Raw genomic sequence first — 115343 nt, forward strand, 5'->3', positions numbered from 1 at the left:
TCCCCGTCTCGCCCCGGGTGTACGAGCCCAGTCCGATGACGTACGTCCGGCCTGCCTCCAGCTCGACCGCCAGCGCGGCGTCGTAGTCGCTGGTGTCGTCGTTGCGAGCCACCTGGGTGCCGCCGACCCACACCTCGAGGGTGTTGTCCCACCCCGACGGCGCGATCGACAGGGCGCGGATGTGCACCTGCACGTCCTCGGCGGGCGTCCAGGAGTACCACGCGACGTTGGCCCACTCCCCGCTCTCGGCGGAGTCGGGGACGTTCTCGTTGGTCGCGGTGAAGGACGCGTCGAGCGAGGTGACCGGGAGCGGCACCGCCGTGGCCCACGAGGCACCCCCCTCGACCGGTGCCCCGTGGGCGACACCGGGGACCAGCGTCACGCCGAGGGCGAGGACGAGGACGAGGACAGCGCGCGCAGGACGGCGCCGCCGTCCGGTGGGGCGGATCGGCATGTCAGCTCCGGGGGTGGTGGCGTAGGTCTCCGGAGCATGTCGCGGCCGCGCACCCCGTGGGGAGGGATGAATCTGCCGGCGCCCGCTTCCTCCCGGTACGTCGCAGCGCAGTGCACACCGCGGGGCGTCAGGCCTCGCTGACGGCCTGCGCGATGTCCGTCCGGTGCTGCGACCCCGCGAGGTTGACCTGGTCGACCGCGACGTACGCGGCACGCCGCGCCGCGGCCAGCGTCTCGCCGACGCCGACGACCGACAGCACCCTGCCGCCGTCCGACACGAGCAGCGGGTCGTTCAGGGGGTTCTCCGGGTCGTCGCCCGTCGTCCGCACGGCCGTGCCGGCGTGCAGCACGTGGACGCCGGGCACCGTCTCGGCGGCGTCCAGGCCCGTGATCGGGTCGCCGGTCCGGACCTCGCCCGGGTAGCCGGCGGACGCGATGACGACGGTCACCGCGGCGTCGGCACGCCAGTGCAGCGGCTCGACCTGCGCGAGGCGTCCCTGCGCCGCGGCGAGCAGCACCTCGGCGAGCGGCGACGCCAGCCGCGCGAGCACGACCTGGGTCTCCGGGTCGCCGAACCGCGCGTTGAACTCCACGACGCGCAGGCCACGGCTCGTCAGCGCCAGGCCGCAGTACAGGACGCCGACGAAGGGGGTGCCGCGGCGCGCCATCTCGGCGACCGTCGGACGCGCGACGGTCTCGACGACCTCGTCGACGAGCCCCTCGGGCGCCCACGGCAGCGGCGAGTAGGCACCCATGCCGCCGGTGTTCGGGCCCTGGTCGCCGTCGAGGGCGCGCTTGAAGTCCTGCGCGGGTACGAGCGGGAGCACGTCGGTGCCGTCGCTCAGCACGAACAGGGAGATCTCCGGGCCGTCGAGGTACTCCTCGACGACCACGCTGCCGCCCGCCTTGGCCAGGCACGCGGCCGCGTGCGCGAGCGCCGCCTCCCGGTCGTCCGTGACGACGACGCCCTTGCCGGCGGCCAGGCCGTCCTCCTTGACGACGTACGGCGCCCCGAACGCGTCGAGCGCGGCGGCGACCTCCTCGAGCGTCGTCGCGACGCGGGCCGCGGCCGTCGGCACGCCGGCGGCGGCCATCACGTCCTTGGCGAACGACTTCGACCCCTCGAGCCGCGCGGCCTGCGCCGACGGCCCGAACGCCGGGATCCCGACCGCGCGCACCGCGTCGGCGACACCCGCGACGAGCGGCGCCTCGGGCCCCACGACGACCAGGTCGACGCCGAGCGACTGCGCGAGTGCCGCGACGGCGGCACCGTCGAGGGGGTCGACCGCGTGCAGCGTCGCTCGCTGCGCGATCCCGGGGTTGCCCGGGGCCACGTGCACCCCGGTCACACCGGGGTCGAGCGAGAGCGTGCGGGCCAGGGCGTGCTCACGGGCACCGGTGCCGACGACGAGGATCTCCACGGCGCACGACCCTACCGGCCGCGCACGCGGCTGCCCGCGCACGTCCGCTGCTCAGACCAGCAGCTCGTGCCGGATGATCGTCGCCTCGCGGCCCGGGCCGACGCCGACCGAGGAGATCCGGGTGCCGGACACCTCCTCCAGGAACTGCAGGTACCGCTGCGCCGCCTTCGGCAGGTCGTCGAAGTCCCGCGCCCCCGAGATGTCCTCGCTCCAGCCGTCGAGGTACTCGTACACCGGCCGGGCGTGGTGGAAGTCGCTCTGGTCGATCGGCATGTCCTCGACCCGCCGGCCGTCCACGTCGTACGCGACGCAGACCGGCACGCGCTCACGCCCCGTGAGCACGTCGAGCTTGGTCACGACGAGGTCCGTCAGACCGTTGACGAGCGACGCGTACCGCACGACGACCGCGTCGTACCAGCCGGTGCGGCGCGGACGGCCCGTCGTGGTGCCGAACTCCCCGCCCGTCTGGCGCAGCCACTCGCCGTCGTCGTCGAGCAGCTCGGTGGGGAACGGCCCCTCGCCCACGCGCGTGGTGTACGCCTTGGCGACAGCCACGACGCGGTCGATGCGTGTGGGCCCGACGCCCGAGCCGGTGCACGCGCCGCCGGCCGTGCACGCGGAGGACGTCACGAACGGGTACGTGCCGTGGTCGACGTCGAGCATGGTCGCCTGCCCGGCCTCGAAGACCAGCGTCTTGTCCTCGTCGAGCGCGCGGTTGAGGTACTGGGGCGTGTCCGCGACGAACGGGCGCAGGCGCTCGGCGTGCCGCAGCAGGTCGTCGAGCGTCTCCTCGACCGTGATGGCGCGCCGGTTGTAGACCTTGACCAGCAGGTGGTTCTTGTGGTCCAGCGCGCCCTCGACCTTCTGGCGCAGGATGCCCTCGTCGAACAGGTCCTGCACGCGGATGCCGATGCGGTTGATCTTGTCGGCGTAGGTCGGGCCGATGCCGCGGCCTGTCGTGCCGATGCGGCGCTTGCCGAGGAACCGCTCCGCGACCTTGTCCATCGTGCGGTTGTACGGCGCGATGACGTGCGCAGCCGACGACACCAGCAGGCGGGACGTGTCGACGCCCCGCGCCTCGAGCGCGTCGATCTCCTCGAACAGCACCTCGATGTCGATGACGACGCCGTTGGCGATCACCGGGACGACGCCGGGCGTGAGGATGCCGGACGGCAGGAGGTGCAGCGCGTACTTCTCGCCCTCGATGACGACCGTGTGACCCGCGTTGTTGCCGCCGTTGAACTTCACGACGACGTCGGTACGGCCGCCGAGCTGGTCGGTGGCCTTCCCCTTGCCCTCGTCGCCCCACTGCGCCCCGAGCACCACGACGGCCGGCATGACGATCACCACTTCCCGCTGCCTGCAGTAGGGCTCCGCCCGCAGACGGGCGCGAGCGGGCTCGCGGCGCGGGTGACCCGAGGACGCGCGGCAGTGACGCGTACCTCGCCGAAGGGTACCGGAGGCGCGCGCCGGACCGCGGACCCGCCCACGGGCGGGTCCGGCGCGTCCGCCCGTCAGCGCAGCGCGGCGACCTCGTCGGCCGACGTCCCGCAGTCCCGCAGGAACTGCCGGCAGCGCTCGGCCTCCGCCGTCTCACCCAGGGCGTCCGCGGCCGTCGCGAGCGCGAGCAGCGCGCGCAGGAACCCCTGGTTCGGCTCGTGGGAGGCGGGCACCGGACCGCGTCCGCGCCACCCGGCACCGCGCAGCGCGTCCAGGCCCCGGTGGTAGCCGGTGCGCGCGTAGGCGTACGCAGCGACCGGGTCGTCGGCCCGCTCGGCGAGCAGCGCCCACACCAGCGAGGACGCGGGCGCCGCGGGCACCACCTCGCGGGGGTCGGCGCCGGACGCGAGCGCGGCGCGCGCCGCCGCGTCCGGCCCGTCGGCGGGCAGCAGCGTCGGGGCGGGGCCGTCGAGGAGGTTCTCGTGGGTCATCGCGCCAGTCTCGCACCGGCCCGCTGCGCCCGACGACGGGCGCACCCGGGCGAACCCCCGCGACCCGGACCTGCGGTCGCCACCGTGGAGCACCGCGGATAGAGTCGAACGGTCGACCAGCACGCGTCCCCCGCCGCACCTCCCCCGGCCGGCTCGAGCACAGGACAGCCATGATCGAGATCTCGACGTCCTCCACCACCACGACGCTGCTCGTCGCGGGCGACCTCGACCTCGCCGAGCGGGAGCAGTTCCCCGAGGTGACGGCCCGGGTCGTGGGGCTGCGCCGGCAGCTGCTCGTCATCGACATGTGCCGCGTGACCTTCATGGACTCCACGGGCGCCGCGTTCCTCATCTCGCTCGCCGACGCCGGACGCCGCCGCGGCGGCGCGACGGTCCTGCGGGGTGCGGCGGACCGCGACCTGTTCGTCCTGGAGATCTGCGGCGCGCTCGAGCTGTTCCGCATCGACGCGGACCACCACTGCGAGCTGGGCGCCGAGATCCCGAGCAGCCCCGAGGGCGCTCCCGCTCCTGCCTGACCTGCCGGCGCGTCCCTCGAGGGTCGGACGTCACGTCCGCCGGGACGGGGACGGCAGCGAGCCCGGGCGCACCTTCGCCCACACGACCTTGCCGCCCCGCGAGTGCCGCCAGCCCCAGTCGGCGAGCCGCTCGACGATCTGCATCCCGAACCCGCCGACCCGCCCGGGGTGCCCGTCGGTCGTGACGGGTGGCGTCGGGTTGCCGTCCTCCACCTCGATGCGCAGGCCGTCACCGGTGTCGTACAGCTGCAGGGCGACGTGCCCCCAGCCGTGCAGCACCGCGTTCGCGACCAGCTCGGACACGATGAGCTCGGCGTTGGCCGCGTCCGGCATCTCCCACGCCTCGCACGTGCGCACCACCGCGTGCCGCGCCCGCCCGATCGACGCCGGCTCGCTCGGCAGCGCCCAGCGCCGACGCCGTGGGCTGACGGCACCCGCGAGGTGGTCGTCCACGCCCGGCACACGCAGCACGACGACCGCGACGTCGTCCTCCGGGTGGTCGGCGAGCCGGGACAGCAGGTCTTCGCCGATGCCGGCCGCGTCCTGGGCGGTGATCCCCGCCGCGACCGCCTCGAGCACCGACAGGCCGTCGCGCAGGCTGCGGTCGCGGCGCTCGACGAGCCCGTCGGTGTAGAAGACGACGACGTCCCCGGGGACCAGCACGACCTCGTCCGTCGCCCGTCCGCCCGCCCCGAAGCCCACGAGCCGGCCGCCCGTCCCGCGCAGCTGCTCGGCGTGCCCGTCGCGCACCAGGAGCAGCGGCAGGTGGCCCGCTCGCGCGTACTGCAGCACCCACCCGCCCGCGCCGTCGCGCCGCAGCGCGGAGTAGACCATGCTCGCGGCGCGCGGGATCCGCATGCCGCCGAAGAGCTGGTCGACGCGGTCCAGCACGGGCCCGGGCGTCGTGATGTCGAAGGCGTAGGACCGCACGACCGACCGCAGCTGGCCCATCGTGGCGGCCGCCTCGACGTCATGCCCCACGACGTCGCCGATGACGATGCTGACCGTCTCCGGGTCGATCTGCAGGACGTCGTACCAGTCGCCGCCGACCTGCGCGTCGTCGGCGTTGGGCGAGTAGTACGTCCACACGTCGAGACCGTCGACCTCGGCCTGCTCCGGCAGCATCGCGCGCTGCAGCGTCTCCGCCAGGCGGTGCTCGCGGTCGTACAGGCGGACGTTGTCGATGGACAGTCCCACGCGCCGCGCGACGAGCTCGACGACCGTGCGCTCCGACGGTCCCAGCGCGGCACGCCCGCCGCCGCCGTGGGGGCGCACCACGAGGAGGCCGACGGTGCGGCGCCGCCCGGGGACGGGCTGCACGAGGACGCGGTCGCCCGCGTCCGGCCCGTCGGCGGCGAGCCTGCCGGACAGCCACTGCGAGTAGGTGCCCTCGGGGTGGCCGGCGGTCAGGTCGAGCTCGACCAGACCGTCGCGCGCGCCGGACAGCAGCTGGCCCACCGGGTCCAGGGGGCAGCGCGACAGCAGGCGCCCCGACGGGCCGTGGTGCCGCACCGCACCGCCGTGGCCGGCCTCGAGGCCGTCGGCGGACCACAGCCCGTGGTCGTACAGGAAGAAGTGCGCCCGGTCGACGACCTGCGACTCCAGCAGGTTCGCGATCTCCCGCAGGCCGTGCGGCTCGTCGACGTCCATCAGCAGGTCGGAGACCCGGGCGATGAGCGACAGGCTCTGCCGCTCGCGGTGCTGCTCGGCCACGAGCGCCGCGTGCTCGGCCGACGCGGTCAGCTCCGCCGTGAGGTCCTGCACTGCCACGACGTACGTGCCGCCGGGCACGCCGAGCCCCGGCGGCACGGGTGAGACGTGCGCGACGCAGCGCACGTCGGCACCGTCCCGGCGCCGCAGGACCACGGGGTGCGTCGACGGGCCGCGCGACACCGCCCGCGCGGCGTCCGGGTCGGACGGCCGCACCCGCGGGTCGCCGAGCACGTCGACACCGACGAGGTCCTGCGGGGCGTGGCCGAGGGCCTGTGCGAGCGCGTCGTTGACCCACACGACGTACGCACCGGTCCGCGAGGCGTGCAGCAGCGCCATGGGCACCTGGGTGGCGCCGAGAGCCGCACCGAGCACCTGCCGCGACACCGCAAGGGGCGACGCAGGAGCACCTGCGGCCGGCGCGGGCGTAGGCTCGGGCATCGGTTCGATGGCGTGGGAGTTGACCTCCACCACCTCCGATCGTCTAGCGTGCCGAACGACGGACGGCTCGACCACCCCGGTGAGCCCCGCCAGCGCCCGGAAGGAGCATCGTGCGAGACGTTAACAGTCCTTCCAGCGACCAGGACGCCGCCACGTCGGACTCGACCGAAGCGACGACCGTCGGGGAACCCGGCGCCGTGCAGGTCATCGTCGGTACGGACCGCACCCGCATCGTCCTGTCGGGCGAGGTCGACGCCGACCTCGGACCGGAGCTGCAGGAGGCGACCGCCGAGGCGGAGCAGCGCGGTCTGCCCATCGAGGTCGACGCGCACCACGTGACGTTCATGGACTCCTCGGGCGTGGCCTTCCTGGCCCGGCTGTCCATCCGCAGCGAGCACCGGGTGCGCCTGCTGCGCGTACCGCCGACCGTGCGGTTCCTGCTCGAGGTCACCCGCATCGGCGAGCTGCTCGACGTCGTCGACGACGACGGCGCGGCGCCCTTCGAGCCGGTGGACTCCCCCGGCTGAGCCGGCGCACCGCCTGACGCCGACGGCCCCGGAACCCCCTTGCGGGGACCGGGGCCGTCGGCGTCGGTCGTGCGGCGGTCAGGAGATGCGGGTGCCCGCCGACCGCAGCTGCTGGCAGGCCTCGACGACGCGCGCGGCCATGCCCGCCTCGGCGAGCTTGCCCCACGCGCGGGGGTCGTACGCCTTCTTGTTGCCGACCTCGCCGTCGATCTTCAGGACGCCGTCGTAGTTCGTGAACATGTGGCCGACGACCGGACGCGTGAACGCGTACTGCGTGTCGGTGTCGATGTTCATCTTGATGACGCCGTTGTCGACCGCCTCGGCGATCTCCGCGGCCGTCGAGCCGGACCCGCCGTGGAAGACGAGGTCGAACGGCGACTCCTTGCCGATCTTGGCGCCGACCTCACGCTGGATGTCCGCGAGGATCGACGGGCGCAGCTTGACCGCACCCGGCTTGTAGACGCCGTGCACGTTGCCGAACGTCAGGGCCGTCAGGTAGCGGCCCTTCTCGCCGGCGCCGAGGGCCTCGACCGTCTTGAGGCCGTCCTCGGCCGTCGTGTAGAGCTTCTCGTTGATCTCGGCCTCGTGGCCGTCCTCCTCGCCACCGACGACGCCGACCTCGATCTCGAGGATCGTGCGGGCCGCGCGCGAGCGCTCGAGCAGCTCGGCGGCGATGACGAGGTTCTCCTCGAGCGGGATGTCAGAGCCGTCGAACATGTGCGACTGGAACGTGGGGTTCTCGCCGCGCTTGACCTGCTCCGCCTCGAGCTCGAGCAGCGGGCGGACCCACGAGTCGAGGTTCTTCTTGACGCAGTGGTCCGTGTGCAGCGCGATCGTGACGCCGTAGTGCTTGGCGACCTCGGTCGCGTACGCCGCGAGCGCGAGCGTGCCGCTGACGCGGTTCTTGATCGTCGAGCCGGACGCGTACTCCGCCCCGCCGACGGAGACCTGGATGATGCCGTCCGACTCGGCCTCCGCGAAGCCCTGGATGGCGGCGGTGACGGTCTGGGACGACGTGATGTTCACGGCGGGGTAGGCGAACTTGCCGGCCTTGGCGCGGTCGATCATCTCGGCGTAGACCTCGGGGGTGGCGATGGGCATCGCTGGTTCTCCTGGGTGCTCGGGGCGGGGTATCCCCTCGAGTCTGCCACCACCGGCCCCCGGACGTTCCGGGACGTCCACCGGGACCCGTCAGCCGTGCCGCACGAGCCACGTGTGCATGGCGATCGCGGCGGCCGCCCCCGCGTTGAGCGAGCGCGTGCTGCCGTGCTGGGTGATGTGCAGGACCACGTCGCACACCGCCTGGGCGCCCGCGGTCAGGCCCGTGGACTCCTGCCCGAGCAGCAGCACGCACCGCGGCGGCAGGACGTGGGTCTCGAGCGCCACCGAGCCCGGCACGTTGTCGATGCCGACGATCGGCAGGCGCGTGCCGTCCGGCCCGGCCCCGGCCGCCCACGTGGCGAGCGCGGCCGCGTCGGGATGGTGGTGGACGTGCAGGTACCGGTCGGTGACCATGGCGCCGCGGCGGTTCCAGCGGCGCCTGCCGACGACGTGCACGCCCGCGGCGTTGAAGGCGTTCGCCGTCCGCACGACCGACCCGATGTTCAGGTCGTGGGACCAGTTCTCGATGGCCACGTGGAACGGGTGCCGGCGCGTGTCGAGGTCCGCCACGATCGCCTCGACCGTCCAGTACCGGTAGGCGTCGACGACGTTGCGCCGGTCGCCGTGCGCCAGCAGCTCGGGGTCGTACCGCGGGTCGTCGGGCCACGCGTCGGGCCCGCCGGGCCAGGGCCCGACCCCGACGTCGTCCACCTGGTGCGCGCCCTGCGGGCCGCCGTTCTCGTCCGTCACCCCCCGATCCTCCCCGACCGGGCGGCCCGCATCCTCCCGCCGGGTGCGCCTACCCTGGACCTCATGCTGACGACGACGGTGCTCACCGCCGCCCTGACCGACGCGAGCCTGCCGCTGCTGGCGGGAGGCCCGCTACCTGCGCTGGGGCCGGACTTCCTCGACCCGGACCACCTGATCAGCTCGTTCGGGACCGCCGTGGTCGTCGGCGTCGTCGCCGTCGTCTTCATCGAGACGGGCCTGCTGTTCCCGTTCCTGCCGGGCGACTCCCTGCTGTTCACCGCCGGCGCCCTCGTCGCGCAGGACAAGTTCCCGGTCCACATCAACATCTACGTGCTCTGCCTCATGCTGTTCGCCGCGGCGTTCCTCGGTGACCAGCTGGCGTACGTGATCGGCCGCCGGCTGGGCCCGAAGGTGTTCAGCCGCCCGGACTCGCGCTTCTTCAAGCAGAAGTACATCGACCAGACGTACGCGTACTTCGACAAGTACGGCGGCCGCACCATCATCGTGGCGCGCTTCGTGCCGTTCGTGCGGACGTACGCGCCCGTCGCGGCCGGCGTCGGCAAGATGAACTACCGGCACTTCGTGTCCTACAACGTCGTCGGTGCGCTCCTGTGGGGTGTCGGCGTGACGCTCCTGGGCTACTGGCTGGGGAATTTCACCTTCATCAAGAACAACATCGAGGCCCTGCTGATCCTCATCGTCGGCGTCTCGGTGCTGCCCGTCGCGCTCGAGCTCTGGCGCGCGCGCCGCAAGGAGAGCACCGGGGAGACGGTCGAGGGCCGCGACACCGACTACGACGAGCCCGCCGAGCGTGCCGCCGTCGAGCGCGAGGTCTTCGGTGCGGCGTCGACCGCGCCCGTCCCCGGCCAGGCGGGCACGCAGGTCGTCGAGGACGGTGGCGAACCGGAGCCGGAGCCGCAGCGATGACGCGGGAGATCCGGTCGTGGCTGTGCGACATGGACGGCGTCCTCGTGCACGAGGGGACGGCACTGCCCGGTGCGGCCGAGTTCATCGAGGCCCTCAAGGCCGCCGAGCGGCCCTTCCTCATCCTCACCAACAACTCGATCTTCACGCCGCGTGACCTGTGCGCACGCCTCGCCGCGACGGGGATCGACGTGCCCGAGCGGTCCATCTGGACGTCCGCGCTGGCCACGGCGCAGTTCCTCACGGACCAGATGCCCGGCGGGTCGGCGTACGTCATCGGCGAGGCCGGCCTGACGACCGCCCTGCACGAGGGCGGGTACACCCTGACGGCCGCCCGCCCGGACTTCGTGGTCCTCGGCGAGACGCGCACGTACTCGTTCGAGGCGATCACCCAGGCAGTGCGCCTCATCCAGGGCGGCGCCCGCTTCATCGCCACGAACCCCGACGTCACCGGGCCCAGCGCCGAGGGCGACGTCCCGGCCACGGGCGCCGTCGCCGCCATGATCTCCGCCGCGACGGGCCGCAAGCCGTACTTCGTGGGCAAGCCCAACCCCATGATGATCCGCTCCGCGCTCAACCGGATCGACGCGCACTCCGAGACCACCGTCATGGTCGGCGACCGCATGGACACCGACGTCGTCGCGGGCATCGAGGCGGGCCTGCGCACCTACCTCGTGCTGACGGGCTCGACGCGCGCCGCCGACGTCGAGCGCTTCCCGTTCCGCCCCACGGCGGTGCGTGACTCCGTGCAGGACCTCATCGAGCTCGTCTGACCGACGCCCGGGGGCGGGTCGCCGCCGACCAACGGCGCGACGGGGCCGTACGTCCCGGTGATGCTCCGGCGGCACGGGAGACCCTGGGAGCATGCGCAACAGCGAGCTCGCCCGGGTGCTCCGCGCGGCCAACCCCTGGTGGTCGCGCCGCCGGCGCGCGACCTGGGTGCTCGACGACGACGACCTCGCCGCGCGCGCACGGCACGAGTGGGCGCCCGCGACGGCATGTGCACGGGCCGCGCTCGCCCCTCTCGCCGACGGGCCGCGCCCCGCGACCGTGACGCTCGTGGTCGGACCGCGCGGCGTCGGCAAGACGACGGCGGTCAAGGACGTCGTGGCCCACCTCGTGGCGGATCCCGCGACCGACCCGCGGCGCGTCGTGCTGATCCCCGCGCAGCTGACCGACGCCACCGGGACGCTCGACGACCTCGAACCGGCCGATCTCGCGACGGCCGTGCGCACCCCCACGCGGACGGGTGCACCGGCGTGCGACGGGCCGCGCGTGCTGGTCGTCGACGAGGTGGGGGCGGTCGCCGGGTGGCCGCGCGTGCTCGCCGACGCGGCGCGACGCGGCGACCAGGTGGTCGCGACCACGTCGGTCCTCGACCCCGCCGACCTGGCCGAGCTGGAGGCCGCGTGCCCCGCCGGCAGCCTGACGGTGCGCCGCCTGCAGCCCGCGAGCCTGTCCGAGCTGCTCGGTGCGTGCCCGACGGCCGCCGTGGGTGACGTGCGGGCCGCGTACCTGCGCCACGGCGGCCTGCCGCGCGCGGTCGCGGAGCACCGCGACCTGGGCGACGTGAGCCCCGAGCTCGTGGCCTCGCTCGCCGCCGGCCTGCACCGGGACGTCTGCCGCGGCGTGGACGGCTGCCCCCTCGACCTGCTGCTGTCGGGCGTCTGCGCGACGACGGACCGCTTCGTCGAGCCCGAGCCGCTCGCGCGCCTGCTCGGGCTGTCGACCGCCGAGGTCGGCCGGCTGCTCGCACGCCTCGAGCACGCGCACGTGCTCGACCCCCGCCGCGGCCTCGTCGACCCGCTGCTGCACCGCCTGCCGTCGCTGATCGCCCCCGAGCGCCACGTCCCTCCGACGGCCCAGCACATCGCGACGTTCTCGCACTGACCGGCGCGACGAGGCCCGCCTGCCCGCACGCAGCGGGGAGGCGGGCCTCGTCGGTGCCGTCAGAAGCCGACGGCGGGCGCCTGCCGGATCTGCGGGTCGTCCACCTCGAAGTACTCGGCGCGCGTGAACCCGAACATCCGCGCGATCACGTTGGCCGGGAACGACTCCACCTTGGTGTTGAGCTCGCGGACGTTCGCGTTGTAGAACCGGCGGCCCGCGGCGATGCGGTCCTCGGTGTTGGCGAGCTCGGCCTGCAGCTGCTGGAAGTTCTCGCTCGCGCGCAGCACCGGGTAGTTCTCGGCCACCGCGAGCAGCCTGCCCAGCGCCGAGTTCAGCGCGTTCTCCTGCGCCGCCTGCTCGGCGGGCCCGGCCGTCGGCCCGGCGGCGGCCGCGCGGGCCCGCGTGACCTCGTCGAACACGCCGCGCTCGTGCGCCGCGTACCCCTTGACGGTCTCGACGAGGTTGGGGATCAGGTCGTGCCGGCGGTGCAGCTCGACGTCGATCTGCCGCCACGACTCCTGCACGAGGTTGCGCAGCCGGACGAACCCGTTGTACAGCGCGACGGCCCACAGCAGGAGGATGACGACGACGGCGATGACGACGACGGCGACGATGGTGCCGTTCACGGGGACTCCTAGGGGGTGCGAGGTGCCCCGAGCGTACCGGCCGGGTCGTGGCCGTGGTCCTGCCACACGTGGCGGGGCACGGCGTCGGCGACCGCGTTGAGCAGCATCAGGCCTGCGGCGACGCGGTCGACGTCGGTGCGCCCGTCGTCCCACGTCACCAGCCACGTGCCCTCGATGCGCCACGGTCGGCCCAGCGCGTCGGGCCGCAGCAGCCGCTCCAGCAGCCGGGGGTGCAGGACGGCGTGCGCGGTCCGCACGTCGGACGCCACGACGCGGTACTCCCGGTTGAAGGCCTCGAGCTCGAGCTGCAGGTCCTTGCCGCCGGCGAGCTTGGCGAGCCGGGCTCCGACGCCCTCGGCGGTCACCTCGAGCCTCGGGAGGTACGCCGGCAGGCGCAGGGCGACGACGTGCGCGTACGACGTGCTCCGGTTCTTGCCCGCGCCGGTGACCCACCGGTACGTGAACGAGACGGCCGGGCGGCCCTGCCAGTCGCGCCGCATCACCTCGATCGCCGCATGGGAGTCGCCGGAGCTGAACGGCACCCCGGTCTGGATGCGCTCGAGCTCCCCGTCGGACCGCGCGTACTCCCAGCCGTTGAGGCCCGCCCACGCCGCGAGCCGGTCGTGACGACGGCGCTGCCACCGGTGGGCGAGCCACGCGACGACCGGCCCGACGAGCGCCGCCACCACGAACAGGACGACCTCGGAGGCACCGAGGCTCATCCGCGTCAGGACGACGTAGCCGATGCCGAGGGTCCACAGGGCGACGATGCCGGAGAGCACCGCCCGGCGCCCTCGCCGCGGCGTCGTCCCGCCCGCCGCGGGGCCCGGTGGTCCGGGCACCCGCGGCGGGGTCGGGATCATGCCAGGCCCAGGTCGGTCAGGTCGAGCAGGTGGTGGTACGACACCCCCAGCGCCTCGATGGCCTCGCGCGCGCCCGTGGCGCGGTCGACGATCGTCGCGACGGCGAGGACCTCGCCACCGGCCTCGCGCACGGCCTCCACGGCGGTGATGGCGGACCCGCCCGTGGTCGACGTGTCCTCGACGACGACGACGCGACGACCGGCGACGTCGGGTCCCTCGATGCGGCGCTGCAGGCCGTGGGCCTTGCCCGCCTTGCGCACCACGAACGCGTCGAGGTCCTGCCCGCGCGACGCGGCGGCGTGCAGCAGCGCCGTGGCGACGGGGTCGGCCCCGAGGGTGAGCCCACCGACCGCGTCGATCTCCGCGGTGCCGAGGCCGGCCTCCTCGAGCAGGTCGAGCAGGAGGTGCCCGATGAGCGGCGCGGCGCGGTGGTGGAGCGTCGCCCGGCGCAGGTCGACGTAGTAGTCGGCCTCCTTGCCGGACGAGAGCGTCACCCGGCCGTGCACCACGGCGAGGTCACGGACGAGGGCGATGAGCTGGTCGCGGGGCGTTGCGGCGGGGGCGTCGGTCACGGCCCGAGATTACCGGCCCGCCCGGCCGCCGACGCCCGCCGTCCGGGTCCCCCGACGCACCCGTCCCTCACCCCGTGACGCGCACCTCGACCCGGCGGTTGAGAGCGCGGCCGGTCGGGTCGTCGCGCCCGTCGGCCTGCTCCTCGGCGACCGGCTGCGCGCTGCCGTGCCCGGTGACGACGAGCACGAGGTCGGGGCGAGCGGCCGCGAGCGCACCGGCGACGGCCTGGGCGCGCGCCTGCGAGAGCGGCACGTTGACGTCGTCGCCACCGAGCCCGTCGGTGTGGCCGTCGACCGCGACCGCGGCGCCCTGGGGCAGCGCGGACGCGAGCTCGCCGAGCGCGGCGTCCGCGCCCGGGGCGAGCGCGGCGCTGTCGAAGCCGAACAGCAGGTCCGACGTCAGGGTCGTGACGCCCTGCGCCTCGCGCGCGAGCTCACGCACCGACTTCTCGCGCACGAGCGCGAGCGGCCCGCCGACCAGGGCCAGCGGCCCGCCCGTCGGACGCAGCGTCGCGCGCTGGACCATGTCGGGCGTCACCGGCGTGCGTGCGAGCTCCGCCCACGGCGGCTCCCCCGCGGAGGACGTGGCCGCCGACGTGGTCCCGCCCGTGCCGCCGAGGACCAGGGGCACGGCCGCGGCGAGCGCGAGCGCGAGGCGCCCACGGCGCGGGCCCCGCCCCGCGGCGCGGGCCGTCACGCGCCCTGCCGTGCCGTCACGCCCGTGAACACCGGCAGCCCCTCGGCGACGAGCACGTCGAGCGAGCCGCCCGCGTTCTCCGGCGCGGGCAGCGCCGCCCAGCCCTCCAGCGTCGAGTGGTTCCGCAGCTTGGTACCGACGCGGTCCACCGGCGAGGCGAGCATCGTGTCCTGGCACTCCATGCGCTCCGGCGCGCCGCCGTTCCAGTCACCCTTGACGCACAGCGGCCGGAACGCCTGCAGGTGCGTGGTGTCGGTGACGAGCGGCGCGGGTGCGAGCCCGAGGTCGTAGAGGCTCATGCTGTCGTCGTCGTCCCGGTCGGGCGCGTCCCAGCGCAGCGCCCAGCGCACGGTCAGGACGCCCGCGTCGACGCGGACGTCACGCAGCGTGAGCGTCAGCTCGCCGCCCGCGGAGTCGGCGCCGACCGGTGTGTCGACGGTCTGCTCGGCGATCACCTGGGTCGCGACGTCGTCGACCGGCGGGACCTGCCCGCCCTCGCCACTCCCCGCGGGCTGCCCGCTCGTCGTCGTCGGCTCGTCGGCGTCGCCGGTGCAGGCCGACGTGAGCGCGACCGCGCCGACGGCGACGAGCGCGACCAGTGCCCGACGCAGGGCGGGACGGGTGGGCAGGCGCATACGGGATCCTCCGGAGGACGACGGTGAGGTCCGCACGCTACCCCCGCAGGACCCCCGAAGGGGATGAACCGGACGCAGCCGCCGGCTCGGACCGGCTCAGGCGTCGGGGGCCGGCGCCTCGAGCGCCTCGTCGAGCAGCGCCCGGCGGTAGCCGCCGAACGTGCGCACGGCGGACCGCGGCGCGAGCCGCAGGAGCGCCGAGGCCGCCTTGTACCGCAGGCTCGGCGTCGAGAGCACGACACCGCGGCGGACGTCCGCGAGCGCCGCGGCGACCACGTCCTCGGCGTCGAGCCAGCCGATGGCCGGGTAGTGCGCGGTGTCGATGCGGCCGCGCTCGTGGAACTCGGTGCGCGTGAACCCCGGTGCGACGACCGTCGCGGTGACGCCCGTGCCCTTGAGCTCGACCGCGAGCGCCTCCGTGAAGACCCGCACCCACGCCTTGTGCGCCGAGTACGTGCCCGACGCGATGAGCCCGGCGACGGAGCCGACGTTGAGGATCGCGCCGCGCTCGCGCCGCACCATCGCCCCGGCCGCTGCGTGCGAGAGCGCCATCACCGTGCGGACCATGAGCTCGAGCGCGCGGTCCTCGGCGGCGAGGTCGCCCGACACGAAGTGCTGGTTGAGCCCGAGACCGGCGTTGTTGACGAGCAGGCCGACGGGACGCTCGTCGGAGCGCAGGCGCTCAGCCACGCGCTCGACGTCCGCCCGGTCGGTGAGGTCGGCGGCCAGCACCTCGGCGTGGATGCCCGCGGCCGCCTCCAGCTGCCCCGCGAGACGGGTCAGCCGTCCCTCGTCGCGCGCCACCAGGACGACGTCGTGCCGCGCCGTGGCGAGCTGCCAGGCGAACTCCAGACCCAGGCCGGCGCTCGCGCCGGTGACCAGTGCGATTCCCATGGCGCCACCCTACGGATGCGACCGCCGCCGCGTCGCGCGGTGGGTGCGGCGCGGTCCGCCGTGCCCGTGCGGCCACCCGCGGCCGCCCGTAGCGTGGAGGGCCACGTCGACACGGAGGTGAGCATGGAGACGGCTCTGGTTCCCGCACCGCTCGCACTGGTCACGGGCGCGTCGAGCGGCATCGGCCTCGAGATCGCCGTCCGGCTGGCCGAGCTGGGCCACGACCTGGTCGTCACGGCCGACGACGACCAGCTGGCGCTCGCAGCCGACGGACTGACGCAGCACGGCCGGGCCGTCCGCGCGGTCCGCGCGGACCTGACGCAGCCGGCGGGCGTCGACGCGCTGGTCGCGGACGTGACGGGGACCGGCCGACCGCTGGACCTCCTCGTCCTCAACGCGGGGGTGGGCGCGGGCGGCGCCTTCCTCGACGTCGCGCTCGAGGACCACCTGCGCACGATCGCGCTCGACGTCGTCGCACCCGTCCGGCTCGCGCACGCGCTGCTGCCCGCGATGGTGGCGCGCGGCTCGGGCCGGGTGCTCGTGACGTCGTCGGTGGCCGCGCTGATGCCCGGCCCGTACTACGCGACGTACGCCGCGGCGAAGGCGTTCGACCTGTCGTTCGCCCAGGCGCTGCGGTACGAGCTGCGCGACACCGGGGTGAGCGTGACCGCGCTGCTGCCGGGGCCGACGGACACCGACTTCTTCGAGCGTGCGGACATGCAGGACACGCGCGTGGCGCAGGGTGGCAAGGACGACCCCGCCGACGTCGCACGGCAGGCGGTCGACGGGCTGCTCGCCGGTGACGAGAAGGTGGTGGTGCACTCGGTGCGGGCCCGGGGCCAGGCCGCGGCCGGTGCGCTGCTGAGCGACGGTGCCGGTGCGGCGCTGCAGGCCCGGTTCACCGAGCCGCTGCGGACCGAGGAGCCCGCCGAGGGCTGAGGAGCACGCTGAGGGCTGAGCGGGCCCCCGGCGTCCACAGGGCGGGCCGGCGCGGCCCCCGGTGTCCCCGGGGGCTCGTAGGGTGGGCGGGTGCAGTCGGACCCCGCCCTCCCGCAGGCCCGTCGACGACGGTCGACGGCCTCCGCCGACGAGGCGCCGGTCGCCGACGTCCCGACGTGGGACGACGAGCCGGCCGAGCCCTGGTGGGACGAGGCACCGCCGCCCGACGACGCACCCCCGCCCGAGGCCTGGGCCGACGAGCCGTGGTCCGGCGCCCCGTCGCCGGGCCGGACGACGGCGCGGCACCCCGACGCCCCCCGCAGCACGGCCGCGGGGACACCTGCGCCGTCGCACGGCACCCCGGCCGACGTGCTGCACCGCGTGTGGGGCTACGACGCGTTCCGGGGCGACCAGGCCGCGATCGTCGACACGGTCGTCGCGGGCGGCGACGCGGTCGTGCTCATGCCCACCGGCGGCGGCAAGTCCCTGTGCTACCAGGTGCCCGCGCTGGTCCGCGAGGGCACGGGCGTCGTCGTCTCGCCGCTCATCGCGCTCATGCAGGACCAGGTCGACGCCCTGTCCGCGCTGGGCGTGCGGGCGGGGTTCCTCAACTCCACGCAGGAGCGCCAGCAGCGTCGCGCGGTCGAGGACGCCTTCCTCGCGGGCGAGCTGGACCTGCTGTACCTCGCGCCCGAGCGGCTGCGCGTCCCCGAGACGCTCGACCTGCTGGACCGCGGGCACGTCGCGCTCTTCGCGATCGACGAGGCCCACTGCGTGTCGCAGTGGGGGCACGACTTCCGGCCCGACTACCTCGCGCTGTCGCTGCTGCACGAGCGCTGGCCGGACGTGCCCCGCGTCGCGCTGACCGCGACCGCGACGCACGCGACCCACCGCGAGATCTGCGAACGTCTGCAGCTCACCGACGCCGCGCAGTTCGTCGCGAGCTTCGACCGGCCGAACATCCGCTACCGCATCGTCCCCAAGGACAACCCGCGCGCCCAGCTGCTGCACCTGCTGCGCACCGAGCACGACGGTGACGCGGGCATCGTGTACTGCCTGTCGCGGGCGTCGGTCGAGCAGACCGCCGCGGCGCTGCGCAAGGAGGGCATCGACGCGCTGCCCTACCACGCGGGCCTCGACCGCCGGGTCCGGGCGGCGAACCAGTCGCGGTTCCTGCGCGACGACGGTGTCGTGATGGTCGCGACCATCGCGTTCGGCATGGGCATCGACAAGCCCGACGTGCGGTTCGTCGCGCACCTCGACCTGCCGAAGTCCGTGGAGGGGTACTACCAGGAGACGGGCCGCGCGGGGCGGGACGGCCTGCCGTCGACGGCGTGGCTCGCGTACGGGCTGGCCGACGTCGTGCAGCAGCGCCGCATGATCGACACGTCCGAGGGCGACGCCGCGCACAAGCGGCGCCTGACGCAGCACCTCGACGCGATGCTCGCGCTGTGCGAGACGGTTGACTGCCGCCGCACCCAGCTGCTCGCGTACTTCGGCCAGGAGTCCGGTGGGCCGTGCGGCAACTGCGACACCTGCCTCGAGCCGCCGGAGTCGTGGGACGGCACCGTCCCCGCGCAGAAGCTGCTGTCGACCGTGGTCCGGCTCGACCAGCGCGGGCAGCGCTACGGCGTCGGGCACCTCGTCGACATCCTGCGCGGCAAGGTGACGCCGCGCGTGCAGCAGCTCGGGCACGAGGCGCTCTCGACGTTCGGGATCGGGCAGGACCTGTCGGACGGCGAGTGGCGCGGCGTGGTGCGCCAGCTGCTCGCGGCCGAGCTGCTGGCCGTCGACACCGAGGGGTACGGCACCATCCGGTTGCTGCCCGCGTCGGCCGACGTGCTGCGCGGCGAGCGCGAGGTCCGGCTGCGCCGCGAGGCCGCGCGCACCGCCCGCGCGCCGCGCGAGCGCCGCGGGTCGGGCAAGGCCGCGGCGGCCGCGGACCTGACCGGCGCCGACGCCGGGGCGTTCGAGGCGCTGCGTGCCTGGCGTGCGGCTGCGGCCAAGGAGCAGGGCGTGCCGGCGTACGTCGTGTTCCACGACGCGACGCTGCGCGAGATCGTCACGCGACGGCCGACGTCACGCGCCGAGCTGGGGACGATCAGCGGGATCGGTGCGGCCAAGCTCGACCGCTACGCCGAGGGCGTCCTCGCGACGCTGGGCACGCTCCCGGAGGGCTGAGGCGACGACTGTCAGCCCGCCGCGCCCGTCGACGACCGGACGATCAGGCGGGTGGGCAGCATCACCGGGAAGGCCGCGTCGCGCGCGGAGACGGCCGGTTCGTCGAACCCGTCGCCGTCCTCGTCGCCCGACCTGCCTCCCTCGAGCCGCGCGAGCAGCAGGTCCGCGGCCATGCGGCCCGCCTGCTCCACGGGCGACGCCACGGTCGTCAGGGCGGGGCGGACGAGGTCGGCACCGAAGATGTCGTCGCAGCCGATCACGCTCATGCGCTCGGGCACGGCGATGCCGCGGGCGTCGAGCCGCTCCAGGACGCCGAACGCCAGGAGGTCGTTGAACGCGATCACGGCGGTGACGCCGGCGTCGGTCGCCGCGTCGGCGGCCTGCGCGCCGGACGCGCGGAGCGGCGCGTAGGGACCGAGCACCACGAGCTCGACGCCGAGGCGCACGGCGGCCGGCTCGAGCGCCTCACGGCGTCGACGGTCCGACCAGGACGTCGCGGGTCCCGACGCGTAGGCGACCCGCGTGTGCCCCGACGACGCGAGGTGCTCGAGCGCCTGCACCATGCCGCCGGCCGTGTCGAGCAGCACTCCCGGGGTCCCGGGGATGGTGCGGTTGACGACGACGAGCGCGAGGTCGGCCGCGGCCGCCCCGATCTGCTCGTCGGACAGGCGCGAGGCGGCGAGCACGGCGCCGTCGACCTGCCCGCGCAGCTTGCGCAGCGTGTCGAGCTCGACCTCGGCGGACTCCTCGGTGTCCGCCAGGACCTGCACGTACCCCGACTCGCGCAGCCGGGCGCCGGTGCCGCGGACCAGCCCGAAGAAGAACGGGTTGGTGACGTCGGGGAGCACGAGCGCGACGGTCGCGGTGCGTCCGGAGAGCAGCGCGCGGGCGGAGGCGCTGGGGATGTACCCGAGCTCCTTGGCGACCGCGACGACGCGGTCGGCTGTGTTGGCGTTGACCCGACCCGGCCTGGTGAGCGCGCGCGAGGCGGTCGACACCGCGACTCCTGCCGCCGCAGCGACGTCACGCAACGTGGGCTGCCGCCTGACGGCCATGCACCCTCCCGGTCGGCTCGTCACACCCCGCGCGACGGTGCGCAGAGCAGTTCTTGCTGGCAAACGATTGCCAGCCTAGCGTGTTCCTGCCTAGTCTCACCAGTGCCCTCTCGCGACGACGCGACCGGGCGGAAGGAGCATGTCACGATGTCCGGCACCGCCATCCGCACTGCCGAGGTACTGGTCTCCAGCCCTGGTCGCAACTTCGTCACGTTACGCATCGTCACGCAGGACGGTGTGGAGGGTCTGGGCGACGCCACCCTCAACGGACGCGAGCTGTCCGTCGCCAGCTACCTCACCGACCACGTCGTCCCTCTGCTCATCGGCAGGGACGCGCACACCATTGAGGACACGTGGCAGTTCCTCTACCGCAGCGCCTACTGGCGGCGCGGGCCCGTGACGATGGCCGCGATCGCGGCGGTCGACGTCGCGCTGTGGGACATCAAGGCCAAGCTCGCCGGCATGCCGCTGTACCAGCTGCTCGGCGGCGCCTCGCGCCGCGGGATCATGGCGTACGGGCACGCGTCGGGCCGTGACGTCCCCGAGCTGCTGGACTCGATCCGTCAGCACCTCGACGAGGGCTTCCGCTCCATCCGCGTGCAGACCGCGGTGCCCGGGATCACGGCCGTGTACGGCGTCGCCGCCCAGCCGTCGTCGTCCGGGCGCTACGACTACGAGCCCGCCCAGCGCGCGCCCCTGCCGGCCGAGGAGGACTGGGACACGCGCGCCTACCTGCGGCACATCCCCCGCGTCTTCGAGGCCGTGCGCAACGAGTTCGGCCCCGAGCTGCCGCTGCTGCACGACGGCCACCACCGCATGACACCCATCCAGGCCGCGCGCCTGGGCAAGGACCTCGAGCCGTACGACCTGTTCTGGCTCGAGGACTGCACGCCGGCCGAGAACCAGGACGCGCTGCGCCTCGTGCGCCAGCACACGACCACGCCGCTGGCGATCGGCGAGGTCTTCAACACCGTGTGGGACTACCAGACGCTCATCCGCGAGCAGCTCATCGACTACGTCCGCTCGGCCGTCACCCACACGGGCGGCATCACCGCGCTGCGACGGATCCTGGACTACGCCGCGCAGTACCAGATCAAGTCCGGGATCCACGGGCCGACCGACATCTCGCCCGTCGGCATGGCCGCCGCGCTGCACCTGGACCTCGCGATCCACAACTTCGGGATCCAGGAGTACATGAAGCACTCCGCGACGACGGACGAGGTGTTCCGCACGTCGTTCACGTTCGCCGACGGCCACCTGCACCCGGGCCACGAGCCCGGCCTCGGCGTCACCTACGACGACGACGCGGCCTCGCGGCACCCGTACCAGGCGGCGTACCTGCCGTTCAACCGGCTCAAGGACGGCACGGTGCACGACTGGTGAGCGCCTCGACCTCCACCCACGTCCATCCTGCGTGGCTGCCCGACGCCGCGTTCGCACCGCTCGGTTCCCGACGCGTGCTCGTGGCCGTCGGCCCCGACGCGGGCCCGGTCGGCGCGACCGTCGTCGACGAGGTGCGGCGGGCGACCGCCACGCACGGCGGGTCGCTCACGGTCCTCGCGCCCGGTGAGGCGCTGCCCGACGCCGCGTCCGTCCGGTCGCACGACCTCGTGCTGGTCGTGGCGTCACGCGCCCACACCCGCGGCAGCGGGGCGGCCCGGCAGGTGCCGCCGCCGGCGCTCGCCGAGCAGCCGCCGCACCCGAACGACCCGCTGGTCGCCGCGGCCACCGACGGCGCGCTCGTCGCCACCGGTGGGGTGGCGGACTTCAGCCCGGACATGTTCGTGCGGGTGCGGGCCGCAGGCACCACCGTGGTCGTCGCCGGCGCCGCGGCGGGCCTGCTCTACGGCCTGCATGACGTGATGAGGCTCGGCGAGACGGCGTTCGGGGACTGCGACATCGACGTCACCGACCTCCCGGTCGCACCGGTCCGCATGCTCGACCACTGGGACAACATCGACGTCCACCCCGTGATGGGCCAGGTCGAGCGCGGGTATGCCGGCGGCTCGATCTTCTACGCCGACGGCCGCGTGCGCGAGGACCTCTCGCGGGTCGCCGCGTACGCCCGGCTGCTCGGGTCGATCGGCGTCAACGCGGTGGCGATCAACAACGTCAACGTCCACCGCACCGAGGCGCGCCTGCTCACCGACGGTCTGGACGACGTCGCGCGGGTCGCCGACGTGTTCCGGCCGCACGGTGTGCGGACGTACCTGTCGGTGTCGTTCGCGTCGCCCGTCGTCCTCGGCGGGCTGTCCACGTCGGACCCGGCGGACCCCGACGTGCAGGCGTGGTGGGCGGCCGCCGCGGACCGCGTCTACGCGACGATCCCCGACTTCGGCGGCTTCGTCGTCAAGGCGGACTCCGAGGGCCAGCCCGGCCCGTTCGCGTACGGCCGGGACCACGCCGACGGCGCGAACCTGCTGGCCCGGGCGCTGCGCCCGCACGGCGGCACGGTGTTCTGGCGTGCGTTCGTCTACAACCACGAGCAGGACTGGCGCGACCGCCGCACCGACCGCGCGCGAGCCGCGTACGACCACTTCGCGCCGCTCGACGGCCGGTTCGACGACAACGTCGTGCTGCAGGTCAAGTACGGGCCCATCGACTTCCAGACCCGCGAGCCGATCTCGCCCGTGCTGGCCGCGATGCCCCGGACCCGACTGGCCGTCGAGCTCCAGGTCACGCAGGAGTACACGGGCCACCAGAAGCACGTGTGCTACCTGGGGCCGCTGTGGTCGCAGGTGCTGACGTTCCCGCTCGCCGACGACGCGACGCGGCCCGTGTCGTGGATCGTCTCGGGGCTGCCGGGCCCGGCGTCCGACGACGACACCGGGTTCCTGCCGGCCGGCGGCGTCACCGCCGTGTCCAACGTCGGGGACGACGAGTTCTGGACCGGCCACCCGCTCGCGCAGGCCAACCTGTACGCGTACGGGCGGCTCGCCTGGAACCCGGAGGCGGACCCGGTCGCGCTGCTCGACGAGTGGATCGGCCTGACGTTCCCGGGCGCCGACCCGCGCGTGCGCGAGACGCTGCACACGCTCATGGACGACTCGTGGCTGACCTACGAGGCGTACACCGCGCCGCTGGGCGTCGGTTTCATGGTCGACCCGGGGCGTCAGCACTACGGCCCGAACGTCGACGGGTACGAGTACTCGAAGTGGGGCACGTACCACTTCGCGGACCGCGACGGCATCGGCGTCGACCGCACCGTCGCGACGGGCACCGGCTACGCCGGGCAGTACCCGTCACCGTGGCGCGAGACGTACGAGGACCTGGCCACGTGCCCCGACGAGCTGCTGCTGTTCTTCCACCACGTGCCGTACGGCCACGTCCTGCACAGCGGGAAGAGCGTCGTCCAGCACATCTACGACTCGCGCGCCGACGCCGTCGACGTGGTGACGTCCTGGGTCGACGCGTGGCAGACGCTGCACGGACTGGTGGACGACCGGCTGCACGCCCGCGTCGCCGAGCGACTGACGGAGCAGGTCCGCTCCGCCACCGAGTGGCGCGACCAGCTCCGCTCGTACTTCTTCCGCAAGTCCGGCGTCCCCGACGCGAGCGGCCGCCCGATCTACTGAGCGCACCCTCCGCCGGGGCGCCGTCGGAGCGCGCACGAGAAGGTGTGAAGCGTTGCTGCCGGATTCCGGCAGCAACGCTTCACACTCTCGGCGGGTCGGGCGTCGCCGGGTCGGGCGTCAGCGGCCGGTGCCGTCGATCGCGTGCTCGTCGATCGCCGCCAGCTCGTCGTCCGTCAGCGGCGGTGCCGACAGCGCCGCGACGTTGTCCTCCAGCTGCGCCACCGAGCTGGCACCGACCAGCGCGGACGTGACGCGCTCGTCGCGCAGCACCCACGACAGCGCGAGCTGCGCGAGCGTCTGGCCGCGGCCCGCGGCGATCTCGTTCAGCGCGCGGGCCCGGGCCAGGTACGACTCCGAGATCGCACCCTGCGACAGGAACGGGCTCGCCCCGGCCGCCCGCGATCCCGCCGGCGCCTGGCCGCCCAGGTACTTGTCCGTCAGCAGCCCCTGGGCCAGCGGCGAGAACACGATGGTCCCGAGGCCCAGCTCGCCGACCACGTCGAGCAGCGACTCGTGCTGCCCGGCGCCGACGTTCTCGACGTGCCGGTTGAACATCGAGTAGCTGGGCTGGTGGATGAGCAGCCGCACGCCCATCTCGACGAGCACCGCGTGCGCCTCACGGGTCTGCGACGGCGAGTAGTTGGAGATCCCGACGTACAGCGCCTTGCCGCTGCGCACGGCCTGCGCCAGCGCGCCCATGGTCTCCTCGATCGGCGTCGAGGGGTCCGGACGGTGGTGGTAGAACACGTCGACGTAGTCCAGGCCCATGCGCCGCAGGGACGCGTCGAGCGACGCCAGCAGGTACTTGCGGGACCCGCCGTCCTGGTACGGCCCGGACCACATGTCGTAGCCCGCCTTGGTGGAGATGACGAGCTCGTCGCGGTACGGGCGCAGGTCCGCCGCGAGGTGCCGGCCGAAGTTCTCCTCCGCGGCGCCGGGCTGCGGTCCGTAGTTGTTCGCCAGGTCGAGGTGCGTGATGCCGAGGTCGACTGCGCGGCGCAGGACGTCGCGCTGCGTGGCGAACGGCGTGGTGTCCCCGAAGTTGTGCCACAGCCCGAGCGACAGCGCCGGCAGGTCGAGCCCCGAGCGTCCCGTGCGGCGGTAGGTCATGGTCGCGTACCGGTCGTCGGCGGCACGGTACGGGTCGAGCGCGGACATGCGGTGCTCCTCGTCGTCGGGGGGTCGCCCCAGGCTACGACCGAGCACGTCGTCGCCGCGGGCCTGCCCGCTTCGGCTGCGTGTCAGCGGTTGTCGGGCACCACGCCCGTGACGCCACCTCTCCTACTCCGGCTCCAGGTCGAAGGCCAGGGCGATGGCCAGCGCGAGCCGGGCCTCCTGGTCGGGCAGCAGGTAGCCGATCTGCCGTCCGAGCGCCGACGCGGGCACGGTCTGGACGTTGTCGCAGCTCACGACGCAGTCCTGGTCGAGCCCGTTCGCGCGGCCGAGGGGCACCTCGGTGGACAGCCCCCGCACGGTGGTGGTGATCGGCGCCACCGTGACGCTCGACAGGTGGGGACGCACGAGCTCTCGCGTGAGGACGAGCACCGGTCGCGCCTTGTCGAGCTCGGCGACGTGGATGGGCCGCATCAGTCGAGCCCGCGTGGTGCGGGCAGCTGGTGACTCCATGCGGCGAGCGCGTCGAGGTCCGTGCCGGACGGGTCTCCGCGCAGGATCTCGACGTCCCGCGTCGCGAGCTCACGTCGGAGGTGACGCTCGAGGGCGACCTCGACGACCGCCGCACGGCTGCGCGCGCGTCCCTCGGCCACGAGCGCGTCGACAGCCTGGACGAGGTCGTCGTCCAGGCGCACGGTGATCTGGATCGTCATCCCGTGATGGTATCGCAGACGGGATTCACGGGACATCCCACGGCGACGCCGCCCCGCGTCCGGACGCGGGAGTCGCGCCGGACTCCGCGCCGACGCGCCCGCTCCGACCGTCAGGTCCGCAGGACCAGGACCTCGGCCGACCCCAGGGTGAGCGGCGCGCCCACCTCCACCACGCGCCCCGTGAGCAGGTCCTCCCCCGCAACCTGCGACGTCACCGTCACGGGCGCCGACCCGTGGTGCAGCACGAACGCGTACGTCGTCCCGTCGGGTGCGACGCGGCGGGTCACCTCCACGCCCTCGTCGTCGGCATGGGGACCGACGAGGCCGTGCCCGGCCAGCACGTGCCGCAGCACCCGCGCGACGCCCGCGTCGTCGAGCCCCGTCGCCACGTGCCACGCGGCACCGTCCCCACGGCGGGCGCGCGTGACCGCTGCCCGTCCCGCGTAGAACTCCGCACCGTACGTGCCGACGACCTGCGTGCGCTCGTCCGGCACGAGCAGCTCGAACACGAGCGTCGCGTCGTGCGTGGTCGTCTCGCCGTCGAGCACCAGGGTCACGGGGTTGACGGCCCCCGGCACCCCCGAGTCCGTCTCCTCGACGCGCGTGCCGAGCAGCGGGTCCAGCGGCGGGACCCCGCAGTACGCGTTGTCGTCCTCGTCGACGCGCCCGCCGTAGAACGTGGTCACCAGGGTGCCGCCGCGCTCGACGTGCGCGGTCAGCCGCGCGACCACGTCACCCTTCAGCAGGTGCAGCACGGGTGCCACCACGACCTCGTACCCGGACAGGTCCGCGGTCACCGGGACCACGTCCACCTCGGCGTTCGCCGACCACAGCGCCCGGTGGTACGCCAGCAGCGTCTGCAGGTACGAGACGTGCCGGTTGTAGCCGTCGGTCATCTCGACCGCCCACCACGAGTCCCAGTCGAGCAGCAGCGCGACGCGCGCGGGCGTCCGCGCGCCGAGCAGCGCGGCTCCGGTGCGCGCCAGCCCCGCCCCGAGCTCCGCCGCCTCACGGAACACCCGGGTGTCCGTGCGCCCCGAGTGGTCGATGAGCGCGCCGTGGTACTTCTCGCACGCGCCCTTCGACTGCCGCATCTGGAAGTACAGGGTCGCGTCGGCGCCGTGCGCGACCGACTGCCACGTCCACAGGCCCAGCACCCCGGGCCGCTTGACCGGGTTGACGTCGCGCGACGCGGTGGTCGACGGCGTCTGCTCCATCACCCAGAACGGCCGGCCGTCCTTGAGCCCGCGCATCGCGGCGTGCGTGGCCGCCATGCGGGCGGCCGTGCGCAGCGGGTCGTCGGGCAGCGGCGGGTAGTTGTCCCACGACACGAAGTCGAGGTCGGCCGCCCACCGGTGGTAGTCGACGGGCTGGTAGAAGCCCATGAGGTTCGTCGTCACGGGCGTGTCCGGCACGTGCGCGCGGATCGCCGCCTTCTCGGCGACGAAGCCCTCGCGCAGGCGGTCGCTCATGTACCGGCGGTAGTCGAGCGTGATGCCCTGGAACGCCGTGTGGTTCGGCCCACGCCAGTGCTCGGAGAGCATGGACGGCGGCACCACCTCGTCCCAGTCGCCGAAGACGTGGGACCAGAACAGCGTGTTCCACGCCGCGTTGAGCCGCTCGAGCGTCCCGTACCGTGCCCGCAGCCAGTCGCGGAACCCTGCCGCGCACAGGTCGCAGTAGCACGCGCCGCCGTACTCGTTGCCGACGTGCCACGCGACGACGGCCGGGTGGTCGCCGTACCGCTCGGCGAGCCGCCCCGCCATCGCCACGGACAGCCGGCGGAAGTCCGGCGACGACGGGCAGTGGTTGTGCCGCTGCCCGTACACGTGCCGCCGGCCCTCGAGGTCTACGCGGCACGTGTCGGGGTACGCCCGCGCGAGCCACGGCGGCATGGCACCGCTCGGCGTCGCCAGGACGACGTCGCGGCCCTCGGCGTGCGCCCGCCCCACGATCGCGTCGAGCCGCGTGAAGTCGTACGCGCCCTCGCGCGGCTCGGTGTGCGCCCACGCGAACACGCCGACGGTGAGCGTGGTGACGTGCGCGAGCGTGAACGCCGCGTGGTCCTCGTCCCACACCTCGACGGGCCACTGCTCGGGGTTGTAGTCGCCGCCGTAGCGGAGATGGTCGCTCGCCGGCAGGGACATGGCACACCTCACGGGGTCGAGCAGGTCGGACGGGTCAGGCGGCGTCGGACGGCTCCGCCGCGTCGGCCGGGTCCGCGGTGAAGCGTGCGGTCGCGTCCTTGACCACCGGCTCGGTGGTCGTCATGACGGCGAACGCCAGCAGCCCGGACACCATGACGAGGACCCAGTCCGACGTGAACAGCACGATGCCGAAGCTGAGCACCAGCAGGGACAGGACTCCCAGGGTCACCAGCGGCTTCGCTGCCAGGTAGTAGGCCGACAGCCGTGCGACGTCACGCGTGCGCAGGCTGAGGTGGGAGGACAGCGCGAGCGCCACCACCGCCCACAGCAGCACCGCCACGGCGATGACGACGAGCGCGATGCCGTAGCCCGCCGGCACGCCTGCGGCGTCGAGGTGCGCGAGCGAGAACCCGATGACGGCCAGCGCCACGACCGTCGGGACCCACAGCCGCAGCACGTCGAGCGCGTTGAGCCGGTACCCCCGCCAGAAGTGCCGCGCCGGGCTCAGGTCCCGCTCGACGACGAAGCGCCGCCACGCGAACATCCCGGCCGCCAGGGCCGGACCCATCGGCAGTGCCAGCAGCGCCGCGATCCACACGTTCGCGGCGTCGTCGCGCAGGAACGGGACGAGCAGCAGCGGCACGCCCCCGGTGAGCACGACCAGACCGCAGACGACGAGCACCCACAGCACGACCGCGGCACCCCGCGACAGGGGGCCGTCGCCCACCTCGTCCAGGTCGCCGGGGCGGGCCATCACGCCCGCCCGCGCTCGTGGCGCGCGACGAGCCGGTCGTCGTCGGCACCGAGCAGACGACGGTCGTCGAGGCCCTCGTGGTGCGCGGGCGTGACGGGCGTCAGCTCGACGAACGTCACCTCGTGGCGCGCGAGCGTCAGGTCGAGCTCGACGCGGCCGCCGGCCGTCCGTGCGACGTCGTGCTCCACGGACGGTCGCGCGCACGCGTGCAGCAGGTCCAGCTCGCGGGCCGTCGGGGACATCGGCCGGCCCATCTCGCGCCACGCGGCGAACGCGTTGCCGTCGTGCTCGTTGACGCGCTCGCGGAGCACGAACGCCGCGTCGCCGCGCACGGGCAGCGACAGCTCGACGCGGTGCTCGGCGGCGTCGGCGCCGTCGGTGCCGCCCACCGGCTGCCAGGCCAGCACCGTGACGCGCCCGTCGGGGTCGGAGCACACGAGGTGGTCCTCACCGCGCGCGAGCACGTCACGGCCCATGCGGGCCATGAAGGCGTAGAGGTGGTACGTCGGCTTGGCGACCTGCCGGTGCGTGAGCATGCCGAACCCGCCGTGGAAGAAGGACGTCGGGACGTTGGCCTCCTCGAAGACGTCGCAGAACGTCCAGTAGGAGAACGACGCCGCCATGTCGCCACCGCCCGCGAGCACCGGGGCCAGGAACGCCGCGTTGTACGCGGTGTCGTGGATCGGGTTGTCGGGGCGGTAGGAGGTGTTGAACTCGGTGATGTGCACGGGCAGCCCCGCCAGGGGCGTGCCCTGCAGGTAGCGGCGCGGCGCGTCGAACTGCTCGAGCAGGTCCTGCGGCGGCATCTGGGTCTGGTAGACGCCGAACGGGATCCGCTGCACGGGTCCGGACGCGTACGCGTGCCGGCTGACGAAGTCGATCGGCACGTCGCGGCTCGTCACGAAGTCGGTGAACGGCGCCCACCACTCGTCGTCGGAGCCGCCGCAGATCGCCGGGCCGCCGACCTGCAGGCTCGCGTCGACGTCCTTGATCGCGCGCGCCGTCTCCTCGTAGAGACGGAAGTAGGCGGGCTGGTCGGCGTCCTTCCAGAACACCGTGAGGTTCGGCTCGTTCCACACCTCGATCGGCCACTGGCGGACCTCGTCGATCCCGTACCGCTCGATCTGGTGGCGCAGGAACGCCTGCACGAGCGCGACCCACTCGCCGTGGTCGCGCGGCGGGGTCACGTTGCCCTTCCACCAGAACACCGTCTGGTCGCCCGACGCGAGCTGCGAGGGCATGAACCCGAGCTCGAGGAAGGGCTTGATGCCGACCGACAGGAAGAAGTCGTGGACCTGGTCGACGTAGCTGAACGCGTACCGGCTGTGCGTGCGGCCGTCGATCTCGTCGGTGCGCAGCACGCCCATGTCGTCCGACAGCACGCCGTGCCCGCGGATGTGCCGGAACCCGATCTCCTGCTGCACGCGCGTCAGGGAGTCGCGGTAGTCGGAACGCAGGGCGAGGTTCATGCGGCCCGTGCCGACGCACGCGCGCCAGGCGTCGGGCAGCGGACCGGTGGGCTGGGCGGGAACGACGGTGCGCACGGGTGCGACCTCCAGGCGACGGTGACAGGGGGCGACGACGACGTCCGCCGCGGCGGACGGGAACACCCTCGCACGTGCGCGCCAGGGCGGTGGCACGACGGTGCACGGACTGCACCACCGCAGGGAGAAGCCCGGCCCCCTCGCCCGCCGGGGCGGGACGAGGGGGCCGGGCCGGGTGGATCAGCCGTTCTTCTCGGCGAACCGCTTCTGCGCGGCGTTCACGACGTCGAGGTACTGCTGGAGGCTCTTGCCCTCGAGCTCGGCCACGTACGCGTCCCACTCGTCGAACGAGCGCTGGCCGAGGATGAAGGCGGCCGTGTTCTGGTTGACGTGGTCCTTCAGGGCCGTCGTCCACAGCGACACCTGCTCGCGCTCGAGCTCGTCCAGCGGGGCCGGCGGCGCCACCTCCGCGAGCTCCTTGTCGGACATCGACTGGACGAACTCCACGACCTCGGGCCGCAGCATCGACTGGTCGAGCTCGTCGGAGGAGCCGTGCTCGAGCATCCACACGCCGTTGTGGTAGCCGTAGTCGACGTTGAGGAGCTTCGGCGCACCCGGGTTCAGACCGTTCTGGTCGATCTCCGGCATGAGGGTGCGCGTGCCGTCGGCGTCCTTGGTGTAGGTCTCGCCCTCGACGCCCCACTTGGAGAACTCGAGGCCCTCGTCGGAGTAGAACAGCCAGTCGAGGAACTGGAGCATCGCGAGGAAGTCGTCCTGCTCGGCCACCTTCGACGAGAGCATCACGCCGCTGATGAGGCGCCCACCGGCGACGATGTCACCGGCCGGACCACCCGGGACCCGGATCATGACGACCTCGCCGGTCTGCCCGGTCTCGGTCATCGCGGTGCGGACCTTGAGGATCTCCTGGTCGTTCGTCAGCTGCGCGAACGCCTGGCCGTTCGCCATCTTCTGGATGGCCTGGTCGTCCTCCTGCGTGAGGCTCTCGGGGTCCATGAGCCCGTCCGCGACGAGCCCGTTGAAGTACTCGAGCAGCTCGCGGTACTCGTCCATGGCGCCGGTGTAGACGAACTCCTCGGCGTCCTCGTCCCACCAGGTGCCCTCGCCGTAGCCCCAGCCTGCAGCGGTGCCGAAGTTCGGGGCGGCGACGTTGAGGGAGGCCTCGAGCGGGCCGTTGGCCGACCAGCGGTCGGACAGCGGGTACGTGTCGGGGTAGGCGGCCTTGACCTTGGCCAGGTCGGCGGCGAAGTCCTCGTAGGTCTCCGGCGCGAGGCTCAGGCCGAGCTGCTCCCACACGTCCTTGCGGACCGCGTACGTGTAGGTCGGGCGGACCGACTCACGCAGGCCGGGCAGCACGTAGTACTTGCCGTCCTCCTGCCGCGTGCGGTCGATCTCGGCCTGCAGGTCCCACTTCTCGACCTTGTCCAGGAAGTGCGGCATGTTCTCGACGTAGTCGCTGACCGGCAGGATCGCCCCGCCGGCGACGAACGCCGAGTCCTGGCCGGGGTACGTCACCGAGATGATGTCGGGCGCGTTGCCGGCGCCGATCGCGATCGACTGGGCCTGCTGCCAGTCCGACAGCGGGGCGGTCTGGATCTCGAACTCGACGTTCTGGTTCTCCTTGAACTTGGTGAGGATGTCCCAGTCGTCCTTGAGCGGGTAGTTCGGGTGGTCGCGGTACATCAGCCCGAAGCTCACCGGCTCGGTGGCCTTGAACGTCGTGCCGACCTCGTAGTCCGCCATCGCGCCGACCTGGCCGAGCTCGCTGGCCTCCGGGGTCTCCGCGGCCTCGTCCTCCGCGCCTCCCGAGCAGGCCGCCAGGGCCAGCGCGAGGGTCGCTGCGGTCGCGGCGTACGCCACGGACCGCTTCTTCGTGGTCCTCATCATTCTCCTTCGGGTTCGAACGTCGTCGTCCTGCATCCGGGGAAGTGCACCGCCGTCCGGAGGACCGCGGGGGCTGGGGTGGGGCTCACTGCTTGACCGAGCCGAGCATCACGCCCGACACGAAGTACCTCTGGAGGAAGGGGTAGAGGCAGACGATCGGCAGGACGGTGAGCAGCATCGTCACCGCCTTCACGTTGGCCGCGATCTGCGTGGCCTCGGCGGAGCCCGCGGCACCGTCGACGCTCGTGGCGCCCGCGATGAGGTTCCGCAGGTAGACGGTGACCGGGTACAGATCGCGGTGGTCCATGTAGAGGAACGCCGCGAACCAGGAGTTCCAGAAGGAGACGGCGTAGAACAGGATCATCGTGGCGATGACGGCCTTGCTCAGCGGCAGCACGATCCGCAAGAGCTTGCCGTAGGTGCTCAGCCCGTCGATCTCCGCGGCTTCCTCGATCTCGGTCGAGAAGTTCTCGAAGAACGACTTCATGACGAGCAGGTTGAACACGCTGATGGCGTTGGGCAGCGCGATGGCCCACACCGAGTTGCGCAGCCCGAGCTCGTTCACGAGCACGTAGTTCGGGATCAGGCCGCCGTTGAAGAACATGGTGAAGACGGCGATGCCGATGAAGACCTTGCGACCCTTGAGGTGGTACTTGGAGATCGCGTAGGCGAACGTCGTGGTGAGGACCATCGCGACGAGCGTCGCGACGCCCGTGTAGTAGACGGTGTTCTGGTAGTTGCGCCAGAACATCGAGTCGCTCATCACCAGGCTGAACGTCGTGACGTTGAAGCCCTTGGGCCACAGGTTCACCTGGCCGGCGTTGATGTACGACTCGGAGCTGAACGCCTGGGCCAGCAGGTTGACGAACGGGTACAGCGTGACGCCCGCGATGATCACCAGCAGCGTCGCGTTGACGACGTAGAAGACCCGGTAGCCCCGGGTGTCCTTGACGGTGCGGGTGGCGTAGACGGTCGGCTTCGACAGCTGCTCGTCGAGGTGCGTGACGTTCTCGGTGGTCACCACAGGGAGGCTCCGACCACTCGGCGCGAGATCGCGTTGGCGGACAGGACGAGGGTCAGGCCGATGATCGCCTCGAACAGGCCGATGGCCGTCGCGTAGGAGAACTGGCTGGACCCGATGCCGACGCGGTACAGGTACGTCGCGATGACGTCCGCCGTCGGGTACAGCAGGGGGTTGTACAGGAGCAGGATCTTCTCGAACCCGACCGCCATGAACGACCCGATGTTGAGGATCAGCAGCACGACCATCGTCGGGCGGATGCCCGGCAGCGTGACGTGCCACGTCTGGCGCCAGCGGTTGGCGCCGTCGATGCGCGCGGCCTCGTAGAGCTGCGGGTCGATGGTGGACAGCGCGGCGAGGTAGAGGATGGTGCCCCAGCCGACGGTCTGCCAGATCTCCGAGGAGATGTAGATCGTCCGGAACCAGTCCGGCTGCTGCATGAACCCGATCGCGTCACCGCCGAGCGCGGTCATGATCTGGTTCACGGTGCCGCGGATCGCGGTGAGCTGGAACACCAGCCCCGCGACGATGACGATCGACATGAAGTGCGGCAGGTAGGAGATCGTCTGGATGATCCGCTTGAAGCGCTGCGAGCGCAGCTCGTTGAGCATGAGCGCGAGCACGATCGGCAGCGGGAAGATGATGACCAGGCTGAGGACGCCGAGGACCAGCGTGTTCTGGAAGACGTTCCAGAACGTGGGGTCCTGGATGAACATCCGCACGTAGTGCAGGCCCACCCACTCCTCGCCGAAGATCGACCCGCCCGGGCGGAACCGGCGGAACGCGATGACGTTCCCGAACATCGGGACGTAGCGGAAGATCGCGAAGAACAGCAGCGGCAGGATCAGCAGCGAGTACAGCTGCCAGTCGCGCCGCAGCGCGCGACGCCAGGTCCGGTGCCCGCTGAGCCGCTTGCGCGCCGCGCGGTCCTGGGGCGTGCGCGGCCCGTCCGCACCGCGTGCGGCGACGGCCGGGGCCGGGTCGTGCGCGAGGGCTGCCTGCGCGGCGCCCCCGCCGACGGTCACACCGTCCGTGGACATGCGTTCACCACCCTTCCGTTGTGAGGAGCACCGGAACGGGTGCTCAGGTGGTGGCGGCCGTGGCCGCGCGGCGACGGACCGGGCTTCGCCGGGTGCACGTGCTGCTGCTGCGCCTGCATCGATCTCCACGCCCTCGTGGCCGAAACGTCTCGACGGGCCGTCCCGTCAAGGTGATGGCCGACACGTTAGGCAAACGTTTGCGATGGCGTCAACCCGCGTGACCGAAACGAGACCGGTGGCAGACGGGGGGACCATCCGGACGTATGCCTGACGGGGGCGCGACGTCACCCGGACCGGTGCTACGGTCAGTCCCGAAACTTGCGAGCCCGTCCCGGGCGCGTCCTCGGCCCCGGCCGGGTGCGTCGCGGGCCCCTGGTCAGAGGAGACCTTCGTGGCCACGTCCAGCGGCACCACCCGAACGGTCACGATCGCCGAGATCGCCGCGCTCGCCGGCGTCTCCGTCCCGACCGTGTCGAAGGTCCTCAACGGCCGCGCCGACGTGGCCGCGGGCACCCGCGCGCGCGTCGAGGCGATCCTCGAGGAGCACAGCTACCGCCGCCGCCGCGGGCGCGGCTCGGGCGACCCGAACCTCATCGACCTGGTGTTCCACCACATCGACAACGCGTGGGCGCAGGAGGTCATCAAGGGCGTCGAGGACGCCGCGGCCGCGCACCGCGTCGGCGTGGTGCTCTCCGAGCTGGGCGGTTCCCACCGGCCGCAGCAGGAGCTCATCGACGACATCCTCGCGCGGCGCCCCCTGGGCGTGCTGCTGGTGCTCTCGAGCCTCGACGCGACGCAGCGCCACCAGCTCGAGTCCCGCTCCATCCCGTTCGTCGTCGTCGACACCTGGGGCGAGCCGCCCGCCGGCGTCCCGACCGTGGGCTCGAACAACTGGAACGGCGGCCTGATCGCCACGCGGCACCTGCTGTCGCTCGGTCACCGGCGCATCGCCGTCATCGCCGGGCCGTCCGACGTGCTGTGCTCCCGCGCGCGCGTCGACGGCTACCGCAGCGCGCTCGACGAGGCGGGCATCCGTGCCGACCCGTCGTTCGTGCGCTGGGGCGACTTCCACGTCGACGGCGGGTACAACCACGGTCTCGAGCTGTTGTCCCGCCCCGACCGCCCGACCGCGATCTTCGCCGGCTCGGACTACCAGAGCCTCGGCGTCATGCGCGCCGTGCGCGAGCTCGGACTGTCGATCCCCGAGGACGTCTCCGTCGTCGGGTACGACGACATCCCGCTCGCCCAGTGGCTCGGCCCGTCGCTCACGACCGTGCGCCAGCCGCTGCGCGAGATGGCCGGCACCGCGACCGAGATGGTGCTCAGCCTGGCGGCGGGGCAGCAGCCCGCGAACCTGCGGATCGACCTCGCGACCGAGCTCGTGGTGCGCGAGTCGACGGCGCCGGCACCGGCGGGGACCGTCTAGATCTCCCCACGCCGGGCGTCGTCACGAGCCCGGTCGCCGCGGGCGTCGGCACGTGGCGGCGCGGCGGTCAGGCCGGTGCCACCACGACGGCGGGACGTCCCGGCTGCAGCACGACCTGGCGGCGCTCGGCGGAGCCGTGCGCGCGCACGTCGACGACGGCGGGTCGGTCCGCCTCGAGGACCGCGCGCTCGACGCGCCCGTCGCGCCATGTCAGCTCCGTCAGGCGCAGGGCGCCGCGCAGCCGCAGACCCCGGACCCGCCCGGCGGGCCACGCGGCGGGCAGCGCCGGCAGCAGGTGGACCTCGCGCACCCCGTCGGGGCCGCGCCGGTGGGCCTGCACGAGCGCCTCGGCGACACCCGCCGTGAACCCCAGGTTGCCGTCGATCTGGAACGGCGGGTGCGCGCACAGCAGCGAGCGGTAGACGCCCCCGCGGGCGGACCCGTCACCGCCGGACGGGTCCGCGTCGACGGGGTGCAGGAAGGCCGTGACCAGCGCCGCGACCCCGTCGGGGTCCCGCAGGCGCGCACGCAGCGCGAGCCGCCACGCGAGCGACCAGCCCGTCGAGTCCGGTCCGCGCGCGTCCAGGGTCCGCAGGGCGGCGGCGGCGAGCGCCGGCGCGGAGTCCGGGTCGATCGACGTCCCGGGGAACACCCGGTACAGGTGCGACTGGTGACGGTGCTCGGGCTCGGCGTCGGGCACGTCGGTGCGCCACTCCGCGAGGCGGCCGTCGGGGGCGACGCGCTCGGTCGGCAGCCGCTCGAGCGCGCCGTCGACGGCCGCGCGCAGGCTCTCGTCGTGGTCGCCGGCCACGTGGGCGAGCCGGCGGACCTGCTCCAGCAGGTCACGGACGATCGCGAGGTCGGACGTCGTCGACACCGACACCGCCGCGGCACGGCCGTCGGGCAGCAGGTAGTGGTTCTCCGGGCTCGTGGCGGGCGACGTGCCCAGGGTGCCGTCGGGCAGCTCGACGAGCAGGTCGAGCACCGCGAGCGCGGCGCCCCGCACGACGGGCCAGTGCCGCCGCAGCGCGTCGTCGTCGCCCGTCCAGTCGTGGTGGTCGACGACGTGCCGGGCCAGCCACGCGCCGCCGAGCGGCCAGCTCGACCAGCTCGCGGAGTCGTGGCCGCGGCCCGTCGGGCCCGTGAAGCACCACGGGTCGCTGTTGTGGTGGGCGACCCAGCCGCGCACGCCGTAGAGCGTCCGCGCGGTGGCCGCCCCCGCTACGGCGAGCCGGTCGAGCCAGGCCAGCAGCGGCTCGTGGCACTCGGCGAGGTCACCGACGAGGGTCGGCCAGTAGTTCATCTCGGTGTTGATGTTGATCGTGTAGTTCGAGCTCCACGGCGGTCGCACGCTCGCGTTCCAGATGCCCTGCAGGTTGAGCGGCAGGGTGCCCGGGCGCGACCCCGCCACCGTCAGGTAGCGCCCGTGCTGGAAGGCGAGCACCGCGAGGTGCGGGTCCGGCTCGCCGTGCGCGTGCCGGACCAGGCGCGCGTCGAGCGGCAGGTCCGGGACCGCGGCGTCCAGGTCGAGGGACACGCGGCCCATCAGTGCGGCGTGGTCGGCGACGTGGCGCGCGGCGATGCCGTCGACGTCCGCGAGCGCGTGCCGCAGCCCGGCGAGCGCGTCCGCGGCGACGCGGGCCCGGTCGCCGTGCAGCGTGCCCGTCGCGACGTCGTGGTCGGTGGCGGTCGTCAGGACGACGCGCAGGCGACCGGTCCCGCGGACACGGACCGCACCGTCGACGACCTCGACGGAGGCGGCGTCGCCGGCCAGCACCGCGAGCGCGACGGCCGCGTGCACGGACCGGCCGCCGTACCGCACCGGGTCGGGGCCGGGGACCCAGTCGGGCAGCACGTGCGACGGCATGTCGAGCGTCGCGACAACGACGGCGGCCCGCGGGTCCCCGTCCGGCGCGTCGACCGGCGCCGGCGCGTCCGCCCACGGGTGCCGCGACGCGAGCCGCACCCACGCCTCGCCCGCGTCGGACGCGGCGCCGGCGGTGGACCGCTCGAGCAGCAGCGCCCGGTCGGGGTGGCTGACCAGCACGTCCTGCCGCCACGGGACGCCGGTGGCGGACGTCCAGGTCGTCGTCACCACGCCCCGGGCCAGGTCCAGGGTGCGGCGGTACCCCGCGTCACCCGCAGCCGCGCCGTGCGCGAGGACCACGTCGACCAGCGGCTGGTACGCCTGCACCCAGCCGCTCTGCAGGCGCGCGAGCTCGGCCTGCGCACCCAGTGGGTCGCCGTCCGCGAGCAGCCGCCGGGCGCGGCGCACGACACCCGGCGCACCGTCGCGGCCCAGCGGCCCCACGGGCTCGACGGGACCGTCGTGCGGCGCACCCGACCAGCACGTGTCGTCGTTGACCTGCAGCAGCTCGTCCCCCGTGCCGCCGTGCACCATCGCGCCGATCCGCCCGTTGCCGACGGGGAACGCGTCCGTCCACGTGCGCGCCGGCTCGTCCAGCCGCAGCAGCAGCGGGACCTCGACGGCCTCGTCGCCCCTGTCGGCACCCACCCGTTCCACGTCGTCCGCCACGACCACACCCAACCACGGTGGCAGGATCGTCCGGTGCACGTCGCCTTCTTCGAGCCCCGCATCCCCGGCAACACCGGCAGCGCCATCCGCCTGTGCGCGGGCACGGGCGCGACCCTGCACCTCGTCGAGCCGCTGGGGTTCGAGCTGACGGAGGCCCGCCTGCGGCGCGCCGGCCTGGACTACCACGACCTCGCGCACGTCGTCGTGCACCCCGGGCTCGACGACCTGCTGGCCGCCGTGCCGACGTCCCGGGTGTGGGCGTTCACGACGCACGCCACGCGCCGCTACACCGACGTCGACTGGCGCGACGACGACGTCCTGCTGTTCGGCCCCGAGCCGACCGGCCTGCCGCCGCACGTCCTGGCGCACCCGCGCATCGCGGACCAGCTGCGCATCCCGATGCTGCCGGGCCGCCGCTCGATGAACCTGTCGAACGCGGCCGCCGTCGCGGCGTACGAGGCGTGGCGCGTGCTCGGGTTCCCCGGCGGGGTGTGACGCGCCGGGGCGGTCCCGAGGCGACGCAGGGCCCGCGCGCTGGGAGCATCGAGGCATGTTCACGACCCGCCCGGTGCTCACCGGGACGTTCGGCATGGTCGCCTCGACGCACTGGCTGGCCAGCGCGGTCGGCATGCGCACGCTCGAGGCCGGCGGCAACGCGTTCGACGCGGCCGCGGCCGCGGGGTTCACGCTGTCGGTCGTCGAGCCGCACCTCAACGGCCCGGGCGGTGACGCACCGCTCCTGGGGCACCGCGCCGCGGACGGGCACACGTTCGTCGTGTGCGGGCAGGGCGTGGTGCCCGCGCTGGCGACGACCGACGCGTACCGCGCCCTGGGCGTCGAGGAGGTCCCGGGGACCGGCCACCTGGCGGCCGTCGTGCCGGGCGCGTTCGGTGCGTGGCTCGACCTGCTGGCGCGGTACGGCACGCTGCCGCTGGCCGACGTGCTCGGGCCCGCGATCGGCTACGCGCGCGACGGGTACCCGCTGGTCGCGGCCGGCGCCCGCACGGTCGCGACCGTCGCGGACATGTTCCGCGCGCACTGGCCGACGAGCGCGCAGGTGTACCTGCCCGGCGGCGCCGCCCCCACGGCGGGCGACCGGTTCCGCAACCCGGACCTCGCGCGCACGTTCGAGCGGCTGCTCGCGGAGGCGGCCGCGGCGGGGCCCGACCGCGAGGCGCAGATCGAGGGCGCGCGCCGCGCCTTCTACGAGGGCTTCGTCGCCGAGGCGGTCGACGCGTTCGTCGCGGGCACGCCCGTGCTCGATGCCACCGGCCGCGCGCACACGGGGTTCCTGCGCGGCGCCGACCTCGCGGCGTGGCACGCGACCGAGGAACCGACGGTCGCGGTGCCGTTCGCGGGCGTCGAGGTGCACAAGACGGGCCCGTGGGGGCAGGGACCGGTGCTGCTGCAGCAGCTGCGGATGCTCGAGGCGCTCGGCGTCGAGGACCTGGTCCGCGACGTCGTGGCACGTCCGGGACGCGAGGCCGAGGACGACGGCCCGCTGGCCGAGCTCGTGCACGTCGTCGTCGAGGTCGCGAAGCTCGCGTTCGCGGACCGTGACGCCTGGTACGGCGACAGCGGGGACGTGCCGCTGGACGCGCTGCTGTCGACCGCCTACGCGGCGCGGCGGGCGCGCCTGGTCGGGGCCGGCGCCGACGACGGCTACCGGCCCGGTGACCCGGACGGGAGGGCACCGCGCCTGCCGCGGGCGCTGGTGGCCGCGCGCGCCGCGGCGGACGCGGGCGGGCCCGGGGCGGTCGCCCCGGCGCCGGCGGGCCTGGGCGAGCCGACCGTGTCGCGGATCGGGCTGAGCCCCGGCGACACGTGCCACGTCGACGTCGTCGACCGCTGGGGCAACCAGGTGTCCGCGACGCCGTCGGGCGGGTGGTTGCAGTCGAGCCCCGTGGTGCCGGGCCTGGGCTTCGCGCTGCCCACGCGCGCGCAGATGTGCTGGGTGGAGGACGGTCTGCCCGCGAGCCTGGTGCCGGGGCGCCGGCCGCGGACGACCCTGAGCCCGGCCATGGTGCTCGGGTCCGGCCACGGGTTCGCGTTCGGCACCCCGGGCGGCGACCAGCAGGACCAGTGGCCGGTGCCGTTCCTGCTGCGGCACCTCCTCGGCGGCATGGACCTGCAGGCGGCGATCGACGCGCCGACGTGGCACTCGTCGCACGTGCACGGCTCGTTCCAGCCGCGCACCCACACGCCGCGCGGGGTGGCGGTCGAGTCGCGGCTCGGGACGGGCGTGGCCGGCGCCCTGGCGGCACGCGGTCACGCGGTCGAGGACGCAGGGCCGTGGACGCTGGGCCGGTTGAGCGCGGCTGGCGTTGGGCCGGACGGGTGGTTGCGGGCGGCGGCGAACGCACGCGGGCAGCAGGGGTACGCCGCGGGGCGCTGACGACCGTGCCCCGGACGTTCCGACCGTTACCTGCCCGTGACCTGCGAGGTCACAGGGGGCACCCGGCTCCCTTGACTTTCATGTGAACGCTCAACATCGTGACGAAACAGACATCCGATCTCTCGGGCTGTCACAGGGCTCATCATGAGGGTTCTATGAGGATTTGACCGGCAGGACGATTCAGACATCGGAGCACCGTTACCGTCGAAGACATGCCCTACGACGTCGTGGATGCGCATCTGCAGGTCTGGGACCCCGAGTCGGTCCACTACCCGTGGATGGCGCAGGACCCCCACCTCCTGCATCGCACCTACCGAGTCCGCGACCTCGACGGAGCCCTGGACGAGCACCACGTGGACGGCGTGGTGCTCGTCCAGTCCGCCGACAACCGCGCGGACAGCGAGCACCTGCTCTTCCAGGCGCTGTGCTCGCCCCACGTGCTCGGCGTCGTCGCGTGGGTGCCGCTGGACACCCCCGACGAGGCGGCCGCGCAGCTCGACCAGTGGCGCGTCGAGCCCATCGTCGGCATCAGCCACCACGTCGACCGCGAGGACGACACGCAGTGGCTCCTGGGCGACCGCGTCGACGAGGGCCTCACGCTGCTCACCGAGCGCCGGCTCGTGCTCGACCTGCCCGCCACGACGCCCGAGCTGCTGCGGCACGTCGCGACCGTCGCCGACCGGCACCCCAAGCTGACGGTCGTCGTCGACCACCTGGGGTCGCCGCCGCTCCCCGCGCTGCGCGCCGGCGACTCCGCGACGTGGCAGCGCTGGACCACCGCGCTGGAGATCGCCGCCGAGGCGCCCAACGTCGTCGCCAAGCTCGCCGGCCTCGGTCGGGCCGCCGGCCCCGGCTGGACCGTGGACGACGTGCGCCCGGCCGTCGACCACGCCCTGGCCGTGTTCGGGCCCGAGCGCCTCATGGCCGGCAGCGACTGGCCCACCGCGCTCGACGCGCACGGCTCCTGGGACGAGGTGTGGGGCGGCCTGCGCGCGACCCTGGCCGACCTCGACGAGGCCGCCGTCGCGCGCGTCATGGGCCGCACCGCGGTCGAGACCTACGGCATCCCGCCGCTCGTCCCCGAACGCTGACACCCCGCACCACCCCGACCGCCGCGGCGGACGACGACGGAGACGAGCTCGTGTCACGCACCCAGGACGTCGTCGAGGACGTCCAGCGCCTCATCCTCGACGGTGGGCTGCGCCCGGGCGACCGGCTGCCGGCGGAGAAGGAGCTCGCGTCCGAGCTCGGCGTGTCGCGCGGGTCGCTGCGCGAGGGCGTGCGCGCGCTGGTCGTCCTCGGCATCCTCGAGGCCCGCCACGGCGACGGCACCTACGTCACCGCCCTCGACCCCGCGACGCTGCTCGCACCCGTCGGGTTCCTCGCCGACCTGCCGGGCGACCACGCCCCCCTGCACGCGGTGCGCGCGATGCTCGAGACCGAGGCCGCGGGCCTCGCCGCCCTGCACCTGACCGCCGCCCACGTCGCCCGGGCCCGCACCGCGCTCGACGACATGGCCCGCGCGCTCGTCGAACCCCGCCCGGAGCCCGCCCGCCTCGCCGCCGCCGACCTCGCGTTCCACCGCACCGTCGCGGAGGCGTCCGGCAACGCGGTGCTCGCGGCCCTGCTCGACGCGCTCGCCGGCGAGGGCCCGCGGCGGCGCGTCTGGGACGAGATGCACGAGCTCGCCGGCGACCGGACCCTGGAGGAGCACGACGCGATCCTGGCCGCCGTCACGGCACGCGACCCGGACCGCGCGCGGCTGCGCATGGCCATGCACATGGTCGCCGTCGAGGACCTGCTGGCGACCGCGAGCACCGACGGCCCCGCGCCGCGCCGCCGCAACCTCGCCGAGGCGGCACCGGCGCGCTGAGCCGCGCCGGCCGGTCAGCCCGTGCGCGCGTCGGTCGCCGGCCCGCACGCGGTGGTCACGTAGTCGTACAGCGCACCGCGCAGCGCGTCCGACGCCGCGACGTAGAACAGGGGCTGCTCGACGTCGTCGACCACCGCCTGCACGCCCAGCACGGTGCCCCGCTTGTCCTCGGCGATCGCGTGCAGGTCGCAGCGGGCCGGCACGGTCGCCAGCACCAGCCGCCCGTCGGGCGGCGGCACCGCCGAGTCGACGTCCACCACCCACTGCCCCGTCGAGCCCAGCGGGCGCAGCAGCGTCGTGGACTGCACCGCGACGATCCGCACGCGGGGGCCGCCCGGCACCGGCTCGACGAGCAGCGTCACGTCCGCCACCGAGGTGCCGTCGACGTCCCGCACGGCGAGCCCGTCGGCGAGCGTCACCCGCAGACCGGCGGCGACCGCCGCGGCCGCGCAGTCCTCGCCGTGGATGCGCCGCAGGTCGTCCGTCTCGTCGGTGGGAGTCACCGTGACGGTGCCGGTGCGGCCGTCGGCGGTCGTCACGTCGAGCTCGACGCGCGCACGCGGGTCGTCACCGGCCGCGGGACCGCACACGGCCGCGCCGAGCGCGACCCGCACGCGTCGCATGCGGCTCGCGTCGACGTCGCGGCCCTCCTCGGACTCCCCCGACACGAAGGCGCTGGTCAGGCGCGCGCGGGCGATGCTGACGTCGACCGGTCCGGTGTTGCGGACCTGCAGCTCCACGACCCGCGCGACGCGGTCGCTCCGGGCCTGCGCGACCTCGACGTCGAACGTGACCGAGCTCGGCAGCGGACCGCGCGACGTCAGGGACGTCGGCACGGACGACGAGCCGGCGGCCGTCGGTGGCGGGCCGCCGACGCCGCACGCCGCGAGCGCGAGCACCCCCACGACGACCAGCCCGGCCGGCGTGCCGCCGACCCCGGACGCGCGCCTGCCACCGGCCATGCCCGAGCGTCCCACGTCCCGGCCCGCCCTCGGGAGCCCCCGGTGCGCGCGGTCAGTCCCCGACGAGGCCGCGGGCGAGGAAGTCGATGGACTCCCCGATCGCCGGCAGCGCGGGCACGGGCGGGATGTCGAGGTGCCCGTGCAGCATGCCTGCGGCGACCATCTCGCGCGTGGGGACGCCCGCGTCCTGCAGCTGCAGCAGGAACATCTCGCCCGACGGCCGCAGGTCGTCGACCTCGCTCACCACCACCGACGTCGGCGGCAGGCCCGCGACGTCCCCGTTGCCCGCCATCGCCTCGGCGGGGAACCCGGACAGGCGGCCCAGGTAGGTGCGCGTCATGTCGAGCATGGGCGCGGGAAGGAACCGGATGCCGCGCGGCAGCCGGCGCAGGTCGTCGACCTGCTCGTCGGGCAGCGCGGGCGACGGGAAGTGCATGCCCGGGTAGGCCAGCAGCAGCGCGTCGGGCGCGCGCGTGCCGCGGTCCCGCACGCGCACGGCGACGCCTCCGGTGAGGGCCGCGCCCGCGGACGCACCGCCGAGCCCCAGCCGCGTCACGCCCAGCGCCGGCGCCTCGCGGACGAACCAGGTCCACGCCGCGTGGACGTCGTCGAGCGGGATCGGGTAACCGGCGCCGGGCGTCGCGAGCCGGTACCCGACCGACGCGACGACGATCCCGTGCCGCGCCGCGAGCTCCGCGGACACCACGTGCGCCTCGCACATGTCGAGGTCGCCGTACGCGAACCCGCCGCCGTGCGCCCAGACCAGACCGGCCCCCGACGCCGGGCGGGCGGACGGCCGGTACAACCGCACCGCCACGGGCCCGTGCGGCCCGTCGACCGTGAGGTCCTCGACGTGGACGTCGGGGAGCCGGTACCCGGCGGACAGCGTCGCGGTGCCCGCGGCCCAGGAGTCCCAGTCCGTGACGGTGCGCAGCAGGTCGGAGAGCAGGGGGTGGATCGACATGGTCGCCGATGCTTGCACATCCGGGCCCGTCGGGACGCGCACGAGGTCCGACCGGGCTGCTCTCTCACGCCCCGGGGGGGTGACGGGATCGCTCTCTCGCGGGGGAAGGGGGGTGTCAGGAGGGGTGGGGGGTGCCGTCCGGCTCGTGCCGGGCGTACGCGCGGCGCGGCAGGCCGTAGGCGAGGTCGACGGCGGTCTCGAGCGCCTCGTCGAGGTCGAGCCGGTGCTCGACGACGAGCCGCGCGAGGAAGCCCGCGTCGATGCGACGCGACAGGTCGTGCCGCGCCGGGATGGACAGGAACGCGCGGGTGTCGTCGACGAAGCCCGTCGTGTTGGCGAACCCGGCCGTGTCGGTGACCGCCTCCCGGAACCGGCGCATGCCGTCGGGGCTGTCGAGGAACCACCAGGGCGCCCCCAGGCGCAGCGCCGGGTACACGCCCGCCAGCGGCGCGAGCTCGCGGCTGAACGTGTCCTCGTCGAGGGTGAACACCACGAGGCGCAGGCCGGGGTGGTGGCCGAAGGCCGTCAGGAGCGGACGCAGCGCGTGGACGTACTCGGTCGCGACGGGGATGTCGTAGCCCACGTCGTGCCCGCGGGACGCCATGACGTGCGGGTCGTGGTCGCGCAGCGCACCCGGGTGCAGCTGCATGACCAGACCGTCCTGCGTCGACATGCGCGCCATCTCGAACAGCATGTGGGCGGAGAAAGCGCGCGCCGCGGCGGGGTCCACGTCGCCCCGCAGCGCGGAGGCGAAGACGGCCGAGGCGTCGGTCTCGGACATCGGCGTCGTGTCGGCCAGCAGGTGGCCGTGGTCGGTGGCGCGTGCGCCCGCCTCGACGAACGCCCAGCGGCGGGTCTCGAGCGCCCGCAGGAAGTCCCGGTACGACCCGACGGGCACCCCGGCCCGCTCCCCCAGCAGCGCCACGTCGTCGGCCCAGCCCGGGCGGTCGACGTGCAGCACCGCGTCCGGCCGGAAGGTCGGGACGACCCGCTCACCCCAGCCGCGGGTGGCGAGGTCGGCGTGGTCGGCCAGGTCCGCCGACGCCGGGTCGGTCGTCGCGATGATCTCGATGCCGAACCGGTCGAGCAGCGCCAGCGGGCGGAAGCCCGGCTCGCGCAGGCGCTCGGCGACCGTGTCGTAGGCGGCGTCCGCCGTGGCCGCCGAGAGCCGCTCGGTCACACCGAGCACCTCGACGAGCACGTGCTCCAGCCAGAAGCGCGTCGGCGTCCCGCGGAACAGGTGCCAGTGGGCGGCGAACGTCCGCCAGATCTCGCGCGGGTCGCTCTCGACCGCACCGCCGTCGCGTCGCGGCACGCCCAGCGCGTCGTGCGGGACGCCCTGCGACACGAGCATGCGCACGAGGTAGTGGTCGGGGACGACGAGCAGCGAGGCGGGGTCGCCGAAGGCCTCGTCGCGGGCCAGCACGCCCGCGTCGACGTGGCCGTGCATCGAGACGATCGGCAGGTGCGCCGTCGCCTCGAGGATCTGCCGGGCGACCGGTCGGGTCACGGGGTCGGCCGGCAGCGCGCGGTCGGGGTGCAGCGCCCAGCCGGGAGCAGCGGCTGCGGGGTCGGGCATGGGATCCTCCAGCGCCGGGCCGCGGCAGCGCGGCGTGGCGCTGCGGCGGTGCGGACGACGGGGGTCGCCCACCTCGGTGAATACGTTTGCAGACCGACCCTGCCACCCGTGTGCCGCCGATGCAAGAACGGTCGGTCCCCGTTGCCCAGGCTGGTCGGACCGTGATGAAATCGGTTTCATCGCATGTCCGCCCCCGCCCGCCCGGCGTCCGGCACCCGACGCGACAGGAGCTCCCATGGCCGTCACGCTGCGCGACGTCGCACGTGCCGCCGGTGTCTCCGCCGCGACGGCCTCGCGCGCGCTGTCCGCCCCCGACCTCGTCGCCCCCGAGCGCCGCGAGCTCGTCCGTCGCGTGGCCCGCGAGCTCGGCTACCGGCCCAACCGGGCGGCGCGCGAGCTCATCACCGGCCGCAGCGGCTACCTCTGCCTCCTCGTGCCCGACCTGGAGAACCCCTTCTTCGCGGCCGTCGCCAAGGCCGTGCAGTCCCGCGCCCGCGCGTCGGGCCACGCGGTCGTCGTCGCCGACGCCGAGGAGGACCCGCTGCTCGAGGCCGAGCTCGTCGCGCAGCTCGGCGCGCAGGCCGACGGCGTCCTGCTGTGCTCGCCCCGCATGTCGGACGACCACCTCGCCGCGGTCGCCGCCGACGGACGCCCCGTGCTGCTCGTCAACCGCGAGGGAGCCGGGGTGCCCTCGGTCGTCGTCGACAACCGCGACGGCGTGCGGCAGGCCGTGCGGCACCTGCACGCCCTCGGCCACCGCCGGATCGCCTACGCGGGCGGACCCGCCGGGTCGTGGTCCGACGCCCGTCGTCGCGACGGGCTGCAGTCGCTCGGCCCCGACGTCGAGGTGCTCGACCTCGGGGCGCACCCGCCGGCCTTCGCCGGAGGCGTCGGAGCCGCCGACCTGGCCGTCGCGAGCGGCGCGACGGCGGTCCTGGCCCACAACGACCTCATGGCCCTCGGCCTCATCGACCGGCTGCGCGCGCGTGGCGTACGGGTCCCCGACGACATGTCGGTGGTGGGGTTCGACGACGTCCCGGTCGCGACCCTGGTGAACCCCGCGCTCACGACGGTCGCGATGCCCCTGGCACGCCTGGGCCGGACCGCCGTCGACCTGCTCCTCGTCCCCCGCGAGCCCGGGGCCCCCACCACCGTCCTGCCCGTCGAGCTCGTGGTGCGTGGCACCACCGCGCCACCACCCCAGAACTCGGAGCCCCGATGACCCTGCCCCGCCTGTCCGCCGCCACCTGGGCGGACCGCGCCGCCCGCGGCCTCCCCGACGAGGTCCGCGGACCGGCGGTCGACCCCGCCACGCTGACGATCGGCCAGGTGCACCTGGGCATCGGCGCCTTCCACCGCGCCCACCAGGCCGTGTGCGCCGAGGACGCGGCCGCCGCGACCGGTGAGACCGGCTGGGGGCTGCTCGGCGTCACGCAGCGCAGCGCGCGGGTCGCCGACCAGCTGGGACCGCAGGACGGCCTGTACGGCGTCCTGACGACGGGCGCGGACGCCACGTCCCTGCGGGTCGTCGGCGCGGTCCGCGGCGTCGCCTTCCCGGGGCGTGACACCGCCCTCGTGCTCGACACCGTCGCGGCGCCGACGACGCACGTCGTGAGCCTCACGGTCACCGAGAAGGGCTACCGCCGCGCGCCCGACGGCCGGCTCGACACCGCGGCGCACGACGTGGCGGCGGACCTGGCGTCGGCGACCGGCGAGCTCCGCCACGACGACGACGCCGCGACGCTGACACCCATCGGCCTGCTCGTGCGCGGGCTCGTGCGGCGGCACCGCACGTCGGGCGCTCCCCTGACCGTGGTCAGCTGCGACAACCTCACCGACAACGGCGCCGTGCTCGCGGGCCTGGTCACGCAGGCGCTGGCCGCCGTCCCGGGGTCGGACGACGTCGCCGCGTGGGTCGCCTCCTGCGTCCGGTTCCCCTCCAGCATGGTCGACCGGATCGTGCCGGCGACGAGCGGCGCCCACCGCGCCGAGGCCGAGGCTCTGCTGGGGCTGCACGACGAGGCGCTCGTCGCCGGTGAGCCCTACTTCCAGTGGGTGGTCGAGGACGACTTCGCCGGTCCGCGGCCCGCGTGGGAGCACGCCGGTGCGACGTTCACGCACGACGTCGCACCCTTCGAGCGGGCCAAGCTGCGCATCCTCAACGCGACGCACTCGACGCTGGCGTACCACGGGGCGCTGCGCGGCTACGCGACCATCGCCGAGGCCGTCGCCGACCCGGACCTGGAGGCGCTCGTCCGTGCGCTCGTCGACGAGGACGTGCTGCCCACGCTCGTCGCGCCCGACGGCCTGGACCTGCCCGCCTACCGCGACGAGGTGCTGCACCGCTTTGCCAACCCCCGCACCGGGCACACGACCCTGCAGGTCGCGATGGACGGCTCGCAGAAGCTGCCCGTGCGGCTGCTCGGGACCGTCGCCGACCGGCTCGCGGCCGGCAGCGTGCCGCACGCGGCCGCGCGCGCGGTCGCGGGCTGGGTCGCCTACCTGCGCGCCACGACGACGGGCGAGCTCGTCGTGGCCGGCCGCCGCGTGACGCTCGACGACCCGCTGGCCGCCCTCCTGGCCGATGCGGTGACCGGCCCGGACCCCACCGACCGGGTCCTCGCGCTGCGTGAGGTCTTCCCCGAGCAGGTCGCGGCGTCGAGCGCGTTCCGCGACGCGGTGCGAGCGGAGCTGCGCGACCTGACCCCGGCAGCGGCCGTGCGCTGAGGAGCATGGCGGCTCCCACGCGCCACGACACAGCCGGCATCCAGGAAGCTCGCGGAAAAGGTCGAAAACCGGGCACACCGGACCCCCGGTTGCTGGTTCACTACTCGCCGTGACCACGCGATCCTTCCGCTTCCTGACCGCCCCCGTGCTCGCCGTCGCGCTCGCGGCGGCCCTCACCGGCTGCGGCGTCCTCGACTCCGTCCTGGGTGACAGCCCCGAGCCCGCGCAGCGCGACGAGCCCGGCGGTGAGATCACCGCCTCGGCCGAGGCCGACGTCTTCTCCCTGCAGCTCGGCGACTGCTTCGACTACGCAGCCCTGTCCGAGGCGACGGAGATCTCCTCGGTGTCGACCATCCCGTGCGGTGACCCGCACGACGCGGAGATCTACGCCGAGACCACCCTCACCGAGGAGCAGTTCCAGTCCGACCTGGCCCTGACGACCGCCGGGGACACCGAGACACCGACCGTCGCGGACCAGTTCTGCTACGACGCCTTCGCGGGCTTCGTCGGCAAGGCCTACGAGGAGTCCACCCTCGACTACACCCTCTTCTCCCCCTCCGAGGAGGGTTGGGAGCAGGGCGACGACGTCGTCCAGTGCATCGTCCTGCACCCGGACGGCGGGTTCACGGGGTCGATGCGCGACTCCACGCTCTGACGTCGGCGGCTCCCACCGTCACCCGACCTCGTCACCCCTTCCCGACGGCACCACGCCCGCTCACCGGTCGCCGTCGGGGAGGGTGACGCACCCCACAGCCGATTCCCAGGTCTTCATCCCGTCCGGCACGCCCGATCGGTCCGGGACAGGCGCCCGGCGCTGGTTCACTGCTCGGCATGAGCCCTCGTCCCCTCCGTTTCCTGACCGTCCCCCTCCTGGCCGCGACCCTCGCGGCCACCCTCACCGGCTGCGGGATCCTCGGTGACACCGCCGAGCCCGCGCAGCGCGACGAGCCGGGCGGCGAGATCACCGCATCGGCCGAGGCCGACGTCTTCTCCCTGCAGCTCGGCGACTGCTTCGACTACGCCGCCCTCTCCGAGGCGACCTCGATCTCGTCGGTGTCGACCATCCCGTGCGGCGACCCGCACGACGCGGAGATCTACGCCGAGACGACCCTCACCGAGGAGCAGTTCCGCTCCGACCTCGCCCTGACGGAGGCCGCGGACGCCACGACGCCGACCGTCGCCGAGCAGTTCTGCTACGACGCCTTCGCGGGCTTCGTCGGCAAGGCCTACGAGGAGTCCACCCTCGACTACACCCTCTTCTCCCCCTCCGAAGAGGGCTGGGCGCAGGGCGACGACGTCGTCCAGTGCATCCTCCTGCACCCCGACGCCGACATCACGGGGTCGATGCGCGACTCGGCGCTCTGACACCGGGCGTCCCCCGGCCGCCTACCGGCGCGCCGGGGGCGTCCTGCCCGTCGAGGACCCCCAGACCCGCGAGCACCTCGGCCTCGACGCGCCGGGTCCCGGCGCCTAGGGCTGCCGGGTGCCGCGGGTGCGGGTCGTCCACGACGTGACGGACCGCCACGCGGGCGGGCCGGTCGGACAGGCGCACGACCTCGTCCGCGAGGGTCACGGCCTCGCGCACGTCGTGGGTCACCATGACGACGGTCCAGCGGTGCGCGGCCCACGTCGCGGCGAGCCAGCGCTGCAGGTGCAGCCGGGTGAGCGCGTCGAGCGCGCCGAACGGCTCGTCCAGCAGCAGGACGTCGCGGCCCTGCACGACCGTGCGGGCCAGCGCGGCGCGCTGGCGCAAGCCCCCGGACAGCTCCGAGGGGCGCGCGTCGGCGTGCTCGGCGAGGCCGAACCCGGCGAGCAGGTCCCGCACGCGCGCCCGCGCCTCGCGGCGGCGCAGCCCCTGCACCTGGAGCCCGAGGGCGACGTTGTCGACGACCGTGCGCCACTCGAGCAGCAGGTCGTCCTGGGGCATCCACGCGGCGTGGCCCGTGGTGCCCGTGACGTCGCGCCCGTCGAGCAGCACCTGCCCGCGGTCCGGGTGCCGCAGCCCCGCGACGACGCCCAGCAGCGTGCTCTTGCCGCAGCCCGACGGGCCGACGACGCACGTGAAGGAGCCGCGCTCGACGCGCAGGTCGACGCCCGCCAGGACCGCCCGCGGCCCCCCGGGCGCGGGCAGCGCGAGGTGCACGTCGCGGACCTGCAGCAGCGCGTCACCCACGACGCACCCGCCGGGGCCGCGCCCACGGCACGACCAGGCGCTCGACGCCGCACGTCAGCGCGTACAGGACGAGCGTGAGCGCGGCGCACACCCCGACCGCGGCGAGGACGAGGTCGGTGCGGAACGCCGCGCGCTGCATCGTCATGTAGGTGCCCAGCCCCTGCACGGCGCCCGCGTACTCCGCGACCACGGCGCCGACCACCGCGTACGTCACGGCGATGCGCAGGGCCGTGAAGAAGCGCGGCATCGCGGCGGGCAGGCGCACGTGCACGAACTCCTGCCGGCGGCTCGCCCCCATCGTCGCCAGCAGCGCCGACGCGCCGGGGCCGGCCGCCGCGAACCCCTCGACCAGGCCCAGCGCGACCGGGAAGAACGTCACGAGCGTCACGACGAGGACCTTGGGCGCCAGCCCGAACCCGAACCACAGCACCAGCAGCGGCGCGACGACGAGCACGGGCACGGTCTGCGACGCGACCAGCAGCGGCACGACGCCCGCCCGCAGGCGCGGCAGCCGGTCGAGCGTCACGGCGAGCGCCCCCGCGACCACCACCGAGACCGCGAACCCCACGAGCGTCACCGTGAGCGTCGCGCCCGTGTGCCCCGCCAGGGTCTCGCGGTGGGTCCACGCCTGCTGCGCGACCCGCGCCGGCGACGGCAGCAGGCGGGGCGCCACGCCGCCCGTCGCGACGACGACCTGCCAGGCCGCGAGCAGCGCGAGGACGCCCAGGCCCACGGGGGCCAGCCGCCCGGGCGTGCCCGTCACGACCCGCCGCCGAGGTCGACGTGGTAGGTCGCCCAGTCGGGGCGACGCGTCAGCGGCTCGCCGTCCGGGCCGCTGAGCAGCCCCTGGTCGAACAGGAAGTCGCCGTACCCCGCGAGCTGTGCGGTGTCGATGCCGCCGACCGTGCCGTCGTCGGCGCGCATGTAGTCGCGCGCGAGCAGGCGCTGGCTCTCCACCACCATGGCGGGGTCCGCGAACGCGTCGGGGTGCGCGGCGACGAGGATCTCCGCGGCCTCGTCCGGGTGGTCCGCCGCGTACGCGTAGCCCCGGCGCAGCGCGTCGACGAACGCGGCCGCCGCCTGGGGCTCCTCGGCCACCCAGGACCGACGGGCGTCGACGAGCACCGCGTACGCGTCGGGGAACCCGTAGTCGGTGTACCGGAAGTACCGCAGCGGCGTCCCCAGCCGCTGCGCCTCGAGCCCCTCCCACGCGACGAACGGGATCGCGACGTCGGCCTCCCCCGCGTACAGCGCGGCGTACGCGCTGGTCCCCAGGGTGACCGACGTGAGATCACCGCGGCCGCCGTCGGCGCGGATCACCGCCTGCAGCAGCGGCACCTCCGCGGGGCCGCCGAACCCGGCGTAGACGCGCCCGTCGAGGTCGCGGGGCCGGGTGATCGTCGTGTCGTCGGCGCGCACGCCGATCGCCGACGCCCAGTGCTGCAGCGGCGCGAGCACCGCGACCACGTCGGCACCGGCCGCCTGCGCGAGGACGGAGTCGCCGTGGAAGCTGATGCCCGCCTCGGCGGCGCCGGCGTCGATGAGCGCGTCGGGCTGGACGGCTGTGGAGGGCAGCACCTGGACGTCGAGGCCCGCGTCGTCGAACCAGCCCTTGGCGAGGGCGACCTCGAGGCCGGTGTGGTTGGTGTTGGGGGTCCAGTCGAGCGCGAACCGCACGACCGTGCGGTCGGCTGCGGCGGCGGTGCCGCGTCCGTCGGTACAGGCGGCCGACGCGAGCACGACGGCGATGAGGGCGACGGTCGGGGCGAGACGGGGTCGAGGCATGGGAGTCTCCGGATGGCCGAGGTGGCGGGGCGTGCGGGCACGGCGCAGCGACGCCACGCGGCCACGGACGTGGGCGCGGGCGCGGGTGGGACCGACGGGTGCGACCGATGAGGCAGGGACGCGGCGGCGTCAGGTGGCGGCGGGCCCCCGGCGTCGGTGCGGGTGGGCGTGCAGCGGTGGACGCATGGGAGACATGCGCGACATCCCTTCGCTAGTGCGACCTAGATCAGGTTCGACGGGTGTGATCTCAGCCGCTGGTGCGGCACCCCGTGTCACGACGCATCGACCCTAGCCAGGCCCGTCGCGCACGTCGCGGTCCCGTCCGCACTGTGGTCCGCCGACCGCCCCGCCGGCCACGGGCCCGGCCGGCTCCGGACGCACGACGACCCCCGACCGGGGTGCCCGGTCGGGGGTCGTCCTGCCCGTGGTGCCGCGGGCGTCCCGCGGCGGCGTGCTCAGCCGAGCGGGCCGTACAGCGCAGGCGACGTGCGCGCCCGCGTGGTCTGCTCGAAGTCGTACGCGAGGCCCAGGAGCGTGCCCTCGTCGAACGCGCGACCGACCAGCTCGAGGTTGACCCCCGCGCCCGTGATCGTGGCGTCGGCCGCGGTCGCCTGTCCCATCGGCACCGTCACGGCCGGCAGACCCGAGTTGGGGCTCAGCCGCATGTTGGTGCTGTGCGTGCCGTAGGGCGTGCCGCTCGGGTACGCCATGGCGTCGAGGTCGAGGTCGTCGAGCAGCTGCGTGACGAACGTGCGCCCGTTCGCGAGCGCCCGGGTGTGCGAGCCCTGCGGACCCGCCCACGCCTCGTACTGCTCGTCCGTGACGGCGGCCCGCTGCAGGTACGTGCTCCGGCGGGACGTCACATAGTGGCCGCCCGCGAGGATGTCCTCGATCGTGCGCGCCTGCACCGCGGGCGACAGGTGCCGCTCGACGTACCCGGCGAGGTCCCGACGGAACTCGTCGGTGCTGCCGCTCGGCTCGGCGAGCACCGCGTTGAGCTCCGCGGACGACGGCACCTCGACGAGCGTGGCGCCGCGCGCCTCGAGCGCCGCACGGGCCTCGGCCCACAGCCGCACCGTGGTGCGGTTGGTGCCGATCATCGACGGCAGGTACCCGATGCGGGCGCCGTCGAGCGCGTCGGCGTCCAGCGACGCGGCGTACGACTCGGGGACGAGCCCGGCCTGCGAGGCCGTCACCGGGTCCGCGTCGTCGACGCCCACGACGGCGTCGAGCGCGACCGCCGCGTCGAGCACGGAGCGCGCCATCGGCCCGCCGGTGTCCTGGCTGAGCGCGAGCGGGATGATCCCGTCGCGGCTCGCGAGGCCGACGGTGGGACGCACACCCACCAGCTGGTTGTACGACGACGGCACGCGGATCGAGCCACCGGTGTCGGTGCCGAACCCGATGCCGGCGAGGTTCGCCGCGATCGCGGCACCCGTGCCACCACTGGAGCCGCCCGCGCTGCGCGACGTGGCGTACGGGCTGGCGATGCGCACCGTGCCGCCCACCGGCAGGCCCGCCGAGTACTCGGAGACGAACCCGTACGCGAACTCGTCGAGGCCCGCCTTGGCCAGGACCACCGCGCCGGCCTCCCGCAGGCCCGCGACCATCGTCGCGTCCGTCGTCGTCTGGTTGTCCTGCCAGCAGCCGCAGCCGCCCGTGGTGGGCATGTCGAGGGTGTCGTAGTTGTCCTTCACGGCCACCGGCACGCCGAGCAGGGGGCTGGTCATGCCGTGCGCGGCACGCTCGGCGTCGGCGGCGGCCGCCGCGGCGAGCGCGACGTCGCTGACGGCGATGATCGAGCTGAGCGGCCGGCCGCCCGCCCCGGTGTCGACGAGCGTGTCGTCGTACGCCGTGATCCGCTCGAGGTAGGCCTGCGTGATCTCGACGGACGTCGTGACGCCCGCGTTCATCGCGGCCTGCATGTCCAGGACGCTCGCCTCGACCAGCTCGAACGCGCCGTCGTCGTACACCATGCGCTGGGAGACCTGGGCGAGGTCCGTGAGCGTGAGGGTCCCGTCGCCGTCCACGTCGGCGACCGCGACCTCGGTCCAGCCGGACGAGCCGGCGGTCGCACCGAGGTGCGCGGCGACGACGTCGAGGTCGGCGGTGGTGACCTGGCGGTCGCCGGTCACGTCGAGCTCGGTGAGGTACGGGGTGAGGAAGGCTCCGCCCGGCGCGGCGGCGGCCGGTGCGGCGGTGGCGGGTGCCGCGACGGCCCCCGCCAGGGCGAGGGCGCCCGTCACCGCGACGGCGGTGACGCTGCGGCGCAGCTGCGGTCGGTCCACGGGTCGGCTCCTGCGGGTCGGGTCGGTCGGGGCGGTGCCGGGGCGGCTCATCGGGCGGCCGCCGTCCGGCGACGCACGAGGAACGCACCGAGCGCGACCGCACCGAGCGCGAGCGCGAGCAGGCCACCCACCTGGGCGCCGGTCGCGCTCAGGGTCCCGGTGCCCGGACCGGACGCCGCAGCGCCGGCCGTCGCGGACGGCGACGGCACGGGAGCGGTCGCCTCGGGGGTGGTCGTCGGGGTCGGGGGCGTCGCCGTCGGGCCGGGCGTCGTCGTCGGGCCGGGCGTCGGCGCGGGCGCGACCTCGACGGCGACGGACGTCACGTCCGCGGCGGCGACCGTGGCCCCGTCGGAGCCGACGAGCGTCAGGCCCGACAGCGTGACCGTCGCCGTGCCGCCGGCGAGCGTGCGCAGGCGCACCGTCGTGGCGACCGTGCCCGTGAGGCCCGGGGACGCACCGAGCCGCGTGTGCCGCACCGTCACCGAGCCGGTGCCGCTCGTGACGTCGTCGAACCCGCCGTCGGGCGCGTCCGTCACGGAGTCGAACGCGAGGAGCGCGGGGTCGAAGGTGAGCGTCGCCTCGTACGCGTACAGGTCGGTGACGTCCAGCAGGTCCAGCCGGACGTCGACGGTCGCCCCGGCGGTCACGGGCCCGGTGGGGACGGCGAGCGTGGCCTCGTCGACGGTGGGGGCGGCAGCGGCGGGGACCGCCGTCAGGAGGGTGAGACCGAGGACGGCGAGGGCGGCGTGCAGGGCACGTCGCCTCGGCCTCGACCCGGGGGTGCGGTCGCGCATGAGGGCGGTGTTCCTTCCGAGCAGACGGCACGCACCGGCGGACCGGTGCGTGCCGTGAGAAGCGCCCCCTGCGCTCCTGCAGGCTCGCAGCGCGGTGTTTCGTGCCGGTTGCCGTCGCGTTGCCACCCGGGCCGCCGGGCACCGCTCAGGTCACGATCGCATGGCCCGTCCGGACATCCCGGACGAACCGCCCGGCGCTCACCTCGGCACTCACCCCGGCGGCGCCTCCGCGAGGCGTGCGATCGCGGCCAGCCGCTCGTCCCAGCGGGCACCGACGGCCTCGAGCGTGCGCGCGAGCAGCCCGAGGCGCGCGCCGACCGCCCGGTACCGCACCTCGCGCCCGGCCCGGACGGGCTCGACCAGCCCGACCTCGGCCAGCACGGCCAGGTGCTTGGCGATGGCCTGGCGGCTCACCGGCAGGCGCTCGGCCAGCGCGGACGCGGACGCCTCACCGCGCCCGACCTCGGTGAGCACCTGCCACCGGGTCTCGTCGCCCAGCGCGGCGCACACCGCGACGACGTCCGTCGCGCCGCTCGCGGACGTCACACCGCCACCCCGCCGGCGACGAGCGCCACGAGCTCGTCGAGCTCGGCCGTCCAGCCGTCGCGGTGGTCCGCGAGCTGGCGCAGCCGCTCGTCACCGAGCCTGTCGAAGCCCGTCTCGACGACCGTGAGCAGCGTCCCGGTGCCGTCGGGCACGAGCGTGAAGGTCGCGGTCAGCTCGCTGGCGGGGTCCAGGTCACCTCCGCAGCCGGGCCACGCGAAGGCGAAGCGGCGCGGCGGGTCGTAGGCCTCGATCCGCAGCGGGACGTCGTGCTCGCCGTCCCACCCGAGGGTGCCGGTGCCACCGACGCGCAGGTCCGGCAGCGAGGCGCGCTGCCCGAACCACCGGGCGACGAGGTCCTCGCGTGTGAGGACCTCGAACACGCGGGCGGGCGGGGCGTCGACGCGGACCGTGCGGGTGACGCTCGAGGTGGTGTCGTCGACGAGCGCGGTGGTCTGGTGAGCGGTCATGGCTGCCTCCTTGGTGCAACTCTTCTGTTGCAGACAGCCTGCACCCGTCGGCGCCGTGACGCAACCCCTAGGTTGCATGTGCGGAGACCGCGTCGCGCCTGCCGCCGCCGGCCCCGTGCGAGGATCGGCGCCGTGACACCGAGCGCCTCGTCGGCCCCGCTGCGGACGCGCTGATGTCGGCCGTCCTCGGCGCGCTGGGCACGATGGGCGCCGTCGTCGGGCTCGGCTGGGCGCTGGGCCGGTGGCGCGTCCTCGGCGAGCGGGCGGCGCCGGTGCTGGCGCGCGTCGTCTTCGCCGTCGCGACGCCCGCGCTCCTCGTCTCGACCGTCGCGCACGCCGACCTGCACCTGCTCGCGTCACGGACGGCCCTCGTCACGTGGCTGAGCACGACGGTGGTGGCCGTGCTGGCCGTCGTCGTCCTGCGCCTCGTGTGGCACCGGCCGGCCGCCGACGTCACGGTCGGCACGCTCGCGTCCTCGTACGTCAACGCCGGCAACATCGGCCTGCCGCTGGCCGTCTACCTGCTCGACGACCCCGTCGCCGTCGTCCCGACGCTGCTCTTCCAGCTCCTGGTCCTGGCGCCCGTCGCGTTCGCCGTCCTCGACGCCCGACCCACCCCGCCCCTGGAGACCGACCCGGGTGACGCCCCGGCCCCCGCGCCGGGCGGCCGCGTTCCGCTCGCGATGCGCCTCGAGACGGTCGTGCGGCGCACGCTGAGCAACCCGATCATCCTCGCGACGCTCACCGGGCTCGTGCTCGCCGCGCTGCCGTGGTCGCTGCCCGAGGTCGTCCTGCAGCCGTTCGCGCTGGTCGGGGCCGCGGCCGCACCGCTCGCGCTCATCACGTTCGGCATGTCGCTCGCGGTGCCACGCACGACCGGTGGGGCGGCGCCGCGGCGGGACCTCGCCCTGGCCGTCGGGCTGCGGTCGGTCGTCCACCCCGTCCTGACCTGGGGCGTCGGGAGCGCGCTCGGGCTGCCGGCGCCCGCGCTGCTGGCCGTCGTCGCGATGGCTGCGCTGCCGACCGCGCAGAACGTGCTGGTCTACGCGATGCGGTACCGCCACGGCGAGGCGCTCGCACGCGACACGGGCCTGGTCACGACGATCCTGTGCGTCCCGGTGCTGCTGGTCGTCGCGGCGACGCTCGGCTGAGCCGCCGAGACCGGCCGCGGTCGTCGACCGGGCGCCGGAGGACGACCCGGCCCGGTCTCGCGCTTCGGCCGTCCCACGTCGTGGTCAGTCCCTGCGGCGGGGGCGCGCGCGGACGTGCATGCGCTCGCCCTGCGGCCCGTAGAGGGCGAGCACCTCGACGGGGCCGTCGGACACGTTGCCCAGCCAGTGCGGGACGCGCGTGTCGAACTCGGCGGCCTCGCCGGCGACGAGGTCGAGCGACCGGCCCCCGAGCACCAGGCGCAGCGTGCCGCTCAGCACGTAGAGCCACTCGTAGCCCTCGTGGACCCGCGGCTCGCCGACCTCGGGCGGTGTGCGCGGCGGGTACTCGAGCCGGTACGCGTGGGGACCCTCGCCACGGCGGCTGAGCGGGACGTACGTGACGCCGTGGCGGACCGTCGGGTGCGGCGCCACCCGCGGGTCGTCGCCCGCGGGGACGTCGACCAGCTCGTCGATCGTCACCTCGTGGAACCGTGCGAGGGGCAGCAGCAGCTCGAGCGTGGGGCGGCGCCGGGCGGACTCCAGGCGCGACAGCGTGCTGACGGAGATGCCGGTGACGCCCGCGACGTCGGCGAGCGTCGACCCGCGGTGCTCGCGCAGCGCACGGAGCCGGGGGCCGACCGTTCCCAGCACCGTGTCGAGATCATCCATGCCCACCATTTGCCGTCTCGGCAACTGCACTTGTCAACCAGCGCCGCTTCCCGCACGCTCGGAGCATGCCGATCGAGACCGCCTCGCCCGTCGACGTCCTCGTGCTCGGCGGCGGTGCCGCCGGGCTCTCCGCCGCTCTGTGCCTCGGCCGCTCGCGTCGCAGCGTGCGCGTCCTGGACGCCGGCGAGCCCCGCAACGCGCCGTCGCCGCACGCGCACAACCTGCTCACGCACGACGGCACGCCGCCTGCCGAGCTCCTCGCTGCGGGCCGCGCCGAGGTCGAACGCTACGGTGTCGAGCTCGTCACCGCGCGGGCAGTGGACGCCCGTCGCCTGCCCGGCGACGAGCCCGCCTTCGAGGTCCGCACGTCCGACGGCACGACGCACCGCGCCCGGCGCCTCGTGCTCACCTCGGGCCTGCGCGACGAGCTGCCGGACGTGCCCGGGCTGCGCGAGCGGTGGGGCCGCGACGTCCTGCACTGCCCGTACTGCCACGGCTGGGAGGTGCGGGACCGCCGCCTCGCGGTGCTCGCCCCGGGGTCGTCGGTCGTCCACCGCGCCCTGCTGACGCGGCAGCTCAGCGACGACGTCACGGTCGTGCTGCACGACGCCGTCGAGCTCGACGCCGACGCCCGCGCCGACCTCGCGGCCCGCGGCGTGCGGGTGGTCGCCGGACGCGCCACCGGCGTGCGGGTCGAGGACGACGCCCTGACGGGACTGACGCTCGCGGACGGGACGACGGTCGCGTGCGACGCCGTCTTCGTCGCCCCGCGCGCCGTCCTCGACGACGCGCTCGTCGACGGCCTCGGCCTCGAGACCCACGCGGTCGGCGACACCGACGAGGACCTCGGCCGCGGCGTGACCGTCGACGGCACGGGTGCCGCGTCCGTCCCGGGCGTGTGGGCGGCCGGCAACGTCGCCGGGCCGCACCACGCGCTGGCGTCGAGCATCGCCGCGGGCTCGGCCGTCGGCGCCCAGGCCAACCTGTCGCTCGTTACGGCCGACCTCGCCGCCGCCCGTGCCTGACGCAGCGCACCCGCGACCCGTACCCGAGGAGACCACCGTGACCGACGACATCTCGTCCGCCGACGAGCTCGACCCGACCTGGTGGGAGGAGCGCTACCGGACGTTCGACCGCATGTGGAGCGGTCACGTCAACCCGTCCCTCGCGCAGGTCGCCGCGGACCAGGCACCCGGCACCGCGCTCGACGCGGGCGCCGGTGAGGGTGCCGACGCCATCTGGCTCGCCGAGCACGGGTGGCGCGTGACGGCCGTCGACGCGTCGCAGACGGCGCTGGACCGCGGCGCCGCGCAGGCCGCCGCACGCGGGCTGGAGGTCACCTGGGTCCAGGCCGACCTGCGCACGTGGACGCCCGCCGAGCGGTACGACCTGGTGACGTCGCACTACCTGCACGCCGAGGGCGGACGCGGCTGGGCGTGGCTCGCGGACGCGGTCGCGCCGGGCGGCACGCTGCTGGTCGTCGGGCACGACCCGTCGGACCTGGACGGACCCGTGCCGCGGCCGCACCTCGCGCGGCTCGGTCACACCGCCGAGCAGGTCGCCGCGGACCTGGACCCGGCGCAGTGGTCGTCGATCGAGGCGCAGGTCGTCGAGCGGCCACACCGGCACGACGGTGCCGAGGTCGTCGTGCGCGACGCGGTGCTGGTGGCGCGCCGCCGCTGAGCCGGCGACGTGAGGGGTTGCCGTCGTCAGGCGACGGGAACCCCTCACGCCGGGTCGGCGGGCAGCACCCTCGCGTCGTGGGCGTCCAGATCGGTGCGGGTCCCCGCGACGTCGACGCTCACCGGGGCGCCGGTGTGGTTCACGACGACGAGGCGGTCGCCGCGCCGCACGGCCTCGACGCCCTCGACGGGGGCGGCGAACAACGACGCCACGTCGGCCTCACCCAGCACGCGGTCGACCAGCGCGTCGAGCACGTCGGCCGCCGGCTGCGTCGCGACGTACCAGGCGACGCCGTCACCGTGCTCGCGCCGCGTCACGGCCGCACCGCCCGCGGCGTACCCGTCGGCGAAGGTCGCGACGACCTCGGCGTCGTCCACGACCAGCACGTCCTGCCACAGGGACGCCGCACCCGCGAGCCCACCGGCGAGCCGCAGCGCGGGCCCGGGCGTGCCGCCGGGGCCGGCCGTCGGCGCGAGCTCCTCGACCCGCACGCCGAGCGTCCCCTGCAGCGGACCGAGGTACCCGCCCAGGTAGACCCGCAGGTCCTCGTCGACCACGGCGGACGCGTACGTGACGACCAGGTGCCCGCCCCCGCGCACGTACGCGTCCAGCGCCTCGAGGTGCGCGCGCCGCGCGACGTGCAGGACGGGCGCGACGACGAGGTCGTAGCCCACGACGTCGGCACCGGCCGGCACGACGTCGACCGTGACCCCGCGCCGCAGGAACGGCGCGTACCAGTCGAGGAACCGCTCGACGTACCCGACGCGCGTCGGCACCGCACCCTGCTCGAGCGCCCACCACGAGTCCCAGTCCAGGACGACCGCGACGTGCGCCGTCACGCGCGTGCCGACCAGGTCCGCCAGACCGGTCAGCTCCTCCCCGAGGGCGACGACGTCCCGGAACACCCGGGACTGCGGCCCGGCGTGCGGCACCATCGCCGAGTGGAACCGCTCGGCGCCGGACGCCGACTGCCGCCACTGGAAGTGCAGGACGCCGTCCGCGCCGCGCGCGACCGCCTGCAGGGACTGCGCCCGGTGCTGGCCGCGGGGACGCGGCGCGTTGCGCGCACGCCAGTTCACGGCGCCGGTCGCCTGCTCCATGAGCAGCCACGGCCGACCGCCCCCGAGGCCGCGCACGAGGTCGCGCTGCGCGGCGAGCCGCACGTACGCGGCGGGGTCGACGGGGTCCGGGTACGCGTCGTCGCTGACGACGTCGACGTACGGCGCCCAGGCCCAGTAGTCGGCCCCCTCGAAGAACCCCATGAAGTTGGTGGTGATCGGCACGTCGGGGCTGTAGCGGCGGATCACCTCGACCTCCGCCCGGTGCAGCGCGAGCATCGCGTCGGAGCTGAAGCGCCGGAAGTCGAGCACCTGCGTCGGGTTGCGGGTGGCCGGCGCGGCGGACGGCACGCCGACCTCGTCGAAGGACCCGTACCGCTGGGACCAGAACTCGGTGCCCCACGCACGGTTGAGCTCCTCGACGTCGCCGTAGCGGCGCGCGAGCCACGTGCGGAAGGCCGCGGCGCTGTGGGCGTCGTACGAGCGCGACACCTGGCAGCCGTACTCGTTGTTGACGTGCCACATCTCCAGGGCCGGGTGGTCGGCGTACCGCGAGGCGACCTGCTCGACCAGCGCGAGAGCGTGCCGCAGGTAGTCCGGGGACGACGGCGAGTACTGCTGCCGCGACCCGAAGGCCAGGCGCACGCCGTCCTCGGTGACGGGCAGCGAGTCGGGGTACCGCGCGGCGAACCACGCGGGGGGTGATGCCGTCGCGGTCGCCAGCACCACGCGCACGCCACCGGCGTGCAGGCGCCCGAGCACGTCGTCCAGCCACGCGAAGTCGTACTCACCGGGACGCGGCTCGAGGCGCGACCAGGAGAACACCCCGACCGTGGCGGTCGTGACGTGGGCGTCGCGCATGAGGCGCACGTCCTCGTCCCAGACGTCCTGCGACCACTGCTCCGGGTTGTAGTCGGCGCCGTAGCGGATGCGGGCGTCAGCGGGCACGGGGTCCTCCTGGGGCGCGCGACGTCGCGCGGGCGTGGACGGGCCGCAGCGGCGTCGTCGCCGGCGGCCCGGGGCGCCGCCGGCGGCGTCTCGGACGGTTGCCCGTGCACGCTAGCACCGGGACCGACCGCCGAATCCGACGACGGATCGTGGGATCCGACCGCCCTGGTCGTACGTTGGGACCGGCAAGCGGCGTCGGACCGGCGCCCACGACGAGACGAGACGAGCACCACGCATGAGCAGCGCCCCCGCAGTCCTCGAGGCCACCGACGTCTGGGCCGGGTACGGCGGCCCGCCCGTGCTGGCGGGCGTCGAGCTCACGCTGCGCCCCGGCGACGCGATCGGCGTGCTCGGCCGCTCGGGCGTGGGCAAGTCGACGCTGGTGGAGATCCTCGGCGGCGGCATGCGGCCCGCGCAGGGGCACGTGACGCTCGGCGGTGTCCCCGTCGCCAAGACGCCCCGGCGCAAGCGCAAGGACGTCAAGGCCCGCCTGCGCACCGTGCACCAGAACGGCATCGCGGGCGTCGACATCCAGCGCACCGTCGAGGAGACGATCCTCGACGCGTTCAAGGAGGCCCGCAAGGCCGGTCGGACCACGAGCAACGACGTCGAGGCCGCGCTCGCCGTCGTCGGCCTGCCCATCCGGTTCGTCACGCGGCGGGTCGGGACGCTGTCCGGCGGCGAGCGGCAGCGCATCGCCATCGCGCGCGCGCTGGCGACCCGCCCGGACCTCCTGCTCCTCGACGAGCCGCTGACGGCCGTCGACCAGTCGATGCGCGAGGAGATCGCCGACGACATCCGTGCGCTCGTGCGCACCGACGGCATCGGGCTGCTCGTCGCGTCGCACGACGTGCGTCTGCTGGACCGGCTCACGGACCACGTGCTCGTCCTGGCGGAGGGGCGCATCGTGGAGTCGGGGCCGCTGCGCGAGGTCCTGCGGGCGCCGCAGCACCCCGACACGCAGGCCCTCGTCGAGGCGCTGCCGGACGTGGTCGGCGGGCAGCCGCCGCGCTGAGCCTGCCGGTCGCGGCCCGATCGCCGGTCGAGCGCCGGCGCTCCCCGGGGCGTTGGGAGGGGATCGCCGACCCCCCGGGGGAGCGTGCGGCCGGCGCTCGTCGCGGGCAGCGGGTGGCCGGGCGGCCCCCCGCGCCGCCCGGCCCGCCCGGGTCCGAGATCCCGGGCCGCGCCCGACCGCCGCCGCCCCTGGGGCGACGGCCGGGCGTGTCGTGCGTCGGTCGGGTGTCCGGCCCGCCGACGGTCATGGGCTACCGCTGCATCGTCAGCAGGCCCGGTCGGTACGGCAGGCGACCGTAGTCGCCGCCCGAGCTCGGGCTGCGGCCCTGGTAGAGCAGACGCAGGTTGCACGGGTCGACCGTCATGGTCTGGTCCGCGCTGACCCGCAGCAGCTCGCCGTGGCTGATGTCGTTGGTCCACGTGGCGCCCGAGTTGGCCTTGCCCGCGAACGGGTTCGACTCGCTCGCGGCCTGCGGGGTCCAGGTCCCGTCGAGGCTCGTGGCCGTGAAGGACCGGAAGTAGCGGCCCTGCGAGCCCATGGCCTCGACGATCATGAGGTAGCGCTGCTGGCCCTGGAGCTTGTAGACCTGCACCGCCTCGAACAGGTTGGCCTGCGTGTCGGTCATGATCGTCTGGTAGCTGGAACCGAAGCTGCCGGGGAAGTTCCCGATCGGCATCGAGGCCCGGTAGATGTTGCCGTTGTCACCGGCGAAGAACAGGTACATGTTGCGGTCGTCACCGATGAGCGCCTGGTCGATGGGGCCGGTGCCGGAGTTCGAGATCGACCCGGTGAACAGGTTCTGGTGCGCCGACCAGCTGTTCACGTCGGTCGGGTTGGTCGACGTCCGGTAGGAGAACGCGGGACCGCCCCACTGGTAGGCCAGGACCCACACGTTCTTCGGGGCGAAGTAGAACAGCGACGGTGCGACCGCGCTGAACGGCATCGCGTTCTGGCTCGCCGAGCCCATCTGCGAGTAGTTCGTGAACAGGCCGAAGTTCATCGACCCCCACGACTCGCCGTTGTCGTGCGTCGTGGCGTACACGAGCTGCTGCCCGTTGTACGGCGCGACCGTGAAGTCCTTGAGCGACACCCAGCCGGACCGCGGCTGCGCGAGCACCCCGGAGTCCGACCAGCGGTAGGACGACGGCAGGTTGCACGTGGGCTGCGTCGTGGGCGTGGGCGACACGGTCGGCGTCGGTGACACCGTCGGGGTGGGCGAGACCGAGGGTGTCGCCGTCGGCGTCGGCGACACGGTCGGGGTCGGCGACCGCGTGGGGGTCACCGCACCGTTGCAGCCGGCACCGTTGAGGGTGAACGCCGTGGGCACGGGGTTGTCGCTGCCGGAGAACACGCCGTTGAAGCCGAGCTGCACCGTGCCGCCGGACGGGACGGATCCGTTGTAGTCGGCGTTGCGGATGCTCACCTGGTTGCCGGTCTGGGTCGTGACGCCGCTCCACGACTGCTGGACGCTCTGGTTGCCGGGGAACGCGAACGCGAGGGTCCAGCCGCTGAGCGCGGCACCGTGGTTCGTGATCCGGATGTCACCCGTGAACCCGCCCGGCCACTGCGCCGTGACCCTGTACTCGACCGTGCACGCGCCGGTGCCCGGGTTCTGCGTGGGCGTGGCCGACGGCGTCGGGGTCGCCGACGGCGTCGGGCTCACGGACGGCGTGGGCGTCGCGGACCGTGTGGGTGTCGGCGTCGGCGACTGCGTGGGCGGCGCCGCGTTCAGCGCGTCGAGGACCGCGGTGTAGGCGGCCTTCTTGTTGCCGAAGCTGTCGAAGAGCAGCGGGTTGGCACCCGTGCGCCACGAGTCGTTGTCACGGACGCCCCACACCGTGATGCCGGTGCAGCGCGCGACGGCGAGGCACGCCTGCGTGACCTGCCGGTACGCGTTGGCCTGGTTGCCGCCCTGCTCGATGTCGAGCTCGGTGATCTGCACGTCGACCCCGAGGTCGGCGAACCGCTGGAGGTTGGCCTGGTAGTCGCTCGGGACGCCCGTGCCCAGGTGGGACTGGAAGCCGACGCAGTCGATCGGCACGCCGCGCGACTTGAAGTCGCGCACCATGTTGTAGACGCCGGTCGACTTCGCGTTGATGCCGTCGGTGTTGTAGTCGTTGTAGCAGAGCTTGGCGCCCGGGTCGGCGGCGCGGGCGGCGCGGAACGCGGCCTCGATCCAGTCGTTGCCGGTGCGCTGCAGGTTGGAGTCGCGCCGGCTGCCGCGGCCGTCGTCGGCGAAGGCCTCGTTGACGACGTCCCAGCTGTGGATCTTGCCCCGGAAGTGGGTCGCGACCTGCGTGACGTGGTTGATGAGGGCGTTGCGCAGGGTGCTGCCGGACATGTTCTGCATCCAGCCGGGCTGCTGCTGGTGCCACGCGAGCGTGTGCCCGCGGACCTGCTTGCCCTTGCCGAGCGCGTAGCTGACGATCCGGTCGCCGTTGGTGTAGCTGAACTGGTTCTGGTTCGGCTCCGTGGCGTCCATCTTCATCTCGTTCTCGGCCACGATCGAGCTGAACTCACGGTCGACGATGCCCATGTAGGTGCCGTCGTTCATCTTGCCCGCGGCGATCGCCACGCCGAAGTAGCGCCCGCTCTGCTGGGCGGCCGCACCGAGGGTGCCGGCCGCGGCATGCGCCGGCAGCGCGGTGAGCACACCCGTGAGGGTCAGTGCGGCGACCGAGGTCGCGGCGACGAGCACCCTGCGGGCCCGTCGCGATGTGTTCTGCATGCGTCGCCCTCTCTGCTTGCACCCGCCGACGGCGGCGGATGGCCCGGACCGGCGACGGGCACTCCCCACCGGCCGACCACGCCCCGTTCCGCGGTGCGTGCCGGCCTTGCGCGCACCCTCTGCCGCGGGGCCGGACGTCCTCGTCCGGCGCGCGCGACCGAGGGAGCGGAGAGGTCCCGTCAGCCGTTGTGTACGTTCACAATCGCATGATGGAGCGGGACGCAGCAGGGCTCGTCGCACGGCGAATCGTTTAGCGATCCACCTGTGGGCGGGTCGTGGCCGGGCGCGGGCGCGGACCCCCCGCCCCCGTTAGCATCGGCGACGGCCCTCCGACGAGGCCGAACGGCCGGCGACGCACGAGGAACGGGTGGGCGTCGATGACGAGCAGCGGTCACGGCCCGGCCCGGCGCCCGTCGATCACCGACGTCGCGCGCCGCGCGGGGGTCTCCGTGGGCACCGTGTCGAACGTGCTCAACCGGCCCGACCAGGTGGCACCTGCCACCCGTGGACGCGTGCTGGCGAGCATCGAGGAGCTCGGGTTCGTCCGCAACGCCTCCGCGCGCCAGCTGCGCGTCGGGGCCGCCCAGACCATCGGCGTCATCGTCCTGGACATGGCCAACCCGTTCTTCACCGAGATCGCCCGCGGCATCGAGGACCGGATCTCTCCCGACCAGTACACGCTCCTGCTGTCGTCGTCCGACGACGACCCCGCGCGCGAGGCCCGCTACCTGCGGCTGCACGAGGAGCACGGCGTGCACGGCCTCGTCGTCAGCCCTGCCCGCACGTCGCTCGACGCGATCCTCGCGATGCGCGAGCGCGGCGTGCACATCGTCCTGCTCGACGTGCCCCGCCACCCGGTGCCGATCTCGTGCGTCGGCGTCGACGACGTGCGCGGCGCGCAGCTCGCGGTCGAGCACCTGCTGGCACTGGGCCACCGCCGCCTCGGCTTCGTCAACGGCCCCGACACGGTCGGCCAGTGCGCCGCACGACGCGAGGGAGCCGTCGCCGCGCTGACCGCCGCCGGTCTCGACCCGCAGGACGCGCTCGTCGAGGTGACCGTGCCGGCGCTCGACCTCGACGCGGGTGCAGCCGGCATGGCCCGGCTGCTGGCGCTGCCGTCGGCGCGCCGACCGACCGCGACGCTCTGCGCCAACGACCTGGCGGCCGTGGGCGCCCTGCGCACGCTGCGCCGCGCCGGGGTCGCCGTGCCCGAGGACATGGCGGTCGTCGGCTACGACGACATCCCGGTCGCGAGCATGCTCGCGGTCCCCCTGACCACGGTGCGCCAGCCCACGCACACCCTCGGCTGGACGGCCGCCGACCTGCTGCTGCGCGAGGCCGCCGGCGGCCCGGACGCGGCGCCCGAGCGCGTCGTGTTCCAGCCCGAGCTCGTCGTGCGCGAGAGCTCGGGCGCCGCGCGCTGACGCGCGGGCCTCAGCCCGTGACCGTGAACCCCGCGCGCAGCAGGTCGCGGTCGCGCGACGAGCGGCCGACGAGCAGCTCGAACTCACCGGGCTCGACGATGCGCCGACCCTCGGCGTCGACGATCGTGCAGTCGGCGACGGGCAGCTCGACGTCGACGACGACGGACTCCCCCGGTGCGACGTCGACGTGGCGGTACGCCTTGAGCTCCTTGTCCGCCCACGTCAGCGACGTGACGAGGTCGCTGACGTAGACCTGGACGACCTCGTGGGACGGCCGCGTGCCCGTGTTGGTGACCGTGACCTGCGCCCGCACGACGTCGTCGCGGCCCAGGACGGGCGTCGCCACGGTGAGGTCCGTGTACTCGACGGTCGAGTACGACAGCCCCTCGCCGAACGCGAACGCCGGGTCCTGCGTGAGGTCCGCGTAGCGGGTGCCGTGCTGACCGCGCAGACCGTTGTAGTAGACGGGCTGCTGCCCCACGTGCCGCGCGAACGTCAGCGGCAGGCGCCCGGCGGGGTCGATCGTGCCGAGCAGCAGCTCGGCGATCGCGCGGCCACCACGCATGCCCGGGTTCGCGGCCCACACGATCGCGTCGGCGCCCAGTGCCGAGTCGGGCAGGACCAGCGGCTTCGACGCGACGAGGACGACGGTCATGGGCGTGCCGGTCGCGGCGAGCGCGTCGAGCAGGGCGACCTGCCCGCCGACGAGCTCGAGCGTGGCGGTCGAGCGCGTCTCGCCCATGAGCCCGATGGTGTCGCCGACGACCGCGACGACGTGGTCGGCCGCCTGCGCCGCGGCCACGGCCTCGGCGATCAACGCGGCGTCCGGCTCGGCCGCGTGCAGGATCGGCATGCGCGGCTGGCCGTCCGGGTAGAGCTCGCCCTCGGGGTCGGGCCCGAGCGTGCCGATCTCGGCTCCCTGCGCGTAGGTGAGCTCCCAGCTCTCGGGCAGCAGACCGGTCAGCCCGTCGAGGACCGTCTCGGTCATGTCGCGCGGGTGCCCCTCCTCGCGCATCCAGTCGACCTGCCCCGAGCGGCCGGCCCAGTCGCCGAGCTGGGCGTCGACGTCGTCGGCGTTGGGGCCGACGAGCGCGATGCGCAGCGGCGGCGGCACCGAGCCGTCGGGCGCGGTCGCGCGCCCGTCGAGCCCGGACTCCAGCCCTCCGCCCAGCGGCAGGACGCCCGAGTTGCGCAGCAGCACGAGCGAGCGCCGCGTGACGTGCAGGTTGATGTCCTGGTGGTCGTCGGAGCCGATGACCTCGGCCTGCCGGACCGGGTCGGGGCGACGCGGGTTCTCGAAGAGACCGAGCTCGAACTTGATCGTGAGGATGCGCGCGACGGCCGCGTCGAGCTGCGCCTCGTCGACCAGGCCGTTGGCGACGGCCTTCTGCGCACCGTCGAAGAAGCCGGGCGTCGTCATCACCATGTCGTTGCCCGCGTTCACCGCGTTCGCCGCCGCGTGCTCGTGGTCGGGGGCGATCTTCTGCTCCCAGACCATGCGACCGACGTTGTCCCAGTCGGTGATGAGCGTGCCGGTCCAGCCCCACTCGCCGCGCAGCACGTCCTGCAGGAGCCACTTGTTGACGACGATCGGCACGCCGTCGGTCGACTGGTACCCGATCATGAACGTCCGCGCGCCCTCGCGCGCCACGCGCTCGAACGGCGGCAGGAACCACGAGCGCAGCTTGCGCCGCGACAGGTCCGCCTCCGAGGCGTCACGCCCACCCTGGGTCTCGGAGTACCCGGCGAAGTGCTTCGCGCACGCGAGGATCGCCGTCGGGTCGTCCAGGCCGTCGCCCTGGTAGCCGCGGACCATCGCGGCGGCGAGCTCGCCGATGAGGAACGGGTCCTCGCCGAAGGTCTCGGTCACGCGCCCCCAGCGCAGGTCGCGCGTGATGCAGACCACGGGCGAGAACGTCCAGTGCAGGCCGGTGGCGGACACCTCGACGGCCGTCACGCGCGCCATGGCCTCGGCCGCGGCGGGGTCCCACGACGCGGCGACGCCGAGCTGCGTGGGGAAGATCGTCGCGCCGCGCCAGAACGAGTAGCCGTGGATCGCGTCGTCCGCGACGAGCAGCGGGATGCGCAGCCGGGAGCGCTCGACGGCGTCGAGCGCCTCGAGCACGCGCTGCGGCGAGGCGTGCAGGATCGAGCCCACGTGCTGCTCGAGGACGAGGTCCTCGACCCCCGGCTGGGCGTCGAGCTGCAGCATCTGGCCCACCTTCTCGGGCAGCGTCATGCGGCTCAGCAGGTCCGCCACGCGCTCCGGGATGGGGAGCGACGGGTCCTGGTACGGGGGGGTGTCCACCACGGGGTCCTCTACGACGTTCGGATCGTGCGACCGGCCGCACGACGCTAACGCAGGAGACGCGGCGCGCGGTAACCGTTCGACGATAGCCACCGGGGGGCGTCCCGGGCGGGCGGGTGGTGCGGGGCGGCACCGGAGCGGTGGGCCTCCCACGGCCGGCAGCGCGCCGCCGACGACGCGGCAAGCGCTTGCTTCCACGCCGGCCGGGCCTCCCCCGGGACGCGTCGTCGCACGTCACCCGATCGCACCGGTATCTCACCCCGCCCAGCACCCCCCTGTGTCAGCAGGCGCCGATAGCGTCCGGACCGACCCGGCCGGCCCGCGGTCGCCGGGCGCTGGACCCGGGCGTCGGGGGCGCGAGCAGCGGAGGACCACATGGGTGAGACGGGTGCCACACCGGTGCTGACGTCGGCGGACTGCGTGCTCGTGCGCACGTCGGCGACGGTCGCGAGCACGGTGCACCGTGAGGGCGCGCACCTCGTCGTGCACTTCCTGCAGCGGACCGGCGTGACCCGGTGGATGTGGCCGTGCGAGATCCTCGACGACGCCCTGCGCACGCCGGGCGTCGTCCACGGCGACGACGCGGTCGAGGTCGTCGTCGACCCCGAGACCGCGGACCTCGTCGTGACGCTGGACGGCGAGGACGGCAGCGCGCTGCTCGCCGTGCCGGGCGACGCCGTGCGGACGGCCCTCGCGCGCTGACGCGCGGGTGTCGGTGGCGGGTCGTAGCGTGACCGGCACCCGACCGAGGAGTCACGATGCCGCTGCGCTGGTACACCACCGTCGTCGAGTCCCGCGACCCCCACGCGCTCGCGCGCTGGTGGGCGGCCGCGCTCGGCTGGGACTACGTGCCGTTCGCCGAGGACGAGGCCGGCGTCCTGCCGCCGTGGGGTCGCGAGGCCGCAGCCTCGACGCCGTTCCACCGGATGCCGCCCGGGCTCTGCTTCGTCCAGGTCGACCACGACAAGACCGTGAAGAACCGGCTGCACCTGGACCTGGCACCGCACACCTCGGACGACCGGGACGCCGAGATCGCCCGGCTCCTGGACCTGGGGGCCACGCGCGTCGACGTCGGGCAGGGTCCCGACGTCTCGTGGGACGTCCTGGCCGACCCCGACGGGAACGAGTTCTGCGTGCTGTCCAGCCGCGACGGGTGACGCCGATGTCAGCGGGCCGCGCGAGGATGAACCGTGCCCGCCTCCGTCCTGCTCACCCGTGACACGCGCGCACGCACCGTCACCCTGACGTCGCTCGACGCCGCCGCCGCACGGCAGGACGTGCGCGTCGTCGACGACGACGCGCTCGCGGACGCGGTCGCGCAGCTCGAGGCCGCCGACCACCCGCGCTGGGTCTGGGACGACACGCGCCGCTGGTACCCCTCCCTGCTCGCCGCGGGCGTGCGCGTCGAGCGCTGCCACGACCTGCGGCTGTGCCAGACGATCCTGCGGCACGCGGCGTCCGCCGCCGGGTCACGCCTGCAGTCGGCTCCCGCGGGCCCCCTCGACGCCCCGCCGCCGGACGTCCCGGTGGTGCGCGAGCCCGACCTGTTCGACGCGCTGCGCGACACCTCGCCCTCGTCCGACCGGGCCGACCCCGGCGACGCGACGCCCGACGACCTGCTCGCCGCGCTGCGCGACCAGCTCGACGCCGTCGCCGGGTCGACGCAGCCCGGACGGCTGCGGCTGCTGCTCGCGGCCGAGTCCGGCGGCGCGCTGCTCGCTGCCGAGATGCAGCACGACGGCCTGCCCTGGGACCCCGTGCGGCACGACGAGCTGATCACCGCGCTCGTCGGGCCGCGACCGGTGGGCGGCGGGCGGCCGCGCCGCCTCGAGGAGCTCGTCGGCACGATCCGCGACCTGCTGAGCGACCCCCGCCTCAACCCCGACTCCCAGCCGCACCTGCTCGCCGCGCTGCGGCGCCAGGGCTTCTCGCTCGGGTCCACGAGCAAGTGGGAGATCCGTGAGCTCGACCACCCCGTGGTCGAGCCGCTGCTGGAGTACAAGCGGCTGTCCCGGCTGCTGAGCGCGAACGGCTGGGCGTGGCTCGACACGTGGGTGCACGACGGACGGTTCCGTCCCACGTACGTGGTCGGCGGCGTCGTCACGGGACGCTGGGCGACCGACGGCGGCGGCGCGCTGCAGCTCCCCGCCTCCCTGCGCGGCGCCGCGCGCGCCGACCCGGGCTGGCGGCTCGTGGTCGCCGACGCCGCCCAGCTCGAGCCGCGGGTCCTGGCCGCGATCTCCGGGGACCGCGCGATGGCGGAGGCCGCGCGCGGGTCCGACCTCTACCAGCGGATCGCCGACGCCGGCACGGTCCCCACCCGCAAGGACGCCAAGTACGCGCTGCTCGGTGCGATCTACGGCGCGACCACGGGCACCGCGGGCATGCTCATGCCCCGGCTGACCCGCGCGTACCCGCAGGCGGTCGCGCTCGTGGAGGCGGCGGCGCGCGCGGGCGAGCGCGGCGAGCCGGTCTCGACCTGGCTGGGCCGCACGTCACCGCCCGGGAGCGCGGCGTTCCTCGACCGCCTCGGCGCCGCGGGGGCGGAGGGCGCCGACCCCGACGACGTACGCGACGCCCGCCGGCGCGCGCGCGACCGCGGCCGGTTCACCCGCAACTTCGTCGTCCAGGGCACGGCGGCCGAGTGGGCGCTGTGCTGGCTCGCGTCCCTGCGGCGCCGGCTGCGCGGCATCGGCGACGGCCGCGCGCACCTGGTGTTCTTCCTGCACGACGAGGTCGTCGTGCACTCCCCTGCGGCCGACGCGGACGAGGTCGCGCGCGCCGTGCGGGACGCCGCCGACGAGGCGGGCCGGCTGCTGTTCGGGTCGGCGCCCGTGGAGTTCGCGCTCGACCTGGCGGTCGTGGACTCGTACGCGGACGCGTGAGGCGCGCGCCTCGCCCGTGCCCAGCGGGTGGTGCCGCGGGGACCCACCTCCGATGCCCGCACACCCTCGACCTCGCGGACGCACCGTGCTGCTCGCCGCCGACGCCCCGGCGGCGGCCGGGCGCGCGACCGGTCAGGCCAGCGTGCCGGGCGACCGGTAGGTGAACTCGCGGTCCGCGTCGGTGATGGGCCGCAGGACGCGTGCCGGCACGCCGCCGACGACGACGCCGGGCGGCACGTCCTTCGTCACGACGCTGCCGGCCCCGACGATCGAGCCGGCGCCGACCCGCACACCGGGCAGCAGCACCACGTGCGCACCGATCCACACGTCGTCCTCGACGGTCACGGGCGCCGAGAACTGGGACATGCCGGAGCGCAGCTCGGGGTGCACGGGGTGCCCCGTGACGCTGATCGTGACGTTGGGGGCGATCATCACGCGCGACCCGATGGTGACCTCGACGTCGTCGACCAGCGTGAACCCCACGTTGACGAACACGTCGTCACCGAACGAGACGTTGTAGCCGTACGACACCTGCAGCGGCGCCTCGATCCACACGCGCTCGCCCATGGCACCGAACAGCTCGCGCAGGATCGCCTGGCGCCCCGGGACGTCCGTCGGGTTCATCAGGTTGAAGCGCCACGTGAGCTCCTTGGCGCGCTGACGCTCCGCGACGAGCGCCTCCAGGCCGGGGCCCTCGTCGTCGTACAGCTCCTGCGCCCGCATCCTGCGGCGGACCTCGCGCTCGTCCATGCGTCCCCTCGTCTCGTCCGGCCGGCGGCCGGTCCGGGCCACCCTACGGTCGGGCACGGCAGCGCGCCGGGACGTGCGTCCCGCTCGCGGCCCTAGGGTGGCGGCGTGAGCAGCCACGAGCCCGCCCCGCCCGCCACCGCCGTGGACGTCGTCCCCGCGCAGTGGGTCCCCGACCGGCGCCGGACCCCCGCACGCGACGTCCTGGCGATCGTCGCCGCCGCCCTCATCGCGGTGGCGGCGCTCGGCGCGGTCGCGCTGGTGCTCGTGCAGGTCGGCGTCGGCGCGGGCGTCGTCGGCACCCTGCTGGCCGTCGTGCCGCTGACCGCGGTGCTGCTGGGCGTGCGCTGGCTCGACCGCTGGGAGCCCGAGCCGCGCGGCGCCCTGCTCTTCGGGCTCCTGTGGGGCGCGGGCGTCGCGGTCCTGGTCTCCCTCGTCGCCAACGAGCTGACGATGCTCGCGGTCGCGCAGGTGACCGGGGACCTCGACGCGGGGGTGCTCGCCGCCATGCTGGTGTCGGCCCCCGTCGTCGAGGAGCTCGCCAAGGCCGCGGGCGTGCTCGCGCTGTTCCTCGCCCGGCGCCGCTACTTCGACGGCGTCGTCGACGGGATCGTCTACGCGGGGGTCGTCGCGGCGGGCTTCGCGTTCACCGAGAACATCCTGTACTTCGGCCAGGCGGGCCCCACGCTGGCCGAGACGTTCGTGCTCCGCGGGCTCGCGACGCCGTTCGCGCACCTGCTGTTCACGGCGTGCACCGGCGCCGCCCTGGGGCTGGCCGCCCGGTCCCGCCACCGGCACGCCGCCTGGTGGCTGCTGCCGCTGGGGCTCCTCATCGCCATGGCGGGGCACGCGGCGTGGAACGCGACCAGCGTGTTCGCGGGCGACGCCTACCTCGCGGTGTTCGCGGTCGTGCAGGTGCCCCTCTTCGCGGGCGTCGTCGGCCTGGCGTTCTGGCTGCGCCGCCAGGAGTGCGCGGTGATCCGCCACCGCCTGTCGGAGTACGCCGGCGCCGGCTGGTTCGCCCCGCACGAGATCGACATGCTGACGTCGCTGCGACGCCGCACGACGGCGGTCGGGTGGGCGACGCGCGCCGGCGGCAAGGACGCGGGCGCGGCGATGCGCCGGTTCCAGCGTGACGCGACGACCCTCGCGTTCCGCCGGCAGCTCGCCGCGACGGGCCGCACGGACCTGCGGCAGCACGCCGTGTCCGAGCGCGACCTCCTCGTCGCCGTCACCGCGGACCGCCACCTGGTCCTGGCGGCGGCCGCCGGGCGCTGACGACGGCGGCTCAGCCCAGGTCCCACGTCTCCAGGCGGCCGCACATGCCGTACCGGCGAGGCGCGGGGACCGACTCGAGGCGCTCCGCACGCCCGGCCCGCAGGTGCGGGGCGGACCCGCGCATGAGGCCCTCGAGCACGCCGGCGGTGGCGTCGGTCTCGGCGAACGCCGTCCGCCCCCACAGGTCCTGCCAGCGTGGGACCGACGGCCGCACGAGCCGGACGGCGGCCTCGTGGAACGGCTGCAGCGCGGCGCGCGCGCCGGCCCGCTCGACCGCCTCCCGCAGCTGGTTGTAGCCCACGAGCGCGAGGTCGCGGCGCGCGCGGACGGCGGCGGCGACCTGCTCGTCTGTGACGTCGGCGTGCGCCCCGCCGACGGGCAGCGAGGCGACGTCCCGGTACGTCGCGACATCCGTCAACGCCGCCGGAGGGAACGTCATGACGGCGTCGCCCGCCTCGAGCAGGCCGGCGTTCGCCATGACGACGAGGACCTCCAGGTCGCCGTCGTTCACCACGCGGTGGACGACGCCGGGGTCGATCGTGACGACCACACCCGGGCGCAGCGCGTGCTCGGCGACACCCTCGGGGCCGAGCGTGTGGACCGCGCCCGTGCCGGACAGCACGACGTACGCCTCGCTCGAGGCGATGTGGACGTGCGGCGTCCCGCTCCCGGCACGTCCGACGCCGTCGGGTGCCGGCCAGTCGTAGACCCGCAACCGGCTGACGGACACTCCCCCGGGCAGGCTGGTCATGCGTCCAGCATGCCTGAGGGTCCCGGCGTCCCGCGGCACCCTCCCCGGGACGTCGCTCAGAGGGGGACCGTGAGCCGGTCGGCGACCGTGGGCAGCCACGTCGCCGCCTCCGCACGGGCGCGGGCCGCGGGCTGCGGGTCGCCCGAGAGGTCCGCTGCGTTCAGGTCGGCCAGGTAGCCCGCGGCGAGCACGCGCAGGACCTGCCGCGCGGGCAGGACGAGCCGGCGGCCGAGCGTGGGCATGAGGCGCTCGATCTCGTCCGCGACCTCGTCGGTCATCTCCCGGTCCAGGTCGTGGTGGTGGCGCGCGATCTCGGGCTGCCGCATCGCGAGCAGCGTGAGCTCGGCGCTGATGACGCGCCAGCGGCGGTCGTCGGAGATGCGCTCGAGCAGGATCTCGAGGAACCGGGCCATCGCGTCCACGTCGATGCCGGCGCCCTGCGCGCACTCGCCCTGCGCGACCGCGAGGGCGCTGCGCAGCTCGTGCAGGCGGCGCTGGTGCTCACGCGCGGCCAGCGCGAGGAGCAGGGCGTACTTGTTGTCGAAGTTCGAGTAGAACGCGCCGCGGGTGAAGCCGGCGCGCTCGCAGACGGCCTCGATCGACGTCGCGTCGACGCCCTCGTCGGCGAACAGGTCGAACGCGGCGTCGAGCAGGCGCTCGCGGGTGTGCCGGCGGCGGCGCGAGACGGTGGCGTCGGCGGCGCCGTCCACCGCGGTGCTGGTCTCGCTCATGCCGCCCACCCTTCCGTCGTCGCCCCAGCAGGAGCGTACCGCCGCTACCGATACAGGTCTGTATCGCATACAGTCACGTATCGATGCTGCGCCCGCGCGCGGCCGTCGGACGTCGCCGTCCTCCCCTCCACCGCCCTCGGGAGCACCTGTGTCCTCTGCGCTCTACCGCCTCGGCCGGGCCGCGTTCGCGCGCCGGCGCGCCGTCATCGGCGCCTGGTTGGCGCTCCTGGTCCTCGTCGGCGCCGGTGCGCTCCTGCTGGGCGGCAAGCTCGACAACTCCGTCACGATCCCGGGCACCGAGTCGCAGGCCGCGCTCGACCGGCTCGCGGCGACGTTCCCGCAGGCCGCCGGCACCACGGCGCAGGTGCTGGTCACCGGCGAGGACGGTGCGCAGGTCGACGACCCGGCGGTCGTCGCGGCCGTCGAGGACTCGATCGCGGCGTTCGGCGACGTCGAGGGCGTCACCTCGGCCGTCTCGCCCTTCGACACCGAGACCCCCGGGGCGTCGGCCGTCAGCGAGGACGGCGAGGCCGCGCTCGTCACCCTCTCGCTCGAGGGCGAGGGCGTGGCGATCGGCGCCGACGTCAAGGACGAGCTGCGCGGGCTCACCGACGACCTCGACACCGCCCTGCCCGACGGGTACGACGCGACGATCGGCGGCCAGCTCTTCTCGCAGGAGTTCCCCGGCCTGACCATCACCGAGGCGCTCGGTGTCGTCGTCGCCTTCGTCGTGCTGCTGCTCACGCTCGGCTCCTTCGCCGCCGCCGGCATGCCGCTGCTCAACGCGCTGCTGGGCGTCGGGCTGTCCACGCTGCTCGTGCTCGTGGCCGCCGCGTTCACGTCGGTCACCAGCACGACCCCGCTGCTGTCGCTCATGCTCGGGCTCGCCGTCGGCATCGACTACGCCCTGTTCATCGTGTCCCGGCACCGCGAGCTGCTGGCCACCGGCCTGCCGGCACAGGAGGCCGCGGCCCGCGCCAACGCCACCGCCGGCTCCGCGGTGATCTTCGCGGGTCTGACGGTCATGATCGCGCTGGTCGGGCTCGGGGTCGCCGGCATCCCCTTCCTCACGGTCATGGGCGTCGCCGGCGCGGTCGCCGTCGGCGTCGCCGTCCTGGTGTCCATCACCCTCGTCCCCGCGATGCTCGGGGTCGCCGGCGAGCGCCTGCGCCCGCGCCCGTCGCGCCGCGCCCGTCGCGCGGCCGACGCGGCCGCGGCGGAGCCCACCACCGCCGGACCCGCCGGTGACTCCTGGGACGTCCCGCCGCACCACAACCGCTTCTTCGCCGGCTGGGTCCGGCTCGCCACGGCGCGGCCGTGGATCACGGTCGTCGTGACGGTCGGCGCGCTGCTCGCACTGGCCCTCCCGGCCCTGGACCTGCGGCTCGCGCTCCCCGACGCCGGCGTCTCGCCCACCGACTCCTCGCAGCGCGTCACGTACGACCGGATCAGCGAGCACTTCGGCCCCGGCGCCAACGGGCCGCTGGTGGTCACCGGCAGCATCGTGACCAGCGAGGACCCGCTGCAGCTCATGCAGGACGTCGCCGACGAGCTGCGGGAGCTGCCCGGCGTCGACGACGTCCCGCTGGCCACGCCGAACGAGTCGATCGACACCGGCATCGTCCAGGTCGTGCCGACGACGGGCCCCACCGACCCCGAGACGGCCGAGCTGGTCAACGCCATCCGCGAGCTGCGCCCGCACATCCTCGACGAGTACGGATTCGACCTGTCCGTCACGGGCTTCACCGCCGTCGGCATCGACGTGTCCGCCAAGCTCGGTGCGGCCCTGCTGCCCTTCGCGGTGTTCGTCGTCGGGCTCTCGCTCGTGCTGCTGACGATGGTGTTCCGCTCCGTCGCGGTGCCGCTCAAGGCGACCGTCGGCTACCTGCTGTCCGTGGCCGCCGCGTTCGGTGTCGTCACCAGCGTCTTCGAGCACGGCGTCGGCGCCGACCTGCTGCACGTCGCCAAGCTCGGGCCGGTCATCTCGTTCATGCCCATCGTGCTCATGGGCGTGCTCTTCGGCCTCGCGATGGACTACGAGGTCTTCCTCGTGTCCCGCATCCGCGAGGACTACGTGCACTCCGGCGACGCCCGTGCGTCCATCCGCACCGGCTTCGTCGGGTCGGCCAAGGTCGTCACCGCGGCGGCGATCATCATGGTCGCGGTGTTCTTCGCGTTCGTCCCCGAGGGGGACATCAACATCAAACCCATCGCGCTCGGCCTGGCCGTGGGGGTCGCGGTCGACGCGTTCGTCGTGCGCATGACGCTCGTGCCCGCCGTGATGCAGATCCTCGGCGACCGCGCCTGGTGGATGCCGCGCAGCCTCGACCGCGTGCTGCCGTCGTTCGACGTGGAGGGCGAGGCGCTGCACCGCGAGCTCGGGCTCGCGACGTGGCCGGGCGACCCGGACGTCGTCGTCGCCGCACGCGACCTGCGCCTCGCGGCGGCCGACCGCACCGACGTCGTCCACCTGGCCGTGCGCCGCGGCGACGCGCTCGTCGTGCACGCCGACGAGCCCGCCCGCGTGGCGGCGCTGCTCCTGACCGTCGCCGGACGCCTCACGCCCGCCGGCGGTGACCTCAAGGTCGCCGGCCACCTCCTGCCGGTGCGCGCCGCGGCCGTGCGTCGCGCGGTCGGCTACGTCGACCTGCGGACGGAGGGCATCGACGCGCTCGACGCCGCGGTCGCCGAGCGTCCGACCGTCCTCGCGGTCGACCGCACGGACCTCGTCACCGACCCGCACGAGCGGGCCCACGCCGCCGCCGCCCTCGCGCGGGCAGCCGAGCAGGGCGCGACCCTGCTCCTCGGCGTCGTCGGCACCACGTCCGCCGACGACCTGCTCCCCGCCGGCACCCCCGTCACCACCCTCGCGCCGTCCACCGGCGTCCTCGCGTGAGCGCGCAGGAAGGAACCCCGATGTCCCGCACCTCGGTGACCCCACGACCCGTGAGGCGGTGGCCCGCCGTCGTCGTCGCGCTGGCCGCTCCGCTCGCCCTCGTCGTGATCCTGCTCGCCGCCTCCTGGGCGCCGGCCGACGGCCTCGCGCACGTCAAGGCCGCCGTGGTCAACCACGACGAGCCCGTGACGCTCGAGGGGCAGTACACGCCGCTCGGCCGCCAGCTCGCCGGTGCCCTCGTCGACGGCACCGAGGTCGACGCCAACTACGAGTGGGTCGTCACGGACGACGCCGACGCGGCCGCGGGGCTCGACGACGGCACGTACGCGGCCGTCGTCACGATCCCCGAGAACTTCTCCGCCGCGGCGACGTCGTTCGCGTCCGGCGACGACGTGCAGCAGGCGACGATCGAGATCACCTCGCCCCCGGGCGCCACCGCGGTCGACCAGGCGGTGGCCGCGACGGTCACCACCACCGCGACGCGCGTGCTCGGCTCGCAGCTGACCAGCACCTACGTCGAGAACGTGCTCGTCGGCTTCACGACGCTGGGCGAGCAGCTCGGTGAGGCGGCCGACGGCGCGACGCAGCTGGCCGAGGGCGTCGGGCAGCTCGCGCAGGGCACCGGGCAGCTCGCGACGGGCGCCGACGGCCTCGCGGACGGCGCCGGGCAGCTCGCCGGCGGCACGCGCGAGCTGCGCAGCGGGTCGTACGACCTGGCGACGGGGACGGCACAGCTCGCGGGCGGTGCCCGCACCCTCGCCGACGGTGCCGGCGCGCTCGCCGACGGCGCCGGGCAGTCCGCTGCCGGGGCCCGTGAGCTCGCGGACGGCCTGCGCCGGACCGCCGACGGCTCGACCGGCCTCGGGACGCTCGCGACGGCGGCCGGCGGGCTGGCCGGCGGGATCGAGGCGTCGCTCACGGAGCTGCGTGCCACGCTCCCGCTCGTCGAGGGCGGCCTCGCGCAGGCCGACGCCGCGGTGCAGGACCTGGGCTGCGAGGCCGACCCGACGACCGAGGGGTGCGTCGACGCGCTCGTGCAGCGGGCCGTCCTGACGAGCCAGCGCGCGACGCTGAACGAGCAGATCGCGGGCCTGAGCGAGCAGCTGGGCTACGTGCAGCAGATCGCGGGCGGGCTCGACCTCACGGTCAACGGCGTCCCGGGCGACGCGACCCAGCCCGGCCTCGTCGCCGGTCTGCAGCAGCTCGCCGGGGGTGCCGAGCAGCTCGCGGGCGGCATCGAGCAGCTCGCGGGCGGCACGTCCGACCTCGCGACCGGTGCGTCGACCCTCGCGGGTGGCGCCTCCCAGCTCGCGGGCGGGTCGTCCCAGCTCGCGGCGGGTGTCGCGCAGCTCGACGGCGGCGCGGCCCAGCTCGCCGACGGAAGCGCCCAGCTCGCCGACGGCGTCCGGCAGACGAGCGACGGTGCGACGCAGCTCGCCGACGGGACGGCGGAGCTCGGGACCGGGCTCGGCCAGGCCGTCGAGCAGCTGCCGACGACGCCCGAGGACCAGCGGGCGGACCTCGCGCAGGTCGTCACGGCACCGGTCGCGGCGCCCTCGGCCACGGTGTCCGCGCCGCTCGGCCTCGTCTCGACGCTCGTCGCCGTCGCCCTGTGGATCGGCGCGCTCGTGCTCTTCCTCGTGTTCCGGCCCCTGCCGGTGCGCGTCGCGGGGTCGACACGGTCGGCGTTCGCGCTGGTCGCCGGGTCCCTGGCCCTGCCCGCGGCGGTGTCGGCGGTCGCCGGTGCGGCCGTCGGTGCGGTCGCCGGTGCCATCACCGACCAGGGCGCCGGGCGCACGCTCGGGCTCGCGCTGGTCGGTGCGGTCGCGGCCGTCGCGCTCGCCGCGTTCCACCAGGCGGTCGCAGCCTGGTTCGGGACCGCCGGTCGCGTCGTCGCCGTGGTCGCGGGCTTCGCGTACCTCGTCGCCGGGCTGGCCGCCACGGTCCCCGCGTGGGTCGGCGGCTCGGTCGGGTGGCTGCCCCTGAGGGCCACGTCGGACGCGCTCGGTGCGGTCGTCGGCGAGACGCCGGCGTCCCTGCTCGGGGCCGTGGTGGCGCTCGCGCTGTGGGCCGTCGCGGGCCTCCTGGCGACGGTCGGCGCCGCCGCCCGCGCCCGCCAGGCCGTCGGCCCCCGCACGGTCGCCGCCTACGCCTGACCCCCCACCCACCCCATCCACCACGGCGAGAGAGCAATCCAGCTGCGCTCGGTGCGGGGTCCGCCCTGAGCTGGATCGCTCTCTCACCGGCTGGGGGTGGGGGTCCTGCGGGGGCGGGTCAGCGGCGGCGGACCGCCAGGACGCGCTGGAGGATGACGAACGCGAGCAGGACGACGCCGATGAAGACGCGGGTCCACCAGGAGTCCAGACCCTCGCGGGCGATGAGCACCTGGATGAGGCCGTAGACCAGCACGCCCGCGCCGGTACCGAGCACGAAGCCCACGCCGCCGGACAGCAGCGTGCCGCCGATGACGACCGCCGCGATCGCGTCGAGCTCCATGCCGATGCCCGTCAGGTTGAACCCGGACTTGGTGTAGAGCGCGAACAGGACACCCGCGATGCCGGCGCACGTGCCCGAGATGACGTACACCCAGACGCGCGTGCGGGCGGGGCGCAGGCCCATGAGGTTGACCGCCGCTCCCCCGTCGCCCGCGCCTAGCCCGTACACGGACCGACCGAACCGCGTGTAGTGCAGCACCAGGAACGCGATGAGCAGCACCGCCAGCGCGATGACCATGCTGGCGTTGATGCGCCACAGCTCGCGTCCCTCGCCGAACTTCAGGCTCCACGCGGCGAGCGCGGAGAACCCCGCGTCGTCGATCTTCAGGGAGTTGACGCTGATGACGTTGGCCAGGCCGCGGGCCAGGAACATCACGGCGAGCGACGCGATGAAGGGTTGGATGTCGAACATCTGCACCATCACGCCGATGAGCAGCCCGCACGACGTGCCGATGAGCACGCCGACGACGAGCACGACGGGCAGCGGCAGGCCGGCGGTGAACATCTCGGCGATCGACAGCCCGACGAGCGCCACGACGGCACCCACGGACAGGTCGATCCCGCCGGTGAGGATGACGAACGTCATGCCGACGGCGAGCACCAGCAGGTAGGAGTTGTCGACCAGCAGGTTCGACAGCAGCTTCATGCTGACGAAGTCGACGCGGTCGGTCGAGTACCGCTGCTGGCCCACGCCGAGCATGAGGGCGAGCGTCAGGAGCGTCCCGAGCACGGGCAGGAACCGTCGGTCGAGACCGCGCAGCGCGCGCCGCGCCCGGTGCACCACGCCGCCGCTCGTGCGCTCGGTGCGGACCATCTGGTCGGTGCTCATGCCGTCACCTCCGCGGCGCTCACGGGCTCGACCGGGGCGGCGGGGGTGTCGACGCGGTCGGCGCGCCGTCGGCGGCGCAGCATGGCGCGCAGCGTCGGCGACGCCGCGACGCACACCGCGATGAGCACGATGGCCTTGAACAGCGGCGTGGTCTGCGAGGGCAGCTGGAAGATGATGACCGCACGCTCGAGCGAGCTCAGCAGCATCGCGCCGACGAGCAGACCGCCGAGGTAGAACCGCCCGCCGTCGAGCTTGGTGCCCCCGAGCACGACGACCATGATCGCGTCGAGCTCCTTCATCAGGCCGATGTTGTTGGCGTCGGCGGCCATCGTCGGGGCGCCGTAGACGAGGCCGGCGAGGGCCGCGAGGACGCCCGCGATGACGTAGACGGTCCACGTGGTGCGCCGCGAGCGCACGCCCGCGAGGCGGCTGGCCTCGCGGTTGATGCCGATGGACTCGAGGAACATCCCGAGCGCGGTGCGCCGCACCACGAGGGCGACGACGACGAACGCGGCCACGGCGATGACGACGGGGGTCGGGACGCCGAGCACGAAGCCGGAGCCGATCGTCTTGAACGGCGGGCTCGTGACCGTGGTGATCTGCCCCTGCGTGATGAGCATCGCGATGCCGCGCCCGGCGACCATGAGGATCATGGTCGCGATGAACGGCTGGATGCCCAGCCCCGCGACCATCGCGCCGTTGAACGCGCCGCCGATGGCCCCCACGACCAGGCCCAGCAGGACGGCCGTCAGCACCGTGCCGACGTTCGACGGGTCCGCCGCGGTGTCGAGGTACGTGAGCGAGACGGCCAGGCCGATCGCCATGACGGCGCCCACCGACAGGTCGATGCCGCCGGTCGCGATGACCAGGCACATGCCGAGCGCCAGCAGCAGCGGCGTCGCGCTGTTGCGCAGCAGGTCGACGAGCTGACCGAACAGGTGGCCGTCGCGGACGGTCACGTCGAGGAAGCCGGGGCTCGCGACGCCGCACGCGAGCAGCAGCACGACGAGCGCGAGGACGGGCCAGAACAGCCCGTGCCGGGTGACCTCGTGCCAGACGGCGGTGGCGCGGGACGGCCCGGGCGACGGCGTCGCCGCCGGGGTGGTCGGTGTCATGCGTGGGCTCCGCTCTGGGGGACCGTCGCGGGGACGGTCGCGGCGATCGTCTCGAGGATCGTGGACGTCGTGACGTCGTCGGCGTTGACGAGGTCGTCGACCTTCTGGCGGTCCCGCATGACGACGAGCCGCTGGCTCAGGCGCAGGACCTCCTCGAGCTCGGAGGAGATGAAGACGACGGACATGCCGTCCTGGGCGAGCTCGGTGACGAGCTTCTGGATCTCGGCCTTGGCGCCGACGTCGATGCCGCGCGTCGGCTCGTCGAGGATGAGCAGGCGCGGCGCCGTGGCGAGCCACCGCGCGAGCAGCACCTTCTGCTGGTTGCCGCCCGACAGGTTGCGGATGAGCGAGTGCGGGTTGGCGGGCGTGATCTGCAGCGCCGTGATGTACCGCGCGACGATGTCGTCGAGCTGGCGGCGCGGGATGCGGCGCCACGTGCCGCGGCGCGCCTGGATCGCCAGCGCGATGTTCTCGCGGACCGTCAGGTCGCCGACGATCCCCTCCTTCTTGCGGTCCTCGGTGGAGTAGGCGATGCCGTGCGCGATCGCAGCGAGCGGGGACGTGAGCCGCGTGAGCGCGCTCTGGACGCGGACCTCGCCCGCGTCGGGGCGGTCCGCACCGGCGAGCAGCCGCGCCATCTCGGTCCGCCCCGAGCCGAGCAGGCCGGCGACGCCGAGGATCTCGCCCGCGTACAGGTTGACGTCGAACGGCTGGACGGACCCGTTCTTGCCCAGGCCCACCGCGGTGAGGAAGGGCGTCTCGCGCTCCGAGTGGATCGTGATGGTCGAGCGCGCCTTCTCCTCGATCCCGGCCAGCGCCTCGCCGGACCGGCCGATCATCGCGGCGATGAGCTCGCGGCGCGGCAGGTCCTCGATGCGGTGCTCACCGACGAACCGGCCGTTGCGCAGCACGGTGACGCGGTCGGCGACCTCGTAGATCTGGTCGAGGAAGTGCGAGACGAACAGCACGGCGACGCCGTCGTCCTTGAGCCGGCGCACGACCCGGAACAGCTCGGCGACCTCGGCGTTGTCGAGGCTGGACGTCGGCTCGTCGAGGATGAGCACCTTGGCGTCGACGACGAGCGCCCGGGCGATCGCGCACAGCTGCTGCACCGCGATGGTGTGCGACGACAGCATCGAGCGCGGGTCGATGTCGAGGTTGAGGCGCGCGAGGAAGTCGGCGGCGCGGCGGCGCGTGGTGCGCCAGTCGATGAACGGTCCGCGACGCGACTCGTGGCCGAGCATGACGTTCTCGGCCACCGTGAGGTTCGCGCAGAGGTTGACCTCCTGGTAGACGGTCGAGATGCCGGCGGCCTGCGCCTGGCTGGGCCCGTCGAACCGCAGGTCCTGACCGTCGACCGCGATGCGGCCGGAGTCGGTGGAGTAGACACCGGTGAGCGCCTTGATCAGGGTCGACTTGCCGGCGCCGTTCTCGCCCATGAGGGCGTGGACCTCACCGGGGAACAGCCGGAAGTCGACGTCGTCGAGGGCCCTGACGCCGGGGAAGGCGATCGAGATGCCCGTCATCTGCACGACGGGCGCGGCCGGCGCGGGGGCGGGACCGGCGGGGGGTGCTGCGGACATCGGTGTCCTCTCCTGCTCGACGGGCGTCCCGGGCGCACCGGCTGGGGGCCGGCGCGCCCGGGACGTCGCTCGCACGTCAGTACGCGCGGGCGTCCACGTCGGCCTGCGTGATCGTCTGGTCGAACGCCTCGTCGATCACGATGGTCTCCTTGGGCACGTCCTCGCCGTCGGCGACCTTCGTGATGAGCTCGGCGAGCTGGTCGCCGAACACGGGGTTGCACTCGACGACGTAGTTGAACTTCTTGTCGACGAGCGCCTGCAGCCCGTCGCGCACGCCGTCGACGGACACGATCTGGATGTCCTTGCCGGGCACCTTGCCCGCGGCCTCGATGGCCTCGATGGCGCCCAGGCCCATGTCGTCGTTGTGCGTGAAGATCATCGTCATGTCGGGGTACGCCTGCAGCGCGGCCTCGACGGCCGTCTTGCCCTCGGCACGCGTGAAGTTGCCCGACGCCTTGCCGATGATCTGCTCGCCGACGACCTCGCCGAAGCCCTCCTCGCGGTCGACCTGGGCACCGGAGCCGAGCGTGCCCTGCAGCTCGAAGATCTTGGCGTCGGGAGCGTTCTCGGCCACCCACTCGCCGGCGGTCGTGCCCTCGGCCTTGAAGTCGGCACCGATCCAGGTGACGAACGGGTCGTCGACCGTGGTGTCGACGGTGCGGTCGACGAGCACGACGGGGATGCCCGAGTCCTTGATCTCCTGGAGCACCTCGTCCCACCCCGTCTCGATGACCGGCGAGAACGCGATGACGTCGACGTCCTGGGCGACGAAGTCGCGCAGCGCCTTGATCTGGTTCTCCTGCTTCTGCTGCGCGTCGACGAACGTCAGGTCGAAGCCGTTCTCCTCGGAGAGGCTCTCCTTGACGGACTCGGTGTTGGCGGTGCGCCAGCCGGACTCGGCACCGAGCTGCGAGAAGCCGACGCGGATGAGGTCGCTGCCGCCCTCGTCCCCGCCGTCCCCGCCGTCACCCGCCGTGTCCGAACCGCCGCCACAGGCCGCCAGGGCCAGGACCGTGAACGTCGCCACGACACCGGCGAGACCGGTGCGTGCGCGGTTGATGCCCTTCATGCAACTCCTCCTCGAGCAGCTCAGCCGACCTCTTCGTCGACCCTTCCAGGGATGCGTGACGGGATGAGTGTGAACGTTCTCAAGGGGGGACGTCAACGGACAGAGGTTGCGTTTCGGTCACGAGCGTCGCCGCAGGCCAGGGGCCAGAAAACAGCGAGAACCACCCGTCCGTGTGAGCGATCACATCCGGACGGGGCCCTCACCTGCGCCGATGCTCCTGCCGCTCGCGTGGACGTCCCTCCTCTCCCCGAGCCTCAGAGCACCACCCGCGACGGGTGGCGCGGCGGCGCCGTGCTCTCGCGGACCAGCAGCCGCGGCGAGACCGACACCGACGACGACGTGGCCACACCGTCCCGCGCGTCGAGCAGCAGCTCGACGCAGCGGTAGCCCAGCTCCTCGAGCTCCTGCGCGACCGTCGTCAGCGGGGGGACGAAGTGCGCCGAGCCGTCGCCGTCGTCGTACCCGACCACCGACACGTCGTCCGGCACCTTGAGCCGCGCGTCCGCGAGCGCGTGCATCATGCCGAGCGCCAGCAGGTCGTTGGCCGCGAAGATCGCGGTCGGCAGGGACGAGCGCCGGCGCCGCACGCGCGCCACGAGCTCCTGGCCCGCGAGGTAGCCGACCTCGGCGCTCCAGTCGTCGGCCCACAGCGTCCGCGGCGCGAGCCCGGCGGCCGCCATCGTCTCGCGGAAGCCGACCGCGCGGGCACGCGCGTCGACCCACGGCGCCGGGCCCGCCAGGTGCAGCACGTCGCGGTGCCCCAGGTCCAGCAGGTGCCGCGTCGCGACCTTCGCGCCCGCCTCCTGGTCGATCGCGACCGCCAGCCCGTGCTCGCCGCCCGTGCGCCCCGCGACGACCACCGGCACCTGCGTCGTCGACTCGAGCACCGCCGCGGCGGCCTCGTCGTGCGACGCGATGACCACGATCCCGTCGACACCCTGGTCCAGCAGGTGCTCGATGGCCGACGTGACCTCGTCCTTGTGCTGCAGGTCGACGGTCGCGAGGGACACGAACAGCCCCTTGGCGCGCGCGGCCTGCTCGATCGACACGAGCGTGCGCGTCGGGCCGAACAGGTGCGAGCCGGACGAGACGACCCCGAAGACGCCCGTGCGCCGCGTCTTGAGCGCGCGCGCCGCGATGTTGCGCCGGTACCCGAGCTGCTGCATGGCGTCGAGCACCCGCTCGCGCGTGTCCGTGGCGACGTTGGGGTGGTTGTTGATGACCCGGGAGACCGTCTGGTACGACACGCCCGCCACCGTGGCCACGTCCGTGATGGCAGGGGGCCGCGGACGGGCGTTCGCGGGCGACAGGGGCGGCGTGCTCACCCGCCCAGCCTCGCACGTCCGACCTACCGTGGGAGCGGGTCCCGCGCACGCGTCTCATCACGAGCGCGCACGAGAACCCCGAGAGGAGCCCCCCGTGACCGACCGCCGGCTGCCGAGATGGTCCGAGCTCGCACCCCTGCTGCGGCCCCAGCCGCTGCGGCTCGACCCCGTGCAGCGCCGCCTCGAGGACGCCCTGACCATCGCCGACCTGCGCCGCGTCGCCCGGCGTCGCACACCGCGCGCGGTGTTCGACTACACCGACGGCGCCGCCGAGGGCGAGCTCACCCTGCGGCGCGCGCGCCGCCTGTTCCGCGACCTCGAGCTGCGCCCGTCGATCCTGCGCGACGTGTCGCACGTGGACACCACGACGTCCTACCTCGGGCGCCCGTCGGCGCTGCCGTTCGCGTTCGCCCCGACGGGCTTCACACGGCTCATGCACCACGAGGGCGAGCGGGCCGTCGCGCGCGTGGCGCAGCGGCGCGGCCTGCCGTACGCGCTGTCCACCATGGGCACGACGTCGATCGAGGACGTCGCCGCGGTCGCCCCCGACGCGCGCCGGTGGTTCCAGCTGTACGTGTGGAAGGACCGCGCGGCGGGCGAGGACCTCATGGCACGCGCCCGGGCGGCGGGCTACGAGGCGCTCATGCTCACGGTCGACGTGCCCGTCGCGGGCGCGCGGCTGCGCGACGTCCGCAACGGGTTCTCGATCCCGCCCGCGCTGACGGTGCGGACCGTGCTCGACGCCGCGACGCACCCGGCGTGGTGGACGGACCTGCTGACGACCGAGCCGTTGACGTTCGCCTCGCTCACCTCGTGGAGCGGGACGGTCGCGGACCTGCTCGACCGGCTGTTCGACCCCACGATGACCATCGCGGACCTCGAGTGGCTGCGATCGTCGTGGGACGGCCCGCTGATCATCAAGGGCGTCCAGACCGTCGAGGACGCACGCCGCGTGACCGACGCCGGGGCCGACGCGGTCGTGCTGTCCAACCACGGCGGCCGGCAGCTCGACAAGGCGCCCGTGCCGCTGCGCCTGCTCCCCGACGTGCTCGACGCGGTCGGCGACCGCACCGAGGTGTGGGTCGACACGGGCATCACGCACGGGTCCGACGTGGTCGCGGCGATCGCACTGGGGGCGCGCGCGACGCTCGTCGGGCGGGCGTACCTCTACGGCCTCATGGCGGGCGGCGAGCGCGGCGTGGACCGCGCGGTCGCGATCCTCGAGGGCGAGGTGCGCCGCACGATGGCGCTCCTGGGCGCCACCTCCGTCGCGGAGCTGTCGCCGCGCCACGTCCGGCTCCCCTGAACGACCCCGGGACGACGACGAAAGGATTCGCAGGCCTGCCGACGCGGCGCGCCCACCCCTACCGTCGGCTCGGCGTCGAAGCGGTTTCCGTGAACGTGCACATCCCGGCGCCCCCACGGTCCACGACGGACGACGACGGAAGAGGCCCGGCGCATGCGACGTCGCAGCACAGCAGCACTCGCGACGGCCGCCGCCGCCGTCACCGCGCTCGGCGCCCTCGCGACGGCCCCGTCGGCGACGGCCGCCGTGGCGTGCAAGGTCACCTACACGGTCACGAACCAGTGGCACGGCGGCTTCGGCGCCGACGTCCGCGTCGACAACCTCGGTGACGCCCTCACCGGCTGGACGCTGACCTGGGCGTTCACCGGCGGCCAGAGCGTGCAGCAGGCGTGGAACGGCACAGCGACGCAGTCCGGTGCGCAGGTGACCGTGACGAACGCCGCCTGGAACGGCGCCGTCGGGTCCGGCGGTCAGATCGCCTTCGGCTTCAACGGTGCGTCCGACGGCACGACGAACCCCGTGCCGACGTCGTTCGCCCTCAACGGGACGACGTGCACGGGGTCGGTCACGCCGACGACGGCCCCCACGACGGCCACGCCGACCGCGTCCCCCACGCAGCAGCCGACGCCCACGTCGTCGCCCACGCCCACGCAGCAGCCGACGCCCACGTCGTCCCCGACCCCGACCGCCGCACCGCACCCGGTCCCGACGACGCCCGTGGCCGGCGCGCGTCAGCTCGAGGACCTCGACCGCGGGCTGGTCTCCGTGCGGTCCGGCAGCGGCAACCTCGTGCAGTGGCGCCTGCTGGGCTACGAGGACCGCGGCACCGGGTTCCACGTCTACCGGGACGGCACGCGCATCACGTCGTCGCCGGTCACGGGCTCGACCAACCACCTCGACCCCGGCGCGTCGGCGACCGCCCGGTACACCGTGCGGGCCGTCGAGAACGGCGCCGAGCAGGCGGCGTCCGCGCCGTCGCTGAACCTGGCCGGCGGCTACCTCGACGTCGCCGTCCAGCGCCCGTCGTCCGACCACGTCATCAACGACGGGTCCGTCGGCGACCTCGACGGCGACGGCGACCTCGACGTCGTCCTGAAGTGGGACCCCTCGAACGCCAAGGACAACAGCCAGGCGGGCGTCACCGGCAACGTCTACCTCGACGGCGTGACGCTGCAGGGCCAGCGGCTGTGGCGCATCGACCTGGGCCGCAACATCCGCGCCGGTGCGCACTACACGCAGTTCCAGGTCTACGACTACGACGGCGACGGCAGGGCCGAGGTGGCCGTCAAGACCGCCGACGGCACGCGCTCGGGCACCGGGCAGGTCATCGGCAACGCCAACGCCGACCACCGCAACGGCGAGGGCTACGTGCTGTCCGGCCCCGAGTACTTCACGGTCTTCCGCGGCGACACCGGCGCGGTCGGCGCGACCACCGACTACGTGCCGCCCCGCGGGACGGTGTCGAGCTGGGGCGACTCCTACGGCAACCGCGTCGACCGGTTCCTCGCCGGGACCGCGTACGTCGACGGTCAGCGACCCTCGATCATCATGGCCCGCGGCTACTACACGCGTGCCGTCGTCGTCGCGTGGGACTACCGCGACGGGCAGCTCACGCGCCGGTGGACCTTCGACTCGACCAGCTCGACGCCCGGCAACTCGGCGTACGCCGGCCAGGGCAACCACTCGCTGTCGGTCGCGGACGTCGACGGCGACGGACGGGACGAGATCGTGTACGGCGCGGCGACGATCGACGACGACGGGCGCGGCCTGTGGGTCAACGGCACGGGGCACGGCGACGCCGGGCACGTGGGCGACCTCGTCCCGTCGCGGCCGGGGCTCGAGTACTTCAAGGTCACCGAGGACAAGGCCCAGCCGAACATGTGGGTGGCCGACGCGCGGACCGGCCAGACGCTGTGGCGCAGCGGCACGGGTGCGGACAACGGGCGTGGCGTCGCCGCCGACGTCTGGGCCGGCAGCCCCGGTGCGGAGGCGTGGTCGTCCGCCGAGGCGGATCTGCGCAACGCCGCGAACGGCGCGGCCGTGGGCCGCAAGCCGTCGTCGGCCAACTTCCTGGCCTGGTGGGACGGTGACCCCGTCCGCGAGCTGCTCGACGGCACCAAGATCGACAAGTACGGCACGGGCGGCGAGACGCGCCTGCTGACCGGGTCCGACGTGCGGTCGAACAACGGCACCAAGTCCACACCGGTCCTGTCGGGCGACATCCTCGGCGACTGGCGCGAGGAGGTGGTCTGGGCGCGGTCCGACGAGGGTGCGCTGCGGATCTACGCGACGCCGCTCACCACGTCGCACCGGCTGCCGACGCTGCTGCACGACCCGATGTACCGGGTCGCGCTGGCCTGGCAGAACACGGCGTACAACCAGCCGCCGCACCCGTCGTTCTACCTCGGCGACCCGTTCACGGCCCCGCCGCAGCAGCGGCTGTACGTCCGCTGACGCGACCGGATCGGGTCCGTCCGACCGTCGTACGCCGCAGTGCCGCGGGGTACGTCACCGACCGCGGCACGCTCTGATGTGTGAGGGTGTGCGACGGGAGGACGACGTGACCGAGAGCATCGACCCGGCGCGCGCGGCGTACGCGTTCGCCAACCGGTTCGTCAACGTGCTCGTCACGCTGCCGAACGGCACGCCGCTGCGGACCGCCGGGCGGTGCGGCGGCATGTCGTACTCGGTGCTCGACCACGTCACGTCGGGACGCGACGTGCCGACGTGGCCCGCCGGGCTGTTCGCGCCCGGACGCGTGCCGCCCGACGGGCACCTCGTGGCCGACCACCTCCGGGCCCGCCAGCTCGACTCGTTCCGGTCCGTCTCGGCGCTGCGGTTCGTCACGTGGTCGGCGCTGCCGGACCGCGATCTCGGCCCGCTGGCCGGCGTCCGCACGCGGACGCGCCGCGAGCTGCCCGGGATCCTGCGTGCGCTCGCCGAGGGCCGGCCCGTGGTGCTCGGGATGGTCGTCGCCCGCCACCTGCTGCGCGCGGGCGACAACCACCAGGTCGTCGCGACGGGCGTCTCGCGTGGCGCCACGGGGCCCGTCCTCACGCTGCTCGACCCCAACAGCCCGGGGCGCGAGGTGAGCCTGGTCGAGACGCCCGAGGGCTGGCACGCGAGCAACGGGCGGCTCTGGCGCGGGTTCTTCCGGCACGCCTACGCACCGCGCACGCCGCCCGCCCTGCCGAGCGCGTCGCGCCGCCCGACGGTCCGCGTCCGGCCGGGTGCGCCGCTCGCGCTCGTGCACGTCGCGACGGGCCGGCTGCTCGTCGTCGCCGACGGCGGGCCCGCGCTGCGCGCCACGGGCACGACGACGTGGACGCCCACGGGCGGTCCCGCACTGCTCACCGACGGGGCCACGGTCAGCCTCGTCACCGGCGACCGCGCACTCACCGTCGTCGGCACGACGCCCGTGCTGGGCTCGGCGGACGGTACCGCGGCGGACGGCACCGCGGACGGCTGGCGCGTGGTCGTCGACGGTGGCGGCCCGTGGCGCCAGGGCTCACGGGTACGGCTCCTGCACACCGCGACGGGCGCTCTCCTGGCGGGCACGGCCGACGCCCTGACGACGTCCTGGACCCCCGACGCCTGCACATGGTGGACGATCGCCACCACCCCCTGACCCCCACCCGCACAAGCCCCCCGCCGAGCGTGGGTGGTGGGCGCGGAGGGACCGTCAAGGGGTGGCGGTGGCCACCAGGCGCAGGACGTCGGCGAACCAGGGGGTCACCTGGCCCTCCGCGACCAGCTCGTGCGCGCGCTGCGGGGTGACCCACTCGGTCTGGGAGACCTCGGCCGGGTCGGGGCGCAGCTCTCCGCTGCAGCGGCCGACGATGACGTGGTCGTGCTCGCACTCGACCTGTCCCGACGACGCGTCGGGCGCGCGGTACCGGAAGGCGCCGACCTCGCGCGCGTCGACGAGCTCGACACCGAGCTCCTCGCGCACGCGCAGCGCCGCGCGCTCGCGCAGGTCCGCGCCCGGCAGCGGGTGGCCGCAGCACGAGTTGGTCCACAGGCCCGGGAAGCGCAGCTTGGCGTCGGCGCGGCGCTGCAGCAGGATCCGCCCGTCGGGCCGGGTGAGCACCACGGAGAAGGCCCGGTGCAGGTGGCCCGGCGCGGTGTGCGCCTCCCCCACCGTCGCGGTGCCCGTGCCGTTCCCGTCCTCGTCGACCAGCTCGACCAGGTCCGTCTCCGCCATCGCGTCCAGGCCTCCCGCTCGCGTCCGCCGGGCCTGCGTCGGACGCGGCAGGCGGGGCCGGGGGCCGCAGACGCCTACGGTGACCCGTCCCGGCGACGGGAGCAAGTCGGCCCCCTCCGCGCGGTCGGGGTCAGGACAGGGAGACGGTCGTCCGACCGGTCTCCCGCAGGCCGGCCAGCCCCTCGCGGGCGCCGTCGAGCAGGAACCCGCACGCGTCGGTGGGCCACCGCACGCGCACGGCGCGGTCGTCCGCGTCGAGCAGGTAGAGCACCGGGACGACCTCGAACATGGCCATGCACGCCTGGTCCGGGCGCGCCGGGACGTCCCGGCGCGCGAGCTGCGCGAGCAGCGGACCGAGGTCGCCCTCGAGCCGCACGACGTCCACGGACGCGACCGTCGGCGCTGCGGGGACGGGTGCCGGTGCGGGGTCCTCGAGCGACGAGGCACCCGGCTCCAGGATCTGCGGCGGCTCCGGCGCCGGGAGCACGCGCACCTCGGGCATCCGGCACTCGACGGCGGCGACCGGCGCGAACCCCTCGGGCACCCGGCCCGCGCGCGGCGCGGCGGGCAGCCCTTCATCCCCGCCTGCCCCGAGGGCCGCGAGCGTCTCCCGCACGGCGCAGTCGGCCGTGTCCGCGATCTCGGCGGGCGACGTCCCCGTGGCCGGTCCCGCGCACGCCGTCAGCAGCACGCCGACGCCCAGCACGGCGACCCACGTCGCCGCTACGACGTCCCGCACCCGCGTCCGCGCTCGCATGCCGCCAGCCTGCCCGACGCCGACCGACCTCGGCAGGTGCCACCCGGAGGCCACCCCGCACGGACGCCCTGTCTCAGGATGCGATCACCGGGTTATTCCCGACCGATCAGGTATGTCATTGTCATCCCCATGACCACCGCCCCGCACCCCGCCGCAGCGCTCGTGCTGCTCGTGCGTGCGTGTCGGTCGTGTCCGGCCACGAGCTGTCGCTGACCAGCGACCCTCCGCCCTCGATCTCGCCGCGCCAGGTCGCGACGCCGTCGAGCCCGGCCGTCCCCCGGCCCCCAGGGCGCCCGGCCCCGCCCCGCAAGCTCCATCCCCGTCGCCCGCCACCCCTGGGTCGACACCGGGGACCCCGCGCGCCCGCGCCCCCGCCCGACCACCGCCGCGTCCCGACGCCGGCGGCCCACCCCTGCCCGGAAGGCTCCGCCATGCCGTTCGCCCACCCCGCCCGGACCAGGTCCGGCCGCACCGCGCGCCACCGCCTCGCCGCGGTCACCGCCGCGACCCTCCTGCCCGCGCTGCTCGCCGCCTGCGCGGGTGACGCCTCGGCCGACGCCCCGTCGACCACGGCCGCCACGGCCGCGCTACCCACCGAGGTCCCCGCCGGCACGACGCTCGTCGTCGGGGACCCCACGACGCAGAAGGCCGTCGAGATCGCCGGCGACGACCTCGACTCGGACCTCGGCTTCACGATCGAGTGGGCCAACCTGTCCGGCGGCCCGCAGACCACCGAGGCGTTCCGCGCCGGTGCGCTCGACGTGGGCGCCGTCGCCGACATCCCCCCCATCCACGCCGAGTGGACCGGCCTCGACGTCAAGATCGTCTCCGCCGTGTACCGCCAGGACTGGCAGGAGAACCCGATCTACGAGTTCGGCGTCGCACCCGGGGTCGACGGGGTCGAGTCCCTCGAGGACTTCGCCGGGCACCGCATCGCCTACTCGCCGGGGCAGGCGCAGGGCGTCATCGTGCTGCGCGCCCTCCAGGAGGCAGGGCTCGCGCAGGACGACGTGACCCTCGTCGAGCTGCCCAGCAACGGTGACGTCTACGCGACCGCGCTCGCTGCGGGCGAGGTCGACATCGCGCCCATCGGCGGCGTCCAGATCGCCCGCTACCTCGAGAAGTACGAGGCCGACGGTGCGCACACGGTGCGCCACGGCCTGCGCGACGACCCGAGCCACCTGTACGCGCCGACCTCGGTGATCGACGACCCCGCCAAGGCGGCGGCCCTGCGCGCCTACGTGCAGCTGTGGGCGCAGGCCAAGCTCTGGGTGCACGACCACCCCGAGGAGTGGAAGGCGGGCTACTACGTCGCCGACCAGGGCCTGAGCCCCGCCGACGCCGACTACCTCGTCGAGCGCGCCGGCATCCCCGACATCCCCGCGGACTGGTCCGAGGCGATCGCGCGGCACCAGGAGACGATCGAGCTGCTCGCGAAGGCCACGGGCAACGACGTGCTCGACGCGGCGGACCTGTGGGACCAGCGGTTCGCACCCGTCGAGGCCGAGGCCGTGGCCGCCTACCGCGAGAAGGAGGCCGGCTGATGTCGACCCTGTCCCTGCCCCACGGCTTGGCACGGCGGCCCGTCGCCCGCCCCGCGGCGGCCACCACGGCCCGCCGCACGCACCGCACGGTGCGGCGCCTCGGTCCCGGCCGCCCGCTGCGCGGCGGCACCCTCATCGGGCTCGGCGTCCTGCTGGCCGTGTGGTCGCTCGGCTCGGCCGTCGGGCTCATCGACCAGCGCACGCTGTCCGCGCCGTGGACCGTCGTGACGACCGGGGCCGACCTCGTCGCCGACGGCCGCCTGCAGGAGCACCTCGCGGTGTCCACGGGGCGCGCGCTGTCCGGGCTCGCCCTCGGGATCGTCGCGGGGACCGTCCTGGCGGTGGTCGCCGGGCTCAGCCGCTGGGGCGAGGCGATCGTCGACGGACCCGTGCAGCTCAAGCGGGCCATCCCGAGCCTCGCGCTGCTGCCGCTGCTCATCCTGTGGCTCGGCATCGGCGAGACGATGAAGGTCGTCACGATCCTGCTGGGCGTCCTCATCCCCGTGTACATCCACACCCACAACGGGCTGCGGACGATCGACGCGCGGTACGTCGAGCTCGCGGAGACCCTCGGGCTCACGCGGTGGGAGTTCCTCACCAAGGTCGTGCTGCCCGGTGCGCTGCCGGGGTTCCTGCTGGGCCTGCGGTTCGCGGTCACCGGCTGCTGGCTGGCCCTGGTGGTGGTCGAGCAGATCAACGGCACCGCCGGCATCGGCTACATGATGGAGCTCGCCCGCACCTACGGGCAGACCGACGTCATCGTCGTCGGCCTGGTCCTGTACGGGATCCTCGGCTACGGCTCCGACCTGCTCGTCCGCGTCGTGCAGAGGAGGGCCCTGTCATGGCGGCGCACGCTCGCGGGCTGACCGCACCGGGCCCCACCGAGGACGCCCGGGTCCCGGCACGGTCCGACGTCCCGGCACCCGCGCAGGGGGTCCTGGCGGACGAGCGCGTCACGACGGGCGACGGGTCGGTGGTCGTGCGCGACCTCGTCCGCGCCTACGGGCTCGGTGAGGGGGACGGCCGCGTGCTGCGCGGCCTGGACCTCGACATCGCGGCCGGCGAGTTCGTCGCCATCCTCGGGCGCAGCGGGTCCGGCAAGAGCACGCTGCTGCGCGCGCTCGCCGGCCTCGACCACGACGTGCACGGCACGGGCACGATCGCCGTCCCCGACCGGGTGTCCGTCGTGTTCCAGGACTCGCGGCTGCTGCCCTGGGCGCGCGTGCTCGACAACGTGACGCTCGGGCTGCGCGGCCCGGGCGCCCGCGAGCTGGGTACCGAGCGGCTCGCCGAGGTCGGGCTGGCCGGCCGCGAACGCGCGTGGCCGACCGAGCTGTCCGGCGGCGAGCAGCAGCGGGTGTCCCTGGCCCGGTCCCTCGTCCGCGAGCCCCGGCTGCTGCTGGCCGACGAGCCGTTCGGGGCGCTCGACGCCCTGACGCGCACCCGCATGCACGCGCTGCTGCGCGACCTGTGCGCACGGCACCGGCCCGCGGTGCTGCTGGTCACCCACGACGTCGACGAGGCCATCGTGCTGGCCGACCGTGTCGTCGTTCTCGACGCCGGGCAGATCGCGCTCGACGTACCCGTCGCGCACCGCGACCCGGCCGACGCCGGCTACGTGGCGCTGCGCCGCGAGCTGCTCGACGCGCTCGGCGTCCCACCCGTCGTCGGCCCCGCCACCCCGTCCGCACCCGACAGGAGCACACCATGACCACGCGACCCACGCGCGAGGGGCAGCTGCACCTCAACGCGTTCCTCATGAGCACGGGCCACCACGAGGCCTCGTGGCGGCTGCCGGAGTCCGACCCGTCGTACCAGAGCACCAACATCGCCTACCTGCAGCGCCTCGCGCAGACGGCCGAGCGCGGGCACCTGGACTCGATCTTCTTCGCCGACGGCCCGGCGCTGTTCCGCGACGTCGGCCGCCGCCCGTCGGGCACGCTCGAGCCGACGGTCGTGCTGGCCGCCATCGCGGCGGTGACCAGCCGCATCGGGCTCATCGCCACGGCGTCGACCACCTACAACGACCCGTACAACCTGGCCCGGCGGTTCGCGTCGGTCGACCACATCAGCGGCGGGCGCGCGGGCTGGAACATCGTGACGACCGCGCACCTGGAGGCCGCGCGCAACTTCGGCCAGGACGACCTGCCGTCGCACCGGTCCCGCTACGAGCGCGCGGCCGAGTTCATCGACGTCGCGCTGCGGCTGTGGGACTCGTGGGAGGACGACGTCGAGATCGGTGACAAGGACGCCGGCCTGTGGGGCGACTCCTCGCGGATCCATCCCCCCCAGCACGTGGGCGAGCACTTCCGGGTCGCCGGGGCGCTGACGACGCCGCGCTCGCCGCAGGCCTACCCGCTGCTGGTGCAGGCCGGGTCGTCGGACGACGGCAAGGACCTGGCCGCGCGGTACGCCGAGGCCGTGTTCACCGCCCAGCAGACGCTCGACGACGCGCTCGCGTTCGCCCACGACCTCAAGCGTCGGACCGTCGAGTGGGGCCGGGACCCCGCCGGCCTGCTCGTGCTGCCGGGCATCGTGCCCGTCATCGGCGCGACCGCGGCGGAGGCACGCGCGAAGGAGGAGGAGCTCGACCGGCTCATCCGCCCCGAGTACGCGCGCGCCCAGCTCGCCAAGACGCTGCGCGTCGACCCCGACGACCTGCCGCTGGACCGCGAGCTGCCCGCCGACCTGCCGAGCGAGGACGAGATCGAGGGCGCCAAGTCGCGGTACACGCTGATCGTCGATCTCGCGCGGCGCGAGCGGCTCACCGTGCGCCAGCTCATCGGCCGGCTCGGCGGCGGGCGCGGGCACCGCACGTTCTCCGGCACAGCCGAGCAGGTCGCCGACGCCATCCAGGAGTGGTGGGACGCGGGCGCCGCCGACGGGTTCAACATCATGCCCGCGGTGCTGCCGTCGGGCCTGGAGGACTTCGTCGACCAGGTCGTCCCCGTGCTCGTCGACCGCGGCCTGTTCCGCAGCGAGTACACGGGCACGACGCTGCGCGACCACTACGGGCTCGCGCGCCCCGCGCACCCCCACCACCGCACGGGCGGGCGCGACATCGGGCGCGTCGCCACGACCACCGCCACCACCCACGAAGGAGCACACGCATGACGACGTACCGCCCGCTCGGCCGCACCGGGGTCCAGGTGTCCCCGCTGACGCTCGGCACCATGAACTTCGGCGCCTGGGGCAACCCCGACCACGACGACTCCGCGGCGATCCTGCACCGCGCGCTCGACGCCGGCATCAACGTCGTCGACACCGCGGACGTGTACTCGCGCGGCGAGTCCGAGACCATCGTCGGCAAGGCGCTCGCGGGGCGTCGCGACGACGTCGTGCTGGCGACCAAGGTCCACGGTCGGCTGTCCGACGAGGTCAACCACGCGGGCAACTCGCGGCGGTGGATCGTGCGGGCCGTCGAGGACTCGCTGCGCCGGCTGCAGACCGACCGCATCGACGTCTACCAGGTGCACCGCCCCGAGCCGGGGACCGCCCTCGACGAGACGCTCGGCGCGCTCGACGACCTCGTGCGCGCCGGCAAGGTGCTGTACGTCGGGACCTCCACGTTCCTGCCGTCGCAGATCGTGCAGGCGCAGTGGGTCGCGGCCGACCGCCGGTTCGCGCGGCCCGCGACCGAGCAGCCGCCCTACTCGATCCTGGCGCGCGGCGTGGAGCGCGAGGTGCTGCCGCTCGCGCTCGAGTACGGCCTGGGCGTGCTGCCGTGGAGCCCGCTGGCCGGCGGTTGGCTCTCGGGGCGCCCGCTCGACGGGACGCGCGGCGGCTCGCCGCGTCACCAGCGCCAGCCGGGGCGGCACGACCCGTCGCTGCCCGAGAACGTCAGCAAGGCCGAGGCCGTGCAGCAGCTGACGAAGGTCGCCGAGGCGGCCGGGCTGACCCTGCCGCAGCTCGCGCTCGGCTTCGTCCTCGAGCACCCGGCCGTGTCGAGCGCGATCATCGGGCCGCGCACGCACGAGCACCTCGACGCGGCCCTCACGGCCCTGGACGTCCGGCTGCCCGCGGACGTCCTCGACGAGATCGACCGCATCGTCCCGCCGGGCGTCACCCTCAACCCGGCCGACGCGGGCTACCACCCGCCCTCCGTCACGGACCCGACCACCCGCCGCCGCTGACGCCCGACGGGATCGCACTCTCACCACCACGAGGGGGCTCCCCCCGGTGAGAGAGCAATCCAGCCCCTGGTGAGAGAGCTCGATTGCTCTCTCACCAGGGGTCGGGCGACGACCAGGGGTCAGGCGGTGGGGGTGTAGGTCACGCGCTCGACGTGGGCGACGGTGCTCGTCGGGGCGCCGTTGCTCGTCGCGTAGACGCCGAGCCACAGGCCCAGGAAGCCGCCGGTCGCGACGGTGTCGAGGTCCGTCGCGAGGGCCGTGCCCACGACGACGGGCTCGCTGTCGCCCGCACCGACGACGAGCTCGAGGTCCGCGCCGCGCGCGCGCACGGACAGCGTGAGCGGCGCACCGGCGGCGACCGCCGCCTCACCCAGCACGCGGTCCTCGTCGCGCTGCCGGTGCACGACCCGCGCCCGCAGGCCGTCGCCGTCGGGCGTGACCGCGAGACGCACGTGGTCCTTCTCGGACTGCCGCACGACCACACCGACCTCCTCGCCGGCGGCGAGGTCCACGGCGACGCGCGCCACGAGGTCGGCGTCCTGGTGCTGCAGCCGCAGGCCCAGGAACGCGGCGACGTCGACGTCCGCGAGCGTCGCGGGACGCAGCGGCAGGTCCCAGCCCTCGCCGGCAGGCGTGGCGACCTCGCTGGGCAGCGCGCGCACGGCCGTCCAGCGCGGGTCGTCCGCCGGCACCGTCCCGGACGCGAGCCCCTGGAGGGGCCCGCGTGCGGGACCCGTCGCGAACGGCACCTCGACCTCGTCCGGGACCTTGCCGACGCCCGGTGCGAAGACCGGCCAGCCGTCCTCCCAGACCACGGGGACGAGGAACGTCTCGCGGCCCAGCGGGTAGTGGTAGCCGCCGTAGGTGCGCATGGCGAGCAGCACGGCCCACCAGCTGCCGTCGGCCGCCTCGACGAGGTCGGCGTGCCCGGCCCCGACGACCGGGTGCTGACGGCCCAGGTGCCGGTGCGTGAGGATCGGGTTGCCGCGGGTCCCGGTGTACGGCCCGGTCACGACCTCCGCCTGCGCGATGCTCTCGGCGTGGTGGAACTCGGTGCCGGCCTCGGCCGCCATCAGGTAGTACGTGCCGTCGACCTTGTAGAGGTGCGGCGCCTCGGCCCAGACGGCGCCCTTGACGGCACCGGACCACACCACGTGCTCGGGCCCCGTGAGCTTCTTGGTCTCGGGGTCGAGCTCGCGGATCCACACCTCGGTCTGGTGGAACCACTCGGGCTCGAGCGCCAGACGCGTGCCGTGCACCCAGATGCGGCCGTCGTCGTCGAAGAAGATCGACGGGTCGATGCCGTCCGCGTCGAGCCACATCGGGTCGGACCACGGGCCGGCCGGGTCCGTGGCCGTCATGAGGAAGTTGCCGCCCGGGTTGCCGTGCGGCTGGCCGACGAGCGTGCAGATGACCCAGAACAGCCCGTCGTGGTGACGGATCGTCGGCGCGTACAACCCGCCGGACGACGCGATGCCGGTGTAGTCCAGCTGACCGGGCCGGTCCACGACGTGCCCGATCTGCTCCCACGTCACCAGGTCGCGGCTGTGCAGGACCGGCAGGCCCGGGAGGTACTCGAACGTCGAGGTGACGAGGTAGTAGTCGTCGCCCACCCGGCAGATCGACGGGTCGGGGTAGCACCCCGGCAGGATGGGGTTGTTCACGGTGCTCATGCGTCGTTGACCTCCACGTCGACGATCCGCCGGTCTTCGGCGGTGATCTCGTGCACGGCGCCCGTGACCTGCAGCACCGCGTGCGGCGTACTCTGCCCCGGCACCGTGTGCCGCGTCATCTCGCGCGCGCTGGCGATGGCCCCGCCGGTGGCGTCCACCACGGTGGCCGGGTCGGTGACCGCGGCGTGCGACGCGACCCAGACCTGCACCTCGCCCGGCTCGACGACCCGCACGAGGCGGCGGTCGACCAGCGCCACGCGCGTCGTCGGGACCTGGAACGTCACGCGGCGCGACTGCCCGGGCGCGAGCTCGACCCGGGCGTACCCGAGCAGCTGCACCACGGGCCGCACGACGGACGCGACGACGTCGCGCCCGTAGAGCTGCACGACGTCCGCACCGGCGACGTCACCCGTGTTGGTGACGGTCACGGCCGCGGTGAAGACGCCCGCGGAGTCCACCGTCGGGTCCACCTGCAGGTCGTCGTACGCGAACGTGGTGTACGCCAGGCCGAAGCCGAAGGGCCGCACGGGCGTCGGGTCCGTCGACGTGACGTCGGACGGGCCGCCGAGGACGGGGTGCAGGTAGCGGAACGGCTGCGCACCCGCGGCGCGCGGCAGCGAGACGGGCAACCGGCCCGACGGGTTCGCGACGCCGGTCAGCAGGTCCGCGATCGCGTCGCCGCCGCCCTCGCCGGGGAAGAACGCCTGCAGCACCGCGGCAGGACGCGGACCCTCGCCGTCCAGGGCCCAGCCGATCGCGTAGGGACGGCCCGTGAGCAGCACCATGACGACGGGCGTCCCCGTGGCGACGAGCGCCTCGACGAGCCGGCGCTGCACGCCGGGCAGCTCGAGCGACTGGACGTCGTTGCCCTCGCCGACCGTGCCGCGGCCGAACAGCCCGGCCTGGTCGCCCACGACGACGACGGCGACGTCGGCGTCGGCAGCGGCCGCCACGGCCGCCGCGAACCCGGACTCGTCGTCGCCCTCGACCGTGCAGCCCTCCGCGAACGTGACGTCGGGGAGCGCCGCCGCGAGCGCCTCGTGGACGCTACGGATCTCGAAGCCGAGCGGCAGGTCGGGGTGGTGCGCCAGCACGTGGTTGGCGAACGAGTAGCAGCCCATCAGCGCCTCGGGACGCGCGGCGTTGGGTCCGACGACGGCGACGCGCCGCGGCTGCGCGAGCGGCAGGACGCCGTCGTTCGAGAGCAGCACGACCGACTCCTCGGCGAGCCGGCGCGCGAGCTCACGGTGGCGCGGGGAGTCCAGGTCGACGTGCGTCGGCGGCTCGTCCTCGAACGCCTCGGGGTCGAGCAGGCCCAGCTCCTCCTTCTGCGCGAGCGCACGCAGCACGGCGCGGTCGACGAGGGCCTCGTCGGTCAGGCCGGCACGGATCCGCGCGGCCAGCGGCTCGAGGAACGCGTCGCCCGTGGGCAGCTCGATGTCGAGCCCGGCGGCGAGCGCCAGCGCGGCCGCCTCGCCGCGGTCGGCGGCCACACCGTGCATGACCTGGAGGAACGCGACCGCGAAGTAGTCGGCCACGACGACGCCGTCGAAGCCCCACTCGGTGCGCAGGACGTCGGTGAGGTAGTGCGGGTCCGCCGCGACCGGGACGCCGTCGACGTCCGCGTACGAGTTCATCACCGAGCGGACGCCGCCGTCGCGCACCGCCATCTCGAACGGCGGCAGGTAGATCTCGGCCAGCTCGCGCGGGCCGGCGTGCACGGGCGCGTGGTTGCGGCCCGCGGCGGACGCGGAGTACCCGACGAAGTGCTTGAGCGTGGCGTGGACGCCGGCCTCCTGCAGGCCCCGCACGTACGCCGTGCCGACGGTCCCGACGAGGTACGGGTCCTCCCCGATGCACTCGTCGACGCGGCCCCAGCGCGGGTCGCCGACGACGTCGAGGACGGGCGCCAGGCCCTGGTGGATGCCGAGCTCGCGCATCGAGTCGCCGATGGCGCGGGCTGCCGCGTGCACCAGCTCGGGGTCGAACGACGCGCCCCACGCCAGCGGCGTCGGGTAGCTCGCCGCCTGCCACGCCGCGAGGCCGGTGAGGCACTCCTCGTGCACGAGGGCCGGGATGCCCAGGCGCGTCTCCCTCTTGAGCCGGCGCTGCTCGGCCCAGAGCCAGGCGGCCCGCTCGGCGGGCTCCACCGGGCGCGTCCCGTAGACGCGGGTGTAGTGGCCGAGGCCGTGGCGCGTGATCTCGGCGAGCTGGCCGGGGTCCTTCTGCCCCGAGGCCATCTCGGACTGCATGGGGGCGACCGTGCCGTTCTGGTCGAGCCAGTAGCCGACGAGCTGGGCGAGCTTCTCCTCCAGCGTCATCCGCGCGTGCAGGTCCCGCACGCGCTCGGAGACGAGGGGCATGGCAGGGGGGACGGCAGCGGCCCGCACGACGTCGTGCGTGGCGGTGCCGGGTGTGTCGGACACGAGGGTGGTGCTCCTTCAGGGGTGGCGAGGTGGTACAGGACGCGGCCGCCCGGGACGTGCCCGGACGGCCGCGCGAAGGCTCCGTCAGCCCTTGACGGCGCCGGTGAGACCGCCGACGATCCGTCGCTCGAAGAGCGAGAAGAAGATCAGCGCCGGGATCATCGACAGCGACGTGAACGCCAGCACCCGGGCGGTGTCGACCGAGTACTGCGAGGCGAACGACTGCACGCCGAGCGGCAGCGTGTACATCATCTCGTCGTTGAGGATGAACAGGGGCAGCATGTAGCTGTTCCAGCTCGCGACGAAGGCGAGGATCCCGACCGTCACGACGCCCGGGATCGACAGCGGGACGACCATGCGGAAGAAGAACCCGAGACGGCTCGCGCCGTCGATCGACGCGGCCTCCTCCAGCTCCTTGGGGATCGCCCGCAGGAACGGCACGAGGATGATGATCGTGGTCGGCAGGGCGAACGCGATCTGCGGGAGGATGATCCCCGCGAGCGAGTTCATGAGCCCGAGGTTCTTGATGAGGATGTACAGCGGCGTGATCGCCACCGTCATCGGGAACATCAGGCCCGCCGCGAACAGCGAGTACATCGCGGGCTGCGCCTTGAAGTCGTACCGCGCGAGCACGAAGCTCGCCATGACCCCGAGGATGACCACGCCGACCGTGGTCGCGATGGCGCAGATCGCGGAGTTCGCGGCCTGCTGCCAGAAGATCGAGCTGTTGAGCACCGACGAGTAGTTGCCCCACTCCCAGGTGCTGGGGAAGCCCGACGGGTCCATGGTGATCTGCGAGTTGGTCCGCAGGCCCCCGAGGATGATGAACGCCACGGGGCCGATGCACACCCCCACGAGCAGCCACGCGACGACGTACACCAGCGGGTTGACCCGCTCGAGCTTGCTCTTGCGCCTCGTCGGCGTCTGCGTCGGTGCCGGGGTTGCCTGGACGGCGATGGCAGCCATCACTTCTTCCCTCCCGTGAGCGCGCCCTCGGTGTCGCGGCGGAGCACGAAGCGCTGGTAGGTCAGCGCGATGACCAGCGAGATGATGAACAGGACGACGGCGACGGCGTTGCCGAAGCCGTAGTTCCCGGCGTTGCGCCCGTTGAGGACCATGTAGGTGGCCATCGTCGAGGTGCCGGCCGTGGCGGACACGTACTGACCCCAGATGATGTAGACGAGGTCGAACAGCTGCAGCGAGCCGATGATCGACAGGAACGCCCAGATCCGCACCGTCGGGCCGAGCAGGGGCAGCGTGATGCGGCGCTGCGCCTGCCAGTAGGTCGCGCCGTCGATCGCGGCGGCCTCGTGCAGCTCCTCGGGGATCGACTGCAGACCCGCGAGGAACAGGATGACCGCGAAGCCCACGTACTTCCACGTGATGATGAGCATCAGCGACCAGATCGCGACGTCGGGGTCGGACAGCCAGTCGACCGCCCAGCCCTCGAGCCCGATCTTCTCCAGGAAGCCGTTGACGGCGCCCGTGGTCTGGAGCATCAGGCTCCAGCCGGTACCGACGATGACCTCGGAGACGACGTAGGGCACGAAGATGAGCACGCGGATCAGCGAGCGTCCGCGGATCTTGCGGTTCAGCAGCAGCGCGAGGATCACCGCCGCGGGGCCCTGCATGACCAGCGACATCACGACGATGAAGCCGTTGTGCAGCAGCGCCTCGTGGAACGTCGTGTCCTGCAGGATCGTGACGTAGTTCTCGAGCCCGACGAAGTCGGTGGGAGCGCCGTAGCCCTTCCACTTGAAGAAGCCGTAGTACGCCGCCATGACCACGGGGAAGATCACGAAGGCGACGAACATGATGATGGCCGGGCCCGCGAGGAGTGCGATCTCGGCGTGCTTGCGCCAGTCGGTCCGCCGGGTCCGGCGGACCGGGGACGGTGCCGTCGTGGCACCGTCCCCGATCGCCGAGCGTCCCGCGGGCGACGGCGTCGTGGCGAGCGCGTTCTCGCCCTGGGAGTCGCTCATGTCGGTCGTTACTCCTTGGCTGCCGCGGCCTTGACCGTGGCGACGATGCTGTCGGCGTCGCCGCTGCCCGCGAGCATCTCGACGACGGCGGTGTTCAGGGCGTTGCCGACGTTCTGGCCGAGCAGCGTGTCGAGCCACACGCTCACGTAGGCGGCGTCGTTGTAGGACGCGAGCACGTCCTGCAGAGCGGGGTCCGTGACGGCGGCCTGGGCGTCCTTGGACGCCGGGATCGTCACGAACGCCTCGGCGTAGCCCTCCTGGTGCTCCTGCTCCATGTAGAAGTTCAGGAAGTCGGCGCACTCCTTGGGGGCGTCCGCGTGGCAGGCGTAGCCGTCCACGCCACCCATCATGGCCGTCGGGTCACCCTCGCCACCGTCGACCGCCGGGAAGGGGAACCAGCCGAGGTCGGCCAGGGGCTCGCCGTCCGGCGTCAGACCGGCGATGACGCCCGGGTTCCACGCACCCATGAGCTCCATCGCGGCCTCGTGGTTGGCCAGCAGACCGGCCGAGGATCCGGCACCCTGCTGCGCCGTCGTGGTGAGGAAGCCGTTGTTGAACGGCTCGACCTCGGCGAAGTCGGCGTACGCCTGACCCGCCTCGAGCCAGCACGGGTCGTCGAACGTCATCTCGGCGGCCGAGTCGTTGATGGCCTCCTGCGTGCAGGCGCGCAGCGCGAAGAAGTAGTACCAGTGCGCGGCGGGCCACGCGTCCTTCCCACCCAGGGCGATGGGCTGGATGTCCGCGGCCTTGAGCTGGGCGACGACGTCCTCGAGCTCGGCCATCGTCGTCGGCGTCTGCGTGATGCCGGCCTGCGCGAACAGGTCCTTGCTGTACCAGATGCCGCCGGGCAGCACCGCGGTGGGCATGCCGTAGACCTTGCCGTCCACCGCGAAGGCGTCGAGCGCGCCGCCGACGGCGTCGCGCACCTCGTCGGAGATCCTGTCGGTGAGGTCCATGGCCTGACCGGCCTCGACGATGTCGGCCAGCTTGCCGCCGCCACGCGCCATGAAGATGTCCGGCCCGTCACCCGAGTTCAGGGCGGTCTGGAGCTTGCCGTCCATGTCCTCGTTCTGGACGGACTGGACGTCGATCGTGACGTTCGGGTTGGCGTCCTCGAACGCGGCGACCGTCTTCTCCCAGTACGCCTTGCCGTCACCGGTGGTCGAGTTGTGCCAGAACGTCAGCTCGACCGAGCCGTCGGCGCTGCCGCCGGCGCTACCGCTGTCCGCACCGCCGCAGGCGGCCAGCGCCAGCGCGCCCATCAGCACCACGGTGGATGCCGCGATGGTCTTCTTTACCCTCATCGGTCGTGTCCTCTTCGTTGAGCCTCACGGGGCCCGGGCGTCGCTGACGCCCGTGGAGCCACCGGGACCGCCGCGTCGCGTCCCGCCGCCGGAAGACGGACGACGTCACCCCTTCGGACGCTTGCCAGCACTCCCCCCGTCGTGCGGGGTGGCCGTTTCCGACTGTCGCAGGCGCCCGAATGTAACGTCAAACTGCGATCGATAACGATATCGAAACCTGCCCGACAGGTCCGGACAATCAGCCCGAAGCCCCCCGGCGCCCGCGCGTCCCGGTTGTGCACAGCGGACGAGCGGGGCGGCGGCCCGCCGCGACCGTCCGACGACGTGCGCAGGGCTGCCGGTGACGCCGCGGGACGTCACCGGCCGCGCCCTGCGCCCCCCGCTACTCCTTGGCCGCTGCGGCGTTGACCGTCGCGACGATGCTCGCCGCGTCACCCTGACCGGCCAGCATCTCGACGACCGCCGTGTTCAGCGCGTTGCCCACGTTCTGGCCGAACAGGGTGTCCAGCCACACCGACACGTACGCGGCGTCCTCGTAGGCCGCCAGGATCTCCTGCAGCGCGGGGTCGGTGACGGCGCCCAGCGCCTCCTTGCTCGCCGGGATCGACACGAACGCCTCGGCGAAGCCCTCCTGGTTGTCCTTCTCCAGCAGGAAGTTGAGGAACTCGGGGCACTCGGCGGGCGCGTCGACGTGGCAGCTCAGGCCGTCGATGCCGCCCATCATCGCGGTCGGGTCGCCCTGGCCCCCCTCCACCTCGGGGAACGGGAACCAGCCCAGGTCGGCCAGCGGCTCGCCGTCGGGCGTCAGACCGCCGATGACGCCCGGGTTCCAGGCACCCATGAGCTCCATCGCCGCCTGGTGGTTGGCGACGAGCCCGGCCGACGAGCCCGCGCCCTGCTGCGCCGTCGTCGACAGGAAGCCCTCGTTGAACGGCTCGAGGTCGGCGAACTGCGTGTACTGCTCGCCGGCCTCCGTCCAGCACGGGTCGTCGAAGCTGCGCTCGGTGGCCGCCGCCTCGACGGTCTCCTGCGAGCACGCGCGCAGCGCGAAGAAGTAGTACCAGTGGGCGGCGGGCCACGCGTCCTTGCCACCGAGCGCGATCGGCGCGATCCCGGCCGCCTTGAGCTTGGCGACCGCGTCCTCGAGCGCGGTCATCGTCGTGGGCAGGTCGGTGATGCCGGCCTGCGCGAACAGGTCCTTGCTGTAGAAGATGCCGCCGGGCAGCACGGCCGTCGGCATGCCGTAGACCTTGCCGTCGACGGTGAACGCCTCGACCGTCGTGCCCAGCGCGTCCCGCGTGGAGTCGTCGACCAGGTCGGTGAGGTCCATGACCTGCCCGGCCTCGGCGATGTCGGCGAGCTTGCCGCCGCCGCGCGCCATGAAGACGTCCGGCGCGTCGCCCGAGTTCAGGGCGGTCTGCAGCTTGCCGTCCATGTCCTCGTTCTGGACCACCTGGAGCGTGATCTCGACACCGGGGTGCTCGGCCTCGAAGGCGTCCGCCATCTCCTGCTGGTAGGCCTTGCCGTCGTCGGTCGTCGAGTTGTGCCAGTAGGTCATCTGGACGGAACCGTCGTCCCCGCCCGAGTCGCCCGAACCTCCGCAGGCTGCCAGCGCCAGTGCGCCCATCACCACGGCGGTCGACGCCGCCAGCGTTCTCGTTGCCCTCATCAGATCTGTCCTCTTCGTCGAGCCAGCTGATCCCAGGCGGCGCCTGGGTGCCCCCTGCCGTCAGGTGCGCCCGGCGGCTCGGTCCGCGGTGGACGTGCGGCGTCACCCCGTCGGACGACAGCCGGACGCACCCGTGTCATCGGCAGCCGTGACCGACTCTCGCATTCACCCGATGTATCGTCAAACCCCCCAAAAGCACATGGCAGGCACGACGAAGGCCCCGGTCCCTCGCGGGGCCGGGGCCTTCGTCGGTGGTGCGGGGTCGTGCGGTCAGGAGGCGGGCGCGAGCCCCGTGCCACCGTCGCCGCGGCCTGCCGCGGTCGGGGCGGGCGGGACGTCCGTGCCGGACCCGGGGGTCCCGACGGGCGCACCGACGGCCACCGGCTCACGCGACGCGGCCGTGCGCGGGACGCCGTGGAACAGGAACTCCCCGAGCAGACCCTCGCCCTGCGCGTCGACGATGACCGTCTGACCGGCCTTCAGCTCGCCGAACAGGATCTTCTCGGACAGGGCGTCCTCGATGTCCCGCTGGATCGCACGGCGCAGCGGACGCGCACCGAGCACCGGGTCGTAACCCTTCTCCGACAGCAGCTTCTTGGCCGCCGGGGTGATCTCGATGGTCATGTCCTTGTCGCGCAGACGCTTGTCGAGCTTCGCGATCATCAGGTCGACGATCTGGAAGATCTCGGGCTGCGAGAGCTGCGGGAAGACCACCACGTCGTCGACGCGGTTGAGGAACTCCGGACGGAAGTGCTGCTTGAGCTCGTCGTTGACCTTCGACTTCATGCGCTCGTAGTCCGTCGCCAGCTCGCCACCGGCCTGGAAGCCCGTCATGACGCCCTTGGCGATGTCCCGCGTGCCGAGGTTCGTGGTCATGATGATCACGGTGTTCTTGAAGTCGATGACGCGACCCTGGGAGTCGGTCAGACGACCGTCCTCGAGGATCTGCAGCAGCGAGTTGAAGATGTCCGCGTGCGCCTTCTCGACCTCGTCGAACAGGACGACGGAGAACGGCTTGCGCCGCACCTTCTCGGTGAGCTGACCGCCCTCGTCGTACCCGACGTACCCGGGGGGCGAGCCGAACAGCCGCGAGACGGTGTGCTTCTCCGAGAACTCCGACATGTCGAGCTGGATCAGCGCGTCCTCGTCCCCGAAGAGGAACTCGGCGAGCGCCTTGGCCAGCTCGGTCTTCCCGACGCCCGTCGGGCCGGCGAAGATGAACGACCCACCGGGACGCTTCGGGTCCTTGAGGCCCGCACGCGTGCGGCGGATGGCCTGCGAGAGCGCCTTGATCGCCGCGTTCTGGCCGACGACCCGCTTGTGCAGGTTGTCCTCCATGTGCAGGAGCCGGCTGGACTCCTCCTCGGTGAGCTTGAACACCGGGATGCCCGTGGCGTTCGCCAGCACCTCGGCGATGAGCTCCTCGTCGACCTCGGCGACGGCGTCCATGTCGCCGTTCTTCCAGGCCTTCTCCTTCTCGATGCGCTTGAGGCCGAGCTGCTTCTCCTCGTCCCGCAGGCGCGCCGCCTTCTCGAAGTCCTGCTCGTCGATCGCGGACTCCTTGTCGCGACGCGTCTCGGCGATCTGCTCGTCGAGCTCGCGCAGCTCCGGCGGGGCCGTCATGCGACGGATGCGCAGGCGCGCGCCGGCCTCGTCGACCAGGTCGATCGCCTTGTCCGGCAGGTAGCGGTCGTTGACGTAGCGGTCGGCCAGCGTCGCGGCCGCGACCAGCGCGGCGTCCGTGATGGACACGCGGTGGTGCGCCTCGTACCGGTCGCGCAGACCCTTGAGGATCTCGATCGCGTGCGCCAGGTTCGGCTCGGCGACCTGGATCGGCTGGAAGCGGCGCTCCAGGGCCGGGTCCTTCTCGACGTACTTGCGGTACTCGTCGAGCGTGGTGGCACCGATGGTCTGCAGCTCGCCGCGCGCCAGCATGGGCTTGAGGATCGACGCGGCGTCGATCGCACCCTCGGCGGCACCCGCCCCGACGAGCGTGTGGATCTCGTCGATGAACAGGATGATGTCGCCGCGCGTGCGGATCTCCTTGAGGACCTTCTTCAGGCGCTCCTCGAAGTCACCGCGGTAGCGCGAGCCGGCGACCAGGGCGCCGAGGTCCAGCGTGTAGAGCTGCTTGTCCTTCAGCGTCTCCGGCACGTCGCCGCGCACGATGTCCTGCGCGAGCCCCTCGACCACGGCCGTCTTGCCGACGCCGGGCTCACCGATGAGGACCGGGTTGTTCTTGGTGCGGCGGGACAGCACCTGCATGACCCGCTCGATCTCCTTCTCGCGCCCGATGACCGGGTCGAGCTTGCCGTCCCGCGCGGCCTGCGTGAGGTTGCGGCCGAACTGGTCGAGCACGGCCGACCCCGACGGCTGCCCCTCGGCGGGGCCGCCCGACGCCACGGGCTCCTTGCCCTGGTAGCCGGAGACGAGCTGGATGACCTGCTGGCGCACGCGGTTGAGGTCGGCGCCGAGCTTGTTGAGGACCTGGGCGGCGACGCCCTCGCCCTCGCGGATCAGGCCGAGCAGGATGTGCTCGGTGCCGATGTAGTTGTGGCCGAGCTGCAGCGCCTCGCGCAGCGACAGCTCGAGGACCTTCTTCGCGCGCGGCGTGAAGGGGATGTGCCCCGACGGCGCCTGCTGACCCTCGCCGATGATCTCCTGGACCTGGGCGCGGACCGCCTCCAGGGAGATGCCGAGCGACTCCAGGGCCTTGGCCGCGACACCCTCACCCTCGTGGATGAGACCCAGGAGGATGTGCTCGGTGCCGATGTAGTTGTGGTTGAGCATCCGCGCCTCTTCCTGGGCGAGGACGACCACGCGACGGGCTCGGTCCGTGAATCTCTCGAACATGTGCACTCCTCACGAGCGGCGTGCCCCGTCTGCGCCGCGCGGCAGGGGTCCGCGCGGAGCCGACAGAGCGGCGTGTTTCGATGCTAACGGCGGGGTACCCCCCGGACGTCCCGTGTTCGCCGCAGGCGGAGCGCGGCGGTGACCCTCCCGGCATCGGCAGGTGAGGGGGCGTCCTCGACCGCCGGCCGGGCGGACCCGTTTGCGCAACGACTACGGATGGCACCGTCCCGGCGCCCCTCTAGGCTGCACGGGCCGGTGGGTGCCGGCGGCACGGTGGGGGTGGACGCATGGAACGCACGTCGCGCACGCGACGGGGGACGCCTCCCCGCGGGCTGCGACGACCCGGTGCGCCGGTGGTCGCGGCGGTCGTCGCGCTCGGCGTCACGGGCTGCTCGTGGTTCGGCGGGGACGGCACCACCAGCACGCAGGTGCTCGAGCTGGACGTCGGCGACTGCGTGGTCACCCCCGAGGAGGTGCAGGCCGAGCTGACCGACGTCTCGACGGTCCCCTGCGACACCACCCACCAGATGGAGGTGTACGCGCTGGTGCCCGACGCCCTCGACGGTCCCGACGCGTACCCCGGTGCCGACGCGCTGACCGCGTTCGCCGACGGCGCGTGCGCCGAGCGGTTCGCGGACTACGTGGGCGTGGACTACCGCGACTCGGCGCTGTTCTTCACGTACCTGCTGCCGTCGACGCGCGGCTGGTCCGAGGGCGACACGACCGTCACCTGCCTGGCGACGACGACCGGCGAGCCACTGACCGCGTCCGTGGCCGGCTCGGAGCGCTGAGCCGTGCCGCTGCCCGTGACCACGTCGGCGACCGTGACCTGCTCGTTCGGCACGGGCCCCGCGACGCTGGTCGCGCTGCCCACGCCGCGCGTCCTGGTCGAGGGCCGTCCGGTGGCGACCATCGCGGACGCCGCTCCCCTGGTGAACGTCCCCACGTTCGCGATGTGCACGTCGCTCGCGAACCCGCAGGTCGCCGCCGCGACCGCCGCCGCGCTCGGGGTGCTCACCCCCATGCCCTGCGTCCCCGCGACGACGGGCACGTGGACGCCCAGCGCGCCGCGGACGATCGTCGGGGGCCAGCCCGTGCTCGCGCAGGGTGCGATGTGCATGTGCGCGTACGGCGGTGTCATCCAGGTCCTGCTCCCCGGCCCGGTCCGCACGATGGTCTCCTAGCCCCACGCCACGCCGCCGAACTCGTCGTTCGGCGGCCTCGGAGCTCCCAGGAGCCGCCGAGGTACGAGCTCGCCCGGAGGGTCGGGGGTCAGGCGGGGTCAGGGCCGAGGAGGGCGTCCAGGTCAGCCGTGCGGACGTCGCGGGCCGCCTCGGCGGGCGTGCGCTCGCCGCGCACGACGTCCGCGACGGCGTCGACGATCCGCGCGACCGTCGCCTCGACGTCCTGGACGACCACGAGCACGAGCGCCGCGAGCACGTCGGGGTGCAGCACCGGCCGGCCGTCCGCGACGGGCGCGAGCGGGCCGAGCGCGAGCGCACCGCGCACCACGACGGTCCCGGCGGGCGACCCCACCTCGACGCACACGGTGAACAGCGCGCCGTTCAGCGCGGTCGCGAGGTCAGCGACGTGCGCGGCCCGGTCGGCCGGCACCTGCACGGGCACCCGGCCGTAGCACGTGACGGTCGCCGCGCCCTCACGCACGAGCACCAGCACGGGCTCGTCGCCGGGCAGCCGCGAGGCCAGGTCGAGCGTGCCCGCCTGCGCGTCCACCTGCAGCGGCCGGGCCTGTGCCAGTGCCGCGGCGACCGCGTCGAGCAGGGGCCTCATGCCGCGGCCTCGGTGAGCTTGCGCTGCAGCAGCTCGAGCATGAGGTCGACCATCTCCGGGGAGTTGCGCGACGGACGCTTCGCGAGCTCGGCCTCGAGGTCCTGGGTGCTCACCTTGTCGAGGAACTCCGTGAACTTCGGCGGCGTGGCATCGGGCGCGAGCGTGTGCGCGCCGACGACGAGCCCGGCCACGGGTGCGCCGGTGCCCTGGGCTTTGAGCACGCCCGTCATGCGCTCCTTGCGGGCCAGGTGCTCCTCGCCCTTGAGCGCCTCGCGCATGCGCCACATGAAGCCGCGGTCGTCGCGGGCCTTGCCGCCGTTGGCCTCACCGCCCGCCTTGACGCCGTTGCGGTCGTCGGCGAGCGTCCCGGAGCGTCGCCACCGGTCGAGCAGGCCGCTGCCGGACGCGGCCGCGTCGCTGAACGCCGCGCTGGTGCGCTCGAACACGTTCTGCGGGTCGGCGGCGGTGCCCATCGACTCGAGCACGGCCTCGCGGATCATGGCGAGCGCACCGTCGTCGGTCGTCTGCTCCTCCGGGCCCGGGTCCGTCTTCACCGCGCGCTGCTGACGCGGGTCGTGCGCGACGACCGGGCGCGGCTTGATGCGGTCGAGCAGCGGCCGGCCGATCGGCCGGCCGTTCACGCGGTAGTTGGCGAGGAAGTTCTCCGCCGTCTTGTCACCCGCGGCGGCCCGCAGCACGATGCCGTCGACCGCGGCCTTGGGGTGCTTGCGCAGCTCGTTCTCGGCGCCGCCCTCAAGGTGCAGGCCGGACTCCTGCTCGGCCGTCTTCGCCTGCGCGACGTACACCTCGTCGGCGATGAAGTGGCCGAGGGAGTGCACGCTGTCGACGACCCCCTTGACGCCCTTGATCGCGGCGGGGATGCCGAAGCCACCGGCGGTGACGACCTGGCCGATCGACAGGCCGAGGTCGGCGACCGACGAACCGAGGGCCCAGGTGACGCTCTCGAGGGTCTTGGTGTGGCGGCGCGAGACGTTCATCAGCGGCCAGACCATGACGTTCGCCTTCTCGCCCTTGCGCGCCACGCGCGCCTGGAACATCGCGGTGTCCGTCTCGTGCTGGCGCATGCCGGCGACGGCGACGTCGGTGACGGCCTTGACCATCGACAGCGCGGCGGCCGCGATGTCGAGGCCCGGGACGACCTTGGCGACTCCGCTCGCGACGCCGGGGTCGATGAGCTTGGACAGGTTGGCGGTGGACTTCGCGGAGGCGACGAGCGCGTCGACCGCCGACGCACCCGACTTCGTCGCCTTCAGTGCGCCGTGCGGGTCCTTGTGCTTCCACGCGTCGCGCACCGAGCGCGCGGTCGCGAACGCCTCACGGACCGCGGTCAGCAGCCCACCGAGCATGTCGGTGACGGTGCTGATGCCCTCCTTCGCCTTGCCGCCGGCCGTCTTGAGCGGGTCGTCGCCGAGCTCCTCGTAGGCGTCGTCCGACTTCACGCCGTTCTTCTCGCGCCACGCCGCGCGCGAGACCGCGTCGAGGGCGCCCCCGTCGACGGCTTCGGGCACGGCGAGAGACGAACCGCCCGGCGCCTGCTTGCCCTCCGGGGTGAGCTGGTCGGCGATCGTGCCGCCGAGGGAGCCGACCGTCGACACCGCACCTCCGGCCCGGCCCTCGACCTTCTCGGCCGTCGCATCGTACTCGTCGAGCTTCGTGAGGTTCGCGAGGAGACCCTGGCTCTGGCGCTCACGGCGTGCTGCGACGATCGGCGCGCGCCCCTCGGCACGCGCCCACGCCTCGCGGTCGACCTCCGAGTGGCGCACCGGCAGCCTGCCCGCGACCTTGGGGGCGAGCGAGCTGCGGACCTCCTTGGCCGCCTTGTCGCGCGCGAGCGCGGGGTGCAGGTCCGGTGAGGTCTTCGCGTACGACCGCATCGTCGTGACCATGCGGTCGTAGAGGTTCTCGAGGTCCTTCGGCAGGATGCGCGACGCCTCGAGCTCCTTGTCCTCGGCGATCATCTCCTCGGCGTGCGCGTCCTCGACCTTCCGGGCCGAGCGCACCTGGCGCATGAGCCGCTCGGCGGCGGTCCCCCGATTGGGCATGACCGACTCCAGCCCGACGAACTTGTCGTGCCACGTGGCGTCGAACGCCTCCTGCGCGGCCTCGTCGGGGTCCGTACCCGGGACGTCGATGAGCTGCTGGTAGATCTTCAGCTCGTAGGCCAGGGCGACGTCGAACTCGACCCACAGCTCGTGCATGGCCTCGTTCGCCTCGTCCATGCTCTGCGTGGGCGTGCCCGCGGTGCCCGGGGCGGGCGGTGCACTGCCCGGCTCCGCGTCCGGGGCGTGCGCGACCGTCTTGGCCAGCGTGGCCCGCCCCTGCTCCCCCGAGGCGCGGGCCTCGGCGAGCGCCACGATCTCGGCCTGCTCGGCGACCTTGCCCTCCTTGGTCTTCTGCGCGTCGAGGTCCTCCTGCGACGGCGCGGCCGGCGACGGCGCGGCCGGCTCCGACGAGCCGCCGAACAGCCTGCCGAGGAACTTGGGCATCTTGGGCATCTTGGGCAAGCGCCGCACCGCGTGCGACCCGGTCTCCTGCACGACGTGCGCGATCTCGTGCGCGAGGACCTTCTCGCCCACCGGGTC

At 74.0% G+C, this 115343-nt stretch carries 96 protein-coding genes and 1 riboswitch (2 of these 97 only partly in view); of the genes, 39 read left to right on the forward strand and 57 right to left on the reverse strand.

From position 1 onward, the window contains the following. From KKR89_RS14750 to KKR89_RS14765, 4 genes are all read right to left on the reverse strand, one after another. A protein-coding gene (locus KKR89_RS14750; RefSeq protein WP_208196100.1) for a fibronectin type III domain-containing protein crosses the window boundary here: on the reverse strand, nt 1-454 show its 5' end (the start). The gene continues 1241 nt to the left of window position 1, outside the view; only the first 454 of its 1695 coding nucleotides appear in the window; its start codon is at nt 452-454; its stop codon lies beyond the left edge, outside the window. A 127-nt stretch (nt 455-581) separates the two neighbouring features. Beyond that, nucleotides 582-1874 carry a phosphoribosylamine--glycine ligase gene (purD, locus tag KKR89_RS14755; RefSeq protein WP_208196101.1) on the reverse strand — a complete coding sequence of 431 codons (1293 nt, stop codon included), beginning with the start codon at nt 1872-1874 and terminating at the stop codon, nt 582-584. A gap of 51 nt (nt 1875-1925) precedes the next feature. Continuing rightward, nucleotides 1926-3212, reverse strand: a complete 1287-nt coding sequence (locus KKR89_RS14760; protein ID WP_208196102.1) for an adenylosuccinate synthase — start codon at nt 3210-3212, stop codon at nt 1926-1928. A 176-nt stretch (nt 3213-3388) separates the two neighbouring features. Next, a complete protein-coding gene (locus tag KKR89_RS14765; RefSeq protein ID WP_208196103.1) occupies nt 3389-3805 on the reverse strand; it encodes a DUF3151 domain-containing protein in 417 nt (138 codons plus the stop codon). A gap of 170 nt (nt 3806-3975) precedes the next feature. Between KKR89_RS14765 and KKR89_RS14770 the strand changes: the two genes are divergently transcribed. After that, the gene (locus KKR89_RS14770; RefSeq protein ID WP_191782699.1) at nt 3976-4341 is read left to right on the forward strand and encodes an STAS domain-containing protein; all 366 of its coding nucleotides are present in this window, start codon (nt 3976-3978) and stop codon (nt 4339-4341) included. A 30-nt stretch (nt 4342-4371) separates the two neighbouring features. Here KKR89_RS14770 and KKR89_RS14775 read toward each other — a convergent pair whose 3' ends face one another. Continuing rightward, complete coding sequence (locus tag KKR89_RS14775; protein WP_208196104.1) at nt 4372-6492, reverse strand: SpoIIE family protein phosphatase; 2121 nt, start codon at nt 6490-6492, stop codon at nt 4372-4374. Nucleotides 6493-6602: 110 nt separating this feature from the next. Here KKR89_RS14775 and KKR89_RS14780 point away from each other — a divergent pair, with 110 nt between their 5' ends. Further along, nucleotides 6603-7019, forward strand: coding sequence for an STAS domain-containing protein (locus KKR89_RS14780; RefSeq protein ID WP_208196105.1), 417 nt, complete (start codon nt 6603-6605; stop codon nt 7017-7019). A 78-nt stretch (nt 7020-7097) separates the two neighbouring features. On the opposite strand, the gene fbaA is transcribed toward KKR89_RS14780, so the two are convergent. Both fbaA and KKR89_RS14790 read right to left on the reverse strand, forming a co-directional pair. After that, on the reverse strand, nt 7098-8120 hold the full coding sequence (gene fbaA, locus KKR89_RS14785) for a class II fructose-bisphosphate aldolase (RefSeq protein WP_191782694.1): 1023 nt from the start codon (nt 8118-8120) through the stop codon (nt 7098-7100). A 90-nt stretch (nt 8121-8210) separates the two neighbouring features. Then, the gene (locus tag KKR89_RS14790) at nt 8211-8870 is read right to left on the reverse strand and encodes a TrmH family RNA methyltransferase (RefSeq protein WP_208196106.1); all 660 of its coding nucleotides are present in this window, start codon (nt 8868-8870) and stop codon (nt 8211-8213) included. A gap of 63 nt (nt 8871-8933) precedes the next feature. Here KKR89_RS14790 and KKR89_RS14795 point away from each other — a divergent pair, with 63 nt between their 5' ends. From KKR89_RS14795 to KKR89_RS14805, 3 genes are all read left to right on the forward strand, one after another. Continuing rightward, a complete protein-coding gene (locus KKR89_RS14795) occupies nt 8934-9797 on the forward strand; it encodes a VTT domain-containing protein (RefSeq protein WP_208196107.1) in 864 nt (287 codons plus the stop codon). Beyond that, complete coding sequence (locus KKR89_RS14800; RefSeq protein ID WP_208196108.1) at nt 9794-10567, forward strand: HAD-IIA family hydrolase; 774 nt, start codon at nt 9794-9796, stop codon at nt 10565-10567. The genes KKR89_RS14795 and KKR89_RS14800 overlap by 4 nt, the downstream gene beginning before the upstream one ends. A gap of 91 nt (nt 10568-10658) precedes the next feature. Beyond that, nucleotides 10659-11684, forward strand: a complete 1026-nt coding sequence (locus KKR89_RS14805) for an AAA family ATPase (RefSeq protein WP_208196109.1) — start codon at nt 10659-10661, stop codon at nt 11682-11684. 59 nt (nt 11685-11743) lie between these two features. Here the strand turns inward: KKR89_RS14805 and KKR89_RS14810 are convergent, their stop codons facing one another. The 6 genes from KKR89_RS14810 to KKR89_RS14835 all read right to left on the reverse strand — a co-directional run bounded on the left by KKR89_RS14810 (nt 11744) and on the right by KKR89_RS14835 (nt 15971). Further along, a complete protein-coding gene (locus KKR89_RS14810; RefSeq protein ID WP_208196110.1) occupies nt 11744-12310 on the reverse strand; it encodes a LemA family protein in 567 nt (188 codons plus the stop codon). A gap of 8 nt (nt 12311-12318) precedes the next feature. Beyond that, on the reverse strand, nt 12319-13092 hold the full coding sequence (locus KKR89_RS14815; protein WP_208196111.1) for a type III secretion system chaperone family protein: 774 nt from the start codon (nt 13090-13092) through the stop codon (nt 12319-12321). Nucleotides 13093-13169: 77 nt separating this feature from the next. Then, complete coding sequence (gene pyrE, locus KKR89_RS14820; RefSeq protein WP_208196112.1) at nt 13170-13745, reverse strand: orotate phosphoribosyltransferase; 576 nt, start codon at nt 13743-13745, stop codon at nt 13170-13172. 67 nt (nt 13746-13812) lie between these two features. Beyond that, nucleotides 13813-14442: an OmpA family protein gene (locus tag KKR89_RS14825; protein WP_208196113.1), complete on the reverse strand. Its 630-nt coding sequence runs from the start codon at nt 14440-14442 to the stop codon at nt 13813-13815. Beyond that, entirely contained in the window at nt 14439-15077 is a 639-nt protein-coding gene (locus tag KKR89_RS14830; RefSeq protein WP_208196114.1) for a hypothetical protein, read from the reverse strand. Before KKR89_RS14830 ends, KKR89_RS14825 begins: the two co-directional genes overlap by 4 nt. Before the next feature lie 96 nt (nt 15078-15173). Then, on the reverse strand, nt 15174-15971 hold the full coding sequence (locus tag KKR89_RS14835) for an SDR family NAD(P)-dependent oxidoreductase (protein WP_208196115.1): 798 nt from the start codon (nt 15969-15971) through the stop codon (nt 15174-15176). 123 nt (nt 15972-16094) lie between these two features. On the opposite strand from KKR89_RS14835, the gene KKR89_RS14840 reads away from it, so the two are divergent. Next, nucleotides 16095-16910 (forward strand): SDR family NAD(P)-dependent oxidoreductase, encoded by an 816-nt coding sequence (locus KKR89_RS14840; RefSeq protein WP_208196116.1) that lies wholly within the window; start codon nt 16095-16097, stop codon nt 16908-16910. A 90-nt stretch (nt 16911-17000) separates the two neighbouring features. Further along, nucleotides 17001-19091 (forward strand): DNA helicase RecQ, encoded by a 2091-nt coding sequence (gene recQ / locus KKR89_RS14845; protein ID WP_208196117.1) that lies wholly within the window; start codon nt 17001-17003, stop codon nt 19089-19091. An 11-nt stretch (nt 19092-19102) separates the two neighbouring features. On the opposite strand, the gene KKR89_RS14850 is transcribed toward recQ, so the two are convergent. Beyond that, on the reverse strand, nt 19103-20146 hold the full coding sequence (locus KKR89_RS14850) for a LacI family DNA-binding transcriptional regulator (RefSeq protein WP_208196118.1): 1044 nt from the start codon (nt 20144-20146) through the stop codon (nt 19103-19105). A gap of 147 nt (nt 20147-20293) precedes the next feature. Here KKR89_RS14850 and manD point away from each other — a divergent pair, with 147 nt between their 5' ends. Together manD and KKR89_RS14860 are read left to right on the forward strand one after the other, a co-directional pair. Further along, nucleotides 20294-21529, forward strand: coding sequence for a D-mannonate dehydratase ManD (gene manD / locus KKR89_RS14855; protein ID WP_191782662.1), 1236 nt, complete (start codon nt 20294-20296; stop codon nt 21527-21529). Beyond that, nucleotides 21526-23721 (forward strand): alpha-glucuronidase, encoded by a 2196-nt coding sequence (locus KKR89_RS14860; protein ID WP_208196119.1) that lies wholly within the window; start codon nt 21526-21528, stop codon nt 23719-23721. The genes manD and KKR89_RS14860 overlap by 4 nt, the downstream gene beginning before the upstream one ends. Before the next feature lie 117 nt (nt 23722-23838). Here the strand turns inward: KKR89_RS14860 and KKR89_RS14865 are convergent, their stop codons facing one another. The 9 genes from KKR89_RS14865 to KKR89_RS14905 form a co-directional block, all read right to left on the reverse strand. Next, nucleotides 23839-24879, reverse strand: a complete 1041-nt coding sequence (locus KKR89_RS14865; protein ID WP_208196120.1) for an aldo/keto reductase — start codon at nt 24877-24879, stop codon at nt 23839-23841. A gap of 123 nt (nt 24880-25002) precedes the next feature. Then, on the reverse strand, nt 25003-25308 hold the full coding sequence (locus tag KKR89_RS14870) for a type II toxin-antitoxin system PemK/MazF family toxin (protein WP_208196121.1): 306 nt from the start codon (nt 25306-25308) through the stop codon (nt 25003-25005). After that, nucleotides 25308-25547 carry a ribbon-helix-helix domain-containing protein gene (locus KKR89_RS14875; RefSeq protein WP_208196122.1) on the reverse strand — a complete coding sequence of 80 codons (240 nt, stop codon included), beginning with the start codon at nt 25545-25547 and terminating at the stop codon, nt 25308-25310. Before KKR89_RS14875 ends, KKR89_RS14870 begins: the two co-directional genes overlap by 1 nt. Before the next feature lie 110 nt (nt 25548-25657). Then, nucleotides 25658-27694 (reverse strand): beta-galactosidase, encoded by a 2037-nt coding sequence (locus KKR89_RS14880; RefSeq protein WP_208196123.1) that lies wholly within the window; start codon nt 27692-27694, stop codon nt 25658-25660. Nucleotides 27695-27728: 34 nt separating this feature from the next. After that, a complete protein-coding gene (locus KKR89_RS14885; protein WP_208196124.1) occupies nt 27729-28448 on the reverse strand; it encodes a glycosyl transferase in 720 nt (239 codons plus the stop codon). Next, nucleotides 28448-29992 (reverse strand): GH39 family glycosyl hydrolase, encoded by a 1545-nt coding sequence (locus KKR89_RS14890; protein WP_208196125.1) that lies wholly within the window; start codon nt 29990-29992, stop codon nt 28448-28450. The genes KKR89_RS14885 and KKR89_RS14890 overlap by 1 nt, the downstream gene beginning before the upstream one ends. Before the next feature lie 180 nt (nt 29993-30172). Continuing rightward, nucleotides 30173-31834, reverse strand: coding sequence for an ABC transporter substrate-binding protein (locus KKR89_RS14895; protein WP_208196126.1), 1662 nt, complete (start codon nt 31832-31834; stop codon nt 30173-30175). Nucleotides 31835-31919: 85 nt separating this feature from the next. Next, nucleotides 31920-32858, reverse strand: coding sequence for a carbohydrate ABC transporter permease (locus tag KKR89_RS14900; RefSeq protein WP_251140909.1), 939 nt, complete (start codon nt 32856-32858; stop codon nt 31920-31922). Next, nucleotides 32852-33895, reverse strand: coding sequence for an ABC transporter permease (locus KKR89_RS14905; RefSeq protein WP_243882632.1), 1044 nt, complete (start codon nt 33893-33895; stop codon nt 32852-32854). The genes KKR89_RS14900 and KKR89_RS14905 overlap by 7 nt, the downstream gene beginning before the upstream one ends. A gap of 391 nt (nt 33896-34286) precedes the next feature. Between KKR89_RS14905 and KKR89_RS14910 the strand changes: the two genes are divergently transcribed. Then, on the forward strand, nt 34287-35321 hold the full coding sequence (locus tag KKR89_RS14910; RefSeq protein ID WP_208196127.1) for a LacI family DNA-binding transcriptional regulator: 1035 nt from the start codon (nt 34287-34289) through the stop codon (nt 35319-35321). A gap of 67 nt (nt 35322-35388) precedes the next feature. Here KKR89_RS14910 and KKR89_RS14915 read toward each other — a convergent pair whose 3' ends face one another. Continuing rightward, nucleotides 35389-37896 (reverse strand): glycosyl hydrolase family 95 catalytic domain-containing protein, encoded by a 2508-nt coding sequence (locus tag KKR89_RS14915; RefSeq protein WP_208196128.1) that lies wholly within the window; start codon nt 37894-37896, stop codon nt 35389-35391. On the opposite strand from KKR89_RS14915, the gene KKR89_RS14920 reads away from it, so the two are divergent. From KKR89_RS14920 to KKR89_RS14935, 4 genes are all read left to right on the forward strand, one after another. Further along, entirely contained in the window at nt 37891-38352 is a 462-nt protein-coding gene (locus KKR89_RS14920; protein WP_208196129.1) for a tRNA (cytidine(34)-2'-O)-methyltransferase, read from the forward strand. The genes KKR89_RS14915 and KKR89_RS14920 overlap by 6 nt on opposite strands. A gap of 55 nt (nt 38353-38407) precedes the next feature. Continuing rightward, complete coding sequence (locus KKR89_RS14925) at nt 38408-40252, forward strand: gamma-glutamyltransferase family protein (RefSeq protein WP_208196130.1); 1845 nt, start codon at nt 38408-38410, stop codon at nt 40250-40252. A gap of 212 nt (nt 40253-40464) precedes the next feature. Next, nucleotides 40465-41343, forward strand: coding sequence for an amidohydrolase family protein (locus tag KKR89_RS14930; protein ID WP_208196131.1), 879 nt, complete (start codon nt 40465-40467; stop codon nt 41341-41343). Between the two features lie 50 nt (nt 41344-41393). Next, the gene (locus tag KKR89_RS14935) at nt 41394-42125 is read left to right on the forward strand and encodes a FadR/GntR family transcriptional regulator (protein WP_208196132.1); all 732 of its coding nucleotides are present in this window, start codon (nt 41394-41396) and stop codon (nt 42123-42125) included. A 14-nt stretch (nt 42126-42139) separates the two neighbouring features. Here the strand turns inward: KKR89_RS14935 and KKR89_RS14940 are convergent, their stop codons facing one another. The 3 genes from KKR89_RS14940 to uxaC form a co-directional block, all read right to left on the reverse strand. Beyond that, the gene (locus KKR89_RS14940; RefSeq protein ID WP_208196133.1) at nt 42140-43087 is read right to left on the reverse strand and encodes a hypothetical protein; all 948 of its coding nucleotides are present in this window, start codon (nt 43085-43087) and stop codon (nt 42140-42142) included. 52 nt (nt 43088-43139) lie between these two features. Beyond that, on the reverse strand, nt 43140-44051 hold the full coding sequence (locus KKR89_RS14945; protein WP_208196134.1) for an alpha/beta hydrolase: 912 nt from the start codon (nt 44049-44051) through the stop codon (nt 43140-43142). A 115-nt stretch (nt 44052-44166) separates the two neighbouring features. Beyond that, nucleotides 44167-45630, reverse strand: a complete 1464-nt coding sequence (gene uxaC / locus KKR89_RS14950; RefSeq protein ID WP_208196135.1) for a glucuronate isomerase — start codon at nt 45628-45630, stop codon at nt 44167-44169. Nucleotides 45631-45865: 235 nt separating this feature from the next. Between uxaC and KKR89_RS14955 the strand changes: the two genes are divergently transcribed. From KKR89_RS14955 to KKR89_RS14970, 4 genes are all read left to right on the forward strand, one after another. Further along, nucleotides 45866-46852, forward strand: coding sequence for a LacI family DNA-binding transcriptional regulator (locus KKR89_RS14955; protein ID WP_208196136.1), 987 nt, complete (start codon nt 45866-45868; stop codon nt 46850-46852). Continuing rightward, nucleotides 46849-48357, forward strand: a complete 1509-nt coding sequence (locus tag KKR89_RS14960) for a mannitol dehydrogenase family protein (RefSeq protein WP_208196137.1) — start codon at nt 46849-46851, stop codon at nt 48355-48357. Before KKR89_RS14955 ends, KKR89_RS14960 begins: the two co-directional genes overlap by 4 nt. A gap of 109 nt (nt 48358-48466) precedes the next feature. Next, entirely contained in the window at nt 48467-49012 is a 546-nt protein-coding gene (locus tag KKR89_RS14965; RefSeq protein ID WP_208196138.1) for a septum formation family protein, read from the forward strand. Between the two features lie 176 nt (nt 49013-49188). After that, a complete protein-coding gene (locus KKR89_RS14970) occupies nt 49189-49722 on the forward strand; it encodes a septum formation family protein (RefSeq protein ID WP_208196139.1) in 534 nt (177 codons plus the stop codon). On the opposite strand, the gene KKR89_RS14975 is transcribed toward KKR89_RS14970, so the two are convergent. The 7 genes from KKR89_RS14975 to KKR89_RS15005 all read right to left on the reverse strand — a co-directional run bounded on the left by KKR89_RS14975 (nt 49691) and on the right by KKR89_RS15005 (nt 56410). Next, nucleotides 49691-50530 carry an ABC transporter ATP-binding protein gene (locus KKR89_RS14975; protein ID WP_208196140.1) on the reverse strand — a complete coding sequence of 280 codons (840 nt, stop codon included), beginning with the start codon at nt 50528-50530 and terminating at the stop codon, nt 49691-49693. The genes KKR89_RS14970 and KKR89_RS14975 overlap by 32 nt on opposite strands. Then, nucleotides 50523-51293 carry an ABC transporter permease gene (locus tag KKR89_RS14980; protein WP_251140910.1) on the reverse strand — a complete coding sequence of 257 codons (771 nt, stop codon included), beginning with the start codon at nt 51291-51293 and terminating at the stop codon, nt 50523-50525. The genes KKR89_RS14975 and KKR89_RS14980 overlap by 8 nt, the downstream gene beginning before the upstream one ends. Then, nucleotides 51290-52315, reverse strand: a complete 1026-nt coding sequence (locus KKR89_RS14985; RefSeq protein ID WP_208196141.1) for an ABC transporter substrate-binding protein — start codon at nt 52313-52315, stop codon at nt 51290-51292. Before KKR89_RS14985 ends, KKR89_RS14980 begins: the two co-directional genes overlap by 4 nt. 186 nt (nt 52316-52501) lie before the next feature. Next, nucleotides 52502-52595, reverse strand: a riboswitch (TPP riboswitch). Between the two features lie 175 nt (nt 52596-52770). Continuing rightward, entirely contained in the window at nt 52771-54603 is a 1833-nt protein-coding gene (locus KKR89_RS14990) for an amidase family protein (RefSeq protein ID WP_251140911.1), read from the reverse strand. 47 nt (nt 54604-54650) lie between these two features. Beyond that, complete coding sequence (locus tag KKR89_RS14995) at nt 54651-55397, reverse strand: cohesin domain-containing protein (protein ID WP_208196143.1); 747 nt, start codon at nt 55395-55397, stop codon at nt 54651-54653. A gap of 210 nt (nt 55398-55607) precedes the next feature. Further along, on the reverse strand, nt 55608-55943 hold the full coding sequence (locus KKR89_RS15000) for an ArsR/SmtB family transcription factor (RefSeq protein WP_251140912.1): 336 nt from the start codon (nt 55941-55943) through the stop codon (nt 55608-55610). Next, entirely contained in the window at nt 55940-56410 is a 471-nt protein-coding gene (locus tag KKR89_RS15005) for an SRPBCC domain-containing protein (RefSeq protein WP_208196144.1), read from the reverse strand. Before KKR89_RS15005 ends, KKR89_RS15000 begins: the two co-directional genes overlap by 4 nt. A 173-nt stretch (nt 56411-56583) precedes the next feature. Here KKR89_RS15005 and KKR89_RS15010 point away from each other — a divergent pair, with 173 nt between their 5' ends. After that, complete coding sequence (locus KKR89_RS15010; RefSeq protein ID WP_208196145.1) at nt 56584-57561, forward strand: AEC family transporter; 978 nt, start codon at nt 56584-56586, stop codon at nt 57559-57561. A gap of 84 nt (nt 57562-57645) precedes the next feature. Here the strand turns inward: KKR89_RS15010 and KKR89_RS15015 are convergent, their stop codons facing one another. Next, entirely contained in the window at nt 57646-58239 is a 594-nt protein-coding gene (locus KKR89_RS15015; protein WP_208196146.1) for a helix-turn-helix domain-containing protein, read from the reverse strand. Between the two features lie 56 nt (nt 58240-58295). Between KKR89_RS15015 and KKR89_RS15020 the strand changes: the two genes are divergently transcribed. Beyond that, entirely contained in the window at nt 58296-59255 is a 960-nt protein-coding gene (locus KKR89_RS15020; RefSeq protein ID WP_243882635.1) for an NAD(P)/FAD-dependent oxidoreductase, read from the forward strand. 37 nt (nt 59256-59292) lie between these two features. Next, entirely contained in the window at nt 59293-59913 is a 621-nt protein-coding gene (locus KKR89_RS15025; protein ID WP_208196147.1) for a class I SAM-dependent methyltransferase, read from the forward strand. A 44-nt stretch (nt 59914-59957) separates the two neighbouring features. Here KKR89_RS15025 and KKR89_RS15030 read toward each other — a convergent pair whose 3' ends face one another. After that, nucleotides 59958-61919, reverse strand: coding sequence for a beta-galactosidase (locus KKR89_RS15030; RefSeq protein ID WP_208196148.1), 1962 nt, complete (start codon nt 61917-61919; stop codon nt 59958-59960). Nucleotides 61920-62154: 235 nt separating this feature from the next. On the opposite strand from KKR89_RS15030, the gene KKR89_RS15035 reads away from it, so the two are divergent. Continuing rightward, nucleotides 62155-62934, forward strand: coding sequence for an ATP-binding cassette domain-containing protein (locus KKR89_RS15035; protein ID WP_208196149.1), 780 nt, complete (start codon nt 62155-62157; stop codon nt 62932-62934). Nucleotides 62935-63184: 250 nt separating this feature from the next. On the opposite strand, the gene KKR89_RS15040 is transcribed toward KKR89_RS15035, so the two are convergent. Further along, entirely contained in the window at nt 63185-65662 is a 2478-nt protein-coding gene (locus KKR89_RS15040; protein WP_208196150.1) for a non-reducing end alpha-L-arabinofuranosidase family hydrolase, read from the reverse strand. Nucleotides 65663-66039: 377 nt separating this feature from the next. On the opposite strand from KKR89_RS15040, the gene KKR89_RS15045 reads away from it, so the two are divergent. Further along, complete coding sequence (locus KKR89_RS15045; protein WP_208196151.1) at nt 66040-67086, forward strand: LacI family DNA-binding transcriptional regulator; 1047 nt, start codon at nt 66040-66042, stop codon at nt 67084-67086. 10 nt (nt 67087-67096) lie between these two features. Here the strand turns inward: KKR89_RS15045 and KKR89_RS15050 are convergent, their stop codons facing one another. Further along, nucleotides 67097-69397 carry an exo-beta-d-1,3/1,6-glucosidase gene (locus tag KKR89_RS15050; protein WP_372438572.1) on the reverse strand — a complete coding sequence of 767 codons (2301 nt, stop codon included), beginning with the start codon at nt 69395-69397 and terminating at the stop codon, nt 67097-67099. Between the two features lie 372 nt (nt 69398-69769). Between KKR89_RS15050 and KKR89_RS15055 the strand changes: the two genes are divergently transcribed. From KKR89_RS15055 to KKR89_RS15065, 3 genes are read left to right on the forward strand one after another with little or no spacing between them, the layout of a single operon-like run. Then, entirely contained in the window at nt 69770-70096 is a 327-nt protein-coding gene (locus tag KKR89_RS15055) for a hypothetical protein (protein ID WP_208196153.1), read from the forward strand. 56 nt (nt 70097-70152) lie between these two features. Further along, complete coding sequence (locus tag KKR89_RS15060; RefSeq protein WP_208196154.1) at nt 70153-70551, forward strand: VOC family protein; 399 nt, start codon at nt 70153-70155, stop codon at nt 70549-70551. A gap of 33 nt (nt 70552-70584) precedes the next feature. Continuing rightward, nucleotides 70585-72279 carry a bifunctional 3'-5' exonuclease/DNA polymerase gene (locus KKR89_RS15065; protein WP_208196155.1) on the forward strand — a complete coding sequence of 565 codons (1695 nt, stop codon included), beginning with the start codon at nt 70585-70587 and terminating at the stop codon, nt 72277-72279. A 132-nt stretch (nt 72280-72411) separates the two neighbouring features. On the opposite strand, the gene KKR89_RS15070 is transcribed toward KKR89_RS15065, so the two are convergent. Continuing rightward, a complete protein-coding gene (locus KKR89_RS15070) occupies nt 72412-73029 on the reverse strand; it encodes a sugar O-acetyltransferase (protein ID WP_208196156.1) in 618 nt (205 codons plus the stop codon). Nucleotides 73030-73134: 105 nt separating this feature from the next. Here KKR89_RS15070 and KKR89_RS15075 point away from each other — a divergent pair, with 105 nt between their 5' ends. Further along, nucleotides 73135-74304: a PrsW family intramembrane metalloprotease gene (locus KKR89_RS15075; protein ID WP_208196157.1), complete on the forward strand. Its 1170-nt coding sequence runs from the start codon at nt 73135-73137 to the stop codon at nt 74302-74304. Between the two features lie 10 nt (nt 74305-74314). Here the strand turns inward: KKR89_RS15075 and KKR89_RS15080 are convergent, their stop codons facing one another. Beyond that, entirely contained in the window at nt 74315-75055 is a 741-nt protein-coding gene (locus tag KKR89_RS15080; protein ID WP_208196158.1) for a cupin domain-containing protein, read from the reverse strand. A gap of 56 nt (nt 75056-75111) precedes the next feature. Continuing rightward, nucleotides 75112-75786 carry a TetR/AcrR family transcriptional regulator gene (locus KKR89_RS18410; RefSeq protein WP_208286495.1) on the reverse strand — a complete coding sequence of 225 codons (675 nt, stop codon included), beginning with the start codon at nt 75784-75786 and terminating at the stop codon, nt 75112-75114. A 148-nt stretch (nt 75787-75934) separates the two neighbouring features. Here KKR89_RS18410 and KKR89_RS15090 point away from each other — a divergent pair, with 148 nt between their 5' ends. Beyond that, entirely contained in the window at nt 75935-78682 is a 2748-nt protein-coding gene (locus KKR89_RS15090) for an MMPL family transporter (protein WP_208196159.1), read from the forward strand. Nucleotides 78683-78702: 20 nt separating this feature from the next. Then, on the forward strand, nt 78703-80838 hold the full coding sequence (locus KKR89_RS15095) for a YhgE/Pip family protein (protein ID WP_208196160.1): 2136 nt from the start codon (nt 78703-78705) through the stop codon (nt 80836-80838). A gap of 118 nt (nt 80839-80956) precedes the next feature. Here the strand turns inward: KKR89_RS15095 and KKR89_RS15100 are convergent, their stop codons facing one another. The 5 genes from KKR89_RS15100 to KKR89_RS15120 all read right to left on the reverse strand — a co-directional run bounded on the left by KKR89_RS15100 (nt 80957) and on the right by KKR89_RS15120 (nt 87098). Then, entirely contained in the window at nt 80957-82006 is a 1050-nt protein-coding gene (locus tag KKR89_RS15100) for an ABC transporter permease subunit (RefSeq protein WP_208196161.1), read from the reverse strand. Continuing rightward, nucleotides 82003-83121 carry an ABC transporter permease gene (locus tag KKR89_RS15105; protein ID WP_208196162.1) on the reverse strand — a complete coding sequence of 373 codons (1119 nt, stop codon included), beginning with the start codon at nt 83119-83121 and terminating at the stop codon, nt 82003-82005. The genes KKR89_RS15100 and KKR89_RS15105 overlap by 4 nt, the downstream gene beginning before the upstream one ends. Further along, nucleotides 83118-84704 (reverse strand): sugar ABC transporter ATP-binding protein, encoded by a 1587-nt coding sequence (locus KKR89_RS15110; RefSeq protein ID WP_208196163.1) that lies wholly within the window; start codon nt 84702-84704, stop codon nt 83118-83120. Before KKR89_RS15110 ends, KKR89_RS15105 begins: the two co-directional genes overlap by 4 nt. 76 nt (nt 84705-84780) lie before the next feature. After that, nucleotides 84781-85773: an ABC transporter substrate-binding protein gene (locus tag KKR89_RS15115; RefSeq protein ID WP_208196164.1), complete on the reverse strand. Its 993-nt coding sequence runs from the start codon at nt 85771-85773 to the stop codon at nt 84781-84783. Between the two features lie 254 nt (nt 85774-86027). Then, a complete protein-coding gene (locus KKR89_RS15120; RefSeq protein ID WP_251140913.1) occupies nt 86028-87098 on the reverse strand; it encodes a LacI family DNA-binding transcriptional regulator in 1071 nt (356 codons plus the stop codon). A gap of 94 nt (nt 87099-87192) precedes the next feature. Here KKR89_RS15120 and KKR89_RS15125 point away from each other — a divergent pair, with 94 nt between their 5' ends. From KKR89_RS15125 to KKR89_RS15135, 3 genes are all read left to right on the forward strand, one after another. Continuing rightward, a complete protein-coding gene (locus KKR89_RS15125) occupies nt 87193-88404 on the forward strand; it encodes an alpha-hydroxy acid oxidase (protein ID WP_251140914.1) in 1212 nt (403 codons plus the stop codon). 153 nt (nt 88405-88557) lie between these two features. Beyond that, nucleotides 88558-90858: a rhamnogalacturonan lyase family protein gene (locus KKR89_RS15130; RefSeq protein WP_208196166.1), complete on the forward strand. Its 2301-nt coding sequence runs from the start codon at nt 88558-88560 to the stop codon at nt 90856-90858. A 106-nt stretch (nt 90859-90964) separates the two neighbouring features. Next, on the forward strand, nt 90965-92032 hold the full coding sequence (locus KKR89_RS15135; RefSeq protein ID WP_208196167.1) for a hypothetical protein: 1068 nt from the start codon (nt 90965-90967) through the stop codon (nt 92030-92032). 54 nt (nt 92033-92086) lie between these two features. On the opposite strand, the gene idi is transcribed toward KKR89_RS15135, so the two are convergent. Continuing rightward, a complete protein-coding gene (gene idi, locus KKR89_RS15140) occupies nt 92087-92608 on the reverse strand; it encodes an isopentenyl-diphosphate Delta-isomerase (protein ID WP_208196168.1) in 522 nt (173 codons plus the stop codon). A 130-nt stretch (nt 92609-92738) separates the two neighbouring features. Beyond that, complete coding sequence (locus KKR89_RS15145; protein ID WP_208196169.1) at nt 92739-93365, reverse strand: hypothetical protein; 627 nt, start codon at nt 93363-93365, stop codon at nt 92739-92741. A gap of 431 nt (nt 93366-93796) precedes the next feature. Between KKR89_RS15145 and KKR89_RS15150 the strand changes: the two genes are divergently transcribed. From KKR89_RS15150 to KKR89_RS15170, 5 genes are read left to right on the forward strand one after another with little or no spacing between them, the layout of a single operon-like run. Further along, nucleotides 93797-94909: an ABC transporter substrate-binding protein gene (locus KKR89_RS15150; RefSeq protein WP_208196170.1), complete on the forward strand. Its 1113-nt coding sequence runs from the start codon at nt 93797-93799 to the stop codon at nt 94907-94909. Further along, complete coding sequence (locus KKR89_RS15155) at nt 94909-95775, forward strand: ABC transporter permease (RefSeq protein ID WP_208196171.1); 867 nt, start codon at nt 94909-94911, stop codon at nt 95773-95775. Before KKR89_RS15150 ends, KKR89_RS15155 begins: the two co-directional genes overlap by 1 nt. Next, a complete protein-coding gene (locus KKR89_RS15160; RefSeq protein WP_208196172.1) occupies nt 95751-96620 on the forward strand; it encodes an ABC transporter ATP-binding protein in 870 nt (289 codons plus the stop codon). The genes KKR89_RS15155 and KKR89_RS15160 overlap by 25 nt, the downstream gene beginning before the upstream one ends. Next, complete coding sequence (locus KKR89_RS15165; protein ID WP_208196173.1) at nt 96617-98023, forward strand: LLM class flavin-dependent oxidoreductase; 1407 nt, start codon at nt 96617-96619, stop codon at nt 98021-98023. The genes KKR89_RS15160 and KKR89_RS15165 overlap by 4 nt, the downstream gene beginning before the upstream one ends. Beyond that, entirely contained in the window at nt 98020-99042 is a 1023-nt protein-coding gene (locus KKR89_RS15170) for an aldo/keto reductase (RefSeq protein ID WP_208196174.1), read from the forward strand. Before KKR89_RS15165 ends, KKR89_RS15170 begins: the two co-directional genes overlap by 4 nt. Nucleotides 99043-99161: 119 nt before the next feature. On the opposite strand, the gene KKR89_RS15175 is transcribed toward KKR89_RS15170, so the two are convergent. From KKR89_RS15175 to KKR89_RS15205, 7 genes are all read right to left on the reverse strand, one after another. Further along, nucleotides 99162-100715, reverse strand: a complete 1554-nt coding sequence (locus KKR89_RS15175; protein WP_208196175.1) for a glycoside hydrolase family 43 protein — start codon at nt 100713-100715, stop codon at nt 99162-99164. Continuing rightward, nucleotides 100712-103078, reverse strand: a complete 2367-nt coding sequence (locus tag KKR89_RS15180; RefSeq protein ID WP_208196393.1) for a beta-xylosidase/alpha-l-arabinosidase — start codon at nt 103076-103078, stop codon at nt 100712-100714. The genes KKR89_RS15175 and KKR89_RS15180 overlap by 4 nt, the downstream gene beginning before the upstream one ends. Before the next feature lie 147 nt (nt 103079-103225). Beyond that, nucleotides 103226-104107 (reverse strand): carbohydrate ABC transporter permease, encoded by an 882-nt coding sequence (locus tag KKR89_RS15185; RefSeq protein WP_208196176.1) that lies wholly within the window; start codon nt 104105-104107, stop codon nt 103226-103228. Then, nucleotides 104107-105123 carry a carbohydrate ABC transporter permease gene (locus tag KKR89_RS15190; protein ID WP_208196177.1) on the reverse strand — a complete coding sequence of 339 codons (1017 nt, stop codon included), beginning with the start codon at nt 105121-105123 and terminating at the stop codon, nt 104107-104109. The genes KKR89_RS15185 and KKR89_RS15190 overlap by 1 nt, the downstream gene beginning before the upstream one ends. A gap of 8 nt (nt 105124-105131) precedes the next feature. Continuing rightward, nucleotides 105132-106427 carry an extracellular solute-binding protein gene (locus KKR89_RS15195; RefSeq protein ID WP_208196178.1) on the reverse strand — a complete coding sequence of 432 codons (1296 nt, stop codon included), beginning with the start codon at nt 106425-106427 and terminating at the stop codon, nt 105132-105134. 382 nt (nt 106428-106809) lie between these two features. Further along, nucleotides 106810-108096, reverse strand: a complete 1287-nt coding sequence (locus tag KKR89_RS15200; protein ID WP_208196179.1) for an extracellular solute-binding protein — start codon at nt 108094-108096, stop codon at nt 106810-106812. 270 nt (nt 108097-108366) lie between these two features. Beyond that, entirely contained in the window at nt 108367-110949 is a 2583-nt protein-coding gene (locus KKR89_RS15205; RefSeq protein WP_208196180.1) for an ATP-dependent Clp protease ATP-binding subunit, read from the reverse strand. A gap of 287 nt (nt 110950-111236) precedes the next feature. On the opposite strand from KKR89_RS15205, the gene KKR89_RS15210 reads away from it, so the two are divergent. Both KKR89_RS15210 and KKR89_RS15215 read left to right on the forward strand, forming a co-directional pair. Continuing rightward, entirely contained in the window at nt 111237-111740 is a 504-nt protein-coding gene (locus tag KKR89_RS15210; RefSeq protein ID WP_208196181.1) for a septum formation family protein, read from the forward strand. A gap of 3 nt (nt 111741-111743) precedes the next feature. Then, nucleotides 111744-112133, forward strand: a complete 390-nt coding sequence (locus tag KKR89_RS15215; RefSeq protein WP_208196182.1) for a DUF4280 domain-containing protein — start codon at nt 111744-111746, stop codon at nt 112131-112133. 88 nt (nt 112134-112221) lie between these two features. Here KKR89_RS15215 and KKR89_RS15220 read toward each other — a convergent pair whose 3' ends face one another. Both KKR89_RS15220 and KKR89_RS15225 read right to left on the reverse strand, forming a co-directional pair. After that, on the reverse strand, nt 112222-112740 hold the full coding sequence (locus KKR89_RS15220; RefSeq protein WP_208196183.1) for a hypothetical protein: 519 nt from the start codon (nt 112738-112740) through the stop codon (nt 112222-112224). After that, nucleotides 112737-115343, reverse strand: the 3' portion of a protein-coding gene (locus tag KKR89_RS15225; RefSeq protein ID WP_208196184.1) for an eCIS core domain-containing protein. Its footprint extends 510 nt past the window's final position; only the last 2607 of its 3117 coding nucleotides appear in the window; the start codon falls outside the window, past its right edge — the gene reads right to left on this strand; the stop codon is at nt 112737-112739. Before KKR89_RS15225 ends, KKR89_RS15220 begins: the two co-directional genes overlap by 4 nt.

Origin of the sequence: Cellulomonas dongxiuzhuiae, assembly GCF_018623035.1 — a bacterium.
Classification (GTDB): domain Bacteria; phylum Actinomycetota; class Actinomycetes; order Actinomycetales; family Cellulomonadaceae; genus Cellulomonas; species Cellulomonas dongxiuzhuiae.

Coding starts and splice junctions, on each gene's coding strand:
- manD (WP_191782662.1), top strand. CDS start 20,294: ATGTCCGGCACCGCCATCCGCACTGCCGAGGTACTGGTCTCCAGCCCT.
- KKR89_RS15205 (WP_208196180.1), bottom strand. CDS start 110,949: ATGTTCGAGAGATTCACGGACCGAGCCCGTCGCGTGGTCGTCCTCGCC.
- KKR89_RS15180 (WP_208196393.1), bottom strand. CDS start 103,078: ATGCCCCTCGTCTCCGAGCGCGTGCGGGACCTGCACGCGCGGATGACG.
- KKR89_RS14945 (WP_208196134.1), bottom strand. CDS start 44,051: ATGTCGATCCACCCCCTGCTCTCCGACCTGCTGCGCACCGTCACGGAC.
- KKR89_RS14970 (WP_208196139.1), top strand. CDS start 49,189: ATGAGCCCTCGTCCCCTCCGTTTCCTGACCGTCCCCCTCCTGGCCGCG.
- KKR89_RS14865 (WP_208196120.1), bottom strand. CDS start 24,879: ATGTCCGCGCTCGACCCGTACCGTGCCGCCGACGACCGGTACGCGACC.
- KKR89_RS14805 (WP_208196109.1), top strand. CDS start 10,659: ATGCGCAACAGCGAGCTCGCCCGGGTGCTCCGCGCGGCCAACCCCTGG.
- KKR89_RS14905 (WP_243882632.1), bottom strand. CDS start 33,895: ATGTCCACGGACGGTGTGACCGTCGGCGGGGGCGCCGCGCAGGCAGCC.
- KKR89_RS15040 (WP_208196150.1), bottom strand. CDS start 65,662: ATGCAGAACACATCGCGACGGGCCCGCAGGGTGCTCGTCGCCGCGACC.
- KKR89_RS15095 (WP_208196160.1), top strand. CDS start 78,703: ATGTCCCGCACCTCGGTGACCCCACGACCCGTGAGGCGGTGGCCCGCC.
- KKR89_RS15010 (WP_208196145.1), top strand. CDS start 56,584: ATGTCGGCCGTCCTCGGCGCGCTGGGCACGATGGGCGCCGTCGTCGGG.
- KKR89_RS14930 (WP_208196131.1), top strand. CDS start 40,465: ATGCCCTACGACGTCGTGGATGCGCATCTGCAGGTCTGGGACCCCGAG.
- fbaA (WP_191782694.1), bottom strand. CDS start 8,120: ATGCCCATCGCCACCCCCGAGGTCTACGCCGAGATGATCGACCGCGCC.
- KKR89_RS15165 (WP_208196173.1), top strand. CDS start 96,617: ATGACCACGCGACCCACGCGCGAGGGGCAGCTGCACCTCAACGCGTTC.
- KKR89_RS15015 (WP_208196146.1), bottom strand. CDS start 58,239: ATGGTGGGCATGGATGATCTCGACACGGTGCTGGGAACGGTCGGCCCC.
- KKR89_RS15220 (WP_208196183.1), bottom strand. CDS start 112,740: ATGAGGCCCCTGCTCGACGCGGTCGCCGCGGCACTGGCACAGGCCCGG.
- KKR89_RS14835 (WP_208196115.1), bottom strand. CDS start 15,971: ATGGGAATCGCACTGGTCACCGGCGCGAGCGCCGGCCTGGGTCTGGAG.
- KKR89_RS15185 (WP_208196176.1), bottom strand. CDS start 104,107: ATGGCTGCCATCGCCGTCCAGGCAACCCCGGCACCGACGCAGACGCCG.
- KKR89_RS14895 (WP_208196126.1), bottom strand. CDS start 31,834: ATGAGGACCACGAAGAAGCGGTCCGTGGCGTACGCCGCGACCGCAGCG.
- KKR89_RS15145 (WP_208196169.1), bottom strand. CDS start 93,365: ATGCGAGCGCGGACGCGGGTGCGGGACGTCGTAGCGGCGACGTGGGTC.
- KKR89_RS15175 (WP_208196175.1), bottom strand. CDS start 100,715: ATGAGCACCGTGAACAACCCCATCCTGCCGGGGTGCTACCCCGACCCG.
- KKR89_RS14995 (WP_208196143.1), bottom strand. CDS start 55,397: ATGCGCGACCGCACCCCCGGGTCGAGGCCGAGGCGACGTGCCCTGCAC.
- KKR89_RS14960 (WP_208196137.1), top strand. CDS start 46,849: ATGACCCTGCCCCGCCTGTCCGCCGCCACCTGGGCGGACCGCGCCGCC.
- KKR89_RS15080 (WP_208196158.1), bottom strand. CDS start 75,055: ATGACCAGCCTGCCCGGGGGAGTGTCCGTCAGCCGGTTGCGGGTCTAC.
- KKR89_RS15170 (WP_208196174.1), top strand. CDS start 98,020: ATGACGACGTACCGCCCGCTCGGCCGCACCGGGGTCCAGGTGTCCCCG.
- KKR89_RS14875 (WP_208196122.1), bottom strand. CDS start 25,547: ATGACGATCCAGATCACCGTGCGCCTGGACGACGACCTCGTCCAGGCT.
- KKR89_RS15210 (WP_208196181.1), top strand. CDS start 111,237: ATGGAACGCACGTCGCGCACGCGACGGGGGACGCCTCCCCGCGGGCTG.
- KKR89_RS15155 (WP_208196171.1), top strand. CDS start 94,909: ATGTCGACCCTGTCCCTGCCCCACGGCTTGGCACGGCGGCCCGTCGCC.
- KKR89_RS15115 (WP_208196164.1), bottom strand. CDS start 85,773: ATGAAGGGCATCAACCGCGCACGCACCGGTCTCGCCGGTGTCGTGGCG.
- KKR89_RS14985 (WP_208196141.1), bottom strand. CDS start 52,315: ATGCCTCGACCCCGTCTCGCCCCGACCGTCGCCCTCATCGCCGTCGTG.
- uxaC (WP_208196135.1), bottom strand. CDS start 45,630: ATGCCCGACCCCGCAGCCGCTGCTCCCGGCTGGGCGCTGCACCCCGAC.
- KKR89_RS15035 (WP_208196149.1), top strand. CDS start 62,155: ATGAGCAGCGCCCCCGCAGTCCTCGAGGCCACCGACGTCTGGGCCGGG.
- KKR89_RS14800 (WP_208196108.1), top strand. CDS start 9,794: ATGACGCGGGAGATCCGGTCGTGGCTGTGCGACATGGACGGCGTCCTC.
- KKR89_RS14850 (WP_208196118.1), bottom strand. CDS start 20,146: ATGGCCGTCAGGCGGCAGCCCACGTTGCGTGACGTCGCTGCGGCGGCA.
- KKR89_RS15105 (WP_208196162.1), bottom strand. CDS start 83,121: ATGACACCGACCACCCCGGCGGCGACGCCGTCGCCCGGGCCGTCCCGC.
- KKR89_RS14840 (WP_208196116.1), top strand. CDS start 16,095: ATGGAGACGGCTCTGGTTCCCGCACCGCTCGCACTGGTCACGGGCGCG.
- KKR89_RS14760 (WP_208196102.1), bottom strand. CDS start 3,212: ATGCCGGCCGTCGTGGTGCTCGGGGCGCAGTGGGGCGACGAGGGCAAG.
- KKR89_RS14885 (WP_208196124.1), bottom strand. CDS start 28,448: ATGGCCCGCCCCGGCGACCTGGACGAGGTGGGCGACGGCCCCCTGTCG.
- KKR89_RS15005 (WP_208196144.1), bottom strand. CDS start 56,410: ATGACCGCTCACCAGACCACCGCGCTCGTCGACGACACCACCTCGAGC.
- KKR89_RS15020 (WP_243882635.1), top strand. CDS start 58,296: ATGCCGATCGAGACCGCCTCGCCCGTCGACGTCCTCGTGCTCGGCGGC.
- KKR89_RS15150 (WP_208196170.1), top strand. CDS start 93,797: ATGCCGTTCGCCCACCCCGCCCGGACCAGGTCCGGCCGCACCGCGCGC.
- KKR89_RS15190 (WP_208196177.1), bottom strand. CDS start 105,123: ATGAGCGACTCCCAGGGCGAGAACGCGCTCGCCACGACGCCGTCGCCC.
- KKR89_RS14775 (WP_208196104.1), bottom strand. CDS start 6,492: ATGCCCGAGCCTACGCCCGCGCCGGCCGCAGGTGCTCCTGCGTCGCCC.
- KKR89_RS15070 (WP_208196156.1), bottom strand. CDS start 73,029: ATGGACGAGCGCGAGGTCCGCCGCAGGATGCGGGCGCAGGAGCTGTAC.
- KKR89_RS15045 (WP_208196151.1), top strand. CDS start 66,040: ATGACGAGCAGCGGTCACGGCCCGGCCCGGCGCCCGTCGATCACCGAC.
- KKR89_RS15110 (WP_208196163.1), bottom strand. CDS start 84,704: ATGTCCGCAGCACCCCCCGCCGGTCCCGCCCCCGCGCCGGCCGCGCCC.
- KKR89_RS14795 (WP_208196107.1), top strand. CDS start 8,934: ATGCTGACGACGACGGTGCTCACCGCCGCCCTGACCGACGCGAGCCTG.
- KKR89_RS14765 (WP_208196103.1), bottom strand. CDS start 3,805: ATGACCCACGAGAACCTCCTCGACGGCCCCGCCCCGACGCTGCTGCCC.
- KKR89_RS14925 (WP_208196130.1), top strand. CDS start 38,408: ATGTTCACGACCCGCCCGGTGCTCACCGGGACGTTCGGCATGGTCGCC.
- KKR89_RS15160 (WP_208196172.1), top strand. CDS start 95,751: ATGGCGGCGCACGCTCGCGGGCTGACCGCACCGGGCCCCACCGAGGAC.
- KKR89_RS14880 (WP_208196123.1), bottom strand. CDS start 27,694: ATGTCCCTGCCGGCGAGCGACCATCTCCGCTACGGCGGCGACTACAAC.
- KKR89_RS14870 (WP_208196121.1), bottom strand. CDS start 25,308: ATGCGGCCCATCCACGTCGCCGAGCTCGACAAGGCGCGACCGGTGCTC.
- KKR89_RS15200 (WP_208196179.1), bottom strand. CDS start 108,096: ATGAGGGCAACGAGAACGCTGGCGGCGTCGACCGCCGTGGTGATGGGC.
- KKR89_RS14955 (WP_208196136.1), top strand. CDS start 45,866: ATGGCCGTCACGCTGCGCGACGTCGCACGTGCCGCCGGTGTCTCCGCC.
- KKR89_RS15100 (WP_208196161.1), bottom strand. CDS start 82,006: ATGAGCACCGACCAGATGGTCCGCACCGAGCGCACGAGCGGCGGCGTG.
- KKR89_RS15055 (WP_208196153.1), top strand. CDS start 69,770: ATGGGTGAGACGGGTGCCACACCGGTGCTGACGTCGGCGGACTGCGTG.
- idi (WP_208196168.1), bottom strand. CDS start 92,608: ATGGCGGAGACGGACCTGGTCGAGCTGGTCGACGAGGACGGGAACGGC.
- KKR89_RS14830 (WP_208196114.1), bottom strand. CDS start 15,077: ATGCGCCTGCCCACCCGTCCCGCCCTGCGTCGGGCACTGGTCGCGCTC.
- KKR89_RS14940 (WP_208196133.1), bottom strand. CDS start 43,087: ATGGCCGGTGGCAGGCGCGCGTCCGGGGTCGGCGGCACGCCGGCCGGG.
- KKR89_RS15060 (WP_208196154.1), top strand. CDS start 70,153: ATGCCGCTGCGCTGGTACACCACCGTCGTCGAGTCCCGCGACCCCCAC.
- KKR89_RS15130 (WP_208196166.1), top strand. CDS start 88,558: ATGCGACGTCGCAGCACAGCAGCACTCGCGACGGCCGCCGCCGCCGTC.
- KKR89_RS14770 (WP_191782699.1), top strand. CDS start 3,976: ATGATCGAGATCTCGACGTCCTCCACCACCACGACGCTGCTCGTCGCG.
- KKR89_RS18410 (WP_208286495.1), bottom strand. CDS start 75,786: ATGAGCGAGACCAGCACCGCGGTGGACGGCGCCGCCGACGCCACCGTC.
- KKR89_RS15195 (WP_208196178.1), bottom strand. CDS start 106,427: ATGAGGGTAAAGAAGACCATCGCGGCATCCACCGTGGTGCTGATGGGC.